We start from the raw sequence: 115,343 nt of genomic DNA, 5'->3' as shown, positions 1-115,343 counted from the left end.
CCTCTCTGGTTCCATTGTCTGAGCAGAATATCCGGCTCCGGTGTTTTCTCTGATTTGACCGCATCAGGCCAGGGGAGTAGCAGGCTTTCTTTTGCCCATTTGATATTTTCTGCGTGGAGGTTACTTATAATCTGCTTAAGCCAGCTCCGTTCATCATCCTTTTCTGCTTCTGGCTGACCCTTAACTTTCACCGGTTTCGTGATCTGGTTAAGCGCTTGCCCATGTTCAAAATGCAATTTAATGCTTTTCAAGCGTGCCAGCTCAACGGCATGGATGATTTGTGATACGCCATGACCGTTTTTTTGTCCGGTAAGGGCACTGACAAAGGTCTGCCAGAGCGTGCCATTATCGCCGTCGGGTTGCAGGGCGTTGCAGAATGCCCGGGGAGTCAGCTGTGGTAAAAGAAACAGGTTGATGGCTGTATATTCCGGTGTTAATGGTTTCACGGGATCGGTATCGCACTGTTTCCAATGGGGCGAGTATTGGGTAATGCGATGTTGCTGCAACCAGCTTCCAAGGGGTTGTTGTAAAGCTGGCCATGGCTCTGTTGGTTGCTCTGCGGATGATTGTTGAACAACAAGACAGGAGGTCATTCGGCCGCTGTCATATAAAAGGCCGGCGACACCCGCCATTAACCGCCAAAGTGGTTCCCTTGCTCTGCGTTGATCCGGATATAAGTCGTGATCCCGGTGAATTTGTTGCATGGCTGTGACAGACCAGAATGCGGTTTCCAGCGCATGGCGGATCGCTCCTGCGGGTTCACAATGATGTTGCGGGTGGGCAGGCAGGAGATGGAGCCAGTGAGTGAGATTATCCAGTGTCTGGTCAAACAACTGCTGTAGTTCTGCTGGTAAATTCAGCTGCTCGTTCAGCTGTTCCACAAGCTTTTGTTGCTGGTGGAGTATTGTCCCGATGCCTATCTGATAGCCCGCGCAGCCTGAAGCCGGTTGTATAGGCTGATGTGGTTCTGGAGGGTTATTGGGTAATGGAACTGTTTCATCAGCATGATGCGGATGCAACCAGCCATTGATAATGGTTAAAACCTTTGAAGCGGTCATGGTTACAACCCGAAAATGGAATTAATAATGGTGGGCGTCACCTGCAATCCCACGGCAGCTCCCACTCCGGTAGCAAAACCGATTAATGAGTTGCGAGCCATGCCGTAGGCCAGTCCGACCAGGACAAAAGAGATAGACAGCGTTCGTCCGAGATCCCCCTTGATCCAGCCCACCAAGCGGCCATAAATTTCCGCAAAGTCAGTGGAGCCTGTGACATTGACAGGATTGGCTGCCTGTAACTCTTGTGGCAGTAGAGAAAGAATAATCAGGGGAGCCAGCGACACTATCAGCTGCTGTCTCTCAATAAATGGTCGTCTATCAGCAAGAAGTGCAGGCATGGTCAATGACTCCATTAATCATCGGAAGGTGAATAGACAGGAATGGCAGACTGCCAGTCTCTTGGAGCGATATCCGTCATCACTACGCCACCACTGTGCCAGTTGCCCTGTTTATCAACCCAGGGCGCAATCCAGATTCTCAGGATTTGAGCCGGTGTGCGATTGGGCACCGCTTCCGGGGTTACAAGACGAGAGTCGGGTTCTGAATGGTTTTTGGGAGGTGTTGGAAACAGATCTTCAGCAGGTGGCGAATCAGTATCCTGATAAACCTGTCTTGCCGATTTACAAACACCTTTGCCGGGTTCCGGGCAGGCATACTCAGCCTCGCCAACACCAAAGAGTGAGCAGCCCTGGATAACAGGTACCAGCGAAACCATCAGAAGCAATGCTCTGGTATCGTGTTTACACATAGGTAAAGTCTCGAAAGATTAGTTTTTCAGACCACGGGTGAGAATCAGGTCTACCTTGCGTTCGGCGCTGATCTCAATGACCGGCACCATCTGGTCAGCCAGCTGCAGGTAAAAATCCGCCAGCTTTTCCAATGCTTTATTACTGCCCTTAATCAGGGAGCTTTGCAGGGCTTCACTGCCTTTTAAGCCAGACTGGAACGGCGACTGAATCTCGCCGTTCTTGTTGGGAACCACAGACAGGACTGGGACGGGCTTGATATCAAAGGCTTCACTGACACCGCTGAGAAACCCTGCCATCGCCGCCTTGGCCATAACCTGTCCTTGTTTACTGACCAGCCTGCCACGTAATCCGGCTTTGCCATCTTCCCCGGCGATATAACCCTCCAAAGGTCGTTCAATGACTTGTTCCTTGCTGTTGTGTTTGAAAATGCACGACAGGGTTTCACTGCGAAGATAAGCCCGCTCGGAACTCAGGTCGCCATAGCCCGATGCCAGAACAAAGCACTCCCTGACATTAGTGCGGTAGCGATTGGGCAAAATGGCAGAAGCTTTAATGCGGATAAGAACGGGGTAAGGTTCACGCCTTGCCCCTTGCCCCGTTGGAACATCCAGCCCGGTGATCAGCTGGCCGGAGAGCAGACTTCCTGCCGGTAAGCGTAAAAGCTTTGGTTTATCCTCTGGTTTTGAATTTAGAGTGACTGCCTGGGGGGGCGTAGTTCCCAATACCCGGATAGGTCTGGGTGGTTGTGGTGTTGCGTCATGGTAATCAGGTTCGTTGTATTGAGTTGTTGGTGATTGACTGAACTGGTTCCATTGCAAAACATCCGGAGCAGGCTTTGGCACCAAAGGCTCAGGAGTAGTGAGTGTGGGTTGAACAGGTTGATTCAGCTGGCTAATTTCCTGCTGCAACCTCTCCATTTCTTGCTGATGGGCTTCATGCAAAGCTTTCTGTTGCTGGTGGATGCGCTCCAGGTCACCACTGATACGGTTCAGGGTTAACTCTTTGGGCGGCACGCCGGTAAAGTCCACGGATGAGGTGGTTTGCTCCGGGGTTTGGGTAATACCTGAATCCTGCCGTTTACTGGTCATAAAAATCAGGGCGATCAAAATCACCGCACTACCCAGCACAATGCCATAACGCTTTATTCTTGGCGTCAAATAATGGTTGAGGGTATTCATTGCTTGAGAATTAATAAGTCAGCAGGGAAGGGCGCACTGTGGGAGCCGCTTCATAATCAGGGGTATTCAGAAGAATAAACAGCTCCCTGCGCTGGCCGGGATGCAGAGTGTTGTTCGGCCACATTGCGACAGCAGCGGTATGGCTGCCCTGACAATTTTTTTCATGGAACCTAAGCGGCTTTTCAGTGGTATTGCGGGCTGTGCCCACCAGAACACTGAAATGATGCCCCTGAACCTGCTGGCCTTTGGAGAAATCAAATATCAGGCCGTCCTGCTGGCAATGCTGAACATCGGATTGGTGCAAAACACTCAGTTCATAACCTTCCGGTATCTGTCCCTTCACCAGCTTAGAAAGCACTTCCGTGATAGCCTGCTGATAGTCAGAGGCTTCTTCAAATCGTTTTGCTACTGCCTTGTTATGGTTGATTTTTTGCTGCCATTGTTTAGATAGTGACAGCTGGATTTCTTTGGGAGGAACATCCAGCGGCGTTACCAGTAAAGAAAGGGCATGAGCTTCGTTATCGTGAGGGGTGATATACACGACAAAGGGTTCTTCTTGCTGGGAAGAGAGATAAATCACTGAACCTTCAATCCGAATGTCTGCCTGATCAATAGTGCGAATCTGGGGGGCCGAAAAAGGCGTAACAATCCGGTTCAGATGTAAACGACTGAGGGTTACAGGTTGCTGCTGACCCGGTAATACCTGCAACTTCACCGGCGCAGCTGCCAGAGTCAATGAGCAGTACAAACAGACAGCAACAACAAGCGCTTTGTTCATAAAGGATTCTCAGAATAAAGGAAAGGTTACTTCAGATCAGAATCAATCCTGATAGCAGCAAGGACAGGCCGATAACGGATCAGGCTGAACTGAAAGGTAAAAGTCTTCTGCCCAGACAGGTGCTGATGGCCTGACGAGAGGGCACTGTTACCCGTCACCCTGACCTCATGGGTGTTTTCATCAAATTCAAGCTGCAATGGTTCAAAGCTCAGGGAAACATTATCTTCCCGTAACTGATGGAACTGTCGATTTAATGTTTCATGGACTTGCCGGTACAGATTGGGTGAGAGCAGACTTTGCAGCCTGGATTCAACAAACGACAGATTCTGTGGATTCAGATTGCCCAGCAGCTCAGCCAGAGACAGACCCCACCATTTGTAATAGGCCTGCGAAGCTTCACCTGACTGAATGCCAACCTGTCCGTCCATAAACGGCAAGCTCAGTTCAACCGCCGGTTTGCGATTCAGACAGTGGATCAGCAATAGTGCATTGGTCAGCACCAATAGCAGCAGAATCAACCTGTCCACACAGAGCTGTTGCCGACATTGTTTCAAACGGCGCAGATAGTCTTGAATGGTCATTTTCGGGAAGGGTAAAAGACCCGGACATAAGGATTAGGCAAGGTTCTGGCTTTCACAAAATAAAACCCCAGCCAGTAAAGCCGGTGGCTCAGGTGCCCGTCAGGGTGACGATCTCGAAACCGGCGATAGACACGAATCGCCATCCAGCTCAGGAACATGCCCAGTAACAGCTGATCAAACCAGATACCCCAGATCAGGCCCACGGCTACCGGGTAGATTTCATCCAGAGACCAGAACAGGAACTGGATGGGGTCGTTGATGGTGCGGGGGATTTCCAATAGTAAACTCACAAAATTACTGATGGAGCCAGCACCGTGAGAGTAGGTTCTGACAATCACTGTTCTGCGTAGAAAAATTTATCTGCTTCGAAATCTCAAGACAGCTTGCATCATCTTCAAGCTCAAGCCAGTGCTTCTCTGCTAACAGGTGCTCTGCCCAATAGCCATCGGTACAGAGCAGCCAGTGAGTCCCATCACTGCAAGAGAGTTGCTGAACATCAGGCGTGTGAAAGCGTCGTGCATTCAGGCTACGAGTCAGGATATGTCGTTCAGGCTTTGAACAGTCACTCTCAAACCAGAGACCTTCAGGATTGGCAGCAGTATGCACGCTGGTTTGCCAGGCAATGCTTCCATCATTCTGTCGGGTACCCAGACGACAGTCGCCGCAATGGATAACCAGGGCCTTTGGCTCTGCTGTTCCTTTTGGGACAAGGAGAATAAGGTAGCTGGCAATATTCAACAGGTGTTCTTTGCGCAATTCTTTTTGCAGGGCTCTGAGCAGAGTAATGACAGTCTGGCTCTGTGGCATTGAGGGTGAACTAATTGCAACTATTCCTGCGACCATATAATTCAGGATGAACTGGGTAAATGCATTACCCGGTTGCCCCTTCTGAGCACCATCGACAAGCATTGCAAAACAATATTCCTCACGTTCAATGAAGAGAGCTGCATCATTGTTCATGCGTCGTTCATTACCTTGTTGACTGATCCAGTGGTAATGCATCAAAAATCACCTTCAGCGACAAGATTCAGTCGTTCAAAAATAAGCGCTTCCCGTTCACTGTCGCCTAAAGCGCAGCTTTGTATGGCGTATTCAAAATCCGGATGTTGCATTAACTGGCTGATTTCTTCAGAAATATACTGACGCAGTTCGTTCCCGGCTGCACTGATTTCATTGATGAGTTCGGGGCGACCATCAAACAGGTTTAACAGGTCTTCTATATCGCGACTGGCAAGCGGGTCACCATGCCCACGTCCTCGATAGGCTTCCAGTTTGGTGGCAATAAAATAAACCGGCTTAACCAATCGAATAATAGTGTTATCACTCAGGGCGTGTTGTTCTGACGTAGACAGGGCATCCGGATACCAGCGATTTGAAAATCCAAGAATGCCTGCATCGTCGGGCATAAAATCAACTCTCATATCGCCCAGGCGCATAGCGCACAAAGGGTCATCTTCTTCGGTGCTATGACGAAAACCTTTTTGTTGCAATACAGCCTGTAGGTCAGAAAAAGAAGCGTGTCCCATGACATGGACAATCAGGTCTACGTCATCAGTATGACGCACCTGCTCAAGACTGAAAGCATCGGTCAGCAATAGGCCGGTGGTGCAACCTCCCACAAAAGCCATTTGTTGCAACAGGTCAGCCCCCAGTGCGGTGGCGACACGAATAAGCATCTTTTGGTGTTGATCAGCATGACTCATTTTGTCAGCCCCAAATAGTTTTCCAGCCTGCGGATGGCCAGGTTGCGTTCTCTGGGTTGACCCATACGGATAGCATCCACCAGGGCCAGTAACACATAAAGAGCGGGGTCTTTCCGAATAGCGTAGGTAGCAGATTTAAACAGCGGCTCAATCCCCTGACCTTTGCTGAGCCCACGGGCATCTGGCCAGACAGGAACCAGCTTCCCGGCACTCATGAGTTTATTATCAAAAACAGGAGCAATCAGCGAAGTAGTGATTCCTCGTGTTACTGCGCCCGGTGAGGCTGGGAAAACAAATTTCAAACCATACACAATAAACTCAAACAGGGACTTTCGGTTCACCGAAGGAACGCCCGATCGCCGGTCTTTTTTTGCCAGTCCCACGCTATAACAGCGATTTAATGCCAGGTTAACCTGAGATTTACTGATACCGGTCATCTGAGCCAGCGTGCGAACTCCATAAGAATCAGCAGCATCAAGAGAAGGAGACTCTGCACTATTTTCCTGTTCCTCACTCCAGTCTTGCCATGAACCTACTGGGATAGGGATGATCGACTGGTTTTCTCCAAGGCTTAGGCAATAGAGTTTTAGTAATAAACCGATATCCTGACCTTTCATGGTGCTCCCTTTAATAGCTGTCCCGTGTCCTAGGACATGGGACATGAAATATAAAGAAATTGTGGTTTGAAACCCTGTTTTTGTCAAGAGAGAGCCATTGACCGACTCAATGGTGACTGGTATGAGAGCGAAGCTGATGTACTTTTTCATTCTGATAATGATTGAGTTGTTCCGGCTTAAGGTTCTTGTATCTTGCCTCCAGTCGCTTCCTGCTATCTTCCCGGTGCTGGTCGAAATCCAGCCTTGACCCTTTGCCTGTCAGTGTTTCCAGATTGAGCTGCTTCAGTGTGTGGGCATTCAATTCCGGCAGTTTGTTTTGCAGCTTTAAAAGTGCCAGCCATTCGCTCAGATCGATTCGATTCCAGTCTACCGTTTGTAAGATTTCGGGAGTAATGCCAGAGCAGTCCGGGTGCCTGGCTGAACTCCAGCCCATGTTCAACTGCTGTCTGATTTTCACCTGCAGAATGCGAGACAAGGGCGAGTTGAAACAGCAGTAGCTGTTGTACTCCATGCTGCTCAATCCCAAAAACTTGCTTTCCCTGTAACTGCCGACTTTGTGACAGGTTTTCATTTCTCGTTTGGCGGCCAATTCAAATTCTTCGGCTTCACATTTATTGGTGATCTGGATAATCAGTTTGGTCATGGTGTAAGCCGTGTAGATCATGGTGACAGCACTGATTGCCGAGGTGATGGCCGGGTTCATAATCAGGGTTTGCTGGCTGAGCTGACCGCCCTGAGAAGCCAGGTTGTTACCAACCGTTCGAAAAAGCAGATTGGTGGCATCTTCGCCCAGAATTTTATGGACGACTTCTGCCATCTTTCGCATCAGTTGTTGCTGCATATTGCCGAGCATTGTCTTCTGAGCTTCCTGCGACAGTTCTCCGGCAATGGGCTTGGCGGTTGCGGTTTGGGCATGAACTTCAGCGGGTGTCGGCCAGAGCTTTTCTGTGAGCTTTTCCCAGCTTTTGCTCATGTCTGACCACAGATTCTTTGCAGGCTGGCTTAGCTTGTTGATGCCCTGTATCAGCGGTTCCCGCATTTTCTGATATGACCCGGTCAGCTGATTGGGAAAGTTACCTTGCAGGTGGATTGCTGATTGATCGAACAGGTAGCCCATCAGCAGCAGGTTCATATAGCTGGCAAAATTCACATTGGTAGGTAGATTGCAGCAGTCCACCATATTGAAAATGCCTTGTTTGCAGGTGCAGGACTTGCCATTGAATACCCTGCAACCTGAACCATCCTGATTGCACTGCATATCATGGGCCATATGTTTTGCAGCATGGAGACCGCTGACCGCACTGGCAAAGTCGGTGTTATCCGCATCGGTAATATTGGCCTGGCACTCGCCCAACATGCACTGCATGGGTTGACCTTCGCAGTGAATACTTTCTTCGATACCAATCTGGTTCAGGCTGCCTGTGTAGCCGCAGTCATATCGCTCTGCGCGGGTATAACAGATGCCAGACTTTTCTCCTAAACAATGGCTGTCCAGAAATTCGCAATTCGGATCGTTGGCGTACTGGGCACAATGATCAGGAGGATACTGTGATGATGTCGTTTTGTAGTAAAAACAATCGGCTTCAGCCCTAGCGGTTTTGCAGTCGGCTGATAGTTGTGGTGAGAGACTGGATTGCAGAGGAATCACTTTACCGTGAAGGGTATGTTCTGCATCGCTCATCGTCTCAAGGCACTGGTAAGTCAGGCTGCACAGTCCATCTTTTTGCCATTGTCGCATTTCGTTCAGCTGATCCAGTGCAGATGAAGGAACCCAGCGATCGTCTTCTATCAGCTGGCTGATATCGAAATAAAGCCTGATCAGCGCAAAGCCTTCGCCATCGTCGCCAACGGAGGTTCGAATTTTGAAAGTGACCTGACCGTTCGCTGTATTAAAGACACTTTTATCCAGCGAAACCGGGCTGTGCAGATAAAAATTAGCATCCAGCTCACACCTGCCGGGGCTTTCAGGAGGGAAGTCAGGACTGCTCTGCCAGACCTTTTTATTGTTAATCCAGACTTGCAGCCGGTCATCCCAACGGGCTTGCTGGAGCACTGCACGACTTAAAGCCTGTGGTTTGGGTAATGTCACCGTGAAAGACTCTTCCTTGATACAGCAACGGCAGTGATAGTAGTTATCGGCTCCCGCATCTTTGCCTAACCGAATCTGTAAACAGCCTTCTTGATCTGATGCGCTTTGACAGCTGTTCATGCCAGCCAGCGCTGAGCCAGAAATGTAGTCTGCAAAGGGTTTAAACCGGATGTTTCGATGCAAGGTTGCACTGTTGTCTGTCACCACAGCCCTTGTGCATTCACGAATATCAGGGCTGTGCACTTGATGATCTTTTTTCAACACCAGCTTTTTCTGATAATCACAGCCTTTAAAGTGCTGCCGTAAACGAGCGATGGTGGCACTGATTTCACTGTTCTTATCGTATATGGGATTGCCCTGAATATCGGAAGGCCACTGCTTCTGTTTTGACCAGGTATTGGGATGTTGCAGGCCATTAATACTCTGTTCTACAGGGTGGAGAATCCTGTGTTCGTTGGCATCAGGGTAATACCGGTCCGGTGTCTGGTTCAATAAACGCCAGGCTTCACCTTCCGGGGATGGTTCGGTTTCCAGTTGTTGTGCCCGCTGCTCACCAAACGACTGCAAGCCATCGAAATCTTCATTCCGATAATAACTTTCCAGCTTCCGGCGGTGAGCATTGTCTGAAGGTGTTTCCATCATCAGGTTGGGTACCTGGTTGGCAATAGACTGAGGGTTTCGTGTAATCGCTTCGGATTGCTGGTCAATCTGGTTGAGCCAGTGTGAACGGGTATATTGCTCAAATGTGTGAATGGCTTCCCGAGTGGTTTCTGCCATCGCACTGTGAATGCAGAAAACAAATAACCCTACCAGCAGGTGGTAACAGGCAAACTTTGTCATTGGCTGGCAGTCTGGCAACAATCCCGATACTGCCAAAGCAGATACATAGCGTCGTCTTTAGCCAATGGGTGACGATGCATTCCCCATGTGGCAGCCGAAGCCCCGATCCAGTGGGCTTTTTGTTTTTCCGGCTCCGGCCAGAACATACTCATTTTGTACTGGCTTTTGGGAAGCCAGGGAGTAATCCGGCTGTGGCATTGCGCCTCTTCCCCTACAGTCTTTCTGCCAAGCCCAATCCGGTGAATTTTGGTAACTGCTCAAAAACCGTAGGCAGAGCTACCCACTCGTTGAGCTGATTTTTGACGTATCATGTCAGACAGGCGGGGAATTAACCCAGTTCCTGAGAGTCGATCTTTCAGATATCGAGAGAACGACACGCCATGTAGCTTGCATGTCTTTTTCAGGCTTGCGAACGTGTCCCGGCAACTCCGCCCGATTGAGCTTCGGGTACCTCCACTAACCTTTCGCCGCTTTACGTACTCCCTGATCTGTCTCTCGCTCAGGTTATTGTGCAGTGGCAGCCATGGATACTCCAAAACCAACAGTAATTCCTCCCGAGCTCTATGAAGCTGGCCCAGAACAGACTGAAGGTCAGCATAATTAACCTGTGTAGTCACCCAGCCATCAAAGTCTTGCTCAAGCTGAGCCTTTCGGGCCGCTGTTGGAGCCGAACAATACGCCTCAATGTCGTCGTATAAATGCCAGAACTGCTTTTCCATCCAGTCACGGGCAGCTCGCTCCTGCTCATTGGCAGGAATCAGTTTTGCCAGTGGACGGCTGGCATGGAACCAACACAGGGAATGCTCAAATGCAGTATCGAACTGGCGAGCACCATCACTGTGTATGATCATGGCCTCAGGAAAGCCATTGTTCAGAAGACCTGCTTTGAGAACCGCTTCTGTTGCCTTGCGGCGTTGCTCTTTGGCGAACAGCTTGTGATCATTCAGAAAGGCTTCCCAGGCAGAGGTATCCAGAAAGTGGGTTTCACCATAAGCAGACAGGATATCAACCCACTTGCCGGTCATCTCCACCTGCTTCATGTAGTCAAGTGCAACGGAGTTGAGTACGTGAGATCGACGCTTCCCCTGAAGCAAAGTCAGGAAATTAATGCGACTCTTGCTGGCAGTTGAAGCGAACACAGTAAAGGTCTCATTGCCGATCACAGTACAATAGCCGTTTTTGCCATCATGCCTGGCCCCAGTGTCGTCTACGAGCAGCGCACGGGAACAGGCAATACCTGCTTCGAGAATTTCTTCCCGCTCCTGGTGAAATGACTCGTGTCCATGTATCAGCAAGTCATTGAGTTTTCCCTCGGAGATTGGACAACCATGGCTATGTAACCAATCCAGCAGCAAAGGCTGGGTGACACTGCAAGAGTGATAAAGATCAAGCACCATGGCGGTAAGGTTGTCTCCAAAGCGACCTTTAACATGAGCGGGCAAAGGAGCAATGACTGTTTGGCTTTCGGGTGTGATCCAGACCTCACGACGGTAGCGTGTTGTCGTGAACTCCAGGCTCACATCAACATGGGTAAAGTTTTGATACCCCTTGCGTTTCCAACTATCTTGCACACCTTCTGCCAAGCAAATTTCGTCCCTGACGCTAGAGGGAGAAGGCTTGGCGGTTTGGCCGCGCTCTTGCGAACGGGGTCGCTTACTCTTTGGTGGCGATGTGTTATCAGAAGCTGGGGCTGGTTTGCCATCTTCGTTGTTTTTACCGTCTTCCGGGGCTTTTTTATTCGGGCGAATTTTGGGTTGCCCCTTGAGTTTTTTCAGGTGCCGGATTTCCTCACGCAGGGAGGTGTTTTCGGTGGTCAGCTTGTTGACCTTGTTGAGCAGGTTGCTGACAAGGGTTTTGAGTTCGCTGACTTCAGTTTCAAGTGCTGAGGTTTTCGACGGAGCCATGGGGTGGGATTATGCCTGATCAGAATGATCAAAGTATTGATATCAGTGGGTTGACATGCCTACAAATTTTGAGCAGTTACGAATTTTGGCCAAAGCCCGTGTTGCCAGCAGACTGGTGTTATCACTAAAGTGCCCGTAGGTGCTGGTAAAACCCGACGTTATTGAACACTTCATGCACCGTTTTGAAATTCAGATCAATGCCAATGAGCGTGCACTCCTTGATATAGTTTCGCCACGACTGAGCCAGTGCTGGTTGGTTCTGAAACTGACTCATGGCTTTGCTGCGAGCTTCCATCATTCTGGTCAGACTGGACAGGTAACCGTTATGGGTAAGCTTTGCGGTATCGGTACTGTGGAAGGTTTGCTCAAAGGTTTCTGTGAGTTTCCAGGTAAGGGTTGAAAGCATACTGGCGGTCAAAGCAATGCCAAACGGAACATGATCGACCTTGCGATTGGTGTCGGTGTAAACATCATAAATATCCACGTCGATGCCCTTGTAACCCCCCCCCCCTGAATTCAGGTACCTCAACGAGTTACGAACATGGTGAACAATGCGTAACTGAACCTGAGCCTGAGCCTGAGCCTGAGCTTTTGGGTAGACAGTATTGATGGCTTCAGGAAAACCTGATGGCCCATCAACACAGGCAGTGAAGATGTCTTCAAGTCCCCCGGTTCTGAAGCTCTGTGGGCATTGAGTGTAGTGGTTATAGTTCTCCGGTCAATATTTACGCAACCCTGATAAGCTATTAGCCGCATATTCGTGTCCTGTGAAATATAGCCACTTCAGGACAACAACATGATTTTTTAGATTTTCTATTGTCCAACCCCTTCCCTTAGTGTCATCATCAACCCCATCGATTTTTTAGTAGCCATGTCACCCTATGTCTAAAACCATTGCCTTCTATGAGGACAATTCAGATTCTTTCTATAACTCCACTGTGAGCATCGATGCACAGGCATTATACGACCAGTTTCTACCATTATTGCCTGATCAGGCTCATATACTCGACGCGGGGTGCGGTTCTGGGCGAGATTCTCTGGCTTTTTTGAAAGCTGGTTTTACGGTTACTGCATTTGATGGCAGTAGCAGTATGGCTGAACGGGCTGCTTGTCTGACAGGGCTGGATGTCAAATATTCATTGTTTTTGGATTACCGTCCTGAAGTAAAGTTTGATGCTATCTGGGCATGTGCCTCACTGCTTCACGTTCACCTTCAAGATTTGCCACTGACTTTCTCTCACCTTGGTAGTTTACTGAAACCAGATGGACTGTTTTACTGCTCGTTCAAGCTGGGTAGTGGTGAAGAAGTACGGGGGGGAAGGCATTTTACCCATCTCGATGAAAAAGGTCTTGAGAAGGTTCTGGCAAATATTGACTTGAACATCGCCAGAACCTGGGTAACCCAGGACTTACGGGCTGGCCGTGAAAATGAACACTGGTTAAACGCCATTCTGAAAAAGGTTTAATCCATGGATGTGGGACCTATTGGGCCACCTAGTTTTGCTCTTCTGACTACCGGCGGGCTGGACGATCCACTACTGCCCAAGTTGGTAGATGCTATTAATCGGGCACGGAAAATTGAGATTACGGTGGCCTTCATACGCAGCAGTGGTCTGGAGTTGTTGTTTAAAGCTTTATCCGATGCCGTTGAACGTGGTATAGCCACAAGGCTGCTAACTTCTGACTATCTGGATGTTACAGATCCACAGGCCTTACGGAGGCTGATGCTACTGAAAGAGCAGGGCGCAGATATTCGCATTTATCAGTGCGATGGTCAGCAAAGCTTCCATATGAAATCGTATATTTTTATCCATACAGAGAAAGACGATTTTGTTGAAGGATGTGCTTATGTGGGTTCCAGTAATATCAGTAAAGCGGCATTAACGACTGGGAATGAATGGAATCTCAGGTTGCAATGCAGTGGCTATTTAGATGATCTTTATGTTCAGCAATTTGCTCATATCCGTCTTCAGTTTCATGAAATCTTCAGTCATGAACTTGTTCAGCCTTTAAGCCATGAATGGATTGATAGCTACCTGAAACGTCGTCGTAAGATGCAGCTTGTAGCTGTAGATGCTGAAGAGTTTATTGAAGCGCCACCAACACCCACTGAGATTCAGACTGAAGCATTGCAGGCATTGCAGCAAACCCGGAACAACGGCTACCAGAGAGGGCTGGTGGTGCTGGCAACTGGATTGGGTAAAACCTGGCTGGCGGCGTTTGATACTCAACAATGTCGGGCAGAGAAAGTCTTGTTTGTTGCTCATCGAAAAGAAATACTGATTCAGGCACAGCAAACCTTCGTGCGAATTCGTCCTGATGCACGCACTGGTTTTTATAATGGTGAGGAGCGTAATAAAGAAGCCGACATGCTGTTCGCTTCAGTGAAAACCCTTGGACAAATGGAGCACCTGCAACAGTTCAGCAAAGATCATTTCGATTACATTGTTGTAGATGAGTTTCACCATGCTTATGCCAAAACCTACCGTGATCTTCTCAAGCATTTTGAGCCAAAGTTTCTTTTAGGGCTGACTGCGACGCCTGAGCGCACGGATCAGGCCGATGTTCTCAGTCTTTGTGATAATAATCTGGTATTTGAACGTGATCTGATACATGGCATAAATGCCCGCCTGCTGGCCCCTTTTCGCTATTTTGGCATTAATGACAGGTATGTCAATTATAAAGAAATCCCTTGGCGCAATGGCAAACTTGATTCTGGAGCATTGGAAAACGCCTTTGCTACCCACAGGCGGGCACAGCATATTCTGGAGCACTGGCAGGAGAAAAAACAGAAAAGAACGCTCGGGTTCTGCATCACAACACGTCACGCTGATTTTATGGCAAGTGTATTTGTTAAAGCGGGGTTCCGGGCAGCAGCCGTTCACAGTGGCTCTGAACTTCGTCGGCATGAAGCCCTGAACCAGCTTGAAGCCGGAGAGCTGGATGTACTCTTTTCTGTCGACTTGTTTAATGAAGGGACTGACCTTCCAGCGATTGACACGGTGTTGATGCTTCGTCCTACAGAATCAAAAATCCTGTTTCTGCAACAACTGGGGCGGGGGCTGCGACTGCATCAAGGCAAGCAGCATCTGGTAGTGATTGATTTTATCGGTAACCATAAATCGTTTCTGATCAAGCCGGTTGTTCTGCAAAATTGTCATTCTGTTCGTGAGGTTGCAGAACAAATTTCACAACAGCGGATAACTCTCCCTGATGGCTGTTTTGCCAACTATGATCCGGAAGTGATTGATTTTCTGGAGCGTATGGCTCGCGCGCAAAATGCCAGCATAGTGGATGAGTATCAATCCCTGAAATCATTGCTCGGCTATCGTCCCACCGCCACAGAGTTTTATCATTATCTTGCGGAAACGGGGACTAACTTCAATAGAGTTCGCTCTCAGCATGGCAGCTGGTTCAAGCTGCTTGATCATTTGGAAGAGTTGAATACATCCGAGTCGGAAGTGGCCAATACTCATCATCAGTTTTTACTGGATGGTATAGAGAAGACGAAAATGGATAAATGCTTCAAGATGATTTTGCTTGACGCTTTCCTGGAACTGGATGGTTTTATCTCGGCACCGACCACAGAAGCACTGGCCGCCAAAAGCTGGCATCTGCTTAAGCGCCGACCAACGCTGTATAAGTCTGAACTACCCGACAGACAGCAAGCAATGTCCGCTGAAGATAACGGCTGGCATAGTTACTGGAAAAGAAACCCAATCAAAGCGTTTGCTGGGAGAAAGGATACTTTTTTTGAAGTCAAAGAAGAGCGGTTTACTTTCAAAACGGATGTGAAGCCGAAGCATCGGGATATTTTGCATCAGCTGGTGCAGGAACTGGTGGCGTTGAGGCTGGAGCAATACTGTGTGAGGAAGGAGCTGCGACAAAGGTAGTGGTCATTAATATCAGGGCACGTAATTTTCAAAAAAATGCTCCTGAACCAAATACTCACCTTCAGCCTCATAAAGCCCTTTCTCAACAAACTGAATCCTGGCCCCGGGCTGAAACCGTTCAAGTACGAACAGAAACTTGCCGAGGTAGCGTAAAAAAGTGTCCGGAAAACTCATGCCGTATCACATTCGTTCCTTGTTCTGTGCAAGGCGGTTACTTGTGTCCTGAATTCTGGTATTTTCACGGCAAAGAAACCTCCGACCTCTCTCCAGATTTCGACTAACCTGATTTTCCAATAAACATTTCAACGGCTGGTAAAACAGGCTTTGCTATTAAAACCATTGATTTTGACCTTGGTCATTGCCTTTTCCGGGCATTACTCTCATGGCCAGACTCAGGAGAATAGGTTGCCTTTGCGCTTCGCTCTGGCTGTTGGCAAGGAGCTGATCAACGCCCCGAAGCCCTTTATTGAGATCTTATCCATAAAAGGGGTCTACGTTTCGGGCGTTAAAACTATTCTTCTCCCTCTTTTCCCAGTCCGGGACGTGCTACCAGAACTTGACTCTACGGCTAAAGCTATCGCCACTGAGATAAACGACAGCGATATACCACGAATTTGCCTCGGTGATGACGTCCTCTTAAAGCCAGATACTCGCTATTGCTTTTCTCCCGACTCTGGCGAAGCTAAGGTTCACAGCCGGGCAGCCTCTGATAGTGGTTCTGACAGTGAAGACAGCAGCATCTCTGATAAAAGCAGCGACAACCGTTCAAACGAAGATGAAGCTAATGCTGAACCTGATGTTCAGTATGCAACCACAACAGTTAATCCCTTTCGGGTACCCAATGAAACCAGTCAGTATTGTACGGCTCTGGCACTGAAAAAGATTAAGGAGGAGCCTGTTGCAGACAGTGAAATAATCACAAACGGCACCTTTGATGAAAGCGGCGACAATCGCTTAAACGAAGACGAGTCTGATGTTCAGTATGAAACCACAACACTCAATCCCTTTCGAGTATCCAATGAATTCAGTCAGTATGGTGCGACTCTGGCACTGAAAAAGATTAAGGAGGAGCCCGTTGCAGACAGTGAAATAATCACAAACGGCACCTCTGATGAAAGCATCGACAACCGTTTAAACGAAGACGAGTCTGATGTTCAGTATGAAACCACAACACTCAATCCCTTTCGAGTATCCAATGAATTCAGTCAGTATGGTGCGACTCTGGAACTGAAAAAGATTAAGCAGGAGCCTGACTCCGACCAGACTGGCCATCTGAAAAAGCACGAGCAGCCCCATCTGTGTGACTACCAGAAACCCAAGAAACCCAAGGTACACCAGTGTGATCATGAGGGCTGCGACTACCGCACTGATCGGACGAACAATCTGAAAAAGCACAAACAAACCCACCTGCCTGCCGACCAGAGACTTAATAGACCCAGAGTGCACCAGTGTGATCATGAGGGCTGCCACTACCGCACCTATGAGATCGGTAATCTGAACACGCACAAACAAACCCACCTGCCTGCCGACCAGAGGCTCAAGAGAAAAGCGTCTGACCAGCCGCCATTTAACCAGAAAAGAAAGAAGGGTGACAAAGAATAATCTGCCTCCCAACCACCTACTGTGCCACCAACCAGGGCGACAACCGTAAGGGCATCCAGTTTTTCAGGTCACACTGAGCGGTAGATTTTTAATTGTTGATGTGAGTGTCAGTTCGTTTTTGCCCGTTTAGAATGACCCATTACTCCTAAAAAAATGTTCCTGAACCAAATACTCAGCTTCAGCCTCATAAAGCTCTTTCTCAACAAACTGGATCCTGGCCCCGGGCTGACACTGGGCCAGCACCCTCAAACTTCTGGCCGTTATACAGCCTATCTTCGGGTAGCCACCAATAGTTTGCCGATCCCGCATCAGGATGATGGGTTGACCATCTGCCGGAATTTGAATAGCCCCAAGGGCAATACCTTCTGAGATCAGCCGGGTATTTTGGCAATGAATCGCTTCGCCTTCGAGACGGTACCCCATACGATCCATCTGTTTACTGAGGGTATAGGTTTTACCAAAAAAACGACGGCGCTCCTGCGGGTCAAAAAGCTCATATTGATAGCCTGGAATCACTTCAAGCGTGACGTCCTGTTTATAGACCGGGATAAAATCTTCCGGCACCCGCCGTGTAATTCGCTTTTGTCTGGGTGAATAAGGAACTCTGTCGCCCTCTCTCAATGGGCTACCCTGACCATCCAATCCGCCCAGCTGGTCACGCATGACGGTTGCACAGCTTTTCAGAACTTCTGGTACCGTAAAACCGCCACTGACAGCCAGATAGGTTCGTAAGCCGGATCTCGCCCCAGCAAGAGACAGGGTGTCACCACCACAAACATTAATGCTCTCCCAGTTACGAATCGGCCTGCTATTGAGCTGTGCAGATATATCAGCACCTGTCAGAGCTATCACGGTATCTGCCAGAAACTCACAGGAAAACTGCCCAATAGTGATTTCAATCTGGGCGCATTCAGACGCATTATCCAGCAGTCGGTTACCCCATAGAAAAGCATGTTCATCCATTGGGCCACCCGGACTGACTCCGATATCCTGAAAACCCTGTCGGCCACGATCCTGAATCAAACTCAGAATACCCGGTTTTAAAACTCTGAGTGTCATACTGCCTCCATGCCAGGGTGATCCTGAACAGAGAAAACACCACCCAGCTCCAGATATTTTTCCTTGCTGACAGGTATAAATTTAACCTTCGCCCCCATTTTAAAGACTGTCAGATTCTCACTCTGGTAATCAATCAGGCCAACGGGTGTACGGCCAATGATTTGCCAGCCTCCCGGTGATGGCCTGGGATAAATAGCCGTCTGCTGTTCGGCTATTGCCAGGCTACCCTGGGGAACCTTCAGCCGTGGGGTTTTCTTGCGGGGAATGGCAATGCGCTGATCGGTATTCCCAAGGTAAGCAAAGCCCGGGGCAAACCCGATCGCATAAACGCGGTAAAGGGTTGACGAATGAATATCAACAATCTGGTCAAAGCTGAGACCGGTGTGGGCAGACACTTCTTCAGCATCCAGTGACACTTCCGGGCCATAGTAAACGGGTAACTCAATCACGTCGGTGGTCGTAAGGTTCGGCCCCGAGTGCTCTGCAACAACCAGAGCCTGTTTTAATTGTTCGACAAAAGTCCTTAAATCGATAACGACCGGATCAAAGCTGATCAAAATGGATGTATAGGAAGGAACCATATCAACAAGGCAGGATCCCAGTTCTTGCCGAATGATCGGTATGACACGGGCAATAGCGTCTGCTGTATCAGGGCTGACAGTATCCGAGAAATAGACAATCACGCTGTTTTCATTAACCGGGCATATGTTCATAAGCTGGTGGCTTTTTGATGCAACATTTTCGCAGTTGGCAGTGCGGCAGGAGCATCACCATGAATGCACAAAGTGTCCACTTTAATGGGAATAACCTTGCCTTCGATGGTAGTCACCGTTCCCTGGGTCATTATCTGGTCTGTTTGTTGCTTGATCTCTTCCAGCGTGGTCAGAGATGAACCGGCCATGGTGCGAGGTACCAGACGCCCGTCATTATCATAAGTTCGGTCAGCAAAGGCCTCAAACCAGAGTTTAATGCCCATGCTGTCTGCAAGAGCCTGATATCTTTGGTAATCAGGTACAGCCATGACGACCAAAGGCAAGGGTCTTTTTAAACTCTTGAGCCCCTGCAACAAAGTCATAAACACTTCATCGTCTTTCATCATGCTGTTGTAGAGTGCGCCATGTGGCTTGACATAGTCCAGTGTCGTATTTTCGCTGTCACAAATAGCTTGAAGCGCACCTATCTGATAGATGAACAGTGCTTTTAGGTCTTCCGCAGCCATGGCAATATGACGACGGCCAAACCCCTGAAGATCAGCATAACCCGGATGAGCCCCTATACTCACTTGATGTTCATAGGCCAACCTGACGGTTTTCATCATCACAGAAGGGTCAGAGGCGTGCATACCGCAAGCAATATTGGCCATGTTTAGATAGGGCATGATGACCTCATCACAACCCATCTTCCAGATGCCAAAGCTTTCTCCCATGTCGCAGTTTATTTTCACGTTTTTTCCTCAAATGGACACTTACGAAATTGGACTTGTCTGGCTTTCCACAAGTCAAAGCTTTCCTGAAGTGTCATCCAGCTTTCAGCAGAACCACCCAGTACTTCGGACAGTCTAATGGCCATTTCCGGTGAAACACCTGACTTTTCATTCAGCAGACGATTGAAAGTACTTCTGGCCACGCCCAGTTGGTCGGCAATTCTGTTAGCGGTCATTGAGGTGAATGGCACAATGTAGGTGCGGTAGATCAATGCCCTGGGTGAGGTGGGTCAAATTGTTGTATGGCCATCAGTGGTAATCCTCATAGTCTACGATGTAGGCATCTCCGTTTTTAAATTCAAACACAATGCGCCAGTTACCTGATACGTTAACGGCTCAAAGGCCTTCACGGTCGCCCTTCAATGGATGAAGGCGGTAGCCCGGTTTATCCATGTCATCAATGGTTTTTGCTGCACTGCCCATATTTGATAATGATTGTAGTTAGAATCAGGTCATGCAGGTTGCCAACCGCATAGATCATTGTCTTGGTAGACTCATAACTTACATCATCAGACTTATTTGGAACCATCTCAATTCCGCACACAGTGTGTGCGGAATCTCTGAAGTAAATGGTAGAATCGGGAATGACTGAAGCCCTAAGCAAGTTGTAGACGACTCGAAAAATTGAATTAGCGATCATGTGTCCTATAGTTACCGCTCCTTCCTGGAATATGATCTTTGGCGTAGTGACCTCATCCTTGATGAGAGCACTACAACAGTAACGATCAGAATACATTTCCAGACAGTTACTGGATTCGCTTGATGAGCATTTGGCCAAGGTGCCTGACCTGAGAAGCACGAAGGAAGCTTTGAACCTGGCTGACCAGATCATTTTGAGCTTGGGGACCAGCGAAATTGGTCCCCAAAAACTATATCATTCTTCTAACTCATTGACATCATTATCAAAATCCATCTCGTGAAACTCATACCACATAACATTAATGATCCCAAAGGCACACGCCAGAAGTACGCCTAGAATCCAGGCAAAATACCACATAGTCTGACCCCCTAATACAGTGAATGAGTGTTTTCGTTAAGGTGTTCTACTGTCATGCGACCCCACATTTTATAGACACACCAGATGGTGTAACCCAGGATGGTGGGAACAAATATCAGGGCAGCAACGGTCATGATGCTCAGGGTCAGCTCACTGGACGTTGAATCCCACAGTGTCAGGCTGACGTCAGGATGGGTGCTGGACGGCAGAACGAATGGAAACAGTGAGAACCCGGCTGTCATGATAACACCTGCCTGGGTGATTGAACTGCAGGCAAAGGTCAAGCCGTGCAGACGGGTCTTGGCCAGCAGGAAGACGCCGATGGCACCTACAAAACCCATGATCGGCGCAATCAGCATAATCGGGTATTTGCTGTAGTTGGCCAGCCAGATGCCCGCGTCTGCGATGTGAACCGTTTTGCTCAGGGGGTTGGCTTCACCATTAATATCAAGACCGCTGATGACTTCAAAACCAGGCAGGTTAGCCACCCACAAACCGGCAAGCGCAAAGGTGACAATGGTGGCAAGGGCTGACAAACGGGCGACAATGCTCGCACGTTCTTTGATTGGGCTGCCAGAACGCATACTCTGCCACACCGCTCCCTGCATGGTCAGCATGGCAATGCTGACAACACCACAAAGCAGGGCAAAGGGATTTAACAGTGAAAAGAAGCCCTGGGTAAAGCTGGAACGCATGGTGTCGTCCAGGTCAAAACCAAAGCCCTGGAACAGGTTGCCAAAAGCGACACCGAATACCAGGGAAGGGACGATACCACTGATAAACAGTCCCCAGTCACAGTATTTGGTCTGCTCGGGTTTTACCTTGGAACGATAATCAAAGGCCAGTGGACGAATAATCAGGGCGAACAGAACCAGCAGCATGGCCCAGTAAAAGCCAGAGAAGGCCGTGGCATAAACGAGAGGCCAGGCGGCAAACAAAGCACCGCCGGCAGTGATCAGCCAAACCTGGTTGCCGTCCCAGTGCGGGGCGACGGCGTTAATCATGATGCGACGCTCGTCGTCGGTCTTGCTCATAAAAGGTAGCAGGTTGGCGGTGCCAAGATCGTAACCGTCCATGATGGCAAAGCCAATGAACAGGACACCGATCAGAACCCACCAGATGAATTTTAGAACTTCGTAATCCATAGAGATCTCCTTTTATGCCTGTTTTATGCCTGGGCCATATCGTCGGTGCGATTGCGTTCAAAGTAATAGCGGCCAGTATGCAGACTGCTGGGACCTTTGCGAGCGTATTTAACCATCAGGTAAATTTCGATAATAATGCAAACAGTGTAGAGCGCAGCAAAGCCGATAATGCTGAGCCAGAGGTCGGTTTCTGTGCGGGTAGAAGCCGACAGGTAAGTCGGCAGAATACCTGAGATGGTCCAGGGCTGACGACCAAACTCCGCAACGAACCAGCCCATTTCACCGGCAATAAAAGGCAGTGGCAGGGAGTAGAAACAGAGTTTGAGGAACCTGGGGCTCTTGTACTCAGTCCTTCGGGCTGTTTTGTAGAAGGCGACTACCAGCAGCAACAGCATCAGGACGCCAAGACCCACCATGATTCTGAAGGAGAAGAATAGCGGCCATACGGTCGGAATAGAATCTTCTGCTGCCTGGTGAATCATTTCAGGCGTCGCGTTTGGAATGTCCTTGGTATAGCGGCTCAGCAGCAGACCGTAGCCCAGGTCGTCTACGACTTTTTCAAACTGGCGGCGGTTTTCAGGGGTATCCTGACCGTTTTTCAGCTTTTCAAGCAGTTCGTAGGCTTTGATACCACGGTGGATTCTCTCCACCTTGTCGTTGATCAGGTCTTTGATACCCAGTACTTCAGTGTCCAGTGAGCGGGTAGCGATAATGCCCATGAGATAGGGGATTTTGATCGCATACTCCGTTTTTTGCTCTTCCTGGTTGGGTAAACCAAAAACCGTAAAAGCAGCTGGCGCTGGTTCAGTATTCCACTCGGCTTCGATGGCTGCCAGCTTGACTTGTTGTACGTCACCCAACTCATAACCGGACTCATCACCCAGCAGCAGGGTAGACAGGATGGATGCCAGACCAAAGCCTGCGGCCACCGCAAAGGAGCGACGGGCAAAACCGATGTCGCGGCCTTTCAATATGTACCAGGCACTGATAGACAGTACAAAGATGGCGCCTGTTGTATAACCGGCAGAAACCGTGTGAATGAATTTCACCTGAGCCACAGGGTTCAGGATCAAGTCAGCAAAGCTGGTCATCTCCATACGCATGGTTTCAAAATTAAACTCTGCGCCAACCGGATTTTGCATCCAGGCGTTGGCAATCAGGATCCACATGGCCGACAGGTTGGTACCTATAGCCATTAACCAGGTACAGGCCAGATGCTGGACCTTACTGAGTCGATCCCAGCCAAAGAAGAACATACCGACAAAAGTCGACTCAAGGAAAAAGGCCATCAGGGCCTCAATGGCCAGGGGAGCACCAAAAATATCACCAACATAATGAGAGTAATAGGACCAGTTTGTTCCGAACTGGAACTCCATGGTGAGGCCGGTGGCGACACCGAGGGCAAAGTTAATACCAAACAATTTACCCCAGAATCTGGTCATATCCCGGTAGATCTGTTTGCCGGTCATGACATAAACCGACTCCATGATCGCCAGCATGAAGGTCATGCCCAGGGTTAATGGGACAAAGAGGAAATGGTAGAGTGCCGTCATCGCGAACTGGAATCGCGACAGGTCAATGATTTCATCTGGAATCATAGTGCTCCTCGTTCATGACAGTGTTAACAGATCCATATTGGCAATCAGAAAGTGAGTGCTGCCACAGAGGTCCCTTGTGCTGCAGTTACCGCGCATTCAGTATAATAGACACCCATTCAATGCGTGTTTATAACAAGCACAGCGGTGCGTCCGTTTGTACGGATCCTGGATGGGAGCGGATCAATCTATGGCTGGTTAATCAGGTCGTGGCTATGTTACTCGGATTTGTTACATATATGAACTTCGGTAAAACGCAAACTTTGATCTTTATCAAAAATGTTTTAAATACCTTATTTCTTAGGCTTTTTTTAGCGAGATAAGGGACTAATGTTTTAAAATAAAGCATAAATCACTGTCTAAAAACGAAACAGTCTGACCAAAAGCCGAATTCCACGCCATAAGAATAAATGATATCTGTAATAACCAACTATCAGTTTTTCTGATGAGTCTGCCGGCGCCTGATCGTTATCAGGACGGGCGGCAGGGGTGTTAACTGTGAGCAGAAGCAGAGCTGTATTTGCTGATGATCTTATTGGCGTTGTAGAGGTCGATTTGCCAATTGTTCTTGGCCGGGGGAACTTCGATGGGCGAAATATTATCCAGAGAATAGCGGGCACTCATCGGGCTCTCGAACTGGGCAATAAACTGCAATCTTTGCAAATCGGCCTGATAGGTTTGTACCAGAAAGTTAATCGTTCTCTCGCTCAGGGGAACGCGGTAGTAGCGGATCAGGTTCTGGGCCAGTTTCTCGGCACTGGCCGACAGGTTCTTGTCAACATCAGCAGCCAGGGCTTCTCCCAGTGACGCCTTGGTCTTGGCGCTCATACCCGGTTCAATAAAAGCCAGGCTGGATGCATTAGAACTTTCAATAGCTCTCTGAATTTGTGGATCATGAAGATGTATATAGGGGTCAAGAATCGTGGCCACCTCGATAGCCACTTCCCTGGCGCGTGTTTCTGTCAGGTCTTTCTGAGCCGGTGACAGAGGGGAGTTGGTTCGATAGCTTTCCCTGCGCAGACGAGACTCTTTTAAAAACTCTTCCAGGCGGTTGGCGACTTCCATCCTGGTGTCATCATCCAGCTCAATACTCTGTTCTGAAATCGTCAGGCTTCGCTTGAAGTTCTCTTCAGGGTTCTGTTGATAGAGTGTCGAGAGTTTTTGCCAGGACTTCAGGGCACGTTTGAGTTTATCGCTGTCCCGCCCCTGTTTCAGGTAGGCGCGATGTGCTTCGTTGTAAAGCGCAATGGCCTTATCCAGTTGCTCCCGTTTTATATTCAGGGCTAAAACGTGCTTGCCGGTTTTACGGGTCAGGTCCCTGGCCTGACGAACCTGCAAGCTGAGATTGTCGAGCGACTCGGTCGCCGCAGCCAGCAGCTTTTGAGGGCTGAGACCATGGCCGGTAATAATGTCATTCTGAACATCAACATTGTGCAACCAGGTCGTCAGGGCCTTGAGGCGGGAGTAAACTCTGGCCCGGCTGATGCGGAAATCGTTGCGCTCTTCCTCGAGCCTGTCCAGGGCCTTGGCCAGGTCCCAGCGACCAGTATACTCGATTTTCAGCCAGGAAATTTCACGCCCGCAAATCAGTTCGAAGCAGAGTGTAAGTATTTCTTCGACATCGTGAAGGGTCATCAATTCTTCATTATCCCGCTCACTGGCGCTGAGAATCCGTTCAATAAACAGAGGTTCCCTGGGCTGCCCTTTATGAGGTCTCGCGACGATACCGGTCAATCTGTTTTTAAGTGCTTCAGCGATACGCGGGTGAAGCTCCTTGAGTTCCTGGTGATAACGCTTGGCGTCATCAGAGACTTCGTGAACGATGTCACGCATTCTGTGGTAAAGGCCGGCCCGGCGGAATATTTCAATCTGTTCGGCTTTACGGGCCAGTTTGGGATCACCGGTAATATCTTCAACGGCTGTTGAGACCCACTCCGGGCCAAGGTCCAGTTTGCGCAACAGAATGCCGGCAGAATGAATGCGTCGTGCATCTTCCGTCATATTCTGCTGGGCCAGGTCGCGCACCATGTAAATAATTTCAGGAATCCGGTCGATGACGCTGAGCAGGTTGTGTTTGTCGGCAGTGACTCTGCGGCCATGGGTGACGTTGTATATCAGTTTGGTGAACAGACCCAAACCAATGGCTACAATGGAGTAACCAATAAAGTATAAGGTTCTGTCCAGCGGCATCATAGTGCCGTAGCCAATATAATAACCGCCAAAGGCGGCCAGAAGTGTTACCGGACCGGCGGTCCAGGCGTACTGCAGTATAGTGACACTCCAGGGCTCCTGATGAGGGGCACGCGCCACTTTTTCAAGCCAACTTAAATCTCGTTCTTCAAGCTGGAGGTCATCATCATTCCGTTGCTGTCGCCAGCGACTGAACAGAGCGGGCATTGTTGTTTATTTCACTGTTGGGTGGGATCAGGACTTTATTTTAAAGTCTCAGCACGATGGTTCAGTATATGTAGATTTACGTTTTAGGATAAGCGTTTTGTGATCTCTTTTCTCTCAAGCTCCCAGACGCAGGTCCGCACAGGACGGTGCCCGACAGACTCTGTTCTTACCCGAGTGCTTGGCCTGGTATAAAGCATCGTCTGCTTCTTTCAGCAGTTTGTCGACAGTGTCCGTCTGTGGTCCCGTGGCAGCAATCCCCAGGCTGATGCTCAGAGGAACAGGGCCTTCGTTGTAAAGTAATGCCGATTTCCTTAATCGCTCAGCGACCAGTACGCCCTTAACAGCATCTGTGTGGGGCAGAAGTACCACAAATTCCTCTCCGCCATAGCGGGCAATCAGGTCCTGTTGGCGCAGCTCTTTTTGCATTCGTCTGGCCAGGTCAGAGAGTACCTTGTCACCCGCCGGGTGACCAAAACGATCATTAATCTGTTTGAAGTCATCAATATCCATGAAAATCAGGCAGGACTGAGGCTGTTTGGGATTGGGACGGTGAAGAACTTCTGAGGCCTCATTGATAAAAGCTCTGCGATTGAGCAGGCCCGTCAGTGAATCCAGACTGGCCTGGAGTTTCCAGAAGCGAGTCTGTTGATTGGCCTGAAACAGGGTTCGGGCATGGGTACTGATGTCGGTTATCTGTTGCCATTGTAAAGATTGCTGGTATTTTTTCCCCGGTGAAACGACCAGCAGAGTATGGTGGTTTTTTTCGGTATGAAGCAGAAATATCCAATATTTATCGCCGTTTCGATCGGCAAGCCGGACATGATGTTCTTGCTCTGAGCTAATGATGTTGATCAGTTCCTTTTCAATAGTGTCAATGCTGTTTGTGAGTATCCGGTCGGCCTTGGGGTAATGGCTGCTGACATCCCAGCGATCGTTGTTTTTGACCAATATTATGGCAGGCGTAGCGGGCATTACGGCATCCAGAGTGTTTAGAATCCCCTCCCTAATGGCCCTTTCATCCATCAGGGCGTTGCCGGGTGCCTGCAGATGTTGACGCAGGGCAGAATTAAAAACTCGTCGTTTATCATTGACGACAGTGACCAGGTTGATAGAGAGCTTCTGATGATTCTTATGTCTGCGGTGAACCCGGTAAAGACTGAAAATTAATACGGATTGCAGAACAATAAATGCCGGTTCTGCCCGACTGACAAAAAAGGTCAGCAGAATCACAAGCAATGCCCTGACGAAGAATGCTCTGACGAAGATTGCTCTGGCGAAGATTGCTCTGGCGAAGATAGCTGTTCTTGGCTGCAATTCAGGCAGTCCTCCTTGACGAAGTGACAGCTTTTGTTCTGCTTCTTAAAGCTGCTTATTCTTTGAACGATTGTGACACAGACGAAGCATACAGGCCAAGGCAGGCGAGTGTTTTTTTTAAGTCTATATTTGGGAGGGAATATCAGGGCGCTGAGCCCTGATATTATGGGGATCACACCGCAAAGCGCTCTTTTGCGAAAGCGACTTTTTCAGCAATGGGCATATTCCAGTCGGGCAGAGACTCAATCAGCTCCAGGCGCGGCTGGATGCCACGGTCATTGGCGATCTGGATAGCCAGGCCGGGACGGCCATTGAGTTCAAGGATCAGTGGGCCATCCTTCTCATCCAGAACAATGTCTACACCCAGATAGCCCAGTCCTGTCATGTCATAACAGGCGGCAGTCAGCTTGAGCAGTTTGTCCCAGTGAGGCACTTCCAGTTTTTCAAAGCTGTGGCCTGTGTCAGGGTGCTTTTCAATGGGCAGGTCAAACTGAACAGCCCGCAGGCTTTTACCGGAGGCAATGTCCAGACCGACTCCGACAGCACCCTGGTGAAGGTTGGCCTTGCCATCAGAAGCCCGGGTGGCCAGACGCAGCATACCCATAACAGGAAAACCCCGGAAAACAATCATACGAATGTCCGGTACGCCTTCAAAACTGTAATCATTGAAGACCGGGTCTGCCACAATCAGGCTCTCGATCATGGCGACATCACTTTTGCCGCCAAGACTGTAAAGGCCGCCGAGAATATTGGACACATGTCGGTTGATATCTTCAAACTCCAGAGTGTCGCCACTGGCTTTTAGATACCGTTCACCATCGCGGCCAACGATGACCAGGATACCTTTGCCGCCGCTGCCCTGGGCAGGCTTGATCACAAAACTGTTGTGTTGTTCAAGCAGAGTGCCCAGGTTTTTGATGTCGTACTGGTATTCAACAACCCCCAACAGTTTGGGGACATCGACACCGGCTTTTTCTGCCATCCTTTTAGTGGCGAGTTTGTCGTCCACCTGGGGCAGCAGTTTGCGGGGATTATATTTAATTACATAATCCAGGTTGCGCATGTTCATGCTCAGAATCCCAGCCTCATGGAGGCTGGAAGGGCTGGCAAAACCGCGGAAAAACCGTTTGATGAACTCCATGGGTTAACCTCCCACCAGAGGTTTGAAGCGACGAAGTTCCAACAGGCGATAACCGGTGTATTGGCCCAGCATCAGGGTCAGGCCGAGCACGGTCAACAACAGCTCCGGGAAGCTATAAGTCAAATGTTCAACCAGAGGGTTGGACATCAGCAGGTAACTCATACTGGCCACCAGCAGACTGCCAAAGCCCTCGATCAGAACATCTTTGGGGCCTTCTTCTTCCCAGAGGATGGACATTCTCTCAATGGTCCATGCCAGGATAATCATCGGGAAGAAGGTCACGGTGAGGGCCTGGGTAATTCCCATCTTCCAGCTGAGTACACTCATGGCTCCCATTATGCCTATGACGACGATGATGACCGCCGCCAACCGGGCGACAAGGAGCATATTAAGCTGACTCAATATCGAACGGATCCACAGGCCGATGGAAACAATGGTGACAAAGATAACCAGACCGGGCAGTAACTGGGTTTCCAGGAAGGCTACCGAGATCAGGACGGGCATAAAGGTTCCCGAGGTTCTCAGGCCGACCAGGATGCGCATGATCAGTACCACCAGGGTGCCAATGGGAATCAGCAGAATGCTCTTGAAAGCGTTCTGAACTTCCAGGGGCAGGGAGTAGATAGAAAAATCCACCAGGGCGGCGTCGTCAGCACTGGACGTTTTAATGGCCAGGTCCCGTTTGGGCTCGTTCTGGGAAATCATTGAGAAAGAGACCCGGGAATCTTCGCCACCCATGACATCCAGCAGGGATTTACCGCCGCGCTGCCAGAGGAAGAAGTTTTTCGGGTTGCCGGAAACACCGGTTTCGGGATCAAAGAGCACCCAGCCGTCGTTGGTGTAGACTTCCAGCATGTCTACGATGGGCTGACGACGTCTGCCGTCTTCAAGGTAAAGCCCCCGAACAACCCGCGCCGGAATATCGGCCATGGACAGCATTTCGATCAGCAGCTCGGTCTGCTCGGCACGGCTATCAATCATGCTCAACAGCATGTTGGTGTTCTGGCTGGGCTCTTTGGCAATAAATGCCTTGATCAGGGTGCCGGTAAAACTTCGGCTATCGGCAGAGTGTTCTTTGACTTGTTCCAGCAATGCATCTGCCGCGGTCTGGTAGGGCTCCGGCAGGGACGGTCTGGCTTTCAGAGTGTCATCGTCTTCTTCAACAGGAGGCGCCAGAGGTTCCACCTGCAGTCGGTCCGGATGCAGACTGACCTTGTAGAACAGGCTCTGCATGCCTTTAGCCTTGCGGATGCTCCACTCGGCACGACGCTGTCCTTCTTCATCATACTGGTTAATGCCATAACCGGGAGAAGCAAAGGATTCATTCAGAATACGGAAACCGGATTGCTGATCGGGCAGGGTCAGGGATGCCTTGGCAGGTCCACCGTCGGCCTCGAACTGGATTTCAGCCTCAACACTCCAGACTGTGGTGGTCTCTCCCCGGGTTAACGGAAACCCCAAGGCAAAGTGTTTGTACAAAGTCAGGCCCAGACCTGCCGAGATCAGAATGATCACCGCCAGGCTGAGGTGAAAACGTCCTTTCATTCAAACCTCACTTTTTTGTTTCAGCAATATTTTGCTTGGCTACATCAACCAGAGCGGTATTGCTCAGGAATCTTTCACCAATAAGAATCGGGTGTTCGTAACCCGAGCGATTGGTCAGCGTAAATTCAACCTCTTTGGAGATACGGCCAAGTGTAATGGGGATAAAGACAGAGGCCCGGAACTGGTTGGCCAGGCCGCCGTGACGCTTGATTTCAACTTCACGATGAACCTTGCGCTCAAAAGTCTGACTTTCTTTACCATTGACAACCTTGAAGCGAACCCACTTCTCACCATTTCTGGTGAAGTATTCAATATCTCTAGCATCAATGGAAGAGGTCTTGGCACCGGTATCAATACGTGCCTCGAAGGCATTCTTGAATCCTTTGATATGCACTTTTTCAAGCTCGCCTAACAACATAAGGCCACTGACGTCTACGGGTTTGTCGATCTGTTCTTTGACGCTCAGGTTGCCAACCGCCGGGATTTCGGCGGTCACCGTATCCAGCACTTTCTCGGTTGCGATGTATCTCTTGCTAACATCGGCGATGGCCATATCCTTGAGAAAATCCCGACCCACGAGCAGTGGGAATTCAAAACGGGTCCTGTCGTTCAATGAGACGTCAAGGTTTTGGGTAATATCACCGACCCTGATGTTCATATTGACGACATAGCGAGCCAGGGACTCTTCGTCACCCTGGGTCTTGACCAGGATAGTGTTTTTGACGGGCAGCTCCAGGCTGACATTGCCCTTGCTGGTTCTGGGAATATCAAATCGAACCCATTTTTTACCATCCCGTTCAAAGTTCTTAATGTTTCTGGCATCAATAGAAGAACGTCCCGCACCGGTATCGATCTTGGCGTTCATTTCAAGGCCGTATTCTGTGAGAGTACCTTTCTCAGCAAAACCCAGTACCAGTTTTCCGCCAATACGGGCTGGAGTCTGTACCAGTTTTTGCTTGACCGAAATGGTATCCGGGCGAGCAGACCGGGAGGTGGTATGACCTTGCACTTGTTCTGTTTTCTGTTCTGATTTAAGGGCCTCAGTTTCAGCTTGAGAGGTCTTTTGACTGTCCGTGGTTTGGGCAGGTTGTTGCAGTACCTGGCAGCCAGTTAAAGCGGATATCACCAGGATAACCGCGGGTAATGCCGGAAAACGGGTCATGGGTACGCTACTTATTTATACATACAGTGAGTGAGTGGTAGCCGCGATACTATATCGCAAGCGAGCCAGCTTACTTGATGTTTAGCCGCTTGCCAAGCCGTTGGTCAGATGGAAACAGGCTACGATGGTTTAGTACATTTACCTATCAGGCAGGTCGCCAGCATCGTCACCAGAAACGGGACAACCCAGCTCAAATTAAACTCATACCCTGGCAGTGACTGAAAGTATGTCAACAGCTGTTTTGCAAGAGGATTGTCCCATCCTTTGTTGGCATCAACCAGGCTGAGTAAAAAGGTTACCAGCAGCGTGGATTTGTAGACCAGTTTGGGGTCAGGCATCAGGTGTCTGGCCAACCCCAGAAAAACCAGGGCAATAGTGATAGGGTAGAGTACCAGCAGCACTGGTATAAACAGTTCGATCATATGGTTAAGGCCAAGGTTGGCAAGCACCATGCTGATGAGGCTGTTGGTAGCAACCATTGCCTTGTAATTAAGTTTGTCAGACAGCTCACAGAAATACTCTGAACAAGCGGTGATCAGACCAATTGCGGTGGTCAGGCAGGCCAGTGTCACTACCGCTGCAAGCAGCACATTGCCATAAACGCCAAAAACACTGTCGACATAAGTGGAAAGAATCTGACCGCCGTTTTCCGGGTGCGGAATGAGCTCGCGGGTACCTGTACCCAGGTTAAAGAGGGAAAGGTAGACGAATGCCAGCCCGGCAGCAGCAATACAGCCGGTTATGATCGAGTACTTGATCAGGGCATTAGTCGAAGAGATACCATGAGATTTGAGGTTGGTAATGATAACAATGCCGAACAGGAGCGCAGCCAGAGCATCCATCGTCATGTAGCCTTCGACGAATCCAGTAAAGAAAGCATGCTCGACATACCTACCCATGGGCTCACCGGCTTCTCCCGGGGAGGAGATAACAGGAGAAATACTCAGAATAATAAGCAGCAGGATAAGGGCCGGTGTGATGATTTTACCAACGGACTCCAGCAACTTACCCGGATAGAGGCTGAAGTACCAGGAAATCCCAAAGAAAATGATACTGTATGCCAGTCTGGAAATGGCATCGGGTTCTTCCAGAAACGGAACGACCCCGATTTCATAAGCAACGAGACCGGTTCTTGGCACACCATAAATAGGGACGATGATGGTGTATATGCAGCAGCCCATCAGGATAATCATGCTGCGAGGCAGTTCCCGGGTAATCTCATTAAAGCCTCCGCCAACCCTTGAAATCATCACCAGGGCTAAGAGAGGGAGGCCGACTCCTGTAATCAGGAAGCCTGCAGCGGCCAGCCAGACATGGGTGCCAGCCAGTTGACCCACTAATGGAGGAAATATGAGATTGCCTGCACCAAGAAACATGGCGAAGGCCATAAATCCCATACCAATGATATTTTGAAAGCTTAATCGTTGCTTCATAATACGGGCTCTGCCTTGATTGATGTTATCGGGTTAGAAACGGGAGCCATGTTCAGTTCCGGAAGATCAACAGTTTTTTTAATAACCAGAAAGTATGGACTCAATTTTGGAAAGTGGTAGCCTTATCCCGTTTTTTATTTTATTGGTATCGGTTCGCCGGTCAGATTCATCATTAACTTTTGTTAATCTTTTACTCATTGGGTCTTCATCGTCGGGTGGTTATCCTTTGCGGTAATTCACCTATTTTCTACGGGTCTACGGGTAAGTGTCATGAGGCTGTTAAAAGAGGTCATACTTGGACTGTTTCTGGTGTCAACCGCCGCTCTGGCCGGTCAGGACGATGTCGTCATGCAGTTGGCCATTGAGAATGCCAAAATCAAGCCGGAACAGGCCGTTGTCAAAATTGCTGATCATTATCCCGGCTATCTCAGCAGCTTCGGAATCGATGATGAAGACGGTAAAATGGTTTATGAGTTTGGCATTATTGATCCCAAAGACAGTGTTGAGCTGGAAGTGATTATGGATGCTGACTCCGGGAAGATCTGGCTTGACGAAAAAGACGCACTGTCCAGCAAGACGCTCAAGAGTAAAAAGTATCAACTGCTGATGAATAGTGGCATGACGTTGGAGAAGGCTGTTCAAGAAGCGAAAAAAGTCGTTCCGGGGCAACTGTTGGAAGCAGAGCTGGTACAGGAGAAGGGCATTGTCTTCTTCGAAATTGAGTTGTTGACGGATAGGGGTGATCGCAAGGTGATCGTTGATCTGCAGTCAGGCAAGCCGATTCCGGTGACCCGAAGATAATTGAGCGTTTGAAGGTATTCGTCATTGGCGGAACAGACTGTCTGAAGGTGTAACAATATGAAGTTATTAGTCGTTGAGGATGACCAGACAACCCGTGAATACATTGCCAAAGGATTCACGGAGCACGGCTGGACGGTAGATGTGGCTGATAATGGCCGGGATGGTCTGTTTCTGGCATCGGGTGAAAACTACGACATTATTGTTCTGGACCGGATGCTGCCCCAGATGGAAGGGCTCAAGGTGCTGGCGGCACTTCGGGCCTCTGAAAACAAGACGCCGGTTATTATTCTCAGTGCCCTCGATGGTGTTGATGAACGCATCAAAGGCTTGAAGCAGGGTGGGGATGATTACCTTTGCAAACCTTTCTCTTTTGGCGAGCTTCTGGTGCGGGCCGAGATTCTGACGCGCAGAGGACGTGTTGAAACCACTGAAAGTACCCTGACTATCTCTGATCTGGAAATGGATCTATTGTCCAGGCGAGTGGTTAAAAACCAGATAGAAGTGACACTTCAACCAAGAGAGTTCCAGCTTCTGCGTTTTCTTCTGGAGCATAAAGACCAGGTGATTTCCAGAACCATGCTGTTTGAATCTGTCTGGGACTATCACTTTGATCCGGGCAGCAACATTATTGATGTGCATGTGGCAAAATTGAGGAAAAAACTGGATGCTGCCGGAGGTGCTTCCCTGATTCAGACTGTTCGGGGGGCCGGTTATGTTCTCCGTGAGTCGGCTTAATCCCCTGAGTCGATTACGAGCATCTTCACTGTTACGCTACACCCTGCTGCATACCGCCATTGTCCTGCTGCTCTGTGGATCAGCCCTCTGGCTGGTGAAGGTCTACAGCCTGGGCTTCTATCAACAACGACAGGATCAGTTTGTCCTGGAACAGCTCAATTCCCTGGCTTCCCTGGCCAGAAGCAGTTCAGAAAGTGAATTCGTCAGCGCGGTTCGTCAGCTGGCTGAGGAAAACCGGCAAGTGCTGGTGGTGTTTAAAAGTTCCAATGGCTACCTGGGTAATCTGAACTATCTGCCTGAAACGGTACCTTTATCTCCAGCAATGGGCAGTTTCTGGATACTGGGGGATTCGGTTCTGGGGGACAGCCGTTTTCAGAAGGTGAGAGGCAGTCGTATCAACAGTCGCTGGGGGCCCCTGGTACTGGCCTACAACTCTTCAGACTTTAACCTGTTTGTTTCTCGTTTCACTCTGGCACTTTATACCGCTATGGTGGTGGTTTTGCTGGTAGGGCTGGTGACCGGGTTCCTGTTTTCAAGAAAGGTGCTGGCCCGGCTTCGTGGCATTAATCGGGTGACGGCAAAAGTGGGTGAAGGTCAGTTAGCTGCCAGAGCGCCGGTCTCTCACCGGGGCGATGAGTTTGATGAACTGTCAGGTCATATCAATCACATGCTTGAGCAGATTGAAGATTCAGTAGAAGCCATTGCATCGGTGACCAGCAGTATTGCTCACGATCTCAGGACACCTCTGTCCCGGCTCAGGATCAAACTGGATGGCTACCTGCAAAAGGGCAGTGCGGGTGTTGAGGATATTCTCGAGGCCCAGGCCGAGCTTGATACCGTTCTGCATACCTTTAATGCGATGCTTGAACTCACAAAGCTGGAATACGGGCAGGGCAATCTTGAATTTGCCCGTTGCGATCTGGCAGACATAGCTTCGAAGGTCGTTGAACTGGCAGAGCCTCTGGCAGAAGTCGGTGAGCAGTCTTTAATGCTTGAAGTGCAACAGGCTCTGGTTGTTCAGGGGAATCACCAGTTGCTGTTCAGAATCCTCTTCAATCTGGTGGAAAATGCCATCAAGTACTCCCCTGAAGGCAGTGAGATTAACATTCGTATTGATCAGGATTCGGTGTCGGTGATTGATCAGGGCACAGGGATTCCGGAGTCAGAGCAGGAAAAGGTATTCCAGAGGTTATACCGACTTGACCAGAGTCGTACAACACCGGGCCATGGCTTGGGATTGTCACTGGTTAAAGTCGTTGCTGATCGGCACAACGCCAGAATCAGTTTTGAGAACGGAGAGGGTTTTTTTGCGGTGAAACTGACCTTTCAAAGATGAGGGTGAAGCCTGCTATAAAGGCAGGCTTTAACCTGGTACCCACAGCCTTACAGCCTTACAGCCTTACAGCCTTACAGCCTTACAGCCTTACAACCAGCCTTTCCGTTTAAAGAACCAATAGGTGCCAAGAGCACTGGCCAACATCAGAATCAAAGCCATAGGATACCCCCAGCTGGCAGTGAGTTCCGGCATGACCCGAAAGTTCATGCCGTAAATGCTGGCAATCAGGGTCGGGGGGAGAAACATAACGGCGGCTACAGAAAATATCTTGATGATATTGTTCTGTTCCAGATTGATGAAACCCATGGTGGCATCCATCAGAAAGTTGATCTTGTCAAAAAGAAAGCCTGTATGGGGTGTCAGAGAGTCAATATCACGCAAAATATCGCGCACCTGATCAACCTGTCCATCGTCCAGCTTGTGACGACAGTTTTTCAGGAGGTATCTGAGGCAGCGCTGGCTATCCAGCAGGTTAAGACGAACTTTGCCGTTTATATCTTCCTGCAGGGTAATATTTTTTAACAGTTCATCGACGTCAGTGTCTTCATCAGAAAGGGCGTGCTGGCTGGTGGCTTCGAGACTCTCGTAAACCTCTTCCAGGGTATCGGCCAGAAACTGAACTTTATTGTCAAAAAGCGCGATCAAAATATCGATGGGGGTTCGTGCCTTGATGTGTTGCAGCTTCAGGTAGTTCCTCATTAACCGGAACAGGGCAGTAGGTTCATCCTGAAGAGTGACCAGTTGATCGTCGCGAAGGTTGAAGGCAACGTTGATACTGCGAAATTCATGACCTGCCTGATGGGGGAAAATAGAGCGAATATGAAAACCTGTCTCGCTTTCAAAAAATCGAGAAGAGGCTTCGATCTCATACAGTGCATCTTCGTCTTCTATAAACCCCGGACATTCCTGCTTCAGCCATTCATCCTCGCTGTCGTCCAGTTCAACAAGGTCCAGCCAGAGGATATTTTCCGGAAGGGGCGTGCCGGTCTGTATGCGGGTGATGCAGTACTGCTCGGTATCACGGTAATAGGCGTTGATCATAGAATGCAGACCCCGGTAGCAATTCTGGTTCTTGGAGGCTGATGGATTCAGGTTAACATTATCCTGGGTTCAACAGGCTCCCTTGGGAAAAGTTGCCCTATTGTACTGATCAATGCACCTTAGTCCAGCAAGGATCTGGCTCCACTGCCGAGGGGCTGTCAGGGGCAGCAAATGTGCCACCCCGAGTCAAAAGAACAGGCTGCTTCTAAAGCACTGTTTCGCGTATTTCCCACTCCGTTATCGGCCTCCCGGTTGAGTCGAAAAATACACTTCCTCCGTTTAGCTGGAAAGATTCTACTTCTTTGTCTGCCTCTTCGGTTGAGTTGGTAGATGCTGTATCTTCGGTTGGGTCAGCAGCCGGAGTCTCTTCAGTCAGGTAAGCAGGTGCTGTCTCTTCAGTCAGGTAAGCCGGTGCTGTCTCTCCGGTTAGGTCAGCAGTCGAAGTCTCTTCGGTTAGGTCAGCAGTCGAAGTCTCTTCGGTTGGGTCAGCAGTCGAAGTCTCTTCAGTCAGGTAAGCAGTTGTTGCTTTTTCGGTTGAGTCACCAGCCGGAGTCTCTTCAGTCAGGTAAGCAGATGTTGCTTCTTCGGTTGGTTCGATAGGTGTTACTTTTTCGGTTGAACCAGCAAGTGGAGTCTCTTCGGTTGGTTTTATAGGTGTTGCTTCTTCGGTTGAGTCAGCAGGTGGAGTCTCTTCAGTTAGTTCGATAGATGCTGCCCCGTCGGCTAGTTCGGTAGGTGCTGCTCCATCGGTTAGCGTACTGGTGGAAGAGACCTCTATGTTAAACGCATTTTCAAATTGCAGGTTACTCTCATCAAGCCATTCACTTAGCTGGTCGGCATCCACTGCATTTGTCGTCTGGACATTAAAGGTCAGTGTCTGGCTATTCCCGTCCATACTGTATGACAGCAGATGGTAACTTCCGGAGCATTGCAGCATGATCCTTATTTGTTGCAATCTGTCGATGTCCAGGTTTTGCGAGTCAAATGTGAAGCTCACTTGAAGCTGGTTTGGAAACTCGGTGTAGCTACCAACAAAGGCAACGAGACCCGACAGTAGAAACCCTGAGGGCAGGGCTATGGCTCCAACTGTAATTGCTCCTGTACCAAACGCAACACCGGTTCCTGTTCCTGTCAAACCCAACAAAGACCCAATTCCATACTTCCAATAACGCCATGAAGGATTAACCACTGAGTCGCATACCAGGTCTCCACATGACCATTTCCACTCAGAGGTGGCATCTGACGGTGCAGGAGTATTGATACAATTACCACATCGAGTGAAATGTGGGTTGGTATACATTTGGTCAGCTTCCATGGCAGCGAGGGCGGCAAATAAACGGACAAACGCCTTCAACTGACCTTCCTGAATATGAAGCGGGACATTGACGTCACTTTCCAGTCTTTCCACCGAGGCTCTAACTCCATGGTTTCCGGTTGGCACGTCGATGCTGGGTCGCGAATTAAAACCAGGTTGACTGGTTACGGGTCGAGGGCAATTTGAAACGGGCTGAGAACTGACCCGACATACCAGAGGAGCTGGCAAACCTCCAACGGCTCCATGTTCCTGACAGGCATTTTGGCCAGCAGCTGTCAAGCCAGAGGGTTGGCTCTGAGGAAAAGGCGCTGGTCCAGAGACGGGTAGCCCGCCTACCGTTTCTGGTCCCTGGTTGTCACGATTTTCACCAGGTAACAGTTCATTTAATTGCTCTTCTTGTCCTTGTGTTTCCAATAACTGGTCCGGGTCGGTATCTGGGTCAACGGTCAGGTAGAGCTCAATAGTATGCTCGGGGGTTTTAAATTTAAGCACATAATTATTGGCAGCTGAAACTGACGGACTTAACAGGAGTGCCACCGTAGTGACGAAAAAGCACAAAATCTCAATACTAAACAGTTTTTTCATATCAATACCTTTTAACAAGAAGTTTTAAAGTAGTTAAACTGCTGAAAAAAGGTGTGTTTTATTTAGAACTTTTTTGACTATGAAAACGTTTGGTTAACAATAAAACGTCCTGAACGGGTGTCATTACATATTCAATTCATCAAAAAGGGCACCTGATGATCAGTTACAAAGTACTGTCAGGCTGTTGCTCTGGACTGGCATTGATAAAAGCATTGAGCTCATTACACTGCTGGTAGATTCTCTGGATTTTTGGATAATCCGTTAACGGCACATTAAATCGCAAGGCATTGTCGACCTGTGGTATCAGACAGATGTCGGCCAGGGTAGGGGTGTCCCCGATACAATGCACCTTAGTCCAGCAAGGATCTGGCTCTATTGCCGGGGGCTGTCAGGGGCAGCAAATGTGCCGCCCCAAGTAAAAGGAACTTGAATGTTAAGAGGCTGCTTCTAAAGCCTGGTTTCGTGTATGTTCATCTCCGTTATCGGCCTCCCGGTTGAGTCGAAAAATACAGTCCCTCCGTCTAGCTCGAAAGATTCTACTTCTTTGTCTGCCTCTTGGGTTGAGTTGGCAGATGCTGTCTCTTCGGTTAGGTAGGCAGGTGGTGTCGCTTCGGTTGATTTTATAGATGTTGCTTCTTCGGTTGAGTCAACAGGTGGGGGTGGAATCTCTTCGGTTGGTTCGATAGGTGTTAGTTCTTCGGTTGGGTCGGCATGCGGTGTTTCTTCGGTTGGTTCGATAGGTGTTAGTTCTTCGGTTAGGCCGATAGGTAGTGTCTCTTCAGTTGGTTCGATAGATGCTGCCTCGTTGGCGATCACAGTAGGTTCTGCCCCGTCGGTTAGCGTACTGCTGGAAAAGACATGTATGACAAACGAACTATTAAATTGCAGATTACTCTGATCAAGCCATTCACTTAGCTGGTGGGCATCCACTGAATTTGTCGTTTGGACATTAAAGGTCAGTGTCTGGCTATCCCCATCCATACTGTATGACACCAGATGCATACTGTATGACTCCAGATGGTAACTTCCGGAGCATTGCAGCATGGTTCTTATTTGTTGCAACCTGCTAATGTTCAGGTTTTTCGAGTTAAATTTGAAGCTCACCTGAAGCTGGTTTGGAAACTCGGTGTAGCTAGCAACAAAGGCAGCGAAACCCGACAGTAACAACCCTGAGGGCACGGCTATGGCTCCAGCTGTAATTGCTCCTTTACCAAACGCAACACCGGCCCCTATTCCTGTCAAACCCAACAAAGACAAAACCGCATACTTCCCATAGCGCCATTTGGGATTAACCACCGAGTCGCATACCTGGTTTCCACATGACCATGTCCACATACAGGTGGCATCTGACGGTTCAGCAGCATTGGTACAAGTACCACATCGAGCGAAATATGGGTTGGTATACATTTGGTCAGCTTCCATGGCAGCGAGGCTGGCAAATAAAAGGACAAACTCCTTCAGCTGGCCTTCCTGGATATGAAGCGGGACATTAACGTCACTTTCCAGTCTTTCTATCCAGGCTGTAACTCTAGAGGTTCCAGTTGGCACTTCGACGATACGTCGCCAATCAATATCAGGTTGACTGGTTACGGGTCGAGGGCAAATTGAAACAGGCTGAGAACTGAGCCGACATACCAGAGGGGCTGGCAAACCTCCAACGGCTCCCTGTTCCTGACAGGCATTCTGGCCAGCAGCCGTTGAGCCAGAGGATCGACTCTGAGGAAAAGGCGCTGGTCCAGAGACGGTTAGCCCGCCTACCGTTTCTCGTCTCTGGTTGTCACGATTTTCACCGGGTAACAGTTCATATAATTGCTCTTCTTGTTCTTCTGTTTCCAATAACTGGTCCGGGTCGGTATCTGGGTCAACGACCAGGTAGAGCTCAACAGTATGCTTGGGGGTTTTAAATTTAAACACATATTTATTGGCGGCTGAAACCAACGGACTCTGTAGGAGAGCCACCGTAGTGACGAAACAGCAAAATATCTCAATACTAAACAGTTTTTTCATAATAACACCTGTTAATACGAAGCTTTAAAATAGTTAAGCTGCTGGAAAAAGGTGTGTTTTATTTAGAACTTTTTTGACTATGAAAACGTTTGATTAGTGATGTCTGTTGATAAATACAACTATTAAAAAGGACGTTAGAAAAATCAAACGTCCTGAATGGGTGTCAATACATATTCATTTGTAAAAAAGAGGGCTCCTGATGATCAGTCACAAAGTACTGTCAGGCTGTTGCTCTGGACTGGCATCAATAAAAGCATTGAGCTCATTACACTGCTGGTAGATTCTCTGGATGTTTGGATAATCCGTTAACGGCACATTAAATCGCAAGGCATTGTAGACCTGTGGTACCAGACAGATGTCGGCCAGGGTAGGGGTGTCCCCGATACAGAAACGGCTGTTTCCCAGTAGTTGTTCAAAGGCATCAAACCCGGTTTTTATCCAGTGTTGGTACCAGTGGGCTTTCTGCTCGTCAGTCATTTCAAATTCCGACTTGAGATAGTTCAGAACTCTCAGGTTATTCAGAGGGTGTATGTCGCAGCTGATGAGATTGGCCAGACTGCGAATTTGCGATTTCTGCCAGGCATCTCCCGGAATAATGGCCGGTTCCGGATAGCTGTCTTCAAGCCATTCCAGAATAGCCATGGACTGAATCAGCCGTTTGTTCCCGACTGCCAGTGCTGGTACCAGCCCCTGGGGTTGAATGTTTTTATAATCATCCCCTTTTTGTTCTGACTTCAACAGGTTAACCGGGATCAATTCATGATCCACTTCTTTGAGGTTCAGGGCAATCCTGACCCGGTAAGCCGCTGAAGAGCGGAAGTAACTATAAAGCCTCATGGTTTTATCCTTTTACTGGCAGATTTGCTGGCAGAACAGTGGCTGCAACTTCACCAAAGCCAATGCTGGCAGCGCCTTCTTTTTCGCACCAGCCTTTCATGATCACGGTATCTCCGTCTTGCAGGAACGTTCTTTGTTCACCATTGGTCAGGGTCAGCGGCTCTTTACCTCCCTTGGTCAGCTCCAAAAGAGAGCCTGCTTCTTCTGGCCTGGGGCCGGACTGAGTACCCGTTCCCAACAAATCGCCGGATTGCAGGTTGCAACCATTGCTGGCGTGATGAGCCACCATCTGGCCAACACTCCAGTAGGAATGCTTGAAGCTGGATTGGGAGAGCTTTTCCATACTTTGCTGAGCACTTTTCATGGCTGGCGTTTGCAGCAGAACTTCCAGCTGAATATCCAGTGCTCCCAGAATGCTGTTTTCTTCCGAGCTTAAATAAGGCAGAGGCTGAGGATCCTCTGTCGGGCGAAGGTAACCGGTTCGAAAAGGAGCCAGTGCTTCCAGCGTGACAATCCACGGCGAAATGGTTGAGGCAAAGCTTTTCGCCAGGAAGGGGCCCAGGGGCTGGTATTCCCAGGCCTGAATATCTCGTGCAGACCAGTCATTTAAAAGACACATTCCGAATATATGCTGATCGGTTTTATCCAGCGCAATCGCGTTACCCAGCTGGTTTCCCTGGCCGATGAAAATGCCCATTTCCAGTTCATAGTCGAGTCGTTTGCAGGGACCGTAGGCGGGGGACTCAGCATCTGGCGCTTTGGTTTGACCTGCCGGGCGGTGAAACGTTTGTCCCGAGACTTCAATGGAAGAGGCTCTGCCGTGATAGCCAATAGGCACCCATTTGTAGTTAGGCAGTAAAGGGTTGTCGGGTCTGAACAGTGAACCGACAGCCTTGGCGTGATGGATGGAGGAATAGAAGTCAGTGTAATCCCTGATCTGGCAGGGCAGAGCAAATTCGGCTTTGTTCATGGTGATCAGACAGGGTTTCAGTTGGCTTTCCAGCTCTGAGCCTGTTCTCAGTGCTCTGGACAGGCTGAGCCTGAGGGCGCTCCAGTATTCAAAACCCAGTTCCATTAGAGGATTCAGGTTTTTCTGGGCACAGGCAGCCAGTGCATCAGCAGCTTTACCTTCAAAAGGCTTTACGTCAGCTGTCGCCTTCAGATCCAGAATCTGGTTGCCAATGGCGACACCGCATCGGAAAGGTTCGCTGTCTGTACGAAAAACAGCAAAGGGCAGGTTCTGAATGGGGAAGTCGGTGTCGGACGTGTTAGCACAACTTACCCAGCTGGTGAGATTAACGTCATGGGTCTCGTTCAGTGAAATCATTATTTATCCTGAGAGTATTATCCTGAAAGCATTGATAAGGCAGAATGTCAGCGACTGTGAACAGCGTAAACCGGCATTCCTGATTATTCTTGTTTAAGGTTTCTGGTTTGGATCAAAGTGCTTCTGTAGCCCAGACCAGCATTTAATATAGTCTTTTTGTCGTATGTCGCTCGCCATGGCGAATGTTGATGGCACATAGACGTATCGGGATTCAAACATAAAGGCCAGAGTGTTTTCATAACGGACAGGTTTCAGCTCTGCTTCGCTGGCTTTCCTGAATACATCGGCTTCGGGACCATGGGGTGACATACTGTTATGCAGACTGCTTCCGCCGGGTAAAAACCCTTTTTCCTTAGCGTCATAAACGCCGTGAATCAGTCCCATGAACTCGCTCATCATATTGCGATGATACCAGGGAGGGCGAAAGGTATTTTCAGCCACCATCCAGCGGGGAGGAAAGATAACAAAATCGAGATTAGCTACCCCCGGTGTATCAGATTGAGAGGTCAGAACCGTAAAGATAGAAGGATCCGGGTGATCGTAACTGACTGTGTTGATGACATTAAAGCGGGACAGCTGGTATTTATAAGGTGCTGAAGTCCCCACCCAGGCCACTACATCCAGGGGGGAGTGAGTGAGTTCACAGCAATAAAGATGACCTGAGAATTTACTGACCAGTTCGAATGTGCCTTCTTTATCTTCATACCAGGCAACGGGGTATTGGAAATCCCGGTCATTGGCAAAGCCATTGGCACCGACCGGGCCACGTTCCGGCAGGGTCAGTGGGGCTCCATAGTTTTCGCAGACATAGCCACTGGCTTTGCTCTCAAGCAGCTCTACTCTGAATTTTATGCCGCGCGGAATCACGGCAATATCGCCCGGCTCCACCTGCAACCGACCCAGTTCGGTACAAATCAGCAGACCCCCTGCCTGGGGCACAATCAGCAGCTCGCCATCGGCATTATAAAAGAATCGCTGTTCCATACTTTGGTTGGCGGCGTACAGGTGAATAGCCGTACCGATCTGTGTCCTGGCGTCACCATTAGCGGCAATGGTGGTCAGGCCGCTGATAAAGTCAGTGGGTTGTTCTGTGACGGGCAGCGGGTCCCAGCGAAGCGGACTCGGCACTGGCGGCAGGTCTGTCAGAGGTGCTGTTTTCAGCAGCGGGTTGTTATCCCAGGGCTGGTAGTCTCCCTGAACCGCGGAAGGGTGGATTCGATAGGTCCAGGTTCGGCGGTTCTGGTGTTTGGGAGCTGTGAAAGCAGTGGTTGAAAACTGTTCGCAATAAAGGCCATAAGCCACCTTCTGAGGGCTGAAGCAGGCTTTGGGCAGAGCACCGGGTAATGCTTCTGTTTCGTGTTCGTTACCAAAACCTGTCTGGTATTCAAGGTCGTCAGGTAATGTCATCAGTTGGAACCTATGTTTTTCTTATAAAACGGCTTCATTCACAAGTCTTGCTCACGCGCTGGTGGCTGTGGTAAAGCTCTGGCGCATGGGCGTGGTTTGTTCAGATCCTGAAGTGTCTCCATTCTTAGCCACTCCTGGGAGTTTGTCCATAAAGATTCAGGATTTTTAGCCTCGCAGCGCTGCGGCTAGAGAAAATTCGGCTGACCTTTGAAGTCAGCCGGGAGAAGGGTATAGGTAGGAAAGTCAGGTTCTGTCAATTAAACAGGGTGCGCAAATAATCCAGGGGAGCATAAAATTTCTGCCATTGAGTCCAAGCTGTTTTAGAGAAACTTTCTTCAAGCGAGTAACCGTAAACGGCATTGTTTGAAAGGCCATTGAGCAAAGCGATAGTCAATGCCGGAACCAGGTTAAGAGCAGCGTTTCTTAATACATTATTTGAATTTGAGTCCAGTGTTGAGGGTTGTCGCCCACGATTGATCATGGCTTGGGTTCCGACGAACACCCCGAGTGTCAGTCCAATACTCTTGAAGGGTCGTCCAATATGATAGTTCATGTGATAACATGCACTCCAAAGCGTGCCAGCCAGTGCGACCCCGCCCATGATTGTACTTGATGAGCGTGTAACAGCGAGCGTTCCGGATGCGGTTGCAGCCCATGATCCCGCTAAGGCTCCCATTGCGGCTAGGGTTTCTGCTCCTGCTTCTGCCCCAATCAGATCACTACTCCCTGGCTTATGGAGTGAAAGGGCGCTTATTGCTAATATCCTCTCTACCAATGCAAAGGATATTAAGTAAGCAAAGCCTGCTTTTGCCTTCGAGGCACCCTTGGCTCTCATCTGTTCGTAGAATATTGTCCCGGTTATCATGCCAGCGAAGAATGACAACATGGAATATTCAAGGCGGGGATAATCCAAAGGTTCGATTGTACTTTTATCAAGATGGCTAAAGTTCCAGAGAGTGATGCCTGCGGCTCCTGTTTTTACCAATACCGCCTGGGTAAGGGAACCCGCAGCGATTATAGGTATAAGATAGGGGTTGCTCTCAGCGTTGTAGGCGACATAACCACTGTATGCGGCTCCTGCAAATCGCAATGGCTGCCACCAGGGTGTTTCAAGGGGCCAGGGCGATACGCGTCCGGCTAAAGCAATCTCGGTGGTAGTGAGAACGGCAGCGAGTTCATTACAAAAAGACGATTTAATCTCCTGTAACTCATTTTGCTCTGTACCAGACAGGGCAAAGCGACCCGTAAGGGCAGGGACCACTCCCGTTGCTTTGCAGATGCCGTACCAGAGTCCGTAATTGATTGCGGTGGAAGCAGCCAGCCCGGAACCGCTGGTGACCAGTTTCAGACCATCTTCAACCAACGATGTGTTATTGTAATGGCTTAATAACTGAAATCGTTCTTCTGTTGACAGGCCTGAATGAGCGGCTGAACAGATAAATAATAAGCACGAGAATAGCAGTATTCGTTTACCGGATGTTTTCATTATTAATATCCTGAATTAGAGTCACTGAGTTATTGTTAGAAAACGACAAACCGGATCTTCCCGTACCGCTATTGACCTGCGTGTTTGTGGTTGTGAAAACCAGATCAGCACACGCAGGCACCTGTCAACAGTCCTTAAGACTTTGTTGTTTCCACAGGACTGTATAGTGCAGGAATGGAATTTTCGCCATCATTGTTTGGCGGGTTATAAAGCTTGACTAGCCGTTGCTCGCAGCTAACTCATGGTTAATTAAGCAGGGTGCGTAAATAATCCAGAGGAGCATAAAATTTCTGCCATTGGATCCGGACTGTTTCGGTGAAACTCTCTTTAATTGAGTAACCATAAACCAAATTGTTTGAAACGCCATTAATCAGAGCAATAGCTAATGCAGGAGCCAGGGTAAGAGCGATGTTTTCTGATAAATCGTTTGAACCCAGTCTTAAGCGTTGTAGCTTGAGATGGAATATACATAGGCCTCCGATTACCACTCCAGTGTCTATTGCACCTCTGTTGTACCATCGTGCAGTCTGAATTGATCTCATGTACCATTGTGCAGTCTGAATAGATCTCAAAACCACGGCGGCAACTGTAGCTACGCCCACCATTGTATCTGATGAGTTCACAATAATCATGGTTCCGGTTATAGCTGTGGCCCATGATCCAGCCAAGGCTCCGGTTGCGGCTAAGTCTTCTGCGCCTGCTTCTTTCCCAACGAGATCAACACTACCCGGATTATTCATTAAAAGAGCGCTTTTTGATGATATTTTCTCTACCAGTGCAAAGGTTATCAGATAAGCAAAGACCGCTGCTCTCCGCGAGGCACCCTCGGCGATCATTCTGTCGTAGACGATTACCCCGACCGCACTGCCAGCGATTGATGACAACATGGAATATTCACCGCGGGCAAAAACTAAAGGTTGGATTGTACTCCCATTATTATACCTTGAGTCCCAGATAGCGTAGCCTCCGGCTGCCGTTCTTGTCACCACCTCGCTGGTAAAGTAAGCAGCGGCGACGATGGGTATAAGATAAGGATCGCGCTCAGTCTTGTAGGCTACATAACCACTGTATGCTGTTCCTACAAATCGCAGTGGCTGCCACCAAGACGTCGTAAGGGGCCAGGGCGATACGCGTCCGGCTAAAGCAATCTCGGTGGAGGTGAGAACGGCAGCAAGTTGATTACAAAAAGACGATTGAACCTGTTGTCGACCCGCAAGGGCAGCGACTTCTTTGGATGCTTGGCAGATGCTGTACAAGAGTCCGTAATTGATCAGGGTGGAAGTGGCCAACCCGGAACTGAGAGTGGCCAGTGTCAGACCATCTTCAACCAACGATGCGTTATTGTAATGGCTTAATAAGTGAAATCGTTCTTCTGTTGACAGGCCTGAGTGAGCAAATGAACAGATAAATAACAAGCACGAGAATACCAGTATTTGTTTACCGGATGTATTCATTATTCATATCCCCTGAACCAGAGTCATTGATTTATTGTCAGAAAACGATTTCCGTACCAAGAGCAACCGGTTAATTAAAAAGGGTGCGTAAATAATCCAGGGGAGCATAAAACTTCTGCCATTGGGTCCGGACCGTTTCGGTAAAACTTTCTTTAAGTGAGTAACCATAAACGGCATTGTTTGGAACGGCATTGATCACAGCGATAGCCAATGCAGGGCGCAGGGTAAGAGCGATGCTTCTTAATAAATGGTCTGAATCCAGTCTAAAGATTTGTTGCGAGAGATCAGACCCAACTTCGCCTCCGACTTCCAATCCGACTAGTATTCCAACAACACTGTACCATGGTAGCATAGAAGGTGTTCTCGAAATCGCGGTGGCAATTGTAGCCATGCCCAGGACTGCATTTGATGAGAACCTGATAGCATCGGCTCCGGTCACAGCTGCAGCCCATGATCCAGCTAAGGCTGCATGTGCGGCTAAGTCTTCTGCGCTTGCTTCTGTCCTAACCAGGTCAACAATACCTGAATTATGTATTGAAAGAGAGCTTATTGCTGATATCCTCTCTACCAGTGTCTGGAATACCAGGTAACCAAAGATTGCTCTTTTCCGCGAGAAACCTGCGGCGATTATCTTCTTGTAGACTATTGCCCCGACCATAGTGCCGGTGATTGATGACAACATGGAATATTCAGTGCGGGCCTTATCAAAAGGTTGGATTGTACTTTTATGCTTATCCCTTAAACCCCAGATAGCAGTGCCTCCTGCCACCGTTCTTGTCACCACCTGACTGGTAAAGTAACCCGCAGTGATTATGGGCATAAGATCAGGCATAGTGTTGTATGCTTCGTAACTATTGTATGCGGTTGCTACAAATCGCAGTGGTTGCCACCAGGGGGTCTCAAGGGGCCAGGGTGATACCCGCCCGGCTAAAGCAATCTCGGTGGAGGTGAGAACGGCAGCGAGTTGATTACAAAAAGACGATTTGAACCGTTGTAACTCATTTTGCTCTGCTCCGGCAAAGCGACCCGTAAGGGCAGCGACCACCCCGGGTGCTTTGCAGATGCTGTACCAGAGTCCGTAATTGATTAAGGTGGAAGCGACCAGTCCGGAACTGCTGGTGGCCAGTTTCAGACTATCTTCAACTAACGATGCATTATTGTAATGGCTTAATAAGTGAAATCGTTCTTCTTTTGACAGGCCTGAGTGAGCAAATGAACAGATAAATAACAAGCACGAGAATATCAGTATTTGTTTACCGGATGTTTTCATTGTTCATATCCTAAACCTGAGGCACTGATGCATTGTCAGAAAACGATTTCTGTACCAGGAGCAACCTGTTAATTAAACAGAGTGCGTAAATAATCCAGAGGAGCATAAAATTTCTTCCATTGGGTCCAGGCCGTTTCGGTGAAACTTTCTTCAAGTGAGTAACCATAAACGGCATTGTTTGACACGCCATTGATCACAGCGAGAGCCAATGCCGGAGCCAGAGTAAGAGCAATATTTCTTAAACCATGATTTGAGTCCAGTTTTGAACGTTGTTTACCAAGAGCGTGCATAGCGTAGACTCCTATAGCCAATCCGATTACGGCTGGCGCCCCAACATAGGCGAACGCTTGCCTGGCATAAATTTGGGGCATAACTATGGTGGCAAGTCCGCCCACCCACGTGATTATTGAACTTGATGTGAACCCAATACTGGCACCTCCGGATAGAGCTAAAGCAAATGATCCAGCTAAGGCTCCGGCTCCGGCTAAGTCTTCTGCTCCTGCTTCTGTCCTGACTGGACCAACATTACCCGAATTATGTATTGAAAGGGGGCTTATTGCTGACATTCCCACCACCAGTGCACAGGATATTACATAAGCAAAGGCTGCTTTTGCCGACGAGACATCTCTGTTGATCATCATTTCGTGGACTATTGTCCCGACCACCATGCCAGTCATTGCTGACAATATGGAATATTCAATGCTGGGATAATTTAAAGGTTGGATTGGATTGTTATCTTGATATCTAAAGAACCAGATGACACCGCTTGCAGCTGACGTTCTTGTCACCACCTCGTTGATAAAGTAACCGGCAGTGAATATGGGTATAAGATGATAAGGTTCGCGCCCGGTGTTGTATGCTGCATAAGCACTGTAGGCTGTTCCTATAAATCGCAGTGGCTGCCACCAGGGTGTCTGAAGGGGCCAGGGTGATACGTGCCCGGCTAAAGCAATCTCGGCGGAAGTGAGAACGGCAGCGAGTTCATTACAAAAAGACGATTTAACCTCCTGTAACTCATTTTGCTCTTTACCAGACAGGGCAAAGTGACCCGTAAGGGCAGCGACCACCCCGGGTGCTTTGCAGATGCCGTACCAGAGTCCGTAATTGATTGCGGTGGAAGCAGCCAGCCCGGAACTGCTGGTGGCCAGTTTCAGGCCATCTTCAACCAACGATGCGTTATTGTAATGGCTTAATAAGTGAAATTGTTCTTCTCTCGATACGCCTGAATGAGCGAGTGAACAGATAAATAGCAGGCATGGGAATAGCCCTATTAACTTACTGGATGTATTCATTATTAATATCCTGAATTAGAGTCACTGAGTTATTGTCAGAAAATGATGTCCGTACCCTGAGCAACCGGTTAATTAAACAGAGTGCGCAAATAATCCAGAGGAGCATAAAATTTCTGCCATTGGATCCGGGCTGTTTCGCTGAAACTTTCTTCAAGCGGGTAACCATAAACGGCATTGTTTGAAAGGCCATTGATCACAGCGAGAGCCAATGCCGGAGCCAGAGTAAGAGCAACGTTGCTTAATACGTTATTTGAGTCCAGTTTTGAGCGTTGTTGCTCGAGACTGAACATAACTCCGGTTCCAATAAATGCTCCGGCTACCATTCCAATATCCCTGAAGGATCGTCCAATGTAATAGCCTATGAAATAGACACTCATAACCGTGCTCAAAACTATGTCCCTGATAATCTCTGTACTTGATGAGCGGGCAATAGCGGCAGTTCCGGATAGGGTTGCAGCCCATGATCCAGACAGGGCTCCGATTGCGGCTAAGGTTTCTGCTCCTGCTTCTGTCTCAGTCAGATAACTAATCCCTGAAAATTGGAGTGAAAGCGGGCTTATTGCTGATATCCCCTCCACCAATAGAACGGATATTATGTAAGCAAAGGTTGCTTGTGTCTTCGAGGTACCCTCGGCTATCATTTTTTCGTAGAGTATCGCTCCGACTATCACGCCAGCGAGGTACGACAATGTCGAATATTCAATGCGGGTATAATCTAAAGGTTCGATTGTACTTTTATCATTATCCCTTAAGCCCCAGATAGTCATGCCTCCGGCTACCGTTCTTCCCACTACCTCATTGGTCAGGTAACCCGCAGTGATTATAGGTATAAGGTAAGGATTGCTCTCAGTGTTGTAGGCGACATAACCAGTGTATGCTGTTCCTGCAAATCGCAGTGGCTGCCACCAGGGTGTCTCTAGGGGCCAGGGCGATACGCGTCCGGCTAAAGCAATCTCGGTGGAAGTGAGAACGGCAGCGAGTTGATTACAAAAAGATGATTTGATCTGTTGTAACTCATTTTGCTCTGTACCGGCAAAGCGACCCGTAAGGGCGGCGACCACTCCGGTTGTTTTGCAGATTTTGTACCAGAGTCCGTAATTGATCAGGGTGGAAGCGGCCAGCCCGGAACTGCTGGTGACCAGTTTCAGGCCATCTTCAACCAATGATGCGTTATTGTAATGGCTTAATAAGTGAAATCGTTCTTCTCTCGATACGCCTGAATGAGCGGCTGAACAGATAAATAATAAACACGACAATAGCAGTATTCGTTTATCGGATGTCTTCATTATTGATATCCTGAACCAGAGTCACAAAGTTATTGTTAGAAAACGACAAACCGGACCTTCCCTTACCGCTATGTTGTTTCCACGGGACTGTATAGTGCAGGAATGGAATTTTCGCCATTATTGTTAATTAAACAAGGTGTGCAAATAATCCAAAGGAGCATAAAATTTCTGCAATTGGGTCCGGGTCGTTTCGTTGAAACTTTCTTCAAGTGAGTAACCATAAACCAGATTGTTTGAAAAGCCATTGATCAGAACAAGAGCGAATGCAGTAGACAGGGTAAGAGCGATGTTTTCTAACAAATCGTTTGCATCCAGTCTTGAGCGTAGCTGCTTGAGATAGAATATAAATGCGCCTCCGATGACCACTCCAGCTATCATGCCTTCACCGGTGTAATTTTGTGTAGTATGAAATGATCTCAAATTCAGGGCGACAATGGTGGCGACGCCCACCATTGCATCTGATGAGTGCGCAATATTGATGGATCCGATGATGGCTGTGGCCCATGATCCAGCCAAGGCTCCCGTTGCGGCTAAGTCTTCTGCGCCTGTTTCTGTCCCAACGAGATCAACACCATCTGAAATATGTATTGAACGAGAGCTGATTGACGATATTTTCTCTAGCAGTGCTAAGGATATCAGATAAGCAAAGACCGCTTTTCCCCGCGAGGCATCTCTGGCGATCATCCTGTCGTAGACTATTACCCCGATCGCACTGCCAGCGATTGATGACAACATGGAATATTCGGCGCGAGCAGAATCTAAAGGCTGGATTGTACTTTTATTATTATGCCTTGATTCCCAGATAGCAAAGCCTTCGGCTACCGTTCTTGTCACCATCTCGCCGGTAAGGTAATCCGCAGTGATTATGGGTACAAGATAAGGATCTCGCTCAGTCTTGTAGGCGACATAACCACCGTATGCTGTTCCTACAAATCGCAGCGGCTGCCACCAGGGTGTCTGCAGGGGCCAGGGCGATACGCGTCCGGCTAAAGCAATCTCGGTGGAGGTGAGAACGGCAGCGAGTTGATTACAAAAAGACGATTGCACCTGTTGTAACTCATTTTGCTCTGTACCAGAAAGTTCAAAGCGACCCCTAAGGGCAGCGACCACCCCGGGTGCTTTGCAGATGCTGTACCAGAGTCCGTAACTGATTAAGGTGGAAGTGCCCAGCCTGCCATTGACAGTGAACAGTCTCCAACCATATTCAATTAAGGTTGCGTTATTGTTATGGCTTAATAAGTGAAATTTTTCTTCTTTTGACAGGCCTGAATGAGCGGCTGAACAGATAAATAATAAGCACGACAATAGTAGTATTCGTTTACCGGATGTCTTCATTATTCATATCCTGAACCAGAGTCACAGAGTTATTGTTAGAAAACGACAAACCGGATCTTTCCTTACCGCTATGTTGTTTCCACGGGACTGTATAGTGCAGGAATGGAATTTTCGCCATCACTGATTAGCCGTTGCTCGCATCTAACTCATTGTTAATTAAACAGAGTGCGCAAATAATTCAGGGGCGCATAAAATTTCTGCCATTGGGTCCGGGCCGTTTCGGTGAAACTTTCTTCAAGTGAGTAACCATAAACGGCATTGTTTGAAACGCCATTGATCACAGCGAGAGCCAATGCTGGAACCAGGGTGAGAGCGACGTTTCTTAATATATGATTTGATTCCAGTTCTGAGCGTTGTTGATCAAGAACAACCAGGGCTGCGTTTCCGACCACCATTCCGGCAAACATTCCAACGCCGGCGAGATTTTGTCTGGTATAAATAACAGTTTTAACTGCGCAGGCAACTGCGACCGCGCGCGCGACTGCAGAACTTGACAAGTACGCAACGCTAGCGGCTCCAGATGTAGCCGTAGCAAGTGACCCAGCTAAGGCTCCGGCTCCGGCTAAGCCTTCTGCTCCTGTCCTGACTTTCTCAACACTGCCTGAATCATGTCTTGAAAGGGGGCTTATTGCTGATATTTGCTCTGCCAACACATAGGATATCATGTAAGCAAAAGCTGCTTGTGAGGGCCGGTAATCTCTGGCGATCAGTTGTTCGTAGACTATTGTCCCGACCATCATGGCAGCGATGAATGACAACACGGAATATTCAGTGCGGGCATAATCAAAAGGTTGGATTGTACTTTTATCCTTATACCTTAACTCAAAGATAACAGCGCCTCCGGCTACGGTTCTTGTCACCACATCGTTGGTAAAGAAAACCGCAGTGATTATGGGTGTACGATAAGGGTCGGACTCAGTCTTGTAGGCTACATAACCACCGTATGCTGTTCCTACAAATCGCAGTGGTTGCCACCAGGGTGTCTCAAGGGGCCAGGGCGACACATGTCCGGCTAAAGCAATCTCGGTGGAGGTGAGGACGGCGGCGAGTTGATTACAAAAAGACGATTTAACCTCCTGTAACTCATTTTGCTCGGTACCGGCAAAGCGACCCGTAAGGGCAGCGACCACACCAGGTGCTTTGCAGATGCTGTACCAGAGTCCGTAATTAATCAGGGCGGAAACGGCCAGCCCGGAACTGCTGGTGACCAGTTTCAGACTGTCTTTAACTAACGGTGTGTTACTGTAATGGCTTAATAAGTGAAATTGCTCTTCTTTTGATACGCCTGAATGAGCAACTGAACAGATAAATAACAGGTACGAGAATACCAGTATTCGTTTGCCGGGTGCTTTCATGGTTCGCAGCCTCAACTTGGGTAACTGATTAATTACCAGAAAACGAGTTCCGTACCCTGGGCAACCGGTTAATTAAACAGGGTGCGTAAATAATCCAAAGGCGCATAAAATTTCTGCCATTGGATCCAGGCCGTGTCGGTGAAACTTTCTTCAAGTGGGTAACCATAAACCACATTGTTTGAAACGCCATTGATCAGAGCAAGAGCCAATGCCGGAGGCAGGGTAAGGGCGACGTTTTCTACTACATGATTTGAGTCCAGTCTTGAGTGTTGTTGCTGAAAAAGGACCACAGTGTAGGCTCCGATCGCCGTTCCCATCGTGGTTAGCGCTCCAACATAGGCATAGGCGTAATTGTGTCCAGCATAAAGTGCAGCCGCAAACGCAGTAGCAACTGCGGCCACGCCTGAAAGTCTACTTGATGAGAAGACAACATTTAAGGTTGCAGATAGGGCTATGGCCCATGATCCAGCTAAAGCTCCGACTCCGGCTAAGCTTTCTGCTCCTGCCCCTGCTTCTGTCTCAACTGGATCAACACAGTCTGAATTATGTATTGAAAGGGGACTTATTGCTGATATTACCTCCACCAGTGCATGGAATGTTGCGTAGGCAAAGGCTGCTTTTGCCAGCGATGAACCTCCGGCCATCATCTTTTCGTAGATTATCGTTCCGATCATCATGCCAGCGATTGATGACAACGTGGAATATTCAATGCCGACATAATCTAAAGGTTGGATTCTATCTTTATCGCTATACCTGAAGGCCCGGATGACAGTGCTTGCAGCTACCGTTCTTGCCACCACCTCGCTGGTAAAGAAACCCGCAGTGATTATGGGTATAAGATAAGGGTCGTGCTCATTGTTGTAAGCTTCATAACCAGCGTATGCTGTTCCTACAAATCGCAGTGGCTGCCACCAGGGGGTCTCAAGGGGCCAGGGCGATACGCGTCCGGCTAAAGCAATCTCGGTGGAGGTGAGAACAGCAGCGAGTTTATTACAAAAAGACGATTTAACCTCCTGTAACTCATTTTGCTCTGTACCGGCAAAGCGACCCGTCAGGGCAGCGACCGGGCCGGGTGCTTTGCAGATGCCGTACCAGAGTCCGTAATTGATTAAGGTGGAAGCGGCCAGCCCGGAACTGCTGGTGGCCAGTTTTAGACCATCTTCAACCAACGATGCGTTATTGTAATAGCTTAATAAGTGAAATTGTTCTTCTCTTGACACGCCTGAATGAGCGATCGAACAGATAAATAACAAGCACGAGAATACCAGTATTCGTTTACCGGATGGTTTCATGATTCACAGCCTTAACTTTGGGTAACTGATTAATTACCAGAAAACGACACACTGGATCTTACCGTACCATTTTTAACCCACTTATTTGTGGTTGTGAAAATCGGATCAGCACACGCAGGAACCTGTGAACAGTCCTTAAGACTTTGCTGTTTTCACCGGACTGTATAGTGCAGGAATGGAATTTTCGCCATCATTGTTAATCGAACAAGGTGTACAAATAATCCAAAGGAGCATAAAACTTTTGCCATTGGTTATGGGCTGTATCGGTGAAACTCTCTTCAAGTGAGTAACCATAAACCACATGGTTTGAAATGCCATTGATCAGAGCAAGAGAGAAGGCAGGAATCAAGATTGTAGCGATATTTCCCAATAAATGGTTTGAGTCCAGACCTGAGTTTTGTGTTAACAGAAGATCGATGACGACGGGTCCGATGACAATTCCGATCATAGCTCCGGAGAGGATAATGTCTTCAACTTGGTACAAAGATACAACTTCGGGTCTGGAGAATACCATTATTCTGAATGTGGTTGCGAACAAGGCCAGGAGTTCGTTCTGAGCAGATACGACTCCCATGACTCCGGCGGTAGCTCCGGCTATTGATCCGGATAAGGCAGCAGCCCCGGCTAAGGCCAGGGCTCCTGCTTCCTGTTCGGCTGTAACACTACCGGCTGAATTAAACACCGAAAAAGAGCCTGTTGCTAACATTGCCTCTGTCAATGAAGTAGACACCAGATAAAGAAAGGTCACTTCTGTGAGGACATAGCCTCTGGCGATTAGCTTCTCATAAACGATTAACCCGATTATCAGGCCTGCGACTGATTTCAGCATGGTATATTCACTGTAGGCATAATCCTGCGGTTGGATTGAATGCCCACCATGATACTTTAACATCTCAACGGTAGAGGCTCCGGCTACTGTCCTTGCCACAGTCTCATGCGTAAAGTGAGTCATAGCCATTATTGGTATAAAACAAGTGTCGTATTTAATGCAGGTGTTATAAAGAATGAGTCCTGTTCTTACAAATTGCAGCGGATACCACCAGGGTTGCCCAAGGGGCCAGGGCGATATGTGTCCGGCTAAAGCAACTTCGGCGGAGGTGGTAATGGCTGCGAGTTGACTGCAAAAGGAAGATTTAACTCCCAGTAACTTATTTCCCTTTATGTGATGCAGGTCAGAGCGACCCGTAAGGGTAGATACCAGCCCGGCTGATTCGCAGATACCGTACCAGACCCCATAATGGATCAAAGTGGAAACTGCCAGCCCGGAACTGCTGGTCAGCAACTTCAGGCTATCTTCAACGAATGATGCATTATGCTGGTGGCTTAATAAGTTAAATCGTTCTTTTTTCGATACGCCTGAATGGGCGACTGAACAGATAAGTAATAAGCATGAAAATATTACCCACGGGTCTTTTTTCTCATTCAATGCAGTAGCCACTATCTGTCCTGACATTAACCAGTTCATTGTCGTCTGTACCGTCAGTGTAGATTCAGGCGATCTGTTTTTCCTCCGACCTCTCTCCAGATTTTGACTAACCTGACTTCTCAATAAACATTTCAACGACTGGTAAGCCAAGCTTTGTTATCTAAAAAATCATTCATTTTGACCTTGGCCGTTGCCTTTTCTATGCATTGCTCTAACGGCCATGCTCAGGAAAATAACCAACCCACCCGGATAAGGCTTCTACCTGACGAAAGTGAAGAGAGCGAGAGCATTGAATGGTGGGAGTTGCAGCAAGAACCCGAGGCGAACCACAGTGATATGCCACAAGTTTGCCTGGGTGATGACATCCTCTTAAAGCCAGATACTGGCTATTGCTTTTCTCCTGACCCCGGCGTCGAAGCCAAGGCTTACCGTCGGGCTGCTGCTGATGATGGTTCTGGCAGTCAAGACAGCGACAACCGTTCAAACGACGACGAAACGGATGCTGAATCTGATGCCGAATCTGATGTTGAGTATATAAACACGACACTTGACCCTTTTCCAATATCACATGAAATCAGTCAGTATTGTGAAACGCTGATACTGAAAAAGATTAAGCAGGAGCCCGTTTCAGACAGTGAAATGCCCACTGAATCAGGGGCCGGCGTGACAGAAACGGACTCTGTTAACCACCCGGAATTTGCCTCATCTGCTTACCGCACCGACCACATAGGCACTCTGAAAGCGCACGAACAGACCCACCTGTCTGCCTACCAGAGACCCAAGAGACCCAGGGTGCACCAGTGTGGCCATGAGGGCTGCAACTACATCACCGACCACATGGGCAATCTGAAAGCGCACGAACAGACCCACCTGCCTGCTGACCAGAGACCCAAAAGACCCAAGAGACCCAGGGTGTACCGGTGTGACTGTAAGGGCTGTAACTTCATCTCTGACCGTAGGAGCTATCTTTATATGCACAAACGGGCCCACCTGTCTGCTGACCAGACACTCAATGTGCACCACTGTGATCATGAAGGCTGCAACTACAGCGCCGTCCGGAAGAGCAATCTGAAAAGGCATAAACAGACCCACCTGCCTCCCGACCAGAGACCCAAGGTGCACCAGTGTGACCATGAGGGGTGCAACTACAGCACTGGCTACAAGAGTCATCTGGAAGTGCACAAACAGACCCACCTGCCTGCGGACCAGAGACTCAAGGTGCGCCAGTGCGATCATGAGGGCTGCAACTACGGCACCAACCGGTCGGGAGATCTGAAAAGGCACAAACAGACCCACCTGTCTGCCGACCAGAGACTTAAGGTGCACCAGTGTGATCATAAGGACTGCGACTACAGGACTGGCCGGTCGGACGATCTGAACAAGCACAAAAAGATCCATTTGCCTCCCGAACAGAGACTCAAGAGACCCAGGAGACCCAAGAGACTTAAGGCACACCAGTGTGACCATGATGGCTGCAACTTCAGCGCCGACCGCATGAGCAATCTGAATACGCACAAACAGACCCACCTGCCTATCAGCCAGAGACTTATGGTACTCCCATGTGACCATGAGGGCTGCAACTACATCACCGACCGCACGGGCAATCTGAACATACACAAACAGATCCACCTGCCTCCCCATCAGAGATACACGTTACAGTGTGACCATGAAGGCTGCCACTACAGAACGAGTCACTCGGGCCATCTGAAAAGGCACAAACAGACCCACCTGCCTAGACCCAAGAGGCCCAAAAGGAAAGCGTACGAGCAGCTACCATTTAACGAGAAAAGGTTGCCAGGAGAAAACGGTCCTGGCAATTAATGAGTTTGATCTGGTGACGAGAAAGGGGATGGTTTACTGTGAATAGTCGAGTTTCTTATTCATATGTTCTGCTGCTATTTGTATTGCTTATTCCTGTAAACGGATTTGCAGAGATACGCCATGCCTGCTTTATCGTCAATCCTGCCAGTAATAATGGTAAAGGTTGGAGGGTTTGGGACAGAATTGAAGAAGCGGTCGACCAGTACTACACAGCAGTTGGCTCACAAGACCAGGCTGCAGCTGCGCTACAAGCAACATATAACGTTTTTTTTACAGAACATGCGGGTCATGCAACGGAACTGGCAATGCAGGCATATCTGGACTGGCAACAGATGCAATACGATCAGGAAGATCAGTTATTGATTGTTGCTGTTGGTGGCGATGGCACTGTCCATGAGATGGTTCAGGGTCTTGAAGGTCAACCACAAGTTGTTTTTGGTGTTATACCGGCGGGTAAGGGAAACGACATAGCGAATACACTCCGATTGAGAAAACCGATGCATGCCCTTCGAACATTGGTTTATGGCACTCCTATGCCTTTTGGTGCCTACAAAATTGAAGGTTGTGAAAGCGGCGGTTGCGAGCAGAAAACGGTTCTGGCAGTGAATGAGTTTGAGCTGGGTTTGATGACCCGGATGAAAGAAAAGCAAGACGATCACAACAGTGGTGAACGACCAAGCCGACTGCTGAGATACTCTCCCGCAAGTATGGCCTATCCAATGTTAGCCATCAGTACAGCAATGAGCTGGAATACACCCATGGTCAGGTGTCGTTTTGATCGTGGATGGTATGATGATATCCCCTTGCATTTTCTGGCAGGGGGGACAGGGCCGACGGTAGGAGGCGGAGTTAGCCTTCATAACGATATGGGTCCGTCCAATTTCTTTGGAAGTCTGATTTATAATCAGGATAGGACTCACCCCATTTGGACACTTATTCAGATTACCATGGAGACAAGCACGCACCTCATTTGGAGACTTATTAAGATGACCATTGGGAGATTATACTATTGGTCAGGTATGCAGCGGCTTTGCTTTACTCAACTGAATATTGAAAACGAGATGGAGACACCTTTGTCTATACAGGTCGATGGTGATGTTTTACTGCAAACACCCGCACAAGTAACCTGGCTGAGGGGATTGTTCCAGTTTATGAGGCCTCCCGTACTTGGAGAACTCGGTCATGCCCTGATGGATCTCGACGAAGATCACTGATCCAACGACTCATACATCGAATCCATATTTATGCTGTTGGCAAACTCCTCGGCAATCCTTGTCATCTCATTGGATCTGAGCACCAGAGCATTACTGGCTTTGAGTGCCTCTCGTAAGTAAGCATCATCAACAAATTCCTCTATAGCACCGCCCGAAGTTTCATGCATCATGGCATAGAGCTCTTCTGGTGAGGATGGGTCATGGGCTCCATAGTGGCATTTATTCCTGAAAGGGAGATAGATAGGGGCATAGCTGCCCCAACAATAGGTTAAGCCACCGCCTTTCAAGTGTGTCACTTCATACAGGTAATGGCTGAAGGCCTGTCGAATCGATTGTCGACAATTCTCTTTTAAATCATCGAAAGGTTTTTTCTCCTCATACGACACCATGAGGGAGTTTAGAATAGGTCTGTAGCTGCTTTCGATCTCAGCCCTTTTTTGCTCATATTCTTTTCTTGCTACGACGACCGTATTGTTAGCAGGTATTGACTTGTAGTAATGCCTAAAATAATCGTCGTCACTCATTGGTGTCAGGTCATCTTTGGGTTTATCCAATGATTTCAAAGCATCCAGGTATTGTTTGCTCACTGCTTTATATCGATTGATTTTTTCAACTATCTGCTGCAATTCCGGGCTGTTCTCAATTTTTCGTTGAATCAGGGCTTCGACCTTTTCGTGGATCGCTAGGCGCCCCCAGGCAGGACGCGCCAGGATAATGACCGGACGGTGGTTGGCATTGCCAGATGTTAACTGTTGAAATGCCGGCTGTTGCCCCAGTATTCGTTCTATATTCGGAATGCCCTCAGGTTTGTCCGTCCAGGCGATCCCCATAGAGGGGCTGACAATGTTATTTTGAAGGGATAACGAAAGACCATCATGACGATGAGTGACGAAAAGAGGGTTGTATTTTTTGAAGCTTTCATAAGTCAACTGCCATGGTTGACTGTTTGTTTCCCTGGAAAACAGTGTCTCGTACCACTTTTTCAGGCAATGTGTGGCTTCAGCCCTCAGTTCATCGACATCTTTCAGACGCATCAGTAGCTTATGATGTTCTCTGGCTTTTTCCATGTCGGTGTCATAGGAAGGAGGTGGATTCAGCCAACCCAGTTCCAGAGCTTTACGGGCAAATTCAATAACCGGAAGTTGCGACAAGTCGCCGTCTTCCAGTATATCAATCATTGAGCTCAACCACCGGTGAGGGCTTGCTCCGGCCTGATCAATCATTTTTGAATGGAGCAGCTTGAGTGGTTCACTGACCTCATCTTTATCACTGCTGGACAAAATGTGTTTGACTGCCTCCGACATCGGGTGACAGGCAAGATGTCGATCGCTGTAAAGCATACCACCAATCAATTGTTCCTCTTCATCGCTCAATGACTCTGTCGTCTCCAATAATATTGAGACACCCACGGAAAAACTGGCTAAATCTTTTTCCTGCCAAAGCGCCATTACCGCTTCAAAAGTAGTCAGATGGGTTGTTGGCAATGCACTGTTTGTTTCAAGGGCTTTGTTCAATTCCTCAAGAGTCATGTCATAGACTTTAGCCACAGCCTTTAGTTGTCCGGAATCAGCACCACTCAGGAGATCCCTGATCCTTTTTGACTCAGCACCAGAAACACTGAACTGTCTGGTGGGCTGGAAGACAGGCAGGATTTTTGTTGCCTCGACAGGCTCCCCGCCCAAATGCACAGGCTCCCAGCTTTGGCCGCCATCCAATGAACACTCTGCAAAGGCGTGAATACGGTTAGCAATTTGCCGACAGGGAATTCCGAAATAACGACACAAAACCACAAAAACAGGCACGCGATGACTACAGTTCCCCTGCCGCTGTTTGACGAGGAATTCAAATAAAGGTTGATTGTCCTCCGGCTTGGCATCACCGGAAAACCCTAGACAGTAGTCCCTGATCGCCTCCATGCGTTGCTGCGTGTTTTGGGCGTCATTTATTCTCTGCAAAGGCCTCTGTATTTTGGAGGGTTGATCGCCAATGTTTTCAAACATTGAGTTCAGTAATTTTTTCATATTTTCTGAACAGCAGGCGTCAAACCATGTTGATGGTTCTGGCCGGGTTCGTATTTTTTTGCCCGGTTTTATGCATTCTACGACGTAGGCAAGCTTGATATTTCTGGCTGTGGGCTCATGCAGCAGCAGTGAGTGAAGCCCGGTATGCAGGTCCCTGAACAGGGTAAACTGAACTTCGGGTTCTACACGCATAGCCACAATACGCTCATCTTTCTTCAGGCTCGGCAACGGATATCGACCATTATCCAATCCCCATTCCGGTTGCCATTCAAAGGTCGCCAGCGTTTGATTTTTGGCTAATGTCACTTCCTGGTCATGTTCTGGTAACCGGGCTGGTATAAGGACTTCGGTTCCCTCAATGGACAGATGACTAATATCGATCTCTTTGATCTCGCCCTCAGGAGTCACATAAATATCCTCTGCCAGCCAGCGATAAATCGCGGGAGAATGGTCAGGCAACTTAAAAAGGATATGATGGTCAACTCGTTCTATAGCCTGATTCTGATAGTTCGTTGACCGATCTAATGCCGGAGCCTCTTTTTCGTAGTCTTGTGGATTGTATTTTTCAGGAGCCTTATCACTACCCATAGTCGTCAACGCTTTATCCACGGGCTTTGGCTTGTACTGTTCAGGGGCCTTATCACTACCCGTAGTCGTCAACGGTTTATCCATAGGTTGTGGCTTGTACTGTTCAGGAGCCTTATCACTACCCGTAGTCGTCAACGGTTTATCCATAGGTTGTGGCTTGTACTCTTCAAGAGCCTTGTCACGGCTGGTAGCGGATGCTTTGTTAATGAAATCGTAAACCAGATGCTCCGTCACATCACTGAGCTGACGCCAAAACGCAGTCCACCATTGAGCGCCATTGGCGTACCATGCACTTATCTGCCGATCCGCCTCATTAAGGTAAGGCCGGTTAGCCGATAATTTCAGTGTTTGTTGCTGTTCTTCCGTCATGGGAAAGACGCTATTAGCGTCCACGCCCGTCTTGCCAAACCTATGAGCAAACCAGCATTGCTGCCAGTGTCGGTACAGTCCCCCGGTGAGTATATCGTCTGACTCACCCGGTTTCAGGGGTAGACCGGATGCCTGCCACTGAGTCTGGGCCACACTTTTGATGATTTCTGCTTTGGCTTCCTCTGTATTCAGCTGGTCCTTAAAGCAAATTTCATGGTGTATTTCATCGGTACTATTGCGATCACTGCGTCGTATCAACCATGGACGATTCATGCCCGATGTTTTGTTGAACCAATGGCACAGCTCGGAATGAAACTCTCCCCTGCCCATGGCGAGAGCCGATGACTTGGGCAGTTTCTCCAGTGATGTTTTGGCGGCCATCAAATATAGCCGGTAGTGCTGATTGAAACATTGGCTAAGGCTTTCTTGACTAAAAGCGCCCCCTCTCACGACGGCTCTGGCGACATCCTGTAAATCACCACTGGTGGGTCGTAACGGCAGATTTAGCTTTTCTAGCTGACCCCTTAATTGACAATGCAGCTGGCTCAGCTGTTTAGCCACGTTTTTCCCCTCCGGGCTCTCTGGCAATATTTTCTCAGCAATGGCCTGCAACTCTGTCGGGTTGTACTGGCGGATCGGCAAATGTCGAAAACGTCCTTTCAGCGCCGGTGATAAGGGTTTTCGCCCGCTGTACTGGGGTGGGTTGATGGTGGCAAACAGGTGAAAACCCGGATGGGCGTCACCGGCCAGAATATCGTTTAACTCACCTTCCAGATGCTGGCTGTCGATCAGGTTCAGTTCTGAAATCACCACGATCCCGCCTTTGTCTTTTGCCTTCTGGATTGTTTTACACACTTCGTCCCAGGAGCAATCACAGGCATTCAGGTAAAAGACTTTCGGCATCAATTCATGCCGTTTCTCAGCCTCTTTTCTGACACTTTTAATCATCAGGTCCAGCGTAACATCCTTACCCCGCCCCGCCGGGCCTTCTATCAGTGTCGCCTGTCTTCCGCCGTGTTTTCTGTCGTGATGATGAGCCTGCTGAGCGCGGCTTAAATCCTGTCCAATCTGTTGTACCAGTTCACAGACGGCTGAGCCGGAGGTATCAAAGTCAGGTTGAATTTCTTGGGTGACTGCTCTGAAGGTCTTCTGAATATCGGGCAGGGTATGATTATGCACTCTGTCTCTAAGGGTGTTGTCCGTCTCATAATGGGCAGCAAACCAGATATCCAGTGCCGTCAGGGCGTCCTGATGAGCCTCGCTGATTTCAGGCCCCAGTACATCCCGAAAACTTTGTTGGATCAAACCATGCACTTGTTTGCAGTTAACAAGGTCACCTGCGGATAACGAACGATCAAGATACCAGCCCACCCAACTGCAGATATCCGTCATATCCCTGGGGGTAAACTCATGCTCTGGCAACAGTTCCTGATAAAATTGCCAGAGTGCCATCACACTCCCGGTGGCACTGCGTGCAATGTCGTCTATTTCAGACTCTCTTAGTTGAGAACCCGCCAGCTGCCGTTGTTGTAAATGATTGACCAGGGCCGGTTCCACAACTCTGTCCCTGAGGAATGCCTCGTCTAACTTTGGGTAGTAAGCCTTGGGCAGTTTCTCTTTCAGGGCCGGGTCCAGCTGGCGTCCGGCGTAATCATCCGGGTTACCGGTAAGAATTACCCGGTGTTTTGCGCTGACCGGGACAGGGTGACCATCCACATAGATGCAGGGTTCCGGTTCCCATAAACCATTTAGGGACGCCAGTAATCCGGTTTGAGCCAGATTGGCTTCATCCAGCACCAGCGTAAGGTATTCACCGTCTTTATCGGATCGAGCTCCGGCCCATTTCATCAGCATCCGGTTTTGCTGCATCATAGAGCGGTCGCCATCGGCCTCTTTTTTCCATTGCCAGCGTTTCATCAGGGTTTGTTCGCTGTCAGAAGGGCCAAGGGACAGCACCGTAGCCGGTCCTGAAGTCTTCGCCATTTTGGCAGAGAAGTAACTTTTCCCGGTGCCGGTTTCCCCCTGCAGGAAGATAATCGGAGAGTCTGCAAGCCGGTCATGGAGTCGGGATAATCGGCGGCTTTCACGATCCTGCTGACTGATCTTACCCTGATAAAGATCCTCGGCCAGTGCTGATAAAGGCTTATCATCAGCTAAAGGCTTATCATCAGCTAAAGGCTTATCATCAGCTAAAGGCTTATCATCAGCTAAAGGCTTATCATCAGCTAAAGGCTTATCATCAGCTAAAGGCTTATCATCAGCTAAAGGCTTATCATCAGAGCCTTGCAATACCAGTGTTTCAGACAGTCGATGTTTTATACGTTCAATGCCTTCTGTTTTAGACTTTGCTGTTCTGGCCATTTGAAAACAATCGCTGGCCAGCGCGTGAATAGCATCGGATCGGGTCTGCCCCGGTGGTAAAGTTAATTGCCAGCCAGCAGCCAGTGCATCCTGCAAACGTTTAATCTGTCTTGATGGCCTGATGGGTAACATTTGATACTTTTTTACTGTCGCCGGCTTGACTTTTAACTGATGCGCCACGGCCTCTCGTTGATAGTCAGGCCCATGGGCCACGATCATGGCACAGAGGCTGTCCAGAGTTTCGAATTCATCTACTAGCGATAGAAATGGTTTTTCATAGGACAGTTGTAAATCTCTATTAAATACTATCGGGTCACATGCTCTGGCCAGTGACCACAGGTTCTGCTTCACAAAGGCACTATCCAAACGGGAAGCCCTGCTAACGATGGCCGTTAATTGATCTGGGTCAACCGAAGCGGCTTGATCATCCAGCTTTTCATGAGCATCCGGCAATAACCGCCAACAGGCCACTTTCATAAAATCCCGCACGGTTGGATGCTGACGAGTACCATGGGTAATGGTGCTATCGATAGCCTTGCGCCAGTGGCGGGGTAAAAGCTGCAGAGACTTGTCCTCCTGCTGTGCCCGCCGGGCAGCCAGTATCAATTGATTCAACAAGGCTTCGGTCATTTTGGGCAAGGGGTTACACAGGCTGCCAGGGACGGTTTCAAAGGCTTCGTAAAGCTTATTAAGCGCTTGCTCTGGCAGTTCAGCACGGGAGAGTTCATGCTTACCTGCATTGACCTCCCAGAGATCGACGTCGGGACACGGCTCACCTGTGGCAACCAACGAATTGAATAGGGTCGATGGGCTTTTTGCAGACTCAGGCCAAAGTATTGTGACCTGAGCCTGTGGGTAGGCCTGCAAATGGCCATTCACCGGCAGGGGTTGCCCGGCAGCCAGAGGTTCCAGAAGCTGCTGAAGGGTTGGATTCGTTTCCAGCCCTCGGAAGACCACCGGTTTACCCGCAGTTAATGCCTCCTGCAACTTACTTTCACATCGTCCAAAACGAGCCTTTTGTTCCGAGGTGATATGGATATTATCAAATAGCTGGCTAAAGCTGGTCTGGTCATTGACCTGAATGACCAGAGGTGCCTCTGGGTGACTCTTTACCCAACTATTCACCCAATGACTGGCCTCGGCATGTTGCTGATAAGTCACTGCATTAAAAGCAGAGTGAACTCTAACGTTGGACGGTGGGTGCGTATCGTTTTCTGTCAGTCCAAGGGCTTGGGGCTGCTGTTTTGAATGAGCTACCTGAAGTTGGGGCTCCAGGCCGGTCGTCTCGCGAATCGTTTGCAATGAACCCAACAAACGAAACCAGAGTGTCTCAGAGAGGGGAGAGGTTATGGTGACGACACCACCCGCCCGAACCTGTTCCAACAGGCTGGTGTTAGGAACTGCATAGCCTTCCGGGGTAATGGCAGTGGTATTCAGCCATTGGCTGATATTACTCTGGTTGATGATGATCGGGTTTTGTGATGCGGGCTCTTTAGACAGACTTTGGAACAGTGAACGAAGCTCATCCTTCCCTACCGACATCTGATAAAACTGAACATCGTCGGGTAACTGGCAGACTTTACCATTGCTCTCAAAGCACCTGTGCGCCAGCATCTGTCGAATCGTTTGTTCAAAGGCCAGGTCTTGCCAGTCGGCTCCTTTCAAAATCACCCGTTGCCCGGCTCGCAATGACTCAAGCCTGCCGGGTATGTGCTGGATTCGTCCCTTTTGATCGACGCCAGGGCTGCCCAACAACAGCTGTCGCCAATTGCTGTGCAAGTGGCAGTCAATAATAACGGTAGTGTCGTCGTCCATAGCACTTTCGGCAGGGGGGAGTTCAGCCAATAACAGCGGAACCTTATCGATCTCCATCGACGGGGCATCGCCTGTTTGAGCCTCGAACTGCCAGGTATTGTCCGGTCGATTAATCCGCCGCCAGAAATCAGCACCAGGGGCATCGTCACGTTGGCCAACTGATGCCAGCTGCTTGGGGTCTGCCAAAACCAACAGCGAAACATGCTCGCCCAGAGGGCGTTTCTCGTGGCTGACTCTGTCGTACAAACAGGGATTATCCGGGTCTAGCAGATCGTTAAATTTCGGCAGCTCCTCGCTGGTAAGCTTGCGGATATCCATCACCAGGGTCAATGGCTGTGAGCCTTCAAACAGTTTGCCTGAACTCAGCGTATGGCGACCCGCTTCGGAAATACTTAACCGGCTTACCAGGTTAGCCTGTGAGAGGTCATCGGGGTGGGAAATAACCGTGACATCCTGATTGCCATCGCCAGTCTGGTCAGCCAAAAGCTGTCGAACCTCATCATCATTGGCGACAAAACGAAAGTCGAAGGCATGAGATGACTTTTGGCACGGGGTGTCCGTTGAGGATACGGTTCTTGCTTTACCAGTGGGCACCTCTGAGGATGGCGATAGTTTCAGGCTGGACACTGCTTGAGCGTAGGCTTCTACCTGTTTTACCTGCTTTGCCTCCCCATTTGCCGGTAAATCCAGCCTCGCCCTCTTGGGTGGCACATTAGTGCCATACTCGAGATTGCGTTTGTTTACGTTCCCACCAATCTGACCATCCATAGCCAATCTCTCTCCTGTTATCTGAAGAACTGCATTGAAATTGTTTAATGCTATGACCTTCAGACAGGAAGAAAGTTCTATGATGAGTACGTCACTTCAATGAGTTTGATGTGAACAATCTACGTTCATCCTGAGCGGAGTTTGGGAATTACATTAGACATCCAATGACTCACAAATCGAATCCAGATTCACGCTGCTGACAAACTCTTCGGCAATCGTTGTCAACTCATCGGATTTGAGCACCAGGGCGTTACTGGCTTTGAGTGTCTCTCGTAAGTAGGCATCATCAACAAATTTCTCAAAAATACTGCCGTCAATTTTAGACATCATGGCATAGAGCTCTTCTGGCGAGGATGGGTCATGGGCACCATGGCTGTATTCATTCCCGACGCGAGTACCGCTCCAACAATAGGTTAAGCCACCGCCTTTCAAGTGTGTCATTTCATACAGGTAATGGCTAAAGGCCTGTTGAGTCGCTTGTTGACATTTCTTTTTTAAATCACTCAAACGTTTTTTCTCCTCATCCGGCACCCTGAGGGACTCTAGAGCAGAGCTGTAGCTGCTTTCGATAACACACTTTTTTTGCTCATATTCTTTTCTTTTTTTGGCAGCAGAACTCTCATAAGCAGCCATTGAGTCGTCGTCATGTACAACATGTACAAAATGATAGCCTTTATACGACATGAGTTGATTCAATGGTTCCAGAGCATCGCGTAATTGTTTGTTCACTGCCTCAAATCGTTTGGTTTTTTCCAATATTTGCTGCAACTCCGGGCTGTTCTCAATTTTTCGTTGAAACAGGGCTTCGACCTTTTCTCTAATCACTCGGCATCTCCAGGCAGGACTCCCCAGGATAATGACCGGACGGTGGTTCGCATCGCCAGAGTTTAACTGTTGAAACGCCGGCTGGTGCCCCAGCATTCGTTCTATATTCGGAATGCCCTCAGGTTTGTCCGTCCAGGCGATCCGTATGGATGGGCTGTCAATGTTATTTTTAAGGGTTAACGAAAGACCACCATGAGGATGAGTGATAAAGAAAGGCTGTTTTTTTTGGAAGCTTTCATAAGTCAACCGCCATAGTTGACTATTTGTTTCCCTGGACCACAATGTCTTGTGCCACTTTTTCAGGCAACGTGTGGCTTCGACCCTCAGTTCATCGACATCTTTCAGACGCGTCAATAGCTGACGATGTTTTCCGGAACCCATACTGATGTTATAGGTTGGAAGTGGATTCAGCCAACGCGATTTCAAAGCTTTAAGGGCAAATTCAATAACCGGAAGTTGGTTCAAGTCACTGCCTTCCAGTGTAAGAAACATGGAGTCCAACCACTGGTGAGGGCTTGCTCCGGCCTGATCAATCATTTTTGAATGGAGCAACTTGAGTTGTTCAGTGACCTGATCTTTATCACTGCTGGACAAAATGTGTTTCATCGCCTCCGACATCGGATGATAGGTGCATCCATCGCCACGTATACCACCAATCAATTGCTTCTCTCTATCGCTCAATGACTCTGTCTGCAATAGCATCGAGACACCCACGGAAAAACTGGCTAAATCTTTTTCCTGCCAAAGCTCCTTTACCATTTCAAAAGTAGTCAGGTATGTTGCTGGCAATGCACCGTTTGTTTCAAGGGCTTTGTTCAGTTCCCCATGCGTTATGCCATAGACTTTAGCCAGAGCCTTCAGTTGTCCGGAATCAGCACCGCTCAGGAGATCCCTGATCCTTTTTGACTCAGCACCAGAACCACTGACCTGTTTGGTGGGCTGGAAGACAGGCAAAATTTTTGCCACCTCGACAGGCGCCCCGCCCAAATCCACAGACTCCCAGCTTTGGCCGCCATCCAATGAACACTCTGCAAAGGTGTGAACACGGTTAGAAATTTGCCGACAGGGAATTCCGAAATAACGACACAAAACCACAAAAACAGGCACACGATGACGACACCTCCCTTGCCGCTGTGTGATGAGGAATTGAAAGAAAGGTTGATTGCGCTCAGGCATAGCATCACCGGAAAACGCTTGACAATAGTCCCTGATCGCCTCCATGCGTTGCCTCGTGTTTTGGGCGTCGTTTATTTTCCGCAAAGGCTCCTGTATTTCAAACGGTTGATGGTCAATGTCTTCAAACATTGGGTTCAGTAATTTTTTCATATCTTCTGAACAGCAGTCGTCGAACCGTGTTGATGGTTCTGGCCGGGTTCGTATTTTTTTGCCGGGTTTTATGCGTTCTACGACGTAGGCAAGCTTGATATTTCTGGCTGTGGGCTCATGCAGCTGCAGTGAGTGAAGCCCGGTATGCAGGTCCCTGAACAGGGAAAACCGAAAATCGGGTGCTACACGCATAGCCACAATACGCTCATCTTTGTTCAGGCTCGGCAACGGATATCGACCATTATCCAATCTCCATTTCGGTTGCCAGTCAAAGGTCGCCAGCGTTTGGTCTCTGGCTAATGTCACTTTCTGGCCAGGTTCTGGTAACCGGGCCGGTATAAGGACTTCGGTTCCCTGTATGGACAGATGACTAATATCAAACTCTTTGATCTCGCCCTCAGGAGTCACATAAATATCCTCTGCTCGCCACCGATAAATCCTGGCACAATGGTTAGGCAACTTAAAAAGGATATGCTCGTCAACTCGTCGCATAGCCTGGTTCTGATAGTTCGTTGACCGATCTAATGTCGGAGCCTTTTTTTCGTAGTCTTGTGGATTGTATTTTTCAGGAGCCTTATCACTGCCAGCAGTCAACGCTTTCGCTTCATTCATAGGCTGTGGCTGGTATTGTTCAGGAGCCTTATCATTGCTGGTAGCGGATGCTTCGTTAATAAAATCGTTAACAAAATGCTCTGGCAGCTCGCTGAGCTGATGCCAAAACGCAGCCCACCATTGAGCGCCATTGGCATGCCATGTGCTTATCTGCCGATCAGCCTCATGAAGGTAAGGCCGGTTAGCCGATAATTGCATCGTTTGTTGTTGTTCTTCTGTCATGGGAAAGACGCTATTAGCGTCCACACCCGTCTGGCCAAACCGATTAGCAAACCAGCATTGCTGCCAGTATCGGTAAAGTCCCCCGGTGAGAATATCGTCCGACTCATCCGGGTCCAGGGAAAGACCGGATGCCAGCCATTGAGTCTGGGCCGCCCTTTTGATGATTTCTGCTTTGGCTTCCTTTGGACTCAGCTGGTCCTTAAAGCAAATTTCATGGTGTTTTTCATCGGTACTGTTGCGATCGCTGTGTCTTATTAACCACGGACGATCCATGCCCGATGTTTTGTTGAACCAACGGCACAATTCAAAATGAAACTTCCCCCTGCCTATGGCGAGAGCCGATGATCTGGGCAGTTTCTCCAGCGATGTTTTGGCGGCCATCAGATAAAGCCGATAGTGCTTATTGAGGCACCGATGAAGGCTTTCGTCGCTAAAATCGCGTCCTCTGAGAACAGCCATGGCGACATTTTGTAAAGCACGACTGGTCGGCAGTAAGGGCAGTTTTTGTTTTTGTAGCTCATCCCTCAATTTGCAATGCAGCTGGGTCAGCTGTTTAGCCACGTTTTTTCCCTCCGGGCTATCTGGCAATACTTTCTCAGCAATGGCCTGCAACTCTGTCGGGTTGTACTGCCGGATCGGCAAATGTCGAAAACGCCCTTTCAGCGCCGGTGATAAGGGTTTTCGTCCGCTGTACTGGGGTGGGTTGATGGTGGCAAACAAGTGAAAACCCGGATGGGCGTCACCGGCCAGAATATCGTTTAACTCACCTTCCAGATGCTGGCTGTCGATCAGGTTCAGTTCTGAAATCACCACGATGCCGCCTTCGAGTTTTGCCTTCTGGATTGTTTTACACACTTCGTCCCAGAAGCAATCACAGGCATTCAGGTAAAAGACTTCCGGCATCAATTCATGCCGTTTCCCAGCTTCTTTTCTGACACTTTTAATCATCAGGTCCAGCGTGACATCCTTGCCTCGTCCGGCGGGGCCTTCAATCAGTGTCGCCTGTCTTCCGCCGTGTTTTCTGTGGTGATGGTGAGCCTGCTGAGCGCGGCTTAAATCCTGTCCAATCTGTTTTACCAGTTCACAGACGGCTGAGCCGGAGGTATCAAAGTCAGGCTGGAATTCTTTGGTGACTGCGCTGAAGGTCTTCTGAATATCAGGCAGGGTATGGTTATGCACTCTGTCTCTCAGGGTGTTGTCCGTCTTATAACGGGCAGCAAACCAGATGTTCAGTGCTGTCAGGGCATCCTGATGCGTCTCGCTGATTTCAGGCCCCAGTACATCCCGAAAACTTTGTTGGATCAAACCATGTACTTGTTTGCAGTTAACACGGTCACCTGCGGATAACGAACGATCAAGATACCAGCCCACCCAACTGCAGATATCCGTCATATCCCTGGGGGTAAACTCATGCTCTGGCAACAGTTCCTGATAAAATTGCCAGAGTGCCATCACACTCCCGGTGGCACTGCGTGCAATGTCGTCTATTTCAGAGTCCGTTAGATTCCGTTGTTGTAACTGATTAACCAGAGCCGGTTCTACAACTCTGTCCCTGAGGAATGCCTCGTCTAACTTTGGGTAGTAAGCCTTGGGCAGTTTCTCTTTCAGGGCCGGGTCCAGCTGGCGTCCGGCGTAATCATCCGGGTTACCGGTAAGAATTACCCGGTGTTTTGCGCTGACCGGGACAGGATGACCATCCACATAGATGCAGGGTTCCGGTTCCCATAAACCATTTAGGGACGCCAGTAATCCGGTTTGAGCCAGATTGGCTTCATCCAGCACCAGCGTAAGGTATTCACCGTCTTTATCGGATCGAGCTCCGGCCCATTTCATCAGCATCCGGTTTTGCTGCATCATAGAGCGGTCGCCATCGGCCTCTTTTTTCCATTGCCAGCGTTTCATCAGGGTTTGTTCGCTGTCAGAAGGGCCAAGGGACAGCACCGTAGCCGGTCCTGAAGTCTTCGCCATTTTGGCAGAGAAGTAACTTTTCCCGGTGCCGGTTTCCCCCTGCAGGAAGATAATCGGAGAGTCTGCAAGCCGGTCATGGAGTCGGGATAATCGGCGGCTTTCACGATCCTGCTGACTGAGCTTACCGAGATAAAGATCCTCGGCTAGTGCTGATAAAGGCTTATCATCAGCTAAAGGCTTATCATCAGCTAAAGGCTTATCATCAGCTAAAGGCTTATCATCAGAGCCTTGCAATACCAGTGTTTCAGACAGTCGATGTTTTACACGTTCAATGCCTTCTGTTTTAGACTTTGCTGTTCTGGCCATTTGAAAACAATCGCTGGTTAGCGCTTGAATAGCATCGGATCGGGTCTGCCCTGATGGCAAAGTTAATTGCCAGCCAGAAGCCAGTGCATCCTGCAAACGTTTAATCTGTCTTGATGGCCTGATGGCCAAGGATTGCCAGGGCGCCGCTGCCTTCAGATCAATGTCCAGCTGATTCGCCATGGCCTGTTGTTGTTTTTCAGGCCCATAAGCCACGATGATAGCGCAGAGTTCATCCAGAATTTCTTCTTCGTCCGACGCTGGAAAGGGCTTTTTATACGACAGTTGTAATGGTTTATTAAGGACTGTCGAGTCAAAGGTTCTGGCCAGTGGCCACAGGTTCTGCCTTACAAACGTTCTATCTAACCGGGGAGCCCCGTTAATGATGGTCGTTAATTGATCCGGGTCAACATAAGCGGCTTGATCCCCATCCGGCTGTTTATGAGCATCCGCCTTTCCATGAGCATCCGGCAATAACCGCCAACAGGCCACTTTCATAAAATCCCGCACGGTTGGATGCTGACGAGTACCATGGGTAATGGTGCTATCGATAGCCTTGCGCCAGTGGCGGGGTAAAAGCTGCAGAGACTTGTCCTCCTGCTGTGCCCGCCGGGCAGCCAGTATCAATTGATTCAACAAGGCTTCGGTCATTTTGGGCAAGGGGTTACACAGGCTGCCAGGGACGGTTTCAAAGGCTTCGTAAAGCTTATTAAGCGCTTGCTCTGGCAGTTCAGCACGGGAGAGTTCATGCTTACCTGCATTGATCTCCCAGAGATCGACGTCGGGACAGGACTCACCCGTGGTAACCAACGAATTGAATAGGGTCGATGGGCTTTTCACAGACTCAGGCCAGAGTATTGTGACCTGAGCCTTTGGGTAGGCCTGCAAATGGCCGTTCACCGGTAGAGGCTGCCCGACAACCAGAGGCTCCAGAAGCTGCTGAAGGGCTGGATTCGTTTCCAGCCCCCGGAAGATCACCGGCTTACCCGCAGTTAATGCCTCCTGCAACTTACTCTCACGTCGTCCAAAACGAGCCTTTTGTTCCGAGGTGATATGGATATTATCAAATAGCTGGCTGAAGCTGGTTTGGTCATTAACCTGAATAACCAGAGGTGATTGTGGGTGACTATTTTCCCAACTATTTATCCAATGACTGGCCTCGGCATGTTGCTGATAAGTCACTGCATTAATAGCAGAGTGAACTTTAACGTTAGACAGATGCTTATCGTTTTCTGTCAATCCCAGGGCTTCAGGCTGCTGTTTTGTATGAGCCACCTGAAGCTGGGGTTTCAGGCCGGTCGTCTTGCCAATAATTTGCAGGGAACCCAATAAACGAAACCAGAGTGCCTCAGAGAGGGGAGAAGTTACGGTGACGACACCGCCTGCCCGAACCTGTTCCAACAGACTGGTGTTAGGGACTGCATAGCCTTCCGGGGCAATGGCAATGGTATTCAGCCATTGATTGATATTACTCTGGTTGATGATGATCGGGTTTTGTGATGTGGGCTCTTTAGACAGACTTTGGAACAGTGAACGAAGCTCATGCTTCCCTACCGACATCTGATAAAACTGAACATCGTCGGGTAACTGGCAGACTTTGCCATTGCTCTCAAAGCACCTCTGCGCCAGCATCTGTCGAATCGTTTGTTCAAAGGCCAGATCTTGCCAGTTGGCTCCTTTCAAAATCACCCGTTGCCCGGCTCGCAATGTCTCAAGCCTGCCGGGTATGTGCTGGATTCGTCCCTTTTGATCGACGCCAGGGCTGCCCAACAACAGCTGTCGCCAATTGCTGTGCAAGTGGCAGTCAATAACAACGGTAGTGTCGTCGTCCATAGCACTTTCGGCAGGGGGGAGTTCAGCCAGTAACGCTGGAACCTTGTCAATATCCATCGACGGGGCATGGTCGGTTTGTGCATCAAACTGCCAGGTATTGCCCGGTCGATTAATCCGCCGCCAGAAATCAGCACCAGGAGCATTGTCATGCTGGCCAACGGATGCCAGCTGCTTGGGATCTGCCAAAACTAACAGCGAAACATGCTCGCCCAGAGGGCGTTTCTCATGGCTGACTCTGTCGTACAAACAGGGATTATCCGGGTCTAGCAGATCGTTAAATTTCGGCAGTTCCTCGCTGGTAAGCTTTCGGATATCCATCACCAGGGTCAATGGCTGTGAGTCTTCAAACAGTTTGCCTGAACTCAGCGTATGGCGACCCTGTTCGGAAATACTTAACCGGCTTACCAGGTTGGCCTGTGAGAGGTCATCGGGGTGGGAAATAACCGTGACATCCTGATTGCCATCGCCAGTCTGGTCAGCTAAAAGCTGTCGAACCTCATCATCATTGGCGACAAAACGAAAGTCGAAGGCATGAGATGACTTTTGGCACGGGGTGTCCGTTGAGGATACGGTTCTTGTTTTACCAGTGGGCACCTCTGAGGATGGCGATAGTTTCAGGCTGGACACTGCTTGAGCGCAGGCTTCTACCTGTTTTACCTGCTTTGCCTCCCCATTTGGCGGTAAATCCAGCCTCACCCTCTTGGGTGGCACATTAGTACCATGCTCGAGATTGGGTTTGTTTACGTTCCCATCAATCTGACCATCCATAGCCAATCTCTCTCCTGTTATCTGAAGAACTGCATTGAAATTGTTTAATGCTATGACCTTCAGGCAGGATGGAAGTTCCGTTTGGAGAGTTACCTTTTTTGCCCTCTCGTGTCGGCAGACGAGAGGGTCTGTTTGTGTGTTTTCGTGGCTAATACCAATGAGTCACACAGCGAATTCAAATTCACGGTGCTCAAAAACTCACGGGCAATGTTTATCATCTCATTGGATTTGAGCACCAGACCATTATTGGCATTGTGCACCTGTCGTAAGTAAGTATTCCGGACAGACTCATGAGGCACGTCAGAGCTGTCGATTGCAGACATCATGGCATACAACTCCTCTGGTGAAGATGGATCATGAGCACCGTAGCTTTCTGCCTTCCTGGCCTTTATGTCAGCTTTGAGCCAACAATACGTTAAGCCGCCGCCTTTTGAGTGCGTCACTCCATACAGGTAATGACTGAAGGCCTGCAAAAGTGCGGCCTTGCTTTGCTTCCTTAAATCATCGAAAAGGGGATGTGATTTTTCTTGTTCCGATAATTGCTTCAAATAAGGACTGCTCTCAACTTTTTGTTGGAACAGGGCTTCGGCCTTTTTAGTAATCACTTCGGAGTCCCGGAGCAGTTTCCCCAGGATGATCACCGGACGCTGGTTTGCCTTGCCCGAGCTTGACTGCACAAATGCGGGGTGATGCGCCAGCATTCGTTCGATATTCGGAATACCCTGGGGTACGTCTGTCCAGGCGTCCTCTATCGATGTGCAGGCTATTGTCTCTTCAAAGGATGACGAAAACCCACCATGACAATGGGTGATGAAAAAGAGATTACTGTTCTTTTGGATACGTTCATAAGCCAACCGCCATATCTGGTTATTTTTTTCTCTGGATAAAAACTGCTTATACCACTTTTTCAGGCAGTGACCGGCCCTGACCTTCAATTGATCGATGCTTTCCAGGCTCACCAGCAGCTCGTGATGTTCATGGGCGCTCATAATAGTGTTGTGGTAGTCCGGTATTGGATCCAGCCAATCCAGCCTCATAATTTTATTGGCAAAGTCATCGACTGGAGGGGCGGTCGGGACACACATTTGCAGTGTATTGATCATGGTACGCAACCAATCGCGAGGGGTTGTTACTCCGGCCTGGTCAATGACTTTTGAATGGAGTAACTTGAGTTGTTCAATGACTTGGTCTTTACCACCTTGGTACAATATTCGTTTGACGGCTTTCGCTATCAGATCATATCTGCCGTCATACACAGGGCCGATCATTTCGGTGTCTTCAGCGTTCAATTCTTCTTTCTCCAGTAACATTGAGACGCCCATGGAAAATCCGGTTAGATCCCCTCTCTTCCAAAGTCTCTTTACCAGCTCGCAAGTGCTTAGATTTATAGCTGGCAATGCACTGTTTGTCTCGAGGGCTTTGCTCAGTTCTTCAACGCTCATGCCACAGGCTTCAGCCAGAGCTTGCTGCTGTATTGAATCAGTACCTTTCAGGAGACCTTTAAAAAGTTCCCCGGTCTTCTTCAACTCAGCGCCAGAAACACTGACCTGCCTGGTGTCCTGGAAGTCAGGCAGGATTTCTATTGCCTTGACAGGTGCCCCGCCCAAATCCACAGACTCCCAGGTTTGGCCGCCATCCAATGAACACTCTGCAAAGGCGTGAGTATGGTTGGAAATTTTCCGACAGGGAATCCCGAAATAACGACACAAAACTATAAAAACAGGCACACGATGACGACAGCTCCCTTGCCGCCGTGTAACGAGGAATTGAAAGAAGGGTTGATTGGGATCCGGCATGGTATCACCGGAAAATGCTTTACAATAGTCCCTGATCGCCTCCATGCGTAGCCTGGTGTTTTGGACGTTGTTTATTCTCCGCAAAGGCTCCTGTATTTCAGAGGGTTGACGGCTAATGTTTGCAAACATTGGGTTCAGTAATTCTTTCATATCTTCTGAACAGCGGGCGTCAAACCGTGTTGATGGTTCTGGCCGGGCTCGTATTTTTTGGCCCGGTTTTATGTTTTCTACGACGTAGACAAACTTGATATCTCCGGCTGTGGGCTCATGCAGCTGCAGTGAGTGAAGCCCGGTATGCCGGTCCCTGAACACGGAAGACCGAACATCGGGTACTAAACGCATAGCCGTAATACGCTGCTCTTTATTCAGGGACGGCAACGAATATCGACCATTATCCAATTGCCAGTGGGGTTGCCAGTCAAGGGTCGCCAGCGTTTGGTCTTCCGCTAATGTCACTACCTGACCATGTTCTGGTAACCGGGCTGGTATAAGGACTTCGGTTCCCTGCATGGACAGATGACTAATATCGATCTCTTTGATCTGGCCCTCAGGTGTCACAAAAATATCCTTTGCCCACCAGCGATAAATCCCGGGAAAATGGCCAGGCAACTTAAAAAGGATATGATCGTCAATTTGTGATACAGCCTGATGCTGATAGCTCGTTAACCGATCCAATGCCGGAGCCTCTTTTTCGTGGTCTTGTGGATTGTATTTTTCGGGAGCCTTATCACTACCAGCAGTCAACGCTTTATCCGTAGGCTGTGGCTTGTATGGTTCAGGAGCCTTATCACTACCAGTAGCCAACGCTTTCGCTTCATCCATAGGCTGTGGCTCGCATGATTCAGGAGCCTTATCACTGCTGGTAGTGGATGCTTCGTTAATAAAATCGTCAACCAGATGCTCTGGCACGTCACTGAGCTGACGCCAAAACTCAGTCCACAATGGAGCCCCATTGGCGTGCCATGCGCTTATCTGCCGATCAGCCTCATGAAGGTAAGGCCGGTTAGCCGATAATTGCATCGTTTGTTGCTGTTCTTCCGTCATGGGAAAGACGCTATTAGCGTCCACGCCCGTCTTGCCAAACCTATGAGCAAACCAGCATTGCTGCCAGTATCGGTACAGTCCCCCGGTGAGAATATCGTCCGATTTATCCGGTTTCAGGGAAAGACCGGATGACTGCCATTGGACCTGGGCCACCCTTTTGATTATTTCTGCTTTGGCTTCCTTTGGACTCAGCTGATCCTTAAAGCAAATTTCATGGTGTTTTTCATCGGTACTGTTGCTATCACTGCGTCGTATCAACCACGGACGGTCCACGCCTGGTGTTTTGTTGAACCAACAGCACAGTTCAGGCTCAAATGCTCCTCTATCTACGGCAGGAGCCGATGACCCGGGCAGTTCCTCCAACGATGTTTTGGCGGCCATCAAATACAGCCGGTAGTGCTGATTGAAACATTGAAGAAGGCTTTCCTGGCCAAAATCGCCTCCTCTCACGACGGCTCTGGCCACATCCTGTAAATTACCACTGGTGGGCCGCAACGGCAGTTTTTGCTTTTCTAGCTGATCCCTCAATTGACAATGCAGCTGGGTCAGCTGTTTAGCCACGTCTTTCCCCTCCGGGGACTCTGGCAACATTTTCTCAGCAATGGCCTGCAACTCTGTCGGGTTGTACTGCCGGATCGGCAAATGTCGAAAACGTCCTTTCAGTGCCGGTGATAAGGGTTTTCGTCCGCTGTACTGGGGTGGGTTGATGGTGGCAAACAGGTGAAAACCCGGATGGGCGTCACCGGCCAGAATATCGTTTAACTCGCCTTCCAGATGCTGGCTGTCGATCAGGTTCATTTCTGAAATCACCACGATCCCGCCTTCGAGTTTTGCCTTCTGGATCGTTTTACACACTTCTTCCCAAGAGCAATCACAGGCATTCAGGAGATAGACTTCCGGCATGGATTCTTGCCGCGCCGTAGCCTGCTGTCTAACACTGTCGATCATCAGGTTCAGCGTGGCATCCTTACCCCGCCCGGCGGGGCCTTCAATCAGTGTCGCCTGTCTTCCGCCGTGTTTTCTGTCGTGATGATAAGCCTGCTGAGCGCGGCTTAAATCCTGTCCAATCTGTTGTACCAGTTCACAGACGGCTGAGCCGGAGGTATCAAAGTCAGGTTGGTTTTTTTGGGTGACTGCTCTGAAGCTCTCCTGAATATCGGGCAGGGTATAGTTATGCACTTTGTCTCTCAGGGTGTTGTCCGTCTCATAACGGGCAGCAAACCAGATATTCAGTGCCGACAGGGCATCCTGATGAGCCTCGCTGATTTCGGGGCCCAATACATCCCGAAAACTTTGTTGGATTAAACCGCGCACTTGTTTGCAGTCAACACGGTCACTTGCGGATAACGAACGATCAAGATACCAGCCCACCCAACTGCATATATCCGTCAGATCCCTGGGAGTAAACTCATGCTCTGGCAACAGTTCCTGATAAAATTGCCAGAGTGCCATCACGCTTCCGGTGGCACTGTGTGCAATGTCGTCTATTTCAGACTCTCTTAGTTGAGAACCCGTCAGCTGCTGTTGTTGTAAATGATTGACCAAGGCCGGTTCCACAATTCTGTCCCTGAGGAATGCCTCGTCTAACTTTGGGTAGTAAGCCTTGGGCAGTTTCTCTTTCAGGGCCGGGTCCAGCTGGCGTCCGGCGTAATCATCCGGGTTACCGGTAAGAATTACCCGGTGTTTTGCGCTGACCGGGACAGGATGACCATCCACATAGATGCAGGGTTCCGGTTCCCATAAACCCTTCAGGGACGCCAGTAAACCGGTTTGGGCCAGGTTGGCTTCATCCAGCACCAGCGTGAGGTATTCACCGTCTTTATCGGATCGAGCTCCGGCCCATTTCATCAGCATCCGGTTTTGCTGCATCATAGAGCGGTCGCCATCGGCCTCTTTTTTCCATTGCCAGCGTTTCATCAGGGTTTGTTCGCTGTCAGAAGGGCCAAGGGACAGCACCGTAGCCGGTCCTGAAGCTTTCGCCATTTTGGCGGAAAAGTAACTTTTCCCGGTGCCGGTTTCCCCCTGCAGGAAAATAACCGGAGAGTCTGCAAGCCGGTCATGGAGTCGGGATAATCGGCGGCTTTCACGATCCTGCTGATTGATCTTACCGTGATAAAGATCCTCAGCCAGTGCTGACCAGGGCTTATTATCAGCTAAAGGCTTATTATCAGCTAAAGGCTTATTATCAGCTAAAGGCTTATTATCAGCTAAAGGCTTATTATCAGCTAAAGGCTTATTATCAGCTAAAGGCTTATTATCAGCTAAAGGCTTATCATCAGAGCCTTGCAATACCAGTGATTCAGACAGTCGATGTTTTATACGTTCAATGCCTTCTGTTTTAGACTTTGCTGTTCTGGTCATTTGAAAACAATCGCTGGCCAGCGCGTGAAGGGTATCGGATCGGGTCTGTCCTGATGGCAAAACTAACTGCCAGCCAGAAGCCAGTGCATCTTGCAAACGTTTAATCTGTCTTGATGGCCTGATGGGTAACATTTGATACTTTTTTACTGCCGCCGGACCGACTTTCAACTGATACGCCATGGCCTGTCGTTGATTGTCAGGTCCATGGGCCACGATCATGGCACAGAGCCTGTCCAGAATTTTGACTTCATCCATCGATAGAAGTGGTTTTTCATAGGACAGTTGTAAATCTCCATTAAATACTGTCGGGTCACATGCTCTGGCCAATGGCCACAGGTTCTGCTTCACAAATGCTCTATCCAGCCGTGGAGTCCCGTTAACGATGGCCGTTAATTGATCCGGGTCAACCCAGGCGGCTTGATCCGGCTCTTTATAAGCATCCGGCTCTTTATAAGCATCCGGCTCTTTATAAGCATCCGGCAATAAATGCCAACAGGCCACTTTCATAAAATCCCGCACGGTTGGATGCTGGCGGGTGCCATGGGTAATGACGCTATTGATAGCCTTGCGCCAGTGGCGGGGTAAAAGCTGCAGAGACTTGTCCTCCTGCTGTGCCCGCCGGGCAGCCAGTATCAATTGATTCAACAAGGCTTCGGTCATTTTGGGCAAGGGGCTACACAGGCTGCCAGGGACGGTTTCAAAGGCTTCGTAAAGCTTATTAAGCGCTTGCTCTGGCAGTTCAGCACGGGAGAGTTCATGCTTACCTGCATTGATCTCCCAGAGATCGACGTCGGGACACGGCTCACCTGTGGCAACCAACGAATTGAATAGGGTCGATGGGCTTTTCGCAGACTCAGGCCAGAGTATTGTGACCTGAGCCTTTGGGTAGGCCTGCAAATGGCCGTTCACCGATAGAAGCTGCCCGACAACCAGAGGTTCCAGAAGCTGCTGAAGGGTTGGATTCGTTTCCAGCCCCCGGAAGACCACCGGCTTACCCGCAGTTAATGCCTCCTGCAACTTACTTTCACGTCGTCCAAAACGAGCCTTTTGTTCCGAGGTGATATGGATATTATCAAATAGCTGGCTGAAGCTGGTTTGGTCATTGACCTGAATGACCAGAGGTGCCTCTGGGTGACTCTTTACCCAACTCTTTACCCAACTATTCACCCAATGACTGGCCTCGGCATGTTGCTGATAAGTCACTGCATTAAAAGCAGAGTGAGTTCTAACGTTGGACAAAGGGTGCGTATCGTTTTCTGCCAATCCCAGGGATTCCGGCTGCTGTTTTGAATGAGCGACCAGAAGTTGGGGCTCCAGACCGGTCGTCTCGCGAATCGTTTGCAATGAACCCAACAAACGAAACCAGAGTGGCTCAGAGAGGGGCGAAGTTACGGTGACGACACCGCCCGCCCGAACCTGTCCCAACAGGCTGGTGTTAGGGATTGCATAGCCTTCCGGGGTAATGGCAATGGTATTCAGCCATTGGCTGATATTACTCTGGTTGATGATGATCGGGTTTCCGGCTGCATTACTGGAAAGTCCTTTCTCATTGGAATCAGACAGGTTTTGGAACAAAGAATGAAGCTCATCCTTCTCTATCGGCATCTGATAAAACTGAACATCGTCGGGTAACTGGCAGACTTTGCCATTGCTCTCAAAGCACCTTTGCGCCAGCATCTGTCGGATCGTTTGTTCAAAGGTCAGATCCTGCCAGTCGGCTCCTTTCAAAATCACCCGCTGTCCAGCTCGCAATGACTCAAGCCTGCCGGGTATGTGCTGAATTCGCCCCTGTTGATCCACACCGGGACCACCCAACAACAGCTGTCGCCAGTTGCTGTGCAAGTGGCAGTCAATAACAACGGTAGTGTCGTCGTCCATAGCACTTTCGGCAGGGGGGAGCTCAGCCAGTAATGGTGGAACCTTGTCAATATCCATTGACGAGGCATTGCTGGTCTGTGGGTCAAACTGCCAGGTATTACCCGGTCGATTAATCCGCCGCCAGAAATCAGCACCGGGAGCATCGTCATGCTGGCCAACCGAAGTCAGCTGTTCGGGGGCTGCCAAAACCAACAGCGAAACATGCTCGCCCAGAGGGCGTTTCTCATGCCTGACTCTGTCGTACAAACAGGGATTATCCGGGTCCAGCAGATCGTTAAATTTCGGCAGCTCCTCGCTGGTAAGCTTGCGGATATCCATCACCAGGGTCAATGGCTGTGAGCCTTCAAACAGCTTGCCTGAACTCAGCGTATGGCGACCCTGTTCGGAAATACTTAACCGGCTTACCAGGTTGGCCTGTGAGAGGTCATCGGGGTGGGAAATAACCGTGACATCCTGATGGCCATCGCCAGTCTGGTCAGCCAAAAGCTGTCGAACCTCATCATCACTGGCGACAAAACGAAAATCGAAGGCACGTGGTGACTTTTGGCACGGGGTGTCCGTTGAGGATACGGTTCTTGTTTTACCAAGGGGGGTTACTGAGGGTGGCGATATTTTCAGTTTGGACACCGCTTGAGAGAAGGCTTCTACCTGCTTTACCTCCCCATTTGGCGATAAAACCAGCCTTGCTCGCTTGGCTGGCACACCATGCTCAACAATGGGTTTGTTTATCTTCCCATCAATCCGACCATCCATAGCCAATCTCTCTCCTGTTATCTGAAGGACTGCATTGAAATTGTTTAGTGCTATGACCTTCAGACAGGAAGAAAGTTCTATGACCAGTGCAACCAAGCTCTGATATCCGTACACCCCCTCGTTCCCATGCTGTGCGTGGGAACGAGGGGGAACGGCGAATTCATACTACTTTCCAAGGGGTCTGACTTGGTACTCTACAAGAGAAGGACAGTTTGAAAAAATGGTCGTTTTTTCAGACACTACTATCGTGCAAATTTCATAAATCGGGGAAACGCTCTATGGCAGTAATACCTGCGTCAAGTGCAGAAATACCAAGGAAAAGCGAATAGACGGTTTCTTATCATGTACGGGTTGACGGCCACTGTCGAGCAGTGTGGAGAACACGCAGCACGCGCACCAAGTCTTGTGTTATGTCGTAAATCAAAATGTAGTTCTGGTGCGCAATCAGCTCTCGCGTTCCCGCAACACGCCCAGGGCGACCAAGGTCAGGGTGATTGACCAGCCGCGAAGCCTTTTCCGATATCAACTCATCGAGGGCGAGGGCAGCGGCCGGGTTATCCTGGGCGATGTATTCCCGGATATCTTTTCGGTCGAGGCTGGCCGGTTTGGTCCAGACCAGCCTCACGAGCCAGAGCCTAATAGTTTGCGCTGCGTTTCTGCTCGCCATGCGGCAGCTTCGGCTTCCACGTCCTCAGCGACTATTAGCTCGCCCGCATTGGCCGAATCTATGCCTGCCTGAACTTCGCGCCGAAACCATGCGTCATGCTCTGCTGCTTCCTGCTGCTGCCGTACAAAATCCCGCATGAAGTCACGGAGAAGTTGCGCCCCACTACGATCACGAGATTTGGCCGCTTGGGCAAACTGGCTTTTCAAAGCGTTATCAACCCGGAAGGTAAAAGTTGCTTCACTCATGGTTGTGTCCTTATGTGTTACAAGGTAATTACACTGTAGCACATTGACGGTTTTCCGCCTATTACACCGTAGCGCATATGAGTCATGTCACTGCGCCTCGCTCATCGATTACCAATGAGTCACACAGCGAATTCAAATTTACGGTGCTCAAAAACTCATGGGCAATGTTTATCAGCTCCCTGGATTTGAGCACCAGACCATTATTGGCATTGTGCGCCTGTCGTAAGTAAGTGCTCCGGACAGATTTTTGAAGCTCCTCAGAGCTGTCGATTTCAGACATCATGGCATACAACTCTTCTGGTGAAGATGGATCATGAGCACCATAGCTTTCTACCTTCGAGGCCTTACTTATGTGAGCGTTGAGCCAACAATACGTTAAGCTGCCGCCTTTTGAGTGCGTCACTCCATACAGGTAATGACTGAAGACCTGCAAAAGAGCGGCCTTGCATTGCTCCTTTAAATGATACAAAACGTGTTCCTCCTCCCTTGGAACCAAAAAGGGATTTGATTTTGCTTTTTCCGATAATTGCTTCAAGTAAGGACTGCTCTCAACTTTTTGTTGGAACAGGGCTTCGGCCTTTTTAGTAATGACTTCGGAGTTCAAGGGAAGATTTCCCAGAACTATCACCGGACGCTGGTTCGTCTTGCCTGAGCTTAACTGCACAAATGCGGGATGGCGCGCCAGCATCCGTTCGATATTCGGGATACCCTGAGGTACGTCTGTCCAGGTGTTCTCTATCGATGTGCAGGCTATTTCCTTTTCAAAGGATGACGAAAACCCGCCATGGCAATGGGTGATGGAAAAGGGATCACTGTCCTTTTGGAGACGTTCATAAGCCGACCGCCATACCTTGCTATTTTTTTCTCTGGATAATAACTGCTTATACCACTTTTTCAGGCAGTGACCGGCCCTGACCTTTAATTGATCAATGCTTTCCAGTTTCACCAGCAGCTCGTGATGTTTATCGGCGCTCATAAGAGTGCGGTCGTAGTCCGGTATTGGATCCAGCCAATCCAGACCCATGACTTTAACGGCAAAGCCAACGAGCGGAGGGTTAGCCCAGTCACAAAAATCCAGTACATTGATCATTACACGCAACCAATCGCGAGGGGTTTTTACTCCGGCCTGATCAATGACTTTTGCATGGAGTAACTTGAGCTGTTCAATGACCTGGTCTTTACCACCGTTGCACACTATTTTTCTGATGGCTCCCGCCATCGGATCATATACGGAGTCATACTCAGGAGAACCGATCATTTCGGTGTCTTCAGCGCTCAATACTTCTTTCTCCAATAACGCTGAGACGCCCATGGAAAATCCGGTGAGATCCCCTCTCTTCCAAAGGGTCTTTACCAGCTCGCAGGTGCTTAGACTTATAGTTGGCAGTGCACTGTTTGTCTCGAGCGTTTTGCTCAGTTCCTCAACGCTCATGCCACAGGCTTCAGCCAGAGCTTGCTGCTGCGTTGAATCAATATCTTTCAGGAGACCTTTAAAGAGTTCACCGGTCTTCTTCAACTCAGCGCCAGAAACACTGACCTGTCTGGTGTCCTGGAAGTCAGGCAGGGTTTTTGTTGACTGGACAGGCGCCCCGCCCAAATCCACAGGCTCCCAGCTTTGGCCGCCATTCAATGAATACTCTGCAAAGGTGTGAACACGGTTAGAAATTTTCCGACAGGGAATTCCGAAATAACGACACAAAACCACAAAAACAGGCACACGATGACGACACCTCCCTTGTCGCTGTGTGATGAGGAATTGAAAGAAAGGTTTATTGGGGTTCGGCATGGCATCACCGGAAAACCCTTCACAATAGTCCGTGATCGCCTCAATGCGTTGCCGCGTGTTTTGGGCATTTTTTATTTTCCGCAGAGGCTCCTGTATTTCGGAGGGTTGATCATCAATCTTGTTAAACATTTCGTTCAGTAGTTTTTTCATATCTTCTGAACAGCGGGCGTCAAACCGTGATGATGGTTCTGGCCGGGCTCGTATTTTTTCGCGCGGTTTTATGTGTTCTACGACGTAGGCAATCTTGATATTTCTGGCTGTGGGCTCATGCAGCTGCAGTGAGTGAAGCCCGGTATGTGGGTCCCTGAACAGAGAATATGGAACATCGGGTTTTAAGCGCATAGCCATAATACGGTCTTCTCGCGTCAGGCTCGGTAACGAATATCGACCATTATCCAATCTCCAGTCCGGTTGCCAGTCAAAGGTCGCCAGCGTTTGGTCTTTGGCTAATGTCACTTCCTGGTCATGTTTTGGTAACCGGGCAGGTATAAGGACTTCGGTTCCCTGCATGGACATACGACTAATATTGATCTCTTTGATGTTGCCCTGAGCAGTCACATAAATATCCTTTGCCCACCACCGATAAATCCCGGAAGGATGGTCAGGCAACTTAAAAAGGATATGCTCGTCAACTCGTCGTTTAGCCTGCTTCTGATAGTTCGTTGACCGGTCCAATGCCGGAATCTGTTTTTCGTAGTCTTGTGGATTGTATTTTTCAGGAGCCTTATCACTACCAGCCGTTAACGCTTTATTCATAGGCTGTGGCTTGTATTGTTCAGGAGCCTTATCACCATAAGAAGTTAACGCTTTCGCTTCATTCATAGGCTGTGGCTCGAAGTGTTCAGGAGCCTTATCATTGCCAGCAGTCAGCGCTTTCGCTTCATTCATAGGCTGCGGCTGGTATTGTTCAGGAGCCTTATCATTACCAGCAGTCAACGCTTTCGCTTCATTCATAGGCTGCGGCTGGTATTGTTCAGGAGCCTTATCATTACCAGCAGTCAACGCTTTCGCTTCATTCATAGGCTGCGGCTTGTAGTGTTCAGGAGCCTTATCATTACCAGCAGTCAACGCTTTCGCTTCATTCATAGGCTGTGGCTGGTATTGTTCAGGAGCCTTATCACGGCTGGTAGCGGATGCTTCGTTAATAAAATCGTCAAGCAAATGGTTCGGTACATCACTTAACTGATCCCAGAACGCAGACCAACATCGAACTTCACGGCCTTTCCACGCCTCTATCTGCTTATCAGCCTCATTAAGGTAAGGCCGGTTAACCGATAATTTCAGTGTTTGTTGCTGTTCTTCCGTCATGGGAAAGACGCTATTAGCGTCCACACCGGTCTTGCCAAAACTATGAGTAAACCAGCATTGCTGCCAGTACCGGTACAGTCCCCCGGTGATAATACCGTCCGACTCATCCGGTTGCAGGGAAAGGCCAGATGACTGCCATTGAGTCTGGGCCACCCTTTTGATTATTTCTGCTTTGATTTCCTCTGGACTCAGCTGGTCCTTAAAGCAAATTTCATGGCGTTTTTCATCGGTACTGTTGCGATCGCTGCGTCTTATCAACCATGGACGATCCATGCTCGATGTTTCGTTTAACCAACGGCACAGTTCAGCATTAAACTCTCCTGTACCTTCGACAAAAGCCGATGACTTGGGCAGATTCTTCAGCGATGTTTGGGCGGCCATCAAATACAGCCGGTAATGCTGATTGAAACATTGATGAAGGCTTTTTTGGCTAAGGCTTTTTTGGCTAAGGCTTTTTTGGCTAAGGCTTTTTTGGCTAAGGCTTTTTTTACTAAAATCATCTCCTCTCACGATGGCTCTGACCAAATCCTGTAAATCACCACTGGTGAGCCGCAACGGCAGGTTTTGCTTTTCTAGCTTATCCCTTAATTGACAATGCAGCCGGGTCAGCTGTTTAGCCGTGGTTTTTCCCTCCGGGCTCTCTGGCAATATTTTCTCAGCAATGGCCTGCAACTCTGTCGGGTTGTACTGCCGGATCGGCAAATGTCGAAAACGTCCTTTCAGTGCCGGTGATAAGGGTTTTCGTCCGCTGTATTCCGGTGGGTTGACGGTGGCAAACAGATGAAAACCCGGATGGGCGTCACCGGCCAGAATATCGTTTAACTCACCTTCCAGATGCTGGCTGTCGATCAGGTTCATTTCTGAAATCACCACGATGCCGCCTTCGAGTTTTGCCTTCTGGATTGCTTCACGCACTTCGTCCCAAGAGCAATCGCAGGCATTCAGGTAAAAGACTTCCGGCATCAATTCATGCCGTTTCCCAGCCTCTTTTCTGACACTTTTAATCATCAGGTCCAGCGTGACATCCTTACCCCGCCCAGCCGGGCCTTCAATCAGTGTCGCCTGTCTTCCGCCGTGTTTTCTGTTGTGATGATGAGCCTGCTGGACGCGGCTTAAATCCTGTCCAATCTGTTGTACCAGTTCACAGACGGCTGAGCCGGAGGTATCAAAGTCAGGTTGGAATTCTTTGGTGACTGCGCTGAAGGTTTGCTGAATATCAGGCAGGATATGGTTATGCACTCTGTCTCTCAGGGTGTTATCCGTCTTATAACGGGCAGCAAACCAGATATTCAGTGCTGTCAGGGCATCCTGATGCGTCTCGCTGATTTCAGGGCCCAGTACATCCCGAAAACTTTGTTGGATTAAACCGTGCACTTGTTTGTCGTCAACACGGTCACTTGCGGATAATGAACGATCAAGATACCAACCCACCCAACTGCATATATCCGTTAAATCCCTGGGGGTAAACTCATGCTCTGGCAACAGTTCCTGATAAAATTGCCACAGTGCCATCACACTCCCGGTGGCACTGTGTGCAATGTCGTCTATTTCAGACTCTCTTAGTTGAGAACCCGTCAGATTCCGTTGTTGTAAATGATTAACCAGAGCCGGTTCCACAATCCTGTCCCTGAGGAATGCCTCGTCTAACTGTGGATAGTAAGCCCTGGGCAGTTTCCCTTTCAGAGCCGGGTCCAGCTGGCGTCCGGCGTAATGATCCGGGTTACCGGTGAGAATTACCCGATGTTTTGCGCTGACCGGGACAGGATGTCCATCCACATAGATGCAGGGTTTCGGTTCCCATAAACCATTCAGGGACGCCTGTAAGCCGGTTTGAGCCAGATTGGCTTCATCCAGAATCAGGGTGAGGTATTCTCCGTCTTTATCGGATCGGGCCTCGGCCCATTCCATCAGCGCGCGGTTTTGCTGTTTCATAGAACGGTCGCCATCGGCCTGTTTTTTCCATTGCCAGCGTTTCATCAGGGTTTGTTCGTTATCAGAAGGGCCGAGGGACAGCACCGTAGCCGGTCCTGAAGCCTTTGCCATTTTGGCGGAAAAGTAACTTTTCCCGGTGCCGGTTTCTCCTTGCAGGAAAATAACGGGAGAGTCTGCAAGCCGTTCATGAAGTCGGGATAATCGACGGCTTTCACGATCCTGCTGACTGAGCTTTCCGAGATAAAGATCCTCGGCCAGTGCTGATAAAGGCTTATCATCAGAGTCTTGCAATAGCAGTGATTCAGACAGTCGATGTTTTATACGTTCAATGCCTTCTGTTTTAGAATTCGCTGTTTTGGCCATGTGAAAACAATCGGTAGCCAGCGCCTGAATAGCATCGGATCGGGTTTGCTCTGGTGGCAAAATTAACTGCCAGCCAGAAGCCAGTGCATCCTGCAAACGTTTAATCTGTCTTGATGGCCTGATGGGTAGCATTTGATACTTTTTTACTGTCGCCGGGTCGACTTTCAACTGATACGCCATGGCCTCTCGTTGATTGTCAGGCCCATGGGCGACGATTATGGCGCAGAGCCTGTCCAACATTTGGTCTTCATCTATCGATAGAAATGGTTTTTTATAGGACAGTTCTAAATCTCTATTAAATACTATCGGGTCACATGCTCTGGCCAGTGACCACAGGTTTTGCTTCACAAATGCTCTATCCAACCGGGGAGCACCGCTAACGATGGCCGTTAATTGATCCGGGTCAACCGAAGTGGCTTGATCCGGCTTTTTATCAGCATCCGGCTTTTTATGAGCATCTGGCTTTTTATCAGCATCCGGCAATAACCGCCAACAAGCCACTTTCATAAAATCCCTTACCGTCGGATGCTGACGGGTGCCATGGGTAATGGTGCTATTGATGGCTTTGCGCCAATGGCGGGGTAAAAGCTGTGGCGACTGATCCAACTGCTGTGCCTGCCGGGCAGCCAGTATCAGGCTATTTAACAACTCCTGGGTGATTTCAGGCAGAGGGTTACAGAGGTGGGCAGGTACGGTTTTAAAGGCGTTGTAAAGCTTATCAAGCACTTGTTCAGGCAGCTCAGCACGGGGGATGTGATATCTGTCGGCATTGATAGCCCAGAGATCGACGTCGGGACACGGCTTACCCGTAGCAACCAACGAATTGAATAGGGACGATGTACTTTTCACCGACTCAGGCCAGAGTATTGTCACATCAGCCTGTGGGTAGGCCTGCAAATGGCCGTTCACCAACAGCGGTTGCCCGACAGCCAGGGGTTCCAGAAGCTGCTGAAGGGGTGGATTCGTTTCCAGCCCCCGGAAGACCACCGGCTCACCCGCAGTTAATGCCTCCTGCAACTTACTCTGACATTGTCCAAAATGAGCCTTTTGTTCCGAGGTGATATGGATATTATCAAATAGCTGGCTGAAGCTGGTCTGGTCATTGACCTGAATGACCAGAGGTGCCTGTGGGTGACTATTTACCCAATGACTGGCCTGAGCATGTTGCCGATAAGTCACTGCATCAAAAGCAGAATGAACTCTCACGTTGGGCAGAGGAGCCGTATCGTTTTCTGTCAATTCCAGGGCTTGGGGCTGCTGTTTTGAATGAGCTACCTGAAGTCGGGGTTCCAGACCGGTCGTCTTGCGAATGGTTTGCAACGATCCCAACAAACGAAACCAGAGAGCCTCAGAGAGGGGAGAGGTTACGGTGACGACACCACCCGCCCGAACCTGTTCCAACAGGCTGGTGTTAGGGACTGCATAGCCTTCCGGGGTAATGGCAATGGTATTCAGCCATTGGCTGATATTACTCTGGTTGATGATAATCGGATTTTGTGATGCAGGCTCTTTAGACAGACTTTGGAACAGTGAACGAAGCTCGTCATTCCTTACCGGCATCCGATAAAACTGAACATCGTCGGGTAACTGGCAGACTTTGCCATTGCTCTCAAAACACTGGTGCGCCAGCATTTGTCGGATCGTCTGTTCAAAGGCCAGGTCTTTCCAGTCGGCTCCTTTCAAAACTACCCGTTGTCCGGCTCGCAATGTCTCAAGCCTGCCGGGTATGTGCTGGATTCGCCCTTGTTGGTCCACACCGGGGCCGCCCAACAACAAATGTCGCCAATTACTGTGCAAGTGGCAGTCAATAACAAGGGTATTGTCGTCGTCCATAGCACTTTCGGCAGGGGGGAGTTCAGCCAGTAACGGCGCAACCTTGTCGATGCCCGATGGGGTGTTGCCAGTTTCTTTGAACTGCCAGGTATTGCCCGGTCGATTAATCCGCCGCCAGAAATCAGCACCAGGGGCATCGTCAGACTGGCCAACCAATGCCAGCTGTTCGGGGTCTGCCAAAACCAACAGCGAAACATGCTTGCCCAGGGGGCGTTTTTCATGGCTGACTCTGTCGTACAGGCAAGGGTTATCGGGATCCAGCAAATCGTTAAATTTCGGCAGCTCCTCGCTGGTAAGCTTTCGGATATCGATCACCAGGGTCAATGGCTGTAAGCCTTCAAACAGCTTGCCTGAACTCAGCGTATGGCGACCTTGTTCGGAAATACTCAACCGGCTCACCAGGTTAGCCTGTGAGAGGTCATCGGGGTGGGAAATAACAGCGACATCCTGATGTTCATCGCAGGTCTGCGCCACCAAAAGTTTTCGAACCTCATCATCACTGGCGACAAAACGGAAATCGAAGGCATGAGATGACTTTTGGCAGGAGGTGTTCGTTGAGGATACAGTTCTTTCTTCACCAGAGGGCGCCACTGAAGATGGCGATATCTTCAGGTTGGACATGACTTCAGAGCAGGCTTCTACCTGCTTTGCCTTCGATAAATCCAGACTTGCTCGCTCGGCTGGCACGTTACTATCAGGCACACCAAGCTTAACAATGGGGTTGTTTATGTTCCCACCAATCTGACCATCCATAGCCAATGTCTCTCCTGTTATCTGAAGAACTGCATTGAAATTGTTTAGTGCTATGACCTTCAGGCAGGATGGAAGTTCCGTTTGCAGGGTTACCTTTTTTGTCCTCCCGGGTGCAGATTCATTGGTTTGTGCGTTCTCGGGGCAAATACCAATGAGTCACACAGCGAATCCAAATTCACGGTGCTCAAAAACTCACGGGCAATGTTTATCAGCTCATTGGATTTGAGCACCAGACCATTATTGGCATTGTGCACCTGTCGTAAGTAAGTATTCTGGACAGATTCATGAAGCTCGTCAGAGCTGTCGATTGCAGACATCATGGCATACAGTTCTTCTGGTGAAGATGGATCATGAGCACCGTAGCTTTCTGCCTCCGAGGCCTGCTTTATGTCGGCTTTGAGCCAACAATACGTTAAGCCGCCGCCTTTTGAGTGCGTCACTCCATACAGGTAATGACTGAAGGCCTGCAAGAGAGCGGCTTTGCTTTGCTTCCTTAAATCATCGAAAAGGGGATGTGATTTTTCTTGTTCCGATAATTGCTTCAAGTAAGGATTGCTCTTAACTTTTTGTTGAAACAGGACTTCGGCCTTTTTAGTAATCACTTCGGAGTCCAAGGGAAGATTCCCCAGAACTATCACCGGACGCTGGTTCGCCTTGCCCGAGCTGAACTGCACAAATGCAGGATGGTGCGCCAGCATTCGTTCGATATTCGGAATACCCTGAGGTACGTCTGTCCAGGCGTTCACTATTGATGTGCAGGCTATAGCCTCTTCGAAGGACGACGAAAACCCATCATGGCAATGGGTGACGGAAAAGGGATCACTGTCCTTTTGAATACGTTCATAAGCCGACCGCCATACCTTGCTATTTTTTTCTCTGGATAAAAACTGCTTATACCACTTTTTCAGGCAGTTACCGGCCCTGACCTTCAATTGACCGATGCTTTCCAGACGCACCAGCAGCTTGTGATGTTCATCGGCGCTAATAAGATTTCTGTCGTAGTCCGGTATTGGATCCAGCCAATCCAGACTCATGACTTTATCGGCAAAGCTAACGAGCGGAAGGTTAGTCCAGTCACAAAAAAACAGTACATTGATCATTACACGCAACCAATCGCGAGGGGTTTTTACTCCGGCCTGATCAATGACTTTTGCATGGAGTAACTTGAGCTGTTCAATGACCCGGTCTTTACCACCGTTGTGCACTATTTTTCTGATGGCTTTCACCATCGGATTATATAAGCTGTCATACTCAGAAGAACCGATCATTTCGGTGTCTTCAGCACTCAATATTTCTTTCTCCAGTAACATTGAGACGCCCATGGAAAATCCGGTGAGATCTCCTCTCCTCCAAAGTTTATCCACCAACTTGCACGTGCTTAGACTTATAGTTGGCAGTGCACTGTTTGTCTCAAACGTTTTGCTCAGTTCCTCAACGCTCATGCCACAGGCTTCAGCCAGAGCTTGCTGCTGCGTTGAATCAGTAACTTTCAGGAGACCTTTAAAGAGTTCCCCGGTCTTCTTCAGCTCAGCGCCAGAAACACTGACCTGTCTGGTGTCCTGGAAGTCAGGCAGGATTTCTGTTGACTTGACAGGCGCCCCGCCCAAATCCACAGGCTCCCAGTTTTGGCCGCCATCCAATGAATACTCTGCAAAGGCGTGAACACGGTTAGAAATTTGCCGACAGGGAATCCCGAAATAACGACACAAAACCACAAAAACAGGCACACGATGACGACACCTCCCTTGCCGCTGTGTGATGAGGAATTGAAAGAAAGGTTGATGGGGCTCCGGCATGGTATCACCGGAAAAACCTTCACAGTAGTCCGTGATCGCCTCAATGCGTTGCCACGTGTTTTGGGCATTTTTTATTTTCCGCAAAGGCTCCTGTATTTCGGAGGGTTGATGATCAATGTGCTTAAACATTTCGTTCAGTAGTTCTTTTATATCTTCTGAACAGCGAGCGTCAAACCGTGTTGATGGTTCTGGCCGGGCTCGTATTTTTTTGCCCGGTTTTATGCGTTCTACGACGTAGGCAAACTTGATATTGCTGGCTGTGGGCTCATGCAGCTGCAGCGAGTGAAGCCCGGTATACGGGTCCCTGAACAGGGAAAACCGAAAATCGGGTACTACACGCATAGATACAATACGCTCATCTTTCTTCAGGTTCGGTAACGGATATCGACCATTATCCAACCTCCAGTGTGGTTGCCAGTCAAAGGTCGCCAGCGTTTGGTCTTTGGCTAATATCACTTTCTGGTCATGTTTTGGTAACCGGGCGGGTATGAGGACTTCGGCTCCCTGCAAGGACATATGACTAATATTGATCTTTTTGATGTCGCCCTGAGCAGTCACATAAATATCCTTTGCCCACCACCGATAAATCCCGGAACCATGGTCAGGCAACTTAAAAAGGATATGCTCGTCAACTCGTCGTTTAGCCTGCTTCTGATAGTTCGTTGACCGGTCCAATGCCGGAATCTGTTTTTCGTAGTCTTGTGGATTGTATTTTTCAGGAGCCTTATCACTACCAGCAGTCAATATTTTCGCTTCATTCATAGGCTGTGGCTGGTATTGTTCAGGAGCCTTATCACTACCAGCAGTCAACGCTTTCGCTTCATTCATAGGCTGTGGCTGGTATTGTTCAGGAGCCTTATCATTACCAGCAGTCAACGCTTTTGCCTCATTCATAGGCTGTGGCTGGTATTGTTCAGGAGGCTTATCACGGCTGGTAGCGGATGCTTCGTTAATAAAATCATCAAGCAAATGGTTCGGTACATCACTTAACTGATCCCAGAACGCAGACCAACATCGAACTTCATGGCCTTTCCACGCCTCTATCTGCTTATCAGCCTCATTAAGGTAAGGCTGGTTGACTGATAATTTCAGTGTTTGTTGCTGTTCTTCTGTCATGGGAAAGACACTACTAGCGTCCACACCGATCTTGCCAAACCTATGAGCAAACCAGCATTGCTGCCAGTGTCGGTACAGAGCCTCGGTGATAATACCGTCCGACTTATCCGGTTGCAGGGAAAGACCGGATGACCGCCACTGGGCCTGGGCCACTCTCTTGATGATTTCCGCTTTGGCTGCCTCTTTATCCGGACGATCTTTAATATGAATTTCATGGTTTTTTTCATCAATACCGTCGAGGTTACTGCGTCGTATCAACCACGGACGATCCATGCTCGATACCGTTTGGTTCAACCAACGGCACAGTTCAGCATTAAACTCTCCTGTACCTTCGGCAGGAGCCGATGACCCAGGCAGTTTCTCCAGCGATGTTTTGGCGGCCATCAGATACAGCCAATAGTGCTGATTGAAACATTGGTGAAGGCTTTCTTTGCTAAAATCGTTTCCTCTCACGACGGCTCCGACCACATCCTGTAAATCACCACTGGTGGGTCGCAACGCCAGGTTTTGCTTTTCTAGCTGATCCCTTAATTGACAATGCAGCTGGCTCAGCTGTTTAGCCACGTTTTTCCCTTCCGGGCTCTCTGGCAATATTTTCTCAGCAATGGCCTGCAACTCTGTCGGGTTGTACTGCCGGATCGGCAAATGTCGAAAACGTCCTTTCAGTGCCGGTGATAAGGGTTTTCGTCCGCTGTATTCCGGTGGGTTGATGGTGGCAAACAGATGAAAACCCGGATGGGCGTCACCGGCCAGAATATCGTTTAACTCACCTTCCAGATGTTGGCTGTCGATCAGGTTCATTTCTGAAATCACCACGATCCCACCTTCGAGTTTTGCCTTCTGGATTGCTTCACGCACTTCGTCCCAGGAGCAATCGCAGGCATTCAGGTAAAAGACTTCTGGCATCAATTCATGCCGTTTCTGAGCCTCCAGCCTGACACTTTTAATCATCAGGTCCAGCGTAACATCCTTACCCCGCCCAGCCGGGCCTTCAATCAGTGTCGCCTGTCTTCCGCCGTGTTTTCTGTCGTGATGATAAGCCTGCTGAGCGCGACTTAAATCCTGTCCAATCTGTTGTACCAGTTCACAGACGGCTGAGCCGGAGGTATCAAAGTCAGGTTGGTTTTTTTGGGTGACTGCTCTGAAGGTTTGCTGAATATCGGGCAGGGTATAGTTATGCACTTTGTCTCTCAGGGTGTTGTCCGTCTTATAACGGGCAGCAAACCAGATATTCAGTGCCGACAGGGCATCCTGATGAGCCTCGCTGATTTCGGGGCCCAGTACATCCCGAAAACTTTGTTGGATCAAACCGTGCACTTGTTTGCAGTTAACACGGTCACCTGCGGATAACGAACGATCAAGATACCAGCCCACCCAACTGCATATATCCGTCAGATCCCTGGGGGTAAACTCATGCTCTGGCAACAGTTCCTGATAAAATTGCCACAGTGCCATCACGCTTCCGGTGGCACTGTGTGCAATGTCGTCTATTTCAGAGTCAGTCAGACGCCGTTGTTGTAAATGATTAACCAGAGCTGGTTCCACGACCCTGTCCCTGAGGAATGCCTCGTCTAACTTTGGGTAGTAAGCCCTGGGCAGTTTCTCTTTCAGGGCCGGGTCCAGCTGGCGTCCGGCGTAATCATCGGGGTTACCGGTAAGAATCACCCGGTGTTTTCCGCTGACCGGGACAGGATGACCATCCACATAGATGCAGGGTTCCGGTTCCCATAAACCCTTCAGGGACGCCAGTAAGCCGGTTTGGGCCAGGTTGGCTTCATCCAGCACCAGCGTAAGGTATTCCCCGTCTTTGTAAGTTCGAGCTTTGGCCCATTCCATCAGCATGCGGTTTTGCTGCTTCATAGAGCGGTCGCCATCGGCCTGTTTTTTCCACTGCCAGCGTTTCATCAGGGTTTGTTCGCTGTCAGAAGGGCCGAGGGACAGCACCTTAGCCGGTCCAGAAGCCTTTGCCATTTTGGCGGAAAAGTAACTCTTCCCGGTGCCGGTTTCTCCCTGCAGGAAAATAACGGGAGAGTCTGCAAGCCGTTCATGGAGTCGGGATAATCGACGGTTTTCACGATCCTGCTGACTGATCTTACCGAAATAAAGATCCTCGGCCAGTGCTGATAAAGGCTGATCATCAGAGCCCTGCAATACCAGTTTTTCAGACAGTCGATGTTTTATACGTTCAATGCCTTCTGTTTTAGAGGTTACTGTTCTGGCCATTTGAAAACAATCGCTGGCCAGAGCGTGAATAACATCGGATCGGGTCTGCCCCGGTGGTAAAGTTAATTGCCAGCCAGTAGCCAGTGCATCCTGCAAACGTTTAATCTGTCTTGATGGCCTGATGGGTAACATTTGATACTTTTTTACTGTCGCCGGATTGACTTTTAACTGATACGTCATGGCCTCTCGTTGATTGTCAGGCCCATGGGCGACGATTATGGCGCAGAGCCTGTCCAGCATTTCGTCTTCATCTACCGATAGAAATGGTTTTTCATAGGACAGTTCTAAATCTCTATTAAATACTATCGGGTCACATGCTCTGGCCAATGGCCACAGGTTCTGCTTCACAAATGCTCTATCCAACCGGGGAGCACCGTTAACGATGGCCGTTAATTGATCCGGGTCAACCGAAGCAGGCTTTTTATAGGCATCCGGCTTTTTATCAGCATCCGGCTTTTTATCAGCATCCGGCTTTTTATCAGCATCCGGCTTTTTATCAGCATCCGGCTTTTTATCAGCATCCGGCTTTTTATGAGCATCCGGCAATAACCGCCAACAAGCCACTTTCATAAAATCCCTTACCGTCGGATGCTGACGGATGCCATGGGTAATGGTGCTATTGATGGCCTTGCGCCAGTGGCGGGGTAAAAGCTGTGGCGACTGATCCAACTGCTGTGCCTGCCGGGCAGCCAGTATCAGGCTATTTAACAACTCCTGGGTGATTTCAGGCAGAGGGTTACAGAGGTGGGCAGGTACGGTTTTAAAGGCGTTGTAAAGCTTATCAAGCACTTGTTCAGGCAGTTCAGTACGGGGGATGTGATATCTGTCGGCATTGATAGCCCAGAGATCGACGTCGGGACACGGCTTACCCGTAACAACCAACGAAGTGAATAGGGACGATGTACTTTTCACCGACTCAGGCCAGAGTATTGTCACATCAGCCTGTGGGTAGGCCTGCAAATGGCCGTTCACCAACAGCGGTTGCCCGACAGCCAGGGGTTCCAGAAGCTGCTGAAGGGGTGGATTCGTTTCCAGCCCCCGGAAGACCACCGGCTCACCCGCAGTTAATGCCTCCTGCAACTTACTCAGACGTTGTCCAAAATGAGCCTTTTGTTCCGAGGTGATATGGATATTATCAAATAGCTGGCTGAAGCTGGTCTGGTCATTGACCTGAATGACCAGAGGTGCCTGTGGGTGACTATTTACCCGGCTATTTACCCAATGACTGGCCTGGGCATGTTGCTGATAAGTCACTGCATCAAAAGCTGAGTGAACTCTAATGTTGGGCAGAGGATCCGTATCGTTTTCTGTCAATCCCAGTGCTTCAGGCTGTTGTTTTGAATGAGCCACCTGAAGTTGGGGCTCCAGGCCCGTCGTTTCGCGAATGGTTTGCAATGAACCCAACAAACGAAACCAGAGAGCCTCAGAGAGGGGAGAGGTTACGGTGACGACACCACCCACCCGAACCTGTTCCAACAGGCTGGTGTTAGGGACTGCATAGCCTTCCGGGGTAATGGCAATCGGGTTCAGCCATTGGCTGATATTGCTCTGGTTAATGATGATCGGGTTTTGTGATGCGGGCTCTTTAGACAGACTTTGGAACAGTGAACGAAGCTCGTCATTCCTTACCGGCATCTGATAAAACTGAACATCGTCGGGTAACTGGCAGACTTTGCCATTGCTCTCAAAGCATTGTTGCGCCAGCATTTGTCGGATCGTCTGCTCAAAGGCCAGGTCTTTCCAGTCGGCTCCTTTCAAAATCACCCGTTGTCCGGCTCGCAAGGTTTCAAGCCTGCCGGGTATGTGCTGGATGCGTCCCTGTTGATCCACACCAGGCCCACCCAACAACAAATGTCGCCAATTACTGTGCAAGTGGCAGTCAATAACAAGGGTATTGCCGTCGTCCATAGCATTTTCGGCAGGGGGAAGTTCAGCCAGTAACGGCGGAACTTTGTCGATGCCCGATGGGGTGTTGCCAGTTTCAGCTTTGAACTGCCAGGTATTGCCGGGTCGATTAATCCGTCGCCAGAAATCGGCACCAGGGGCATCGTCACTCTGGCCAACTGAAGCCAGCTGTTCGGGGGCTGCCAAAACCAATAGCGAAACATGCTCGCCCAGAGGGCGTTTTTCATGGCTGACTCTGTCGTACAGGCAAGGGTTATCGGGATCCAGCAAATCGTTAAATTTTGGCAGCTCGTCGCTGGTAAGCTTTCGGATATCAATCACCAGAGTCAATGGTTGAGAGCTTTCAAACAGCTTGCCTGAACTCAGCGTATGGCGACCTTGTTCGGAAATACTCAACCGGCTCACCAGGTTAGCCTGTGAGAGGTCATCGGGGTGGGAAATAACAGCGACTTCCTGATGTTTATCGCAGGTCTGGTCAACCAAAAGCTGTCGAACCTGATCACCATTGGCAACAAAACGAAAATCAAAGGCATGAGATGACTTTTGGCAGGGGGGGGCTGTTGAGGATACGGTTCTTGCTTTATCAGGCGTCACTGAGGGTGGCGATATCTTCAGGTTGGACATGACTTTAGAGCAGGCTGCTACCTGTACCTGCTTTGCCTTCGGTAAATCCAGCCTTGCTCGTTTGGCTGGCACACCACTATCAGGCACATCACCATCAGGCACACCAAGCCCAACAATGGGTTTGTTTATGTTCCCATCAATCCGACCATCCATAGCCAATCTCTCTCCTGTTACCTGAAGGACTGCATTGAAATTGTTTAATGCTATGACCCTCGGACAGCAGGAAAGTTCTATGACCTGTACACCATTTTCATACGGCTTGTCCTGTGTGGGTAGTCTGTCGGAAGTGCGTCATGCTCCCACGCTATAGCATGGGAGCGAGGAAAGGGTTCCAGGGCTTTTTGTCGGGTGGGTTTTACTTGCTGGCCGAATTGTTAATGATCTGGATCAGCATGTCTTCAACCTTGTCAAAACGCCGGTCATAATCCTCTAAATACGTTTCAATCTTGTCAAAGCGGCGATCGTGTTCGTCAAAGCGGCGGTCGTGTTCGTCGAAGCGGCGATCGTGTTCGTCGAATCTTTTACTGTAACCCTCCAGTACTATACTGTGATCCACTAAAAGTTTGCTGTGTTCCATCAATGTTTCACTATGACTCTCTAGTATTTTTCTCTGCTTAACCTGCTCCCTTAGAATCAACGTCACCGTGCCATCAATCCTGCTAAGCACATTCTCCATATTGTCCTGACGTTGCTCTAATACTGACACTCTTGCCTCAAGACTCATACTACTCATCCTAGGTGGTTTCTTATTCGAGTCTTGAGAATAGCAGTTGAAAGGGGGACTGCAAGTTGAAGTCTCTTCCAACATGAAATGAGCCTAAAGGGGACTCCTGTTTCTAGCATGAAATGAGCCTCACGCTTTTGGATCTTTCGTCCATTATTACTGGATGAAAATCATCATGAACACGAGGCTAATTAGTACCCTCCAGCAGGTTCAAGAACTGCTTAATCAAGCACCATTGATAGAGCCCGGTTGGGAGTCAAAAGACGAGTGTTATCAATGGGTTGAAGAAGTTTTGAGGCACTTCCGATATCGATCACTCACTCGGTCAGAGAAAGGGATTATTAAGCGGTATCTGACAGTTGCCACAGGCTACTCAAGAGCTCAAATCAGCCGCCTTATCAAGGCATACCTCTCAGCAGGTCATTTGAAGCGCAAACAGCGGACCAGCAATGGGTTCAGCAATCAGTACACCAAGGCCGATATAAGGCTCCTCGCTGCGACAGATCAGCTTCATAATGGTCTAAATGGGGCTGCTATCAAAAAGCTCTGTGAAAGGGCGTATGTGCAGGGTGACCAGAGCTATGAACGCCTGAAAGATATTTCCGTCTCACACATATACAACCTGAGAAAGTCACAGACATACCGTAACATCCGGTCACCTAAAGACGTCACCAAACCGACAAAACGAGCAATTGGTGTACGGCGAAAACCAAGGCCAGAAGGACAGCCAGGCTTTATACGCATCGACACTGTACACCAGGGTGATCAGGATAGAGTCAAAGGCGTGTACCATATCAATGCTGTTGATGAGGTGACACAGTATCAGGTTGTTTGCTCTGTTGAGAAGATTAGTGAGACATATTTGATTCCTGTTTTGGAGGAGCTGCTGGCTTCATTTCCCTTTAAATTAAGGGGTTTTCATTCTGATAACGGTTCTGAATACATTAATGGTCGTGTATCAGAATTACTTGAAAAGCTTCGTATAAATTTTACGAAATCAAGAGCAAGAAAGACAAACGACAATGCGCTTGTAGAAAGCAAGAATGGTGCGATCATCAGAAAAATACTTGGGTATGCTCATATTCCTCAGAAGTATGCGACAGAAATAAATGAGTTCAATAAAATCTATCTTACCCCATACCTAAACTTTCATCGTCCGTGCTTCTTCCCGGAAACAGAGGTAGACGCAAAGGGCAAGGAAAAGAAAAAGTATCACTATGAAAACATGATGACCCCCTATGAAAAATTCAAAAGTCTCCCCGACTTTAAGAAATATTTGAAAAAGGGAGTCACCCTCGAAGAACTTGAGGCAAGAGCTACAAGCATGAGCGATAATGAGTCAGCAAAGCAGTTGCAGGCTGCCAGAGAATTACTGTTTCAATCAATTTTTGAACGAAAGGCCTGAAAGCACTGGCTTGACGCCCCTTCAGGCTCATTTTGGGATTAGAAAATACTGTTGACGGGCTGGTTTTTAGTAGACATCTAATAACTCATAAATTGAATTCAAATTCACAGTGTTCACAAACTCTTTGGCAATGGTTGTCAATTCATCAGATTTCAGCACCAGGGCATTGCTGGCTTTGAGTGCTTGCCGTAAGTAAGTATCCTCAACATCTTTCTCGAACCAGAGGCAGTTACTAAGTTCAGACATCATGGCATACAGCTCTTCTGGTGAAGATGGATCATGAGCGCCATAGTTGTTCATATGGTTGTTAAACGGGTTAATAATGATCGGGTTTTGTGATGCAGGCTCTTTAGACAGGCTTTGGAACAGTGAACGAAGCTCGTCATTCCTTACCGGCATCCGATAAAACTGAACATCGTCGGGTAACTGGCAGACCTTGCCATTACTCTCAAAGCACCTGTGATCCAGCATCTGTCGGATCGTCTGCTCAAAGGCCAGATCCTGCCAGTCGGCCCCTTTCAAAATCACCCGTTGTCCAGTTTTCAATAACTCAAGTCTGCCGGGGAGGTGCTGGATTCGCCCTTGTTGATCCACACCGGGACCACCCAACAACAGCTGTCGCCAATTGCTGTGCAAGTGGCAGTCAATAACAACGATAGTGTCGTCGTCCATAGGGTTTTCGGCAGGGGGGAGTTCAGCCAGTAACGGCGGAACCTTGTCGATGCCCGATGGGGTGTTGCCAGTTTTAGCTTTGAACTGCCAGGTATTGCCCGGTCGATTAATCCGTCGCCAGAAATCAGCACCTGGAGCATCGTCACGTCGGCCAACCGATGCCAGCTGTTCGGGGTCTGCCAAAACCAACAGCGAAACATGCTCGCCCAGAGGGCGTTTTTCATGGCTGACTCTGTCGTACAGGCAGGGATTATCGGGGTCCAGCAGATCGTTAAATTTCGACAGCTCGTTGCTGGTAAGCTTGCGGATATCGATCACCAGGGTCAATGGCTGTGAGCCTTCAAACAGTTTGCCTGAACTCAGTGTATGGCGACCCTGTTCGGAAATGCTTAGCCGACTCACCAGGTTAGCCTGTGAGAGGCCGTCGGGGTGGGAAATAACAGCGACATCCTGATGTTCATCGCAGGTCTGCGCCACCAAAAGTTTGCGAACCTCATCATCACTGGCGACAAAACGAAAATCGAAGGCATGTGGTTTTTTTGGGAGTGAGGAATCCGTTGAGGATACGGTTCTCGTTTTATCAGGGGGCGCCACTAAAGATGACGATAGCTTCAGGTTGGACATGTCTTGAGAGCAGGCTTTTACTTTCTTTGCCTTCTTCTCGTTTGACGATAAATCCAGCCTTGCCAGCTTGGCTGGCACACCACTATCAAGGGGGGCACGCTCACCCCTGGGTTTGTTTGTGTTCCCACCAATCTGACCATCCATAGCCAATCTCTCTCCTGTTACCTGAAGGACTGCATTGAAATTGTTTAATGGTATGACCCTCGGACAGCAGGAAAGTTCTATGACCAGTACACCATTTTTACGTCGGCGGTTTCGGGTGGCAGATAGCGGCAGGCAGAGCCGTAACTGGCACAATCTATCACACTTCAGAGTTGACGCACTTAGACAAGCTCTGAGCGAATGGAGTTTGGAGACTGCGAAATGTGGAAATTATTCAGGGACTATTCCTTAATACGGGGGTTGAAGTTACCTCATCAATCAAAAGGGTTAGTCACAGAAAAACCAGGGATTTTTCTAAAGTCGTTATCCCGGGTAATAATCTCACGAACGCTGTGCTCTTTCATAACTGCTGCAATACGACAATCGTGAACAAAGTTACCTCTGACAGGCGCCACTTGTTGGATAATTTCTGCAAAATACAGCAAATGGTCAGGACCCGGATCAATCCGGGATACAGCTGGCTGACCAAGAAGGTTCCTTATATTGGCAAGTGCTTGCTCAATACCCAGTGGCTTCGGCCTGATTAACTTTGGATGGGTGACCACCCTCAGATATTCAAACATATTGATCCAGGTAATGCAGTGGCGGGTTTTCTGCGAGGCAACCTGCTCCAGGAGCGTCTTGGCCACCTCATGCTCATCAAAAAGGGGAATGCTGGCGTAGACAAGAATATTAGTATCAATCAGCTTCATCAAGCATTAAACCAGGTCATCAAGATAGCTACGATCCGATGGATCAAAACCATCGGCAGGTTTGCTATTTTTTGCCACATACCACTGGAAAGGCACATGCCCCGGTTTATTCTGCTGTGTGGCAATAGCCATGCGAATGAGCTGGTTTGCCAACTGGCTCACGGTTGTGCGCTCTCTGGCGGCTTGCTCTTTGAGCTGGGCAAGCAAACCCGGTTCCAGATCCACTGTCGTTCTCATGATTTAACCCCTTTTTCTTTTTCAGTGTGATGCATCATGAATATGATAATAGTGCATCATGATGCATTGGCAAGCCATCACTCTATTTTTGGAGCATGTTAATAGGCGGTTTCTTGATAGCAGCACTGTGATTAAAGTATTTTCTAATCCCAAAATGAGCCTGAAGGGACGTCAAGCATGGACGAAGGGTGGGTGTACTAGACATCCAACGACTCACAGAGCGAATTCAAATCCACACTGTTCACAAACTCATCGGCAATGGTTGTCAGCTCATTGGTTTTCAGCACCAGAGCTTGACTGGCATTGTGTGCCTGGCGCAAGTCGTCATCTTCAACAGCTTTCTGAAACTGGAGATTGCTAGCAATCACCGACATCATGGCATACAGCTCTTTTGGTGAGGATGGGTCATGGGCGCCATAGTTGTTATAACCAATACTCGGCCGGAAGGCAGCATTGGCCCAACAATACGTCAGGCGACCCCCTTTCGAGTGTGTTACTTCATACAGGTAATGACTGAAGGCCTGCTGAATGGCTATTTCGCATTTCTTTTTTAAATCATCCAGTGGTTTTTGCTCCTCAGACGACAGCTTAAGGCGCTTTAGACCAGTTTGGTAGCGGTTTTCGATCTCTTTATTTTTTTTCCTGTATTCATTTTCCAGGGCCTGATATCGGCGATGACCCTCTTCTCTGCCGTGACCTCTTATCCATTGCGCAAGACTCGTTTTGCTGTCATTCAGTGTTCGCAGATCCCTGCTGCGTTGTTCAATTAATGCTTTATATTCATTGCCTTTTTCCAACAACCGTTGCAGTTGTGGACTGTTAGCAGCGCATAGTTGAAACAGGGCTTTGGTCTTTTCTTCAATCACTGTGTCTTTCCAGGAAGGTTGCCCCAGGATAATCACTGGACGGTGCTTTGCTTTGCCAGAAACTAATTGCACAAATGCAGGATTGTGCACCAGCATCCGCTCTATATTCGGAGTGCCATCAGGTTCGTCCGTCCAGATGGGCTTTACCGATGGGTTATCAATCATACCTTCCAGGTGTCTCGAAAGCCCATAATGACCATCGGTGATGAAAAAGGTATCGATACCACCTTTTTTCTTTTGGAACCTTTTATAAGCTAACTCCCATAGCTGGCTATTTTTTTCTCTGGGCAATAATTCCTCATACCACTTTTTCAGGCAATGGGTGGCCTCAACCTTCAGTTCGTCGACACCTGCCAGACGGACTAATAGACGATGATGTCCATCGGCCTGCATAACCATCTTGTCCTCATAGCTCGGCACCGGATCCAGCCAACCGAACACCAGGGCTTCATAGGCAAGTTGAATAACCTGCGGGGTCAGGTCACTTTCTGCCAGTGTGTACACCATGGACGTCAACCACTTGTAACGGCTGACTCCGGCCTGAACAACCATTTTAGAATGCAGTGACTTGAGTAGTTCAGTGACCTGATCTTTATCGCTTTTTGACAATATGTGTTGGACTGCCTCTGACATCGGTCGTCGGATATACTGAGAGCCAACGGACTCAACACTGACCAATTTCTTCTCAGGATCGCCCAATGCTTTTGTATCGAGCGACGTTATTATTGAGGTGCCCATGGAAAAAGCAGTTAAGGTTTTTTCTTCCCAAAGTTTCTTTACCACTTCGGCAGCATTTAGATTAATGACCGGCAGTGCTCTGTTTGTCTCAAGGGCTTTGATGAGTTTCTCAAGGCTTATGCCACAGGCTTTGGCCAGAGTTTGCTGTTGCGCTAAATTAGCCCCTTTCAGAAGATCTTTAATCCTCTTTGCATCAAGCCTGGAACCACTGACCTTGCTGATGGTCTGGAAGCGGGGTTTGATTTCTGTTTTCAGTCTGTGCGCCCCGCCCAAATCCACTGACACCCAGGAGTGTCCTCCATTCAGGGAATACTCGGCAAAGGTGTGGATAGAGCTATCGACTTTCCGGCTTGGAATCCCAAAATAACGACAAAAAGCGATAAAAACAGGCACACGATGACAACACCTCCCTTGCCGCTGTGTGACGAGGAATTGAAAGAAATTTTTACCAATCTCCGGTTGCGTCTTACCGGAAAACGCTCGGCAATAGTTTGTGATTGCCTTGATTCGTTGCCGGTTGTCTTTAGCCTTTTCTATGGCCTGTAAAGGCGCTTGTAGTTCTGGCGGGTATTTCTCAAACAGTTCGTTCATCACTGCTTTTATACCTTCTGAACAATGGACGTCAAAGTGTGTTGACCGATGGGGTGGGGTTCCTGTGGCGGACGTTTTTTTGCCTGGTTTTCTGGACTCTACGACATAGGTAACCAGAATACTCTCTCCGGCGTTGGCTTCTTGAATAAACAGTGTATGAAGACCGGTATATTGACCCCTGACCAGCTTAAATCGCCGTTCGGGTTCCAGGCGCATGGCCACGATACAGTCGTCAGGCGTCAGGCTGGGTAATTCATATCGAGCCTGACCCGTAAACAGGTTCAGGCTTGCCAGCGTTTGATTGCTGGCTAATATCACTGGCCGATCACTGCCTGGTAACCGGTCCGGTATAAGGGTTTCGACCCCCTTAATGTGTTGATCGTTGATATTGGTGAATATGACATCGCCCTCAGCAGACACATGAATATCTTGTACCCACATACGATACATCAAGGGAGAAGGGGACAACGTATTAAAACATCTGTGGAGGTCTTTTTTTGGCCGCTCCAGACACTCAAAGTTCGTGTCATGGTCCAATACCCCGTCCTGTGCCTCTGGAACTTCAGTTATGCTCTGTTGAATGGCGATATCATTGCTAATCGCTGATGTTTCGCAAAGCAGCTTCAGATACTTATAGTTCGTTTCATGGTTCAATACCCCGCCCTGTATCTCTGGAGCTTCAGTTATGCTCTGTTGAATGGCGATATCACTGCCAGTCGCTGATGTTTCGTTAAGCAGCTCCGGACACTCATAGTCTGTTTCATGGTTCAATACCACGTCCTGTATCTCTGGAGCTTCAGGTATTCTCTGTTCAATGGCGATATCACTGCCAGTCGCTGATGCTTCGTTAATAAAATCCTCCACCAGCTGGTTTGGCAGATCACTGATCTGAGACCAGAACGCAGGCCAGTATTGCACGACATTGGCGTCCCATTCGCCTATCTGCCGATCAGCTTCCTGAAGATAAGGCTGAGAAGCCGGTTCTTTCAGCGTTTGCTGCTCTTCTTCCGTCATGGGAAATACGCTGTTAGCATCTACGCCCGTTGCACCAAACACACGGCCAAACCAGCTTTGCTGCCAGTATCGATACAGTCCCCTGGTAAGAATGTCGTCCGACTGATCAGGCTTCAGGGAAAGGCCGGATGCCAGCCACTTTGCCTGAGCCACCATCCTGATGATTTCCGTTCTGGTTTCCTGCTCAGTCGGACATAACTTGATACGAATTTCATGGTTTTTTTCATCAATGCCGTTGAAATGACTGCCTCATATCAACCACGGACGATCAATGCCCGATACCCTTTGGTTGAACCAATCGCACAGTTTGGCTTCAAACGCTCCTCTGCCTATGGTAAGAGTCGATGAATCGGGCAGTTTCTCCAGCGGCAAGTCGGCGGCCATCAGGTAAAGCCGGTAGTGTTGTTTGAGACATTGATAAAGTCCTTGTTTGGTAAAGTCGCGCCTTCTGATAACAGCCTTGGCGACATCCTGCAAATCACGACTGGTTGGCCGCAATGGCAGTTTTTTCTTTTCCAGATAAGCCCTCAATCGACAATGTAACTGAGCCAGCTTTTCAGCCAGGGTTTTCACATTCAGGTCCTGCGGCAAGGCTTTTTTATCAAGGGCCTGCTTATCAAGGGCCTGCTTGTCAATGGCTTGCTCAGCAATGGCCTGCAACTCTGTCAGGTTGTACTGGCGGATGGGTAAATGTCGAAAACGCCCTTTCAGCGCTGGTGATAACGGCTTTCGACCGCTGTACTCAGGCGGGTTGATGGTGGCAAACAGGTGGAAACCCGAATGGGCGTCACCTGCCAGAATATCGTTTAACTCGCCTTCAAGATGCTGGCTGTCGATCAGATTCATTTCCGAAATGACCACGATGCCGCCATGCAATTTTGCCTCTTGGATCTTTTCACAGATTTCGTTCCAGGAACAGTCACAGGCATTCAGCTGAAAGACCTTTGGCATGGACTGTCCTTGTCGTTTAGCCTGCTTTTGGAAGGTTTTAATCAGCAGATTCAGCGTCGCATCTTTACCCCGTCCGGCGGGACCTTCAATCAGCGTCGCCTGACGGCCCCGGTGTTTTATGCCGGTATGATAAGCCTGCTGACACCGACTTAAATCCTGTGCCAGCCATTGCGCCAGCTGACAGACTGCCGATCCGGAGGTATCAAAGTCTGGTTGGGTGCCTTTGGTGACTGCCCTGAACGTCTGCTGAATATCTGGCAGGGTCTGGTTATGAACTTTGTCGCTCAGGGTGTTGTCCGGCTGGTAACGGGCAGCAAACCAGATGTCCAGTGCCGACAGGGCATCCTGATAAGCCTCGGTGATTTCGGGTCCCAATACATCCCGAAAACTGTGATGGATCAAACCGTGCATTTGCCGACAGGTCAGCGTGTCACCCTTGGATAACGAATGATCCAGATACCAGCCTGCCCAACTGCAGATATCGGTTAAATCCCTGGGTGTAAACTCATGCTCCGGCAACAGTTCCTGATAAAATTGCCACAGTGCCATGACACTTTTGGTGGCACTGTGGGCAATGTCGTTTATTGGATGAGACTCCGGCAGACGCTGTTGTAACTGATGGACCAGGGCCGGTTCCACCACCCTGTCGCTCAGGAAAGCCTGCTCCAAACGGGGGTAGTAAGTTTTGGGCAGTTTTTCTTTCAGGGCCGGGTCCAGCTGGCGCCCGGCGTAATGATCCGGGTTACCGGTAAGAATCACCCGGTGTTTTTTGCTGACCGAGACGGGCTGGCCATTCACATAGATGCAGGGTTCCGGTTCCCATAAACCATTCAGGGACGCCAGTAATCCGGTTTGGGTCAGGTTGGCTTCATCCAGCACCAGGGTAAGGTATTCATCGTCTTTATCGGATCGGGCCCCGGCCCATTTCATCAGCGCGCGGTCTTGTTGCATCATAGAGCGGTCGCCATCGGGGTGCTGCCGCCACTGCCAGCGTTTCATCAGGGTTTGTTCGCTGTCAGAAGGGCCCAGGGACAGCACCGCAGCCTGGCCTGAAGCCTTCGCCATTTTGGCGGAAAAGTAACTTTTCCCGGTGCCGGTTTCCCCCTGCAGGAAGATCACGGGAGAGTCCGTAAGCCGATCATGGAGTCGGGATAATCGACGGCTTTCACGATCCTTCTGATCGATTTCGCCATGATAAAGATCGTCAGCCAATGCTGACAAAGGCATATCAGTAGAACCCGTCCACGACAGTGATTCAGACAGTCGATGTTTTATACGTTCAATGCCTTCTGTTTTAGACGTTGTTGTTCTGGCAATTTGAAAACAATCGGCAGCCAGCGTATGAAGCGTATCGGATCGGGTCTGCCCTGGTGGTAAAGTTAACTGCCAGCCAGAAGCCAGTGCATCCTGTAAACGTTTAATCCGTCTTGCTGGCCTGATGGCCAGGGATTGGTAGGGCTCTGCGGTCTTCAGATCAATTGCCAACTGATTCGCCATGGCCTGCTGTTGTTCAGGCCTATGAGCCACGATGATAGCGCAGAGCCTGCCCAGGAAGTCTTCTTCATGCAGCCACGAAAATGGTTTTTCATAGGACAGTGCTAGTCCTGCCAGTCGGGCACTCTTGAATAGTGCCGGGTCACAGGCTCTGGCCAGTGACCATAGGTTCTGCTTCACAAACTCTCTATCCAACGGTAGGGCGCTATTGATGACATCATTTAACCGGTCCGGGTCTACCGAGCAGGTTTGATGTGGCTTTCTATGAGCATCCGGCGTCTTATAAGCATCCGGCTTTTTATGAGCATCCGGCAATAACTGCCAACAGGCTACTTTCATAAAATCCCGCACCGCTGAATGCTGCCGGGTGCCATGGGTGATAACGCTATTGATGGCTTTGCGCCAGTGGCAGGGTAAAAGCTGTGGGGACTGGTCAACCTGTTGTGCTCGCCGGGCCGTCAGTATCAGGTTGTTCAACACCCTTTCAGTTATTTCAGGTAGAGGGTCACAAAGGTTGGCGGGTACGGTTTTAAAGGCTTCGTAAAGTTCATTAAGTGCCTGTTTTGGCAGCTCACTACGGGGGATACCATGCCTGAAGGCGTTAATACCCCAGATATCGACCTTGGGGCAGGGGCTACCCGTGGCCACCATCGAACACAATACTGGCGATGGGCTTTTCACAGACTCAGGCCAGAGTATTGTCACATGAGCGTTCGGGTAATCCTGTAATTGGCCATTCACCAACAGGGGTTGGCCAATCAACAGAGGTTCCAGCAGCTGTGCAAGGGTTGGATTTTGCTCCAGTCCCAGCAATACCACCGGTTTGCCAGCGGCTAATGCCTTCTGCAAATCACTCTGATCCCGGCCAAAATGGGCCTTTTGTTCTGAGGTGATATGGATATTATCAAATAGCTGGCTGAAGCTGGTCTGTTCATTAACTTGAATAACCAGAGGTGCATTCGGACGATCATTGATCCAGTGGCTGGCCTGGCTATGTTGCTGATAAATGACGGTTTTAAAGGTGGCGTGACTTCTGGCCTTTTCCTGCGGGTTAGCCCGAAGCTGCCCATCGTTTTCTGACAATCCCAGGGCTTCGGGCTGCTGTCGTGTATGTACTACCTTGAGTCGGGGCTCCAGGCCGCTTGCCTCAAAAATCATCTGCAGTGAACCCAGCAAACGAAACCAGAGCGCCTCAGTGAGGGGAGAGGTGACGGTGATCGTCCCCCCCGCCCGAACTTGTTCCAACAGGCGGGTGTTAGGGGTTACATGGCCCTCCGGGGCAATGGCAATCGTGTTCAGCCATTCTGAGATATTGCTCTGGTTAATGATGATCGGTTTTTCTGGTGCGTGCTCTTTAGGGAGGCTTTGGAACAGTGAATGCAGCTCGTCACTGCCTACCGACATCTGATAAAACTGAACATCGTCGGGTAACTGGCAGACTTCCCCATTGCTCTCAAAGCACTGTTGCGCCAGCATTTGTCGAATGGTCTGTTCAAAGTTCAGGTTCTGCCAGTCAGCGCCTTTCAGAACCACTCGTTGTCCGGCTGTCAATTGTTCAAGCCTGCCGGGGATGTGCCGGATTCGTCCCTGTTGGTCCACTCCGGGGCCGCCCAGCAGTAGCTGCCGCCAATGACTGTGCAAGTGGCAGTCAATAATAACGGTATTGTCGTCGTCCATAACAGTTTCGGCACCGGGGAATTCAGGCAATACCGGGAGCATCGCGTCTATTGATGGGTCACTGCCCGTTTGGTCATTGCTCGTTTGAGCCTGGAACTGCCAGGTATTTCCCGGTCGGTTAATTCGCCGCCAGAAATCAGCGCCCGGTGCCTCGTCACGTCGGCCAACCGATCTCAATTGTTCAGGATCTGCCAGAACCAACAGGGTAACGTGCTCGCCCAGAGGGCGTTTTTCCTGGCTGACTTTGTCGTATAAACAGGGATTATCGGGATCCAGCAGATCGTTGAATTTTGGCAGCTCCGCGCTGGTGAGTTTGCGGATATCCATCACCAGAGTCAGTGGTTGTGAGCCTTCAAACAGCTTGCCTGAACGCAGAGTGTGCTGACCCTCTTCACTAATGCTCAACCGGCTCAGCAGGTTGGCTTGTGAGAGGTCATCGGGGTGGGAAATAACAGCGACATCCTGATGTTCATCGCAGGTCCGGGCCGCTAAAAGCTGTCGAACCTCATCATCACTGGCGACAAAACGGAAATCGAAGGCATGTGGTTTTTTTGGGCGTGAGGAATCCGTTGAGGATACGGTTCTCTTTTTATCAGGGGGCGCCACTGAAGATGGCGATAGCTTCAGGTTGGACATGTCTTCAGAGCAGGCTTCTACTTTCTTTGCCTTCCCCTTTGCCTTCTCCTTTGCTGATAAATCCAGCCTTGCTCGCTTGGTTGGCACACCACTATCAAGGGGGTCATGCTCACCTCTGGGTTTGTTTGTGTTCCCACCAATCTGACCATCCATAGCCAATCTCTCTCCTGTTACCTGAAGGACTGCATTGAAATTGTTTAATGCTATGACCTTCAGACAGGAAGAAAGTTCTATGGCTGGTGCAGTTAAGCCTTGATATCCATACAGCCTCTCAGGAGCCTGCCTCAAAAAAAACAGCGGCTTCTTTCCAGATCTTTACTAACCTGATTTCCCAATAAACATTTCAATGACCGGGAAGCCAGGCCTTGCTATCCAAAAAACCATTGATGTTGACCTTGATCATGGTCTTTTCTGTGCATTGTTCTCATGAAAGCCACGCTCAGGAAAGAAATGTGCCTTTGCTCTTCGCTTTGGCTGTCGGTAAGGTGCTTATCAACACCCCGAAGCTCTTTGTTGAAGTCTCGTCCTTCGGAAATATCCCACCCACTCGCTATTGCTTTTCTATTGACCCTGGCATCGAAGCTAACACTCGGGCAACCCCTGATGAGGGTTCTGGCGGTGAAGACAGCGGCAACTCTGATGAAAGCAGCTCTGATGAAAGCAGCTCTGATGAAAGCAGCGACAACCGTTCAAACGAAGAGGAAGACGAAGCTGATACCGAAACGGGTGTTCATTGTGCAAACACGACAACTGACCCTTTCCGAGCATTAAACAAAATCAGTCAGTATTGTTCGGCCCTGAGACTGAAAATGATTGAGCAGGAGTCCATTTCAAACAGTGAAATATCCACTAAGTCAGAGGCAGAGAACCACCTGCCCGCCGACCAGAGACCCAAGAGGCTCAAGGTGCACCATTGTGATCATGAGGGCTGCAACTACAGTACCGATCTGATGGGCAATCTGAAAGTGCACAAACAGATCCACCTGCCTGCCGACCAGAGACCCAAGGCGCACCCGTGTGACCACGAGGGCTGCGACTACAGTGCTTACCGAGTGGGCGATCTGAAAAAGCACAAAAAGACCCACTTGCCTGCCGACCAGAGAGCCAGGGTACACCAGTGTGACTATGAGGGCTGCAACTACAGCACTGACGATAAGGGCTATCTGAAAAAACACCAACAGATCCACCTGCCTGCCGACCAGAGACCCAAGAGACGAGTGAGGCTCAAGGTGCACCAGTGTGACCATGAAGGCTGCAACTTCAGCAGCCCTTACATGAGCAATTTGAAAACGCATAAACAGATCCATCTGCCTGCCGACCAGAGACTCAAGGTGCACCAGTGTGATCATGAGGGCTGCAACTACAGTACCGATCTGATGGGCAATCTGAAAACGCATAAACAGACCCACCTGCCTGCCGACCAGAGACCCAAGAGGCCAGAGAGACCCAAGGTGCACCAGTGCGACCATGAGGGTTGCAACTACAACACCTACAACACAGGTAATTTGAGGATGCACAAACAGACCCACCTGCCTGCCGACCAGAGACCCAAGAGGCCAGAGAGACCCAAGGTGCACCAGTGTGACCATGAGGGTTGCAATTACAGCACTGGTCACGCGGGCCATCTGAAAGTGCACAAACAGACTCACCTGCCACCCGACCAGAGACCCAAAAGACCCAAAAGGAAAGCGTCTGACCAGCCATCATCGAATGTGAAAAGAAAGAAGGGTAATAAAGAGTGATCCGCTAGTTTCAATTTTATTGAAATGTTGCACTACACACCCAACGACTCACAAATCGAATTCAAATTCACGCTGCCCAAAAACTCTTCGAAAATTTCTGTTATCTCCCCGGATGTGAGTATCAGGGCATTACCGACGCCGAGTACCTGTCGTAAGTCTGCATTTCTAACAGAGTCCTGAAAGAAATGAGAGCTATTTGTCGTAGTCAACAGGCCATACAGCTCTTCTGGTGAGGAGGGATCATGAACGCCATAGTTGCCTGATTCGTTCTTTCCCCAGAAGAGTGCATCGCCCCAACAATAGGTTAAGCCACCGCCTTTCGAATGTGTCAATTCATACAGATAATGACCGAAGGCCAGTTGAATCGCTCGTTGGCATTTGTTTTTTAAATCATCCACAAGTGTTTGCTCTTTCTGTGACATCTCAATAGCCGTCATAGCGGATTGGCTTTCGGCGTTGAGCCTGTCCATTTGTTCCATCATTCGAGGCAGCGCTTCGTCTTGCGCCGAAGAATCACCGTTTGTCAAAATTAACAACATCCGTTCCATGTTCAAACAGCGTATTTGCTCACGTTGGAGCTCTTGTTGTTTTTTGATTGCCGAATATTGGTTGATTTTTTCCAATAACTGCTTCAATTCCGGACTATTCTCAACGGTTTGTTGAAACAGGGCTTCGGTTTTTTCGTCAAGACTTGTCTTACTCCAGTCAGGGATCCCTAAGGGAATCACTGGACGGTGATTCGCCTTGCCCGCCACAAACTGCTCAAAGGCAGGATCGCGCACCAGCAGCCGTTCTATATTCGGAACGCCCTCAGGTTGGTCCGTCCAGGAGGACTGTAAAGATGTTTCGGCAATTTTAATTTTAAGGGATGACGAAACCCCACCATGACCATGAGTGATACAGGTATGGATATCATCATTCCACTTTCGAAAGCGTTTATAAAACGACTGCCATGCCTGATTACTGTTTTCTCTGGACAACAGTGTCTGGTACCACTGTTTCAGGCGATGGGTGGCCTCAATCCTGAGTTCATCAATGCCTTCTAGACGCAGCAATATCATAAGAATCGGCATGGCCTGTTGAGAATATTTTTTATCCCCTGGCAGTGGATCCAGCCAACCCAATTCCATGGCTTCACGGACAAATTGAATCACCGCAGGATTGGTTGAGCCATCGTCCATAAATAATATTTGCTTCAATATTTCCATCACCAAAGACAACCACTGCTGAGGGCTTGCTCCGACCTGACCCATCATTTTTGAATGGAGTGACTTGAGTCGTTCAATGACCTGTGCTTCATCACTGTCAGACAATATATGTTTGATGGCTTGGGAGATCGGTTCAGATGCCTCCTTGAGATAGCTCGGTGATTCTTGCCCCAGCGACTCCATTATTGAGATGCCCATGGAAAAACCGATAAAATCTTTTCTCTTCCAAAGATTTCTCATGACACTCGAGATACTTAGATTCTCTGTTGCCGATGCGCTGTTGGTATCAAGCACGTTCTTCAGCCTCACCAGACTCATACCACAGGCTTCAGCCAGAGCTTGTTGCTGTGCCGAATCAGCACTTTGCAGGAGGTCTTTCAAGATACCACTGGTTTTCTTCAACACAGTGCTGGACTCCCTTTTCTTCTTGATGGGCTGGAAGGTAGACAGGACCTCTGTTGTCTGCGCATCGAGCCCTCCCAAATCCACCGATTCCCAGGTTTGGCCGCCATCTTTGGAATACTCGGCAAAACTGTGGGTAAAGCTATACATTTTCCGAGATGGAATCCCGAAATATTGACAAAAAGCGACAAAAACAGGCACACGATGACGGCAGCCACCCTGCCGCTGTGTGACCAGGAAGTGAAAGAGATTTTCACCATCCTCCGGTTCAGTCCCATCAGAAAACGCTTCGCAATAGTCCTTGATTGCCTGAATTCGTTGCGTCGTGTCTTCGGCGTCCAGTATGGCCTGCAAAGGTTCCTGTATTTCGGAGGGTTGCTCTTCAATCGTTCTGAGCAGTTTCTCCAGTACATTTTTTGTGCCTTCTGAACAGCGGCTTCCAAAACGTGTGGATGGTTGGG

66 protein-coding genes and 2 pseudogenes (2 of these 68 only partly in view) are annotated in these 115,343 nt (G+C 49.1%); 10 read left to right on the top strand and 58 right to left on the bottom strand.

Annotated elements, in window-relative coordinates; translation table 11 throughout:
• The 14 genes and pseudogenes from K7B67_RS11035 to K7B67_RS23875 all read right to left on the bottom strand — a co-directional run.
• A protein-coding gene (locus K7B67_RS11035; RefSeq protein WP_252180384.1) for a TraI domain-containing protein crosses the window boundary here: on the bottom strand, nucleotides 1–1,058 show its 5' portion. The gene continues 139 nt to the left of window position 1, outside the view; the window shows 1,058 of its 1,197 coding nt (coding positions 1–1,058); it begins with the start codon at nucleotides 1,056–1,058; its stop codon lies off the left edge, out of view.
• A 2-nt stretch (nucleotides 1,059–1,060) separates the two neighbouring features.
• Nucleotides 1,061–1,396 carry a TraA family conjugative transfer protein gene (gene traA / locus K7B67_RS11030; RefSeq protein ID WP_252180383.1) on the bottom strand — a complete coding sequence of 112 codons (336 nt, stop codon included), beginning with the start codon at nucleotides 1,394–1,396 and terminating at the stop codon, nucleotides 1,061–1,063.
• A gap of 14 nt (nucleotides 1,397–1,410) precedes the next feature.
• The gene (locus K7B67_RS11025) at nucleotides 1,411–1,806 is read right to left on the bottom strand and encodes a TraV family lipoprotein (RefSeq protein WP_252180382.1); all 396 of its coding nucleotides are present in this window, start codon (nucleotides 1,804–1,806) and stop codon (nucleotides 1,411–1,413) included.
• 18 nt (nucleotides 1,807–1,824) lie between these two features.
• Nucleotides 1,825–2,964: a TraB/VirB10 family protein gene (locus K7B67_RS11020; RefSeq protein WP_252180381.1), complete on the bottom strand. Its 1,140-nt coding sequence runs from the start codon at nucleotides 2,962–2,964 to the stop codon at nucleotides 1,825–1,827.
• A gap of 31 nt (nucleotides 2,965–2,995) precedes the next feature.
• Nucleotides 2,996–3,763 (bottom strand): type-F conjugative transfer system secretin TraK, encoded by a 768-nt coding sequence (locus K7B67_RS11015; RefSeq protein ID WP_252180380.1) that lies wholly within the window; start codon nucleotides 3,761–3,763, stop codon nucleotides 2,996–2,998.
• 26 nt (nucleotides 3,764–3,789) lie between these two features.
• On the bottom strand, nucleotides 3,790–4,344 hold the full coding sequence (locus tag K7B67_RS11010; RefSeq protein ID WP_252180379.1) for a type IV conjugative transfer system protein TraE: 555 nt from the start codon (nucleotides 4,342–4,344) through the stop codon (nucleotides 3,790–3,792).
• Complete coding sequence (gene traL, locus K7B67_RS11005; protein WP_252180378.1) at nucleotides 4,341–4,634, bottom strand: type IV conjugative transfer system protein TraL; 294 nt, start codon at nucleotides 4,632–4,634, stop codon at nucleotides 4,341–4,343. Before traL ends, K7B67_RS11010 begins: the two co-directional genes overlap by 4 nt.
• 4 nt (nucleotides 4,635–4,638) lie before the next feature.
• Nucleotides 4,639–5,346: a hypothetical protein gene (locus K7B67_RS11000; protein WP_252180377.1), complete on the bottom strand. Its 708-nt coding sequence runs from the start codon at nucleotides 5,344–5,346 to the stop codon at nucleotides 4,639–4,641.
• Nucleotides 5,346–6,047, bottom strand: coding sequence for a hypothetical protein (locus K7B67_RS10995; RefSeq protein ID WP_252180376.1), 702 nt, complete (start codon nucleotides 6,045–6,047; stop codon nucleotides 5,346–5,348). Before K7B67_RS10995 ends, K7B67_RS11000 begins: the two co-directional genes overlap by 1 nt.
• Nucleotides 6,044–6,664 carry a hypothetical protein gene (locus K7B67_RS10990; protein WP_252180375.1) on the bottom strand — a complete coding sequence of 207 codons (621 nt, stop codon included), beginning with the start codon at nucleotides 6,662–6,664 and terminating at the stop codon, nucleotides 6,044–6,046. The genes K7B67_RS10995 and K7B67_RS10990 overlap by 4 nt, the downstream gene beginning before the upstream one ends.
• Before the next feature lie 106 nt (nucleotides 6,665–6,770).
• Nucleotides 6,771–9,593 carry a conjugal transfer protein TraN gene (gene traN, locus K7B67_RS10985; RefSeq protein WP_252180374.1) on the bottom strand — a complete coding sequence of 941 codons (2,823 nt, stop codon included), beginning with the start codon at nucleotides 9,591–9,593 and terminating at the stop codon, nucleotides 6,771–6,773.
• A 57-nt stretch (nucleotides 9,594–9,650) separates the two neighbouring features.
• Nucleotides 9,651–9,791 carry a hypothetical protein gene (locus tag K7B67_RS10980; RefSeq protein WP_252180373.1) on the bottom strand — a complete coding sequence of 47 codons (141 nt, stop codon included), beginning with the start codon at nucleotides 9,789–9,791 and terminating at the stop codon, nucleotides 9,651–9,653.
• Nucleotides 9,792–9,850: 59 nt separating this feature from the next.
• Nucleotides 9,851–11,497 carry a transposase gene (locus K7B67_RS10975; RefSeq protein ID WP_252180372.1) on the bottom strand — a complete coding sequence of 549 codons (1,647 nt, stop codon included), beginning with the start codon at nucleotides 11,495–11,497 and terminating at the stop codon, nucleotides 9,851–9,853.
• A gap of 124 nt (nucleotides 11,498–11,621) precedes the next feature.
• Nucleotides 11,622–12,200: pseudogene (locus K7B67_RS23875) on the bottom strand (conjugal transfer protein TraG N-terminal domain-containing protein); the annotation flags it as partial.
• 178 nt (nucleotides 12,201–12,378) lie between these two features.
• On the opposite strand from K7B67_RS23875, the gene K7B67_RS10960 reads away from it, so the two are divergent.
• The 3 genes from K7B67_RS10960 to K7B67_RS10950 all read left to right on the top strand — a co-directional run bounded on the left by K7B67_RS10960 (nucleotide 12,379) and on the right by K7B67_RS10950 (nucleotide 16,992).
• On the top strand, nucleotides 12,379–12,963 hold the full coding sequence (locus K7B67_RS10960; protein WP_252180370.1) for a class I SAM-dependent methyltransferase: 585 nt from the start codon (nucleotides 12,379–12,381) through the stop codon (nucleotides 12,961–12,963).
• A gap of 3 nt (nucleotides 12,964–12,966) precedes the next feature.
• Nucleotides 12,967–15,390, top strand: a complete 2,424-nt coding sequence (locus tag K7B67_RS10955; RefSeq protein ID WP_252180369.1) for a DEAD/DEAH box helicase family protein — start codon at nucleotides 12,967–12,969, stop codon at nucleotides 15,388–15,390.
• Between the two features lie 324 nt (nucleotides 15,391–15,714).
• Nucleotides 15,715–16,992, top strand: coding sequence for a hypothetical protein (locus tag K7B67_RS10950; RefSeq protein WP_252180368.1), 1,278 nt, complete (start codon nucleotides 15,715–15,717; stop codon nucleotides 16,990–16,992).
• A gap of 126 nt (nucleotides 16,993–17,118) precedes the next feature.
• Here the strand turns inward: K7B67_RS10950 and K7B67_RS10945 are convergent, their stop codons facing one another.
• The 14 genes and pseudogenes from K7B67_RS10945 to brnQ all read right to left on the bottom strand — a co-directional run bounded on the left by K7B67_RS10945 (nucleotide 17,119) and on the right by brnQ (nucleotide 32,263).
• Nucleotides 17,119–18,051: a biotin-dependent carboxyltransferase family protein gene (locus tag K7B67_RS10945; protein WP_252180367.1), complete on the bottom strand. Its 933-nt coding sequence runs from the start codon at nucleotides 18,049–18,051 to the stop codon at nucleotides 17,119–17,121.
• Complete coding sequence (pxpB, locus tag K7B67_RS10940) at nucleotides 18,048–18,764, bottom strand: 5-oxoprolinase subunit PxpB (protein WP_252180366.1); 717 nt, start codon at nucleotides 18,762–18,764, stop codon at nucleotides 18,048–18,050. Before pxpB ends, K7B67_RS10945 begins: the two co-directional genes overlap by 4 nt.
• Nucleotides 18,761–19,495, bottom strand: a complete 735-nt coding sequence (locus K7B67_RS10935) for a 5-oxoprolinase subunit PxpA (protein ID WP_252180365.1) — start codon at nucleotides 19,493–19,495, stop codon at nucleotides 18,761–18,763. The genes pxpB and K7B67_RS10935 overlap by 4 nt, the downstream gene beginning before the upstream one ends.
• Nucleotides 19,492–19,710 carry a HigA family addiction module antitoxin gene (locus tag K7B67_RS10930; RefSeq protein ID WP_252180364.1) on the bottom strand — a complete coding sequence of 73 codons (219 nt, stop codon included), beginning with the start codon at nucleotides 19,708–19,710 and terminating at the stop codon, nucleotides 19,492–19,494. Before K7B67_RS10930 ends, K7B67_RS10935 begins: the two co-directional genes overlap by 4 nt.
• A 73-nt stretch (nucleotides 19,711–19,783) precedes the next feature.
• Nucleotides 19,784–19,855 (bottom strand): annotated as a pseudogene (locus tag K7B67_RS23950) (Killer protein); the annotation flags it as partial.
• 553 nt (nucleotides 19,856–20,408) lie between these two features.
• Nucleotides 20,409–20,531, bottom strand: a complete 123-nt coding sequence (gene cydX / locus K7B67_RS10920) for a cytochrome bd-I oxidase subunit CydX (RefSeq protein WP_252180363.1) — start codon at nucleotides 20,529–20,531, stop codon at nucleotides 20,409–20,411.
• A gap of 11 nt (nucleotides 20,532–20,542) precedes the next feature.
• Nucleotides 20,543–21,676 (bottom strand): cytochrome d ubiquinol oxidase subunit II, encoded by a 1,134-nt coding sequence (cydB, locus tag K7B67_RS10915; RefSeq protein WP_252180362.1) that lies wholly within the window; start codon nucleotides 21,674–21,676, stop codon nucleotides 20,543–20,545.
• A gap of 23 nt (nucleotides 21,677–21,699) precedes the next feature.
• A complete protein-coding gene (locus K7B67_RS10910) occupies nucleotides 21,700–23,274 on the bottom strand; it encodes a cytochrome ubiquinol oxidase subunit I (protein WP_252180361.1) in 1,575 nt (524 codons plus the stop codon).
• A 489-nt stretch (nucleotides 23,275–23,763) separates the two neighbouring features.
• Nucleotides 23,764–25,668 carry a hypothetical protein gene (locus tag K7B67_RS10905; RefSeq protein WP_252180360.1) on the bottom strand — a complete coding sequence of 635 codons (1,905 nt, stop codon included), beginning with the start codon at nucleotides 25,666–25,668 and terminating at the stop codon, nucleotides 23,764–23,766.
• Between the two features lie 114 nt (nucleotides 25,669–25,782).
• Nucleotides 25,783–26,982, bottom strand: coding sequence for a GGDEF domain-containing protein (locus tag K7B67_RS10900; RefSeq protein ID WP_252180359.1), 1,200 nt, complete (start codon nucleotides 26,980–26,982; stop codon nucleotides 25,783–25,785).
• 172 nt (nucleotides 26,983–27,154) lie between these two features.
• Entirely contained in the window at nucleotides 27,155–28,123 is a 969-nt protein-coding gene (locus K7B67_RS10895; protein WP_252180358.1) for an alpha-L-glutamate ligase-like protein, read from the bottom strand.
• A 3-nt stretch (nucleotides 28,124–28,126) separates the two neighbouring features.
• Complete coding sequence (locus K7B67_RS10890) at nucleotides 28,127–29,668, bottom strand: UUP1 family membrane protein (RefSeq protein ID WP_252180357.1); 1,542 nt, start codon at nucleotides 29,666–29,668, stop codon at nucleotides 28,127–28,129.
• 7 nt (nucleotides 29,669–29,675) lie between these two features.
• Complete coding sequence (locus K7B67_RS10885) at nucleotides 29,676–30,830, bottom strand: RimK/LysX family protein (RefSeq protein ID WP_252180356.1); 1,155 nt, start codon at nucleotides 30,828–30,830, stop codon at nucleotides 29,676–29,678.
• A gap of 119 nt (nucleotides 30,831–30,949) precedes the next feature.
• Nucleotides 30,950–32,263 (bottom strand): branched-chain amino acid transport system II carrier protein, encoded by a 1,314-nt coding sequence (gene brnQ / locus K7B67_RS10880; RefSeq protein ID WP_252180355.1) that lies wholly within the window; start codon nucleotides 32,261–32,263, stop codon nucleotides 30,950–30,952.
• 270 nt (nucleotides 32,264–32,533) lie between these two features.
• On the opposite strand from brnQ, the gene K7B67_RS10875 reads away from it, so the two are divergent.
• The 3 genes from K7B67_RS10875 to K7B67_RS10865 are packed head-to-tail and all read left to right on the top strand — an operon-like array spanning nucleotide 32,534 to nucleotide 35,135.
• Nucleotides 32,534–33,064 (top strand): PepSY domain-containing protein, encoded by a 531-nt coding sequence (locus K7B67_RS10875; RefSeq protein ID WP_252180354.1) that lies wholly within the window; start codon nucleotides 32,534–32,536, stop codon nucleotides 33,062–33,064.
• Nucleotides 33,065–33,121: 57 nt separating this feature from the next.
• Nucleotides 33,122–33,799, top strand: coding sequence for a response regulator transcription factor (locus tag K7B67_RS10870; protein WP_252180353.1), 678 nt, complete (start codon nucleotides 33,122–33,124; stop codon nucleotides 33,797–33,799).
• Entirely contained in the window at nucleotides 33,777–35,135 is a 1,359-nt protein-coding gene (locus K7B67_RS10865; RefSeq protein ID WP_252180352.1) for an ATP-binding protein, read from the top strand. Before K7B67_RS10870 ends, K7B67_RS10865 begins: the two co-directional genes overlap by 23 nt.
• Before the next feature lie 87 nt (nucleotides 35,136–35,222).
• Here the strand turns inward: K7B67_RS10865 and corA are convergent, their stop codons facing one another.
• From corA to K7B67_RS10785, 16 genes are all read right to left on the bottom strand, one after another.
• Nucleotides 35,223–36,176 (bottom strand): magnesium/cobalt transporter CorA, encoded by a 954-nt coding sequence (gene corA, locus K7B67_RS10860; RefSeq protein WP_252180351.1) that lies wholly within the window; start codon nucleotides 36,174–36,176, stop codon nucleotides 35,223–35,225.
• Nucleotides 36,177–36,381: 205 nt separating this feature from the next.
• Complete coding sequence (locus K7B67_RS10855) at nucleotides 36,382–38,076, bottom strand: hypothetical protein (protein ID WP_252180350.1); 1,695 nt, start codon at nucleotides 38,074–38,076, stop codon at nucleotides 36,382–36,384.
• Nucleotides 38,077–38,239: 163 nt separating this feature from the next.
• Nucleotides 38,240–38,425: a hypothetical protein gene (locus K7B67_RS10850; protein ID WP_252180349.1), complete on the bottom strand. Its 186-nt coding sequence runs from the start codon at nucleotides 38,423–38,425 to the stop codon at nucleotides 38,240–38,242.
• Between the two features lie 98 nt (nucleotides 38,426–38,523).
• Complete coding sequence (locus tag K7B67_RS10845; RefSeq protein ID WP_252180348.1) at nucleotides 38,524–40,083, bottom strand: hypothetical protein; 1,560 nt, start codon at nucleotides 40,081–40,083, stop codon at nucleotides 38,524–38,526.
• A gap of 207 nt (nucleotides 40,084–40,290) precedes the next feature.
• Entirely contained in the window at nucleotides 40,291–40,920 is a 630-nt protein-coding gene (gene maiA, locus K7B67_RS10840) for a maleylacetoacetate isomerase (protein ID WP_252180347.1), read from the bottom strand.
• Nucleotides 40,921–40,924: 4 nt separating this feature from the next.
• On the bottom strand, nucleotides 40,925–42,247 hold the full coding sequence (gene fahA / locus K7B67_RS10835; protein WP_252180346.1) for a fumarylacetoacetase: 1,323 nt from the start codon (nucleotides 42,245–42,247) through the stop codon (nucleotides 40,925–40,927).
• Nucleotides 42,248–42,340: 93 nt separating this feature from the next.
• Nucleotides 42,341–43,654: a homogentisate 1,2-dioxygenase gene (gene hmgA, locus K7B67_RS10830; protein WP_252180345.1), complete on the bottom strand. Its 1,314-nt coding sequence runs from the start codon at nucleotides 43,652–43,654 to the stop codon at nucleotides 42,341–42,343.
• A 253-nt stretch (nucleotides 43,655–43,907) separates the two neighbouring features.
• The gene (locus K7B67_RS10825) at nucleotides 43,908–45,140 is read right to left on the bottom strand and encodes a hypothetical protein (RefSeq protein WP_252180344.1); all 1,233 of its coding nucleotides are present in this window, start codon (nucleotides 45,138–45,140) and stop codon (nucleotides 43,908–43,910) included.
• Nucleotides 45,141–45,385: 245 nt separating this feature from the next.
• Entirely contained in the window at nucleotides 45,386–46,594 is a 1,209-nt protein-coding gene (locus tag K7B67_RS10820; RefSeq protein WP_252180343.1) for a hypothetical protein, read from the bottom strand.
• Nucleotides 46,595–46,664: 70 nt separating this feature from the next.
• Nucleotides 46,665–47,864 (bottom strand): hypothetical protein, encoded by a 1,200-nt coding sequence (locus K7B67_RS10815; protein ID WP_252180342.1) that lies wholly within the window; start codon nucleotides 47,862–47,864, stop codon nucleotides 46,665–46,667.
• Nucleotides 47,865–47,932: 68 nt separating this feature from the next.
• A complete protein-coding gene (locus K7B67_RS10810; RefSeq protein WP_252180341.1) occupies nucleotides 47,933–49,156 on the bottom strand; it encodes a hypothetical protein in 1,224 nt (407 codons plus the stop codon).
• A gap of 68 nt (nucleotides 49,157–49,224) precedes the next feature.
• On the bottom strand, nucleotides 49,225–50,442 hold the full coding sequence (locus K7B67_RS10805; protein ID WP_252180340.1) for a hypothetical protein: 1,218 nt from the start codon (nucleotides 50,440–50,442) through the stop codon (nucleotides 49,225–49,227).
• Between the two features lie 123 nt (nucleotides 50,443–50,565).
• Entirely contained in the window at nucleotides 50,566–51,777 is a 1,212-nt protein-coding gene (locus K7B67_RS10800) for a hypothetical protein (protein ID WP_252180339.1), read from the bottom strand.
• A gap of 152 nt (nucleotides 51,778–51,929) precedes the next feature.
• Nucleotides 51,930–53,132 carry a hypothetical protein gene (locus tag K7B67_RS10795; RefSeq protein WP_252180338.1) on the bottom strand — a complete coding sequence of 401 codons (1,203 nt, stop codon included), beginning with the start codon at nucleotides 53,130–53,132 and terminating at the stop codon, nucleotides 51,930–51,932.
• Nucleotides 53,133–53,200: 68 nt separating this feature from the next.
• Nucleotides 53,201–54,424 (bottom strand): hypothetical protein, encoded by a 1,224-nt coding sequence (locus K7B67_RS10790; RefSeq protein WP_252180337.1) that lies wholly within the window; start codon nucleotides 54,422–54,424, stop codon nucleotides 53,201–53,203.
• 196 nt (nucleotides 54,425–54,620) lie between these two features.
• Nucleotides 54,621–55,877: a hypothetical protein gene (locus K7B67_RS10785; protein WP_252180336.1), complete on the bottom strand. Its 1,257-nt coding sequence runs from the start codon at nucleotides 55,875–55,877 to the stop codon at nucleotides 54,621–54,623.
• Between the two features lie 126 nt (nucleotides 55,878–56,003).
• Here K7B67_RS10785 and K7B67_RS10780 point away from each other — a divergent pair, with 126 nt between their 5' ends.
• Together K7B67_RS10780 and K7B67_RS10775 are read left to right on the top strand one after the other, a co-directional pair.
• Nucleotides 56,004–57,671 (top strand): C2H2-type zinc finger protein, encoded by a 1,668-nt coding sequence (locus tag K7B67_RS10780; protein ID WP_252180335.1) that lies wholly within the window; start codon nucleotides 56,004–56,006, stop codon nucleotides 57,669–57,671.
• A 38-nt stretch (nucleotides 57,672–57,709) separates the two neighbouring features.
• Nucleotides 57,710–58,885 (top strand): diacylglycerol kinase family protein, encoded by a 1,176-nt coding sequence (locus tag K7B67_RS10775; protein ID WP_252180334.1) that lies wholly within the window; start codon nucleotides 57,710–57,712, stop codon nucleotides 58,883–58,885.
• Here the strand turns inward: K7B67_RS10775 and K7B67_RS10770 are convergent.
• From K7B67_RS10770 to K7B67_RS10735, 8 genes are all read right to left on the bottom strand, one after another.
• Nucleotides 58,879–66,807, bottom strand: a complete 7,929-nt coding sequence (locus K7B67_RS10770) for an AAA family ATPase (protein WP_252180333.1) — start codon at nucleotides 66,805–66,807, stop codon at nucleotides 58,879–58,881. The two genes, K7B67_RS10775 and K7B67_RS10770, sit on opposite strands and share 7 nt — an antisense overlap.
• Before the next feature lie 153 nt (nucleotides 66,808–66,960).
• The gene (locus K7B67_RS10765) at nucleotides 66,961–74,664 is read right to left on the bottom strand and encodes an AAA family ATPase (RefSeq protein ID WP_252180332.1); all 7,704 of its coding nucleotides are present in this window, start codon (nucleotides 74,662–74,664) and stop codon (nucleotides 66,961–66,963) included.
• An 89-nt stretch (nucleotides 74,665–74,753) separates the two neighbouring features.
• On the bottom strand, nucleotides 74,754–82,496 hold the full coding sequence (locus K7B67_RS10760; RefSeq protein ID WP_252180331.1) for an AAA family ATPase: 7,743 nt from the start codon (nucleotides 82,494–82,496) through the stop codon (nucleotides 74,754–74,756).
• A 340-nt stretch (nucleotides 82,497–82,836) separates the two neighbouring features.
• Nucleotides 82,837–83,163 (bottom strand): type II toxin-antitoxin system RelE/ParE family toxin, encoded by a 327-nt coding sequence (locus K7B67_RS10755; RefSeq protein ID WP_276576732.1) that lies wholly within the window; start codon nucleotides 83,161–83,163, stop codon nucleotides 82,837–82,839.
• Nucleotides 83,118–83,408, bottom strand: a complete 291-nt coding sequence (locus tag K7B67_RS10750) for a hypothetical protein (protein WP_252180330.1) — start codon at nucleotides 83,406–83,408, stop codon at nucleotides 83,118–83,120. The genes K7B67_RS10755 and K7B67_RS10750 overlap by 46 nt, the downstream gene beginning before the upstream one ends.
• Before the next feature lie 82 nt (nucleotides 83,409–83,490).
• Nucleotides 83,491–91,383 (bottom strand): AAA family ATPase, encoded by a 7,893-nt coding sequence (locus K7B67_RS10745; protein WP_252180329.1) that lies wholly within the window; start codon nucleotides 91,381–91,383, stop codon nucleotides 83,491–83,493.
• An 89-nt stretch (nucleotides 91,384–91,472) separates the two neighbouring features.
• Complete coding sequence (locus tag K7B67_RS10740) at nucleotides 91,473–99,200, bottom strand: AAA family ATPase (protein ID WP_252180328.1); 7,728 nt, start codon at nucleotides 99,198–99,200, stop codon at nucleotides 91,473–91,475.
• Nucleotides 99,201–99,402: 202 nt separating this feature from the next.
• Nucleotides 99,403–99,771, bottom strand: a complete 369-nt coding sequence (locus K7B67_RS10735) for a hypothetical protein (RefSeq protein WP_252180327.1) — start codon at nucleotides 99,769–99,771, stop codon at nucleotides 99,403–99,405.
• 175 nt (nucleotides 99,772–99,946) lie between these two features.
• On the opposite strand from K7B67_RS10735, the gene K7B67_RS10730 reads away from it, so the two are divergent.
• Nucleotides 99,947–101,176 (top strand): transposase family protein, encoded by a 1,230-nt coding sequence (locus tag K7B67_RS10730; protein WP_252180326.1) that lies wholly within the window; start codon nucleotides 99,947–99,949, stop codon nucleotides 101,174–101,176.
• Nucleotides 101,177–101,242: 66 nt separating this feature from the next.
• Here K7B67_RS10730 and K7B67_RS10725 read toward each other — a convergent pair whose 3' ends face one another.
• The 5 genes from K7B67_RS10725 to K7B67_RS10705 form a co-directional block, all read right to left on the bottom strand.
• Nucleotides 101,243–102,616, bottom strand: a complete 1,374-nt coding sequence (locus K7B67_RS10725) for a hypothetical protein (protein ID WP_252180325.1) — start codon at nucleotides 102,614–102,616, stop codon at nucleotides 101,243–101,245.
• Between the two features lie 272 nt (nucleotides 102,617–102,888).
• A complete protein-coding gene (locus tag K7B67_RS10720) occupies nucleotides 102,889–103,326 on the bottom strand; it encodes a TA system VapC family ribonuclease toxin (RefSeq protein ID WP_252180324.1) in 438 nt (145 codons plus the stop codon).
• A gap of 6 nt (nucleotides 103,327–103,332) precedes the next feature.
• Nucleotides 103,333–103,563, bottom strand: a complete 231-nt coding sequence (locus K7B67_RS10715) for a hypothetical protein (RefSeq protein WP_252180323.1) — start codon at nucleotides 103,561–103,563, stop codon at nucleotides 103,333–103,335.
• A gap of 197 nt (nucleotides 103,564–103,760) precedes the next feature.
• Nucleotides 103,761–106,928 (bottom strand): transglutaminase-like domain-containing protein, encoded by a 3,168-nt coding sequence (locus K7B67_RS10710; protein WP_252180322.1) that lies wholly within the window; start codon nucleotides 106,926–106,928, stop codon nucleotides 103,761–103,763.
• 93 nt (nucleotides 106,929–107,021) lie between these two features.
• Complete coding sequence (locus K7B67_RS10705; protein ID WP_252180321.1) at nucleotides 107,022–111,683, bottom strand: AAA family ATPase; 4,662 nt, start codon at nucleotides 111,681–111,683, stop codon at nucleotides 107,022–107,024.
• A 212-nt stretch (nucleotides 111,684–111,895) separates the two neighbouring features.
• Between K7B67_RS10705 and K7B67_RS10700 the strand changes: the two genes are divergently transcribed.
• Nucleotides 111,896–113,272, top strand: a complete 1,377-nt coding sequence (locus K7B67_RS10700; protein WP_252180320.1) for a hypothetical protein — start codon at nucleotides 111,896–111,898, stop codon at nucleotides 113,270–113,272.
• A gap of 32 nt (nucleotides 113,273–113,304) precedes the next feature.
• On the opposite strand, the gene K7B67_RS10695 is transcribed toward K7B67_RS10700, so the two are convergent.
• Nucleotides 113,305–115,343, bottom strand: partial view of an AAA family ATPase gene (locus tag K7B67_RS10695; protein ID WP_252180319.1) — the end only. The gene runs 5,584 nt beyond the window's last position; only the last 2,039 of its 7,623 coding nucleotides appear in the window; the start codon falls outside the window, past its right edge — the gene reads right to left on this strand; the stop codon is at nucleotides 113,305–113,307.

This window comes from Endozoicomonas sp. 4G, assembly GCF_023822025.1.
Taxonomy (GTDB): Bacteria; Pseudomonadota; Gammaproteobacteria; order Pseudomonadales; family Endozoicomonadaceae; genus Endozoicomonas_A.
This window is presented reverse-complemented; position numbering and strand designations above follow the sequence as displayed.

Excerpts from the sequence above, each read along its gene's own strand:
- traN (WP_252180374.1), bottom strand. The coding sequence starts at position 9,593 with ATGACAAAGTTTGCCTGTTACCACCTGCTGGTAGGGTTATTTGTTTTC.
- K7B67_RS10795 (WP_252180338.1), bottom strand. The coding sequence starts at position 53,132 with ATGAAAGCACCCGGCAAACGAATACTGGTATTCTCGTACCTGTTATTT.
- K7B67_RS10910 (WP_252180361.1), bottom strand. The coding sequence starts at position 23,274 with ATGATTCCAGATGAAATCATTGACCTGTCGCGATTCCAGTTCGCGATG.
- K7B67_RS10800 (WP_252180339.1), bottom strand. The coding sequence starts at position 51,777 with ATGAAGACATCCGGTAAACGAATACTACTATTGTCGTGCTTATTATTT.
- traA (WP_252180383.1), bottom strand. The coding sequence starts at position 1,396 with ATGCCTGCACTTCTTGCTGATAGACGACCATTTATTGAGAGACAGCAG.
- corA (WP_252180351.1), bottom strand. The coding sequence starts at position 36,176 with ATGATCAACGCCTATTACCGTGATACCGAGCAGTACTGCATCACCCGC.
- K7B67_RS10820 (WP_252180343.1), bottom strand. The coding sequence starts at position 46,594 with ATGAATACATCCGGTAAACAAATACTGGTATTCTCGTGCTTGTTATTT.
- K7B67_RS10785 (WP_252180336.1), bottom strand. The coding sequence starts at position 55,877 with ATGTCAGGACAGATAGTGGCTACTGCATTGAATGAGAAAAAAGACCCG.
- K7B67_RS10720 (WP_252180324.1), bottom strand. The coding sequence starts at position 103,326 with ATGAAGCTGATTGATACTAATATTCTTGTCTACGCCAGCATTCCCCTT.
- K7B67_RS10945 (WP_252180367.1), bottom strand. The coding sequence starts at position 18,051 with ATGACACTCAGAGTTTTAAAACCGGGTATTCTGAGTTTGATTCAGGAT.
- K7B67_RS10955 (WP_252180369.1), top strand. The coding sequence starts at position 12,967 with ATGGATGTGGGACCTATTGGGCCACCTAGTTTTGCTCTTCTGACTACC.
- K7B67_RS10930 (WP_252180364.1), bottom strand. The coding sequence starts at position 19,710 with ATGACCGCTAACAGAATTGCCGACCAACTGGGCGTGGCCAGAAGTACT.
- K7B67_RS10870 (WP_252180353.1), top strand. The coding sequence starts at position 33,122 with ATGAAGTTATTAGTCGTTGAGGATGACCAGACAACCCGTGAATACATT.
- pxpB (WP_252180366.1), bottom strand. The coding sequence starts at position 18,764 with ATGAACATATGCCCGGTTAATGAAAACAGCGTGATTGTCTATTTCTCG.
- K7B67_RS10865 (WP_252180352.1), top strand. The coding sequence starts at position 33,777 with ATGTTCTCCGTGAGTCGGCTTAATCCCCTGAGTCGATTACGAGCATCT.
- K7B67_RS10805 (WP_252180340.1), bottom strand. The coding sequence starts at position 50,442 with ATGAAGACATCCGATAAACGAATACTGCTATTGTCGTGTTTATTATTT.
- maiA (WP_252180347.1), bottom strand. The coding sequence starts at position 40,920 with ATGAGGCTTTATAGTTACTTCCGCTCTTCAGCGGCTTACCGGGTCAGG.
- K7B67_RS10980 (WP_252180373.1), bottom strand. The coding sequence starts at position 9,791 with ATGCCACAGCCGGATTACTCCCTGGCTTCCCAAAAGCCAGTACAAAAT.
- K7B67_RS11015 (WP_252180380.1), bottom strand. The coding sequence starts at position 3,763 with ATGAACAAAGCGCTTGTTGTTGCTGTCTGTTTGTACTGCTCATTGACT.
- K7B67_RS10815 (WP_252180342.1), bottom strand. The coding sequence starts at position 47,864 with ATGAAAACATCCGGTAAACAAATACTGATATTCTCGTGCTTGTTATTT.
- K7B67_RS10760 (WP_252180331.1), bottom strand. The coding sequence starts at position 82,496 with ATGGATGGTCGGATTGATGGGAAGATAAACAAACCCATTGTTGAGCAT.
- brnQ (WP_252180355.1), bottom strand. The coding sequence starts at position 32,263 with ATGAAGCAACGATTAAGCTTTCAAAATATCATTGGTATGGGATTTATG.
- K7B67_RS10710 (WP_252180322.1), bottom strand. The coding sequence starts at position 106,928 with ATGGTGGCTCAGGCAAAGTGGCTGGCATCCGGCCTTTCCCTGAAGCCT.
- K7B67_RS10905 (WP_252180360.1), bottom strand. The coding sequence starts at position 25,668 with ATGCCCGCTCTGTTCAGTCGCTGGCGACAGCAACGGAATGATGATGAC.
- K7B67_RS10845 (WP_252180348.1), bottom strand. The coding sequence starts at position 40,083 with ATGAAAAAACTGTTTAGTATTGAGATATTTTGCTGTTTCGTCACTACG.
- K7B67_RS10755 (WP_276576732.1), bottom strand. The coding sequence starts at position 83,163 with ATGGCGAGCAGAAACGCAGCGCAAACTATTAGGCTCTGGCTCGTGAGG.
- K7B67_RS10765 (WP_252180332.1), bottom strand. The coding sequence starts at position 74,664 with ATGGATGGTCAGATTGATGGGAACGTAAACAAACCCAATCTCGAGCAT.
- K7B67_RS10875 (WP_252180354.1), top strand. The coding sequence starts at position 32,534 with ATGAGGCTGTTAAAAGAGGTCATACTTGGACTGTTTCTGGTGTCAACC.
- K7B67_RS10960 (WP_252180370.1), top strand. The coding sequence starts at position 12,379 with ATGTCTAAAACCATTGCCTTCTATGAGGACAATTCAGATTCTTTCTAT.
- K7B67_RS10975 (WP_252180372.1), bottom strand. The coding sequence starts at position 11,497 with ATGGCTCCGTCGAAAACCTCAGCACTTGAAACTGAAGTCAGCGAACTC.
- K7B67_RS10740 (WP_252180328.1), bottom strand. The coding sequence starts at position 99,200 with ATGGATGGTCGGATTGATGGGAACATAAACAAACCCATTGTTGGGCTT.
- fahA (WP_252180346.1), bottom strand. The coding sequence starts at position 42,247 with ATGATTTCACTGAACGAGACCCATGACGTTAATCTCACCAGCTGGGTA.
- K7B67_RS10895 (WP_252180358.1), bottom strand. The coding sequence starts at position 28,123 with ATGGAGTTCATCAAACGGTTTTTCCGCGGTTTTGCCAGCCCTTCCAGC.
- cydX (WP_252180363.1), bottom strand. The coding sequence starts at position 20,531 with ATGTGGTATTTTGCCTGGATTCTAGGCGTACTTCTGGCGTGTGCCTTT.
- K7B67_RS10790 (WP_252180337.1), bottom strand. The coding sequence starts at position 54,424 with ATGAAACCATCCGGTAAACGAATACTGGTATTCTCGTGCTTGTTATTT.
- hmgA (WP_252180345.1), bottom strand. The coding sequence starts at position 43,654 with ATGACATTACCTGACGACCTTGAATACCAGACAGGTTTTGGTAACGAA.
- K7B67_RS10825 (WP_252180344.1), bottom strand. The coding sequence starts at position 45,140 with ATGAAAACATCCGGTAAACGAATACTGCTATTCTCGTGCTTATTATTT.
- K7B67_RS10745 (WP_252180329.1), bottom strand. The coding sequence starts at position 91,383 with ATGGATGGTCAGATTGGTGGGAACATAAACAACCCCATTGTTAAGCTT.
- K7B67_RS11010 (WP_252180379.1), bottom strand. The coding sequence starts at position 4,344 with ATGACCATTCAAGACTATCTGCGCCGTTTGAAACAATGTCGGCAACAG.
- K7B67_RS10770 (WP_252180333.1), bottom strand. The coding sequence starts at position 66,807 with ATGGATGGTCAGATTGGTGGGAACGTAAACAAACGCAATCTCGAGTAT.
- K7B67_RS10725 (WP_252180325.1), bottom strand. The coding sequence starts at position 102,616 with ATGGATGGTCAGATTGGTGGGAACACAAACAAACCCAGGGGTGAGCGT.
- K7B67_RS10730 (WP_252180326.1), top strand. The coding sequence starts at position 99,947 with ATGAACACGAGGCTAATTAGTACCCTCCAGCAGGTTCAAGAACTGCTT.
- cydB (WP_252180362.1), bottom strand. The coding sequence starts at position 21,676 with ATGGATTACGAAGTTCTAAAATTCATCTGGTGGGTTCTGATCGGTGTC.
- K7B67_RS10995 (WP_252180376.1), bottom strand. The coding sequence starts at position 6,047 with ATGAGTCATGCTGATCAACACCAAAAGATGCTTATTCGTGTCGCCACC.
- K7B67_RS10735 (WP_252180327.1), bottom strand. The coding sequence starts at position 99,771 with ATGAGTCTTGAGGCAAGAGTGTCAGTATTAGAGCAACGTCAGGACAAT.
- K7B67_RS11025 (WP_252180382.1), bottom strand. The coding sequence starts at position 1,806 with ATGTGTAAACACGATACCAGAGCATTGCTTCTGATGGTTTCGCTGGTA.
- K7B67_RS10855 (WP_252180350.1), bottom strand. The coding sequence starts at position 38,076 with ATGAAAAAACTGTTTAGTATTGAGATTTTGTGCTTTTTCGTCACTACG.
- K7B67_RS10885 (WP_252180356.1), bottom strand. The coding sequence starts at position 30,830 with ATGACCCGTTTTCCGGCATTACCCGCGGTTATCCTGGTGATATCCGCT.
- K7B67_RS10990 (WP_252180375.1), bottom strand. The coding sequence starts at position 6,664 with ATGAAAGGTCAGGATATCGGTTTATTACTAAAACTCTATTGCCTAAGC.
- K7B67_RS10890 (WP_252180357.1), bottom strand. The coding sequence starts at position 29,668 with ATGAAAGGACGTTTTCACCTCAGCCTGGCGGTGATCATTCTGATCTCG.
- K7B67_RS11000 (WP_252180377.1), bottom strand. The coding sequence starts at position 5,346 with ATGCATTACCACTGGATCAGTCAACAAGGTAATGAACGACGCATGAAC.
- K7B67_RS10705 (WP_252180321.1), bottom strand. The coding sequence starts at position 111,683 with ATGGATGGTCAGATTGGTGGGAACACAAACAAACCCAGAGGTGAGCAT.
- K7B67_RS10715 (WP_252180323.1), bottom strand. The coding sequence starts at position 103,563 with ATGAGAACGACAGTGGATCTGGAACCGGGTTTGCTTGCCCAGCTCAAA.
- K7B67_RS10750 (WP_252180330.1), bottom strand. The coding sequence starts at position 83,408 with ATGAGTGAAGCAACTTTTACCTTCCGGGTTGATAACGCTTTGAAAAGC.
- K7B67_RS10810 (WP_252180341.1), bottom strand. The coding sequence starts at position 49,156 with ATGAATACATCCAGTAAGTTAATAGGGCTATTCCCATGCCTGCTATTT.